Source organism: Guyparkeria halopsychrophila, assembly GCF_044582135.1.
Taxonomy (GTDB): domain Bacteria; phylum Pseudomonadota; class Gammaproteobacteria; order Halothiobacillales; family Halothiobacillaceae; genus Guyparkeria.
This window is the reverse complement of the sequence record NZ_JBDODP010000004.1, coordinates 1-115,343: the sequence shown is the minus strand read 5'-3', so window position 1 is coordinate 115,343 and position 115,343 is coordinate 1. Positions and strand designations below refer to the sequence as shown.

The 115,343-nt window shown below is 65.8% G+C and carries 102 protein-coding genes, 1 tRNA gene and 1 other RNA gene (1 of these 104 running past the window's edge); 49 read left to right on the top strand and 55 right to left on the bottom strand.

The annotated features are described in order from the left end of the window. From ABGV18_RS03260 to ABGV18_RS03200, 13 genes are all read right to left on the bottom strand, one after another. On the bottom strand, window positions 1–921 hold the 5' portion of the coding sequence (locus tag ABGV18_RS03260; protein WP_396584798.1) for a TRAP transporter substrate-binding protein DctP. Its footprint begins 207 nt before the window's first position; only the first 921 of its 1,128 coding nucleotides appear in the window; it begins with the start codon at window positions 919–921; the stop codon falls past the left edge of the window. A gap of 115 nt (window positions 922–1,036) precedes the next feature. Then, on the bottom strand, window positions 1,037–3,241 hold the full coding sequence (gene uvrD, locus ABGV18_RS03255) for a DNA helicase II (RefSeq protein ID WP_396584797.1): 2,205 nt from the start codon (window positions 3,239–3,241) through the stop codon (window positions 1,037–1,039). 97 nt (window positions 3,242–3,338) lie between these two features. Beyond that, window positions 3,339–4,643, bottom strand: a complete 1,305-nt coding sequence (locus ABGV18_RS03250) for a Glu/Leu/Phe/Val dehydrogenase dimerization domain-containing protein (protein ID WP_396584796.1) — start codon at window positions 4,641–4,643, stop codon at window positions 3,339–3,341. Between the two features lie 77 nt (window positions 4,644–4,720). After that, window positions 4,721–7,615 carry an EAL domain-containing protein gene (locus ABGV18_RS03245; protein WP_396584795.1) on the bottom strand — a complete coding sequence of 965 codons (2,895 nt, stop codon included), beginning with the start codon at window positions 7,613–7,615 and terminating at the stop codon, window positions 4,721–4,723. Window positions 7,616–7,788: 173 nt separating this feature from the next. Continuing rightward, window positions 7,789–8,149: a transfer-messenger RNA gene (gene ssrA / locus ABGV18_RS03240) on the bottom strand. 371 nt (window positions 8,150–8,520) lie between these two features. Next, window positions 8,521–9,504 carry an arsenic resistance protein gene (locus ABGV18_RS03235; protein ID WP_396584794.1) on the bottom strand — a complete coding sequence of 328 codons (984 nt, stop codon included), beginning with the start codon at window positions 9,502–9,504 and terminating at the stop codon, window positions 8,521–8,523. Further along, on the bottom strand, window positions 9,497–9,631 hold the full coding sequence (locus ABGV18_RS03230; protein WP_396584793.1) for a hypothetical protein: 135 nt from the start codon (window positions 9,629–9,631) through the stop codon (window positions 9,497–9,499). Before ABGV18_RS03230 ends, ABGV18_RS03235 begins: the two co-directional genes overlap by 8 nt. Before the next feature lie 194 nt (window positions 9,632–9,825). Further along, on the bottom strand, window positions 9,826–10,062 hold the full coding sequence (locus ABGV18_RS03225; protein WP_396584792.1) for an MTH895/ArsE family thioredoxin-like protein: 237 nt from the start codon (window positions 10,060–10,062) through the stop codon (window positions 9,826–9,828). Between the two features lie 39 nt (window positions 10,063–10,101). Continuing rightward, entirely contained in the window at window positions 10,102–10,446 is a 345-nt protein-coding gene (locus ABGV18_RS03220) for a hypothetical protein (RefSeq protein ID WP_396584791.1), read from the bottom strand. A 25-nt stretch (window positions 10,447–10,471) separates the two neighbouring features. After that, window positions 10,472–11,428, bottom strand: a complete 957-nt coding sequence (locus ABGV18_RS03215) for a permease (RefSeq protein WP_396584790.1) — start codon at window positions 11,426–11,428, stop codon at window positions 10,472–10,474. A gap of 45 nt (window positions 11,429–11,473) precedes the next feature. Beyond that, window positions 11,474–11,827, bottom strand: a complete 354-nt coding sequence (locus tag ABGV18_RS03210; protein WP_396584789.1) for a metalloregulator ArsR/SmtB family transcription factor — start codon at window positions 11,825–11,827, stop codon at window positions 11,474–11,476. Between the two features lie 431 nt (window positions 11,828–12,258). After that, window positions 12,259–12,334: transfer RNA gene (locus ABGV18_RS03205), tRNA-Thr, on the bottom strand. A 38-nt stretch (window positions 12,335–12,372) separates the two neighbouring features. After that, complete coding sequence (locus ABGV18_RS03200; RefSeq protein ID WP_396584788.1) at window positions 12,373–13,320, bottom strand: CHAD domain-containing protein; 948 nt, start codon at window positions 13,318–13,320, stop codon at window positions 12,373–12,375. Between the two features lie 413 nt (window positions 13,321–13,733). On the opposite strand from ABGV18_RS03200, the gene ABGV18_RS03195 reads away from it, so the two are divergent. Genes ABGV18_RS03195 through ubiB form a run of 3 tightly spaced genes read left to right on the top strand, consistent with a single transcriptional unit; the run spans window position 13,734 to window position 17,189 of the window. Beyond that, complete coding sequence (locus tag ABGV18_RS03195; RefSeq protein ID WP_396584787.1) at window positions 13,734–14,852, top strand: phospholipase A; 1,119 nt, start codon at window positions 13,734–13,736, stop codon at window positions 14,850–14,852. A gap of 25 nt (window positions 14,853–14,877) precedes the next feature. Further along, window positions 14,878–15,531 (top strand): ubiquinone biosynthesis accessory factor UbiJ, encoded by a 654-nt coding sequence (locus ABGV18_RS03190; protein WP_396581849.1) that lies wholly within the window; start codon window positions 14,878–14,880, stop codon window positions 15,529–15,531. Further along, a complete protein-coding gene (ubiB, locus tag ABGV18_RS03185) occupies window positions 15,531–17,189 on the top strand; it encodes a ubiquinone biosynthesis regulatory protein kinase UbiB (protein ID WP_396581850.1) in 1,659 nt (552 codons plus the stop codon). The genes ABGV18_RS03190 and ubiB overlap by 1 nt, the downstream gene beginning before the upstream one ends. Window positions 17,190–17,219: 30 nt before the next feature. On the opposite strand, the gene ABGV18_RS03180 is transcribed toward ubiB, so the two are convergent. Together ABGV18_RS03180 and acs are read right to left on the bottom strand one after the other, a co-directional pair. Then, window positions 17,220–17,774 (bottom strand): cytochrome b/b6 domain-containing protein, encoded by a 555-nt coding sequence (locus ABGV18_RS03180; RefSeq protein WP_396584786.1) that lies wholly within the window; start codon window positions 17,772–17,774, stop codon window positions 17,220–17,222. A gap of 373 nt (window positions 17,775–18,147) precedes the next feature. Then, window positions 18,148–20,109 (bottom strand): acetate--CoA ligase, encoded by a 1,962-nt coding sequence (gene acs, locus ABGV18_RS03175; RefSeq protein ID WP_396581851.1) that lies wholly within the window; start codon window positions 20,107–20,109, stop codon window positions 18,148–18,150. A gap of 843 nt (window positions 20,110–20,952) precedes the next feature. Here acs and xerD point away from each other — a divergent pair. The 4 genes from xerD (at window position 20,953) to ABGV18_RS03155 (ending at window position 25,923) form a co-directional block, all read left to right on the top strand. Continuing rightward, window positions 20,953–21,858, top strand: coding sequence for a site-specific tyrosine recombinase XerD (xerD, locus tag ABGV18_RS03170; protein WP_396584785.1), 906 nt, complete (start codon window positions 20,953–20,955; stop codon window positions 21,856–21,858). A gap of 175 nt (window positions 21,859–22,033) precedes the next feature. Next, window positions 22,034–22,819: a disulfide isomerase DsbC N-terminal domain-containing protein gene (locus tag ABGV18_RS03165; protein WP_396584784.1), complete on the top strand. Its 786-nt coding sequence runs from the start codon at window positions 22,034–22,036 to the stop codon at window positions 22,817–22,819. A 372-nt stretch (window positions 22,820–23,191) separates the two neighbouring features. After that, window positions 23,192–24,832 (top strand): methyl-accepting chemotaxis protein, encoded by a 1,641-nt coding sequence (locus ABGV18_RS03160; RefSeq protein WP_396581854.1) that lies wholly within the window; start codon window positions 23,192–23,194, stop codon window positions 24,830–24,832. A 191-nt stretch (window positions 24,833–25,023) separates the two neighbouring features. Continuing rightward, window positions 25,024–25,923, top strand: a complete 900-nt coding sequence (locus ABGV18_RS03155) for an NAD-dependent epimerase/dehydratase family protein (RefSeq protein WP_396584783.1) — start codon at window positions 25,024–25,026, stop codon at window positions 25,921–25,923. A gap of 440 nt (window positions 25,924–26,363) precedes the next feature. Here the strand turns inward: ABGV18_RS03155 and ABGV18_RS03150 are convergent, their stop codons facing one another. From ABGV18_RS03150 to ppa, 12 genes are all read right to left on the bottom strand, one after another. Next, window positions 26,364–27,461 (bottom strand): porin, encoded by a 1,098-nt coding sequence (locus ABGV18_RS03150; RefSeq protein WP_396584782.1) that lies wholly within the window; start codon window positions 27,459–27,461, stop codon window positions 26,364–26,366. 248 nt (window positions 27,462–27,709) lie between these two features. Further along, a complete protein-coding gene (locus tag ABGV18_RS03145; protein WP_396584781.1) occupies window positions 27,710–28,825 on the bottom strand; it encodes a porin in 1,116 nt (371 codons plus the stop codon). A gap of 368 nt (window positions 28,826–29,193) precedes the next feature. Then, window positions 29,194–30,180, bottom strand: coding sequence for a lipoyl synthase (gene lipA / locus ABGV18_RS03140; RefSeq protein ID WP_396581858.1), 987 nt, complete (start codon window positions 30,178–30,180; stop codon window positions 29,194–29,196). Window positions 30,181–30,403: 223 nt separating this feature from the next. Continuing rightward, window positions 30,404–31,024, bottom strand: a complete 621-nt coding sequence (gene lipB / locus ABGV18_RS03135) for a lipoyl(octanoyl) transferase LipB (protein ID WP_396581859.1) — start codon at window positions 31,022–31,024, stop codon at window positions 30,404–30,406. A gap of 397 nt (window positions 31,025–31,421) precedes the next feature. Beyond that, window positions 31,422–31,793: a YbeD family protein gene (locus ABGV18_RS03130; RefSeq protein ID WP_396581860.1), complete on the bottom strand. Its 372-nt coding sequence runs from the start codon at window positions 31,791–31,793 to the stop codon at window positions 31,422–31,424. Beyond that, the gene (locus ABGV18_RS03125; protein WP_396581861.1) at window positions 31,790–32,662 is read right to left on the bottom strand and encodes an aminotransferase class IV; all 873 of its coding nucleotides are present in this window, start codon (window positions 32,660–32,662) and stop codon (window positions 31,790–31,792) included. The genes ABGV18_RS03130 and ABGV18_RS03125 overlap by 4 nt, the downstream gene beginning before the upstream one ends. Beyond that, complete coding sequence (locus ABGV18_RS03120; RefSeq protein WP_396581862.1) at window positions 32,662–33,834, bottom strand: D-alanyl-D-alanine carboxypeptidase family protein; 1,173 nt, start codon at window positions 33,832–33,834, stop codon at window positions 32,662–32,664. The genes ABGV18_RS03125 and ABGV18_RS03120 overlap by 1 nt, the downstream gene beginning before the upstream one ends. Continuing rightward, window positions 33,831–34,640 carry a septal ring lytic transglycosylase RlpA family protein gene (locus ABGV18_RS03115; RefSeq protein WP_396584780.1) on the bottom strand — a complete coding sequence of 270 codons (810 nt, stop codon included), beginning with the start codon at window positions 34,638–34,640 and terminating at the stop codon, window positions 33,831–33,833. Before ABGV18_RS03115 ends, ABGV18_RS03120 begins: the two co-directional genes overlap by 4 nt. A 31-nt stretch (window positions 34,641–34,671) precedes the next feature. After that, the gene (mltB, locus tag ABGV18_RS03110; protein ID WP_396584779.1) at window positions 34,672–35,724 is read right to left on the bottom strand and encodes a lytic murein transglycosylase B; all 1,053 of its coding nucleotides are present in this window, start codon (window positions 35,722–35,724) and stop codon (window positions 34,672–34,674) included. Next, complete coding sequence (gene rodA, locus ABGV18_RS03105; protein ID WP_396584778.1) at window positions 35,724–36,863, bottom strand: rod shape-determining protein RodA; 1,140 nt, start codon at window positions 36,861–36,863, stop codon at window positions 35,724–35,726. The genes mltB and rodA overlap by 1 nt, the downstream gene beginning before the upstream one ends. Window positions 36,864–36,867: 4 nt before the next feature. Then, the gene (gene mrdA, locus ABGV18_RS03100; RefSeq protein ID WP_396584777.1) at window positions 36,868–38,706 is read right to left on the bottom strand and encodes a penicillin-binding protein 2; all 1,839 of its coding nucleotides are present in this window, start codon (window positions 38,704–38,706) and stop codon (window positions 36,868–36,870) included. A 229-nt stretch (window positions 38,707–38,935) separates the two neighbouring features. Then, on the bottom strand, window positions 38,936–39,466 hold the full coding sequence (ppa, locus tag ABGV18_RS03095; protein ID WP_396584776.1) for an inorganic diphosphatase: 531 nt from the start codon (window positions 39,464–39,466) through the stop codon (window positions 38,936–38,938). A 369-nt stretch (window positions 39,467–39,835) separates the two neighbouring features. On the opposite strand from ppa, the gene ABGV18_RS03090 reads away from it, so the two are divergent. The 9 genes from ABGV18_RS03090 (at window position 39,836) to ABGV18_RS03050 (ending at window position 49,800) form a co-directional block, all read left to right on the top strand. Further along, window positions 39,836–40,501, top strand: a complete 666-nt coding sequence (locus ABGV18_RS03090; RefSeq protein WP_396584775.1) for an adenylate kinase — start codon at window positions 39,836–39,838, stop codon at window positions 40,499–40,501. 9 nt (window positions 40,502–40,510) lie between these two features. Further along, complete coding sequence (locus ABGV18_RS03085) at window positions 40,511–42,847, top strand: LPS assembly protein LptD (RefSeq protein WP_396584774.1); 2,337 nt, start codon at window positions 40,511–40,513, stop codon at window positions 42,845–42,847. 160 nt (window positions 42,848–43,007) lie between these two features. Beyond that, entirely contained in the window at window positions 43,008–44,426 is a 1,419-nt protein-coding gene (locus ABGV18_RS03080) for a peptidylprolyl isomerase (protein WP_396584773.1), read from the top strand. After that, window positions 44,389–45,381: a 4-hydroxythreonine-4-phosphate dehydrogenase PdxA gene (pdxA, locus tag ABGV18_RS03075; protein WP_396584772.1), complete on the top strand. Its 993-nt coding sequence runs from the start codon at window positions 44,389–44,391 to the stop codon at window positions 45,379–45,381. Before ABGV18_RS03080 ends, pdxA begins: the two co-directional genes overlap by 38 nt. A gap of 2 nt (window positions 45,382–45,383) precedes the next feature. Then, window positions 45,384–46,217 (top strand): 16S rRNA (adenine(1518)-N(6)/adenine(1519)-N(6))-dimethyltransferase RsmA, encoded by an 834-nt coding sequence (gene rsmA / locus ABGV18_RS03070; RefSeq protein ID WP_396584771.1) that lies wholly within the window; start codon window positions 45,384–45,386, stop codon window positions 46,215–46,217. Window positions 46,218–46,308: 91 nt separating this feature from the next. Then, window positions 46,309–47,031, top strand: a complete 723-nt coding sequence (gene pgl / locus ABGV18_RS03065; protein ID WP_396584770.1) for a 6-phosphogluconolactonase — start codon at window positions 46,309–46,311, stop codon at window positions 47,029–47,031. Further along, window positions 47,028–47,429, top strand: a complete 402-nt coding sequence (gene apaG, locus ABGV18_RS03060) for a Co2+/Mg2+ efflux protein ApaG (RefSeq protein ID WP_396584769.1) — start codon at window positions 47,028–47,030, stop codon at window positions 47,427–47,429. The genes pgl and apaG overlap by 4 nt, the downstream gene beginning before the upstream one ends. A 112-nt stretch (window positions 47,430–47,541) precedes the next feature. Further along, the gene (locus ABGV18_RS03055; RefSeq protein WP_396584768.1) at window positions 47,542–48,378 is read left to right on the top strand and encodes a symmetrical bis(5'-nucleosyl)-tetraphosphatase; all 837 of its coding nucleotides are present in this window, start codon (window positions 47,542–47,544) and stop codon (window positions 48,376–48,378) included. Window positions 48,379–48,414: 36 nt separating this feature from the next. Further along, on the top strand, window positions 48,415–49,800 hold the full coding sequence (locus ABGV18_RS03050) for an MFS transporter (protein WP_396584767.1): 1,386 nt from the start codon (window positions 48,415–48,417) through the stop codon (window positions 49,798–49,800). Here the strand turns inward: ABGV18_RS03050 and ABGV18_RS03045 are convergent. Continuing rightward, on the bottom strand, window positions 49,760–50,221 hold the full coding sequence (locus ABGV18_RS03045; RefSeq protein WP_396584766.1) for a nuclear transport factor 2 family protein: 462 nt from the start codon (window positions 50,219–50,221) through the stop codon (window positions 49,760–49,762). The two genes, ABGV18_RS03050 and ABGV18_RS03045, sit on opposite strands and share 41 nt — an antisense overlap. Then, on the bottom strand, window positions 50,218–51,006 hold the full coding sequence (locus ABGV18_RS03040; protein ID WP_396584765.1) for an SDR family NAD(P)-dependent oxidoreductase: 789 nt from the start codon (window positions 51,004–51,006) through the stop codon (window positions 50,218–50,220). The genes ABGV18_RS03045 and ABGV18_RS03040 overlap by 4 nt, the downstream gene beginning before the upstream one ends. 152 nt (window positions 51,007–51,158) lie before the next feature. Here ABGV18_RS03040 and ABGV18_RS03035 point away from each other — a divergent pair, with 152 nt between their 5' ends. The 6 genes from ABGV18_RS03035 (at window position 51,159) to coaE (ending at window position 57,379) form a co-directional block, all read left to right on the top strand. After that, window positions 51,159–52,127 (top strand): MerR family transcriptional regulator, encoded by a 969-nt coding sequence (locus tag ABGV18_RS03035; RefSeq protein ID WP_396584764.1) that lies wholly within the window; start codon window positions 51,159–51,161, stop codon window positions 52,125–52,127. 85 nt (window positions 52,128–52,212) lie between these two features. Continuing rightward, window positions 52,213–52,662: a PAS domain-containing protein gene (locus tag ABGV18_RS03030; RefSeq protein ID WP_396584763.1), complete on the top strand. Its 450-nt coding sequence runs from the start codon at window positions 52,213–52,215 to the stop codon at window positions 52,660–52,662. 118 nt (window positions 52,663–52,780) lie between these two features. Continuing rightward, the gene (gene pilB / locus ABGV18_RS03025) at window positions 52,781–54,478 is read left to right on the top strand and encodes a type IV-A pilus assembly ATPase PilB (RefSeq protein WP_396584762.1); all 1,698 of its coding nucleotides are present in this window, start codon (window positions 52,781–52,783) and stop codon (window positions 54,476–54,478) included. 28 nt (window positions 54,479–54,506) lie between these two features. After that, window positions 54,507–55,739 (top strand): type II secretion system F family protein, encoded by a 1,233-nt coding sequence (locus ABGV18_RS03020; protein ID WP_396584761.1) that lies wholly within the window; start codon window positions 54,507–54,509, stop codon window positions 55,737–55,739. Window positions 55,740–55,828: 89 nt separating this feature from the next. Further along, window positions 55,829–56,713: a prepilin peptidase gene (locus ABGV18_RS03015; protein WP_396584760.1), complete on the top strand. Its 885-nt coding sequence runs from the start codon at window positions 55,829–55,831 to the stop codon at window positions 56,711–56,713. Between the two features lie 21 nt (window positions 56,714–56,734). Further along, entirely contained in the window at window positions 56,735–57,379 is a 645-nt protein-coding gene (coaE, locus tag ABGV18_RS03010; protein ID WP_396584759.1) for a dephospho-CoA kinase, read from the top strand. Here the strand turns inward: coaE and ABGV18_RS03005 are convergent, their stop codons facing one another. Beyond that, window positions 57,380–57,841: a hypothetical protein gene (locus tag ABGV18_RS03005; protein ID WP_396584758.1), complete on the bottom strand. Its 462-nt coding sequence runs from the start codon at window positions 57,839–57,841 to the stop codon at window positions 57,380–57,382. A 79-nt stretch (window positions 57,842–57,920) separates the two neighbouring features. Here ABGV18_RS03005 and ygfZ point away from each other — a divergent pair, with 79 nt between their 5' ends. The 4 genes from ygfZ to ABGV18_RS02985 all read left to right on the top strand — a co-directional run bounded on the left by ygfZ (window position 57,921) and on the right by ABGV18_RS02985 (window position 61,652). Beyond that, window positions 57,921–58,976, top strand: coding sequence for a CAF17-like 4Fe-4S cluster assembly/insertion protein YgfZ (gene ygfZ, locus ABGV18_RS03000; protein ID WP_396584757.1), 1,056 nt, complete (start codon window positions 57,921–57,923; stop codon window positions 58,974–58,976). Window positions 58,977–59,012: 36 nt separating this feature from the next. After that, window positions 59,013–59,825, top strand: a complete 813-nt coding sequence (locus tag ABGV18_RS02995) for a thiazole synthase (protein ID WP_396584756.1) — start codon at window positions 59,013–59,015, stop codon at window positions 59,823–59,825. Between the two features lie 4 nt (window positions 59,826–59,829). Beyond that, entirely contained in the window at window positions 59,830–60,531 is a 702-nt protein-coding gene (trmB, locus tag ABGV18_RS02990) for a tRNA (guanosine(46)-N7)-methyltransferase TrmB (protein WP_396584755.1), read from the top strand. A gap of 227 nt (window positions 60,532–60,758) precedes the next feature. Beyond that, on the top strand, window positions 60,759–61,652 hold the full coding sequence (locus ABGV18_RS02985) for a phosphoribulokinase (protein ID WP_396584754.1): 894 nt from the start codon (window positions 60,759–60,761) through the stop codon (window positions 61,650–61,652). Window positions 61,653–61,767: 115 nt separating this feature from the next. Here ABGV18_RS02985 and ABGV18_RS02980 read toward each other — a convergent pair whose 3' ends face one another. After that, window positions 61,768–63,678 (bottom strand): diguanylate cyclase domain-containing protein, encoded by a 1,911-nt coding sequence (locus ABGV18_RS02980; RefSeq protein ID WP_396584753.1) that lies wholly within the window; start codon window positions 63,676–63,678, stop codon window positions 61,768–61,770. A 771-nt stretch (window positions 63,679–64,449) separates the two neighbouring features. Between ABGV18_RS02980 and ABGV18_RS02975 the strand changes: the two genes are divergently transcribed. From ABGV18_RS02975 to ABGV18_RS02950, 6 genes are read left to right on the top strand one after another with little or no spacing between them, the layout of a single operon-like run. Beyond that, window positions 64,450–65,766: an FAD-dependent oxidoreductase gene (locus ABGV18_RS02975; RefSeq protein ID WP_396584752.1), complete on the top strand. Its 1,317-nt coding sequence runs from the start codon at window positions 64,450–64,452 to the stop codon at window positions 65,764–65,766. Beyond that, window positions 65,763–66,563: a DUF1365 domain-containing protein gene (locus tag ABGV18_RS02970; RefSeq protein ID WP_396584751.1), complete on the top strand. Its 801-nt coding sequence runs from the start codon at window positions 65,763–65,765 to the stop codon at window positions 66,561–66,563. Before ABGV18_RS02975 ends, ABGV18_RS02970 begins: the two co-directional genes overlap by 4 nt. Further along, window positions 66,536–67,786, top strand: a complete 1,251-nt coding sequence (locus tag ABGV18_RS02965; protein WP_396584750.1) for a class I SAM-dependent methyltransferase — start codon at window positions 66,536–66,538, stop codon at window positions 67,784–67,786. The genes ABGV18_RS02970 and ABGV18_RS02965 overlap by 28 nt, the downstream gene beginning before the upstream one ends. Then, on the top strand, window positions 67,783–69,093 hold the full coding sequence (locus ABGV18_RS02960) for an MFS transporter (protein ID WP_396584749.1): 1,311 nt from the start codon (window positions 67,783–67,785) through the stop codon (window positions 69,091–69,093). Before ABGV18_RS02965 ends, ABGV18_RS02960 begins: the two co-directional genes overlap by 4 nt. After that, window positions 69,090–69,644 carry a DUF3833 domain-containing protein gene (locus tag ABGV18_RS02955; protein ID WP_396584748.1) on the top strand — a complete coding sequence of 185 codons (555 nt, stop codon included), beginning with the start codon at window positions 69,090–69,092 and terminating at the stop codon, window positions 69,642–69,644. The genes ABGV18_RS02960 and ABGV18_RS02955 overlap by 4 nt, the downstream gene beginning before the upstream one ends. Beyond that, window positions 69,641–70,210 (top strand): chalcone isomerase family protein, encoded by a 570-nt coding sequence (locus ABGV18_RS02950; RefSeq protein ID WP_396584747.1) that lies wholly within the window; start codon window positions 69,641–69,643, stop codon window positions 70,208–70,210. Before ABGV18_RS02955 ends, ABGV18_RS02950 begins: the two co-directional genes overlap by 4 nt. 33 nt (window positions 70,211–70,243) lie before the next feature. Here ABGV18_RS02950 and ABGV18_RS02945 read toward each other — a convergent pair whose 3' ends face one another. From ABGV18_RS02945 to ABGV18_RS02930, 4 genes are all read right to left on the bottom strand, one after another. Further along, window positions 70,244–71,455, bottom strand: a complete 1,212-nt coding sequence (locus ABGV18_RS02945) for a hypothetical protein (protein ID WP_396584746.1) — start codon at window positions 71,453–71,455, stop codon at window positions 70,244–70,246. 244 nt (window positions 71,456–71,699) lie between these two features. After that, the gene (locus ABGV18_RS02940; protein ID WP_396584745.1) at window positions 71,700–72,245 is read right to left on the bottom strand and encodes a pseudouridine synthase; all 546 of its coding nucleotides are present in this window, start codon (window positions 72,243–72,245) and stop codon (window positions 71,700–71,702) included. Then, window positions 72,242–73,159: a 5'-3' exonuclease gene (locus ABGV18_RS02935; RefSeq protein ID WP_396584744.1), complete on the bottom strand. Its 918-nt coding sequence runs from the start codon at window positions 73,157–73,159 to the stop codon at window positions 72,242–72,244. Before ABGV18_RS02935 ends, ABGV18_RS02940 begins: the two co-directional genes overlap by 4 nt. Continuing rightward, window positions 73,156–74,430, bottom strand: a complete 1,275-nt coding sequence (locus ABGV18_RS02930; protein WP_396584743.1) for a malic enzyme-like NAD(P)-binding protein — start codon at window positions 74,428–74,430, stop codon at window positions 73,156–73,158. Before ABGV18_RS02930 ends, ABGV18_RS02935 begins: the two co-directional genes overlap by 4 nt. 159 nt (window positions 74,431–74,589) lie before the next feature. Here ABGV18_RS02930 and ABGV18_RS02925 point away from each other — a divergent pair, with 159 nt between their 5' ends. Then, a complete protein-coding gene (locus ABGV18_RS02925; RefSeq protein ID WP_396584742.1) occupies window positions 74,590–75,117 on the top strand; it encodes a DUF192 domain-containing protein in 528 nt (175 codons plus the stop codon). A gap of 37 nt (window positions 75,118–75,154) precedes the next feature. Here the strand turns inward: ABGV18_RS02925 and ABGV18_RS02920 are convergent, their stop codons facing one another. Further along, window positions 75,155–75,805, bottom strand: a complete 651-nt coding sequence (locus ABGV18_RS02920; protein ID WP_396584741.1) for an OmpA family protein — start codon at window positions 75,803–75,805, stop codon at window positions 75,155–75,157. Window positions 75,806–75,981: 176 nt separating this feature from the next. Then, a complete protein-coding gene (bioF, locus tag ABGV18_RS02915) occupies window positions 75,982–77,145 on the bottom strand; it encodes an 8-amino-7-oxononanoate synthase (RefSeq protein ID WP_396584815.1) in 1,164 nt (387 codons plus the stop codon). 65 nt (window positions 77,146–77,210) lie between these two features. Here bioF and ABGV18_RS02910 point away from each other — a divergent pair, with 65 nt between their 5' ends. The 4 genes from ABGV18_RS02910 to soxZ all read left to right on the top strand — a co-directional run bounded on the left by ABGV18_RS02910 (window position 77,211) and on the right by soxZ (window position 81,601). Continuing rightward, window positions 77,211–79,220 (top strand): sensor histidine kinase, encoded by a 2,010-nt coding sequence (locus ABGV18_RS02910; protein WP_396584740.1) that lies wholly within the window; start codon window positions 77,211–77,213, stop codon window positions 79,218–79,220. Beyond that, window positions 79,217–80,572 carry a sigma 54-interacting transcriptional regulator gene (locus ABGV18_RS02905; protein ID WP_396584739.1) on the top strand — a complete coding sequence of 452 codons (1,356 nt, stop codon included), beginning with the start codon at window positions 79,217–79,219 and terminating at the stop codon, window positions 80,570–80,572. The genes ABGV18_RS02910 and ABGV18_RS02905 overlap by 4 nt, the downstream gene beginning before the upstream one ends. A gap of 189 nt (window positions 80,573–80,761) precedes the next feature. Beyond that, window positions 80,762–81,238, top strand: coding sequence for a thiosulfate oxidation carrier protein SoxY (soxY, locus tag ABGV18_RS02900; RefSeq protein ID WP_396584738.1), 477 nt, complete (start codon window positions 80,762–80,764; stop codon window positions 81,236–81,238). Window positions 81,239–81,295: 57 nt separating this feature from the next. Further along, a complete protein-coding gene (gene soxZ / locus ABGV18_RS02895; protein ID WP_396584737.1) occupies window positions 81,296–81,601 on the top strand; it encodes a thiosulfate oxidation carrier complex protein SoxZ in 306 nt (101 codons plus the stop codon). 102 nt (window positions 81,602–81,703) lie between these two features. Here soxZ and dtd read toward each other — a convergent pair whose 3' ends face one another. Beyond that, a complete protein-coding gene (dtd, locus tag ABGV18_RS02890; RefSeq protein WP_396584736.1) occupies window positions 81,704–82,153 on the bottom strand; it encodes a D-aminoacyl-tRNA deacylase in 450 nt (149 codons plus the stop codon). Next, window positions 82,150–83,100: a prolyl aminopeptidase gene (gene pip / locus ABGV18_RS02885; protein ID WP_396584735.1), complete on the bottom strand. Its 951-nt coding sequence runs from the start codon at window positions 83,098–83,100 to the stop codon at window positions 82,150–82,152. Before pip ends, dtd begins: the two co-directional genes overlap by 4 nt. Before the next feature lie 232 nt (window positions 83,101–83,332). On the opposite strand from pip, the gene ABGV18_RS02880 reads away from it, so the two are divergent. The 3 genes from ABGV18_RS02880 to ABGV18_RS02870 all read left to right on the top strand — a co-directional run bounded on the left by ABGV18_RS02880 (window position 83,333) and on the right by ABGV18_RS02870 (window position 85,454). Beyond that, window positions 83,333–83,590 carry a hypothetical protein gene (locus tag ABGV18_RS02880; RefSeq protein ID WP_396584734.1) on the top strand — a complete coding sequence of 86 codons (258 nt, stop codon included), beginning with the start codon at window positions 83,333–83,335 and terminating at the stop codon, window positions 83,588–83,590. A gap of 194 nt (window positions 83,591–83,784) precedes the next feature. Further along, complete coding sequence (locus ABGV18_RS02875; RefSeq protein ID WP_396584814.1) at window positions 83,785–84,519, top strand: ATP-binding protein; 735 nt, start codon at window positions 83,785–83,787, stop codon at window positions 84,517–84,519. Continuing rightward, the gene (locus ABGV18_RS02870) at window positions 84,516–85,454 is read left to right on the top strand and encodes a lysophospholipid acyltransferase family protein (protein ID WP_396581913.1); all 939 of its coding nucleotides are present in this window, start codon (window positions 84,516–84,518) and stop codon (window positions 85,452–85,454) included. The genes ABGV18_RS02875 and ABGV18_RS02870 overlap by 4 nt, the downstream gene beginning before the upstream one ends. A 17-nt stretch (window positions 85,455–85,471) precedes the next feature. Here ABGV18_RS02870 and ABGV18_RS02865 read toward each other — a convergent pair whose 3' ends face one another. From ABGV18_RS02865 to def, 9 genes are read right to left on the bottom strand one after another with little or no spacing between them, the layout of a single operon-like run. Continuing rightward, window positions 85,472–86,410, bottom strand: coding sequence for an LpxL/LpxP family acyltransferase (locus ABGV18_RS02865; protein WP_396581914.1), 939 nt, complete (start codon window positions 86,408–86,410; stop codon window positions 85,472–85,474). Beyond that, window positions 86,407–87,858, bottom strand: coding sequence for a potassium transporter TrkG (locus ABGV18_RS02860; protein WP_396581915.1), 1,452 nt, complete (start codon window positions 87,856–87,858; stop codon window positions 86,407–86,409). Before ABGV18_RS02860 ends, ABGV18_RS02865 begins: the two co-directional genes overlap by 4 nt. A gap of 18 nt (window positions 87,859–87,876) precedes the next feature. Beyond that, complete coding sequence (gene trkA / locus ABGV18_RS02855) at window positions 87,877–89,253, bottom strand: Trk system potassium transporter TrkA (RefSeq protein ID WP_396584733.1); 1,377 nt, start codon at window positions 89,251–89,253, stop codon at window positions 87,877–87,879. Further along, window positions 89,250–90,650: a sigma 54-interacting transcriptional regulator gene (locus ABGV18_RS02850; RefSeq protein WP_396584732.1), complete on the bottom strand. Its 1,401-nt coding sequence runs from the start codon at window positions 90,648–90,650 to the stop codon at window positions 89,250–89,252. The genes trkA and ABGV18_RS02850 overlap by 4 nt, the downstream gene beginning before the upstream one ends. Window positions 90,651–90,653: 3 nt before the next feature. Continuing rightward, window positions 90,654–93,005: a sensor histidine kinase gene (locus ABGV18_RS02845; protein ID WP_396584731.1), complete on the bottom strand. Its 2,352-nt coding sequence runs from the start codon at window positions 93,003–93,005 to the stop codon at window positions 90,654–90,656. Next, window positions 93,002–93,580: a DUF4390 domain-containing protein gene (locus ABGV18_RS02840; RefSeq protein ID WP_396584730.1), complete on the bottom strand. Its 579-nt coding sequence runs from the start codon at window positions 93,578–93,580 to the stop codon at window positions 93,002–93,004. The genes ABGV18_RS02845 and ABGV18_RS02840 overlap by 4 nt, the downstream gene beginning before the upstream one ends. Next, entirely contained in the window at window positions 93,577–94,989 is a 1,413-nt protein-coding gene (rsmB, locus tag ABGV18_RS02835; protein ID WP_396584729.1) for a 16S rRNA (cytosine(967)-C(5))-methyltransferase RsmB, read from the bottom strand. Before rsmB ends, ABGV18_RS02840 begins: the two co-directional genes overlap by 4 nt. Continuing rightward, window positions 94,979–95,932, bottom strand: a complete 954-nt coding sequence (gene fmt, locus ABGV18_RS02830; protein WP_396584728.1) for a methionyl-tRNA formyltransferase — start codon at window positions 95,930–95,932, stop codon at window positions 94,979–94,981. The genes rsmB and fmt overlap by 11 nt, the downstream gene beginning before the upstream one ends. Next, entirely contained in the window at window positions 95,929–96,435 is a 507-nt protein-coding gene (gene def, locus ABGV18_RS02825) for a peptide deformylase (RefSeq protein ID WP_396584727.1), read from the bottom strand. Before def ends, fmt begins: the two co-directional genes overlap by 4 nt. Window positions 96,436–96,660: 225 nt before the next feature. On the opposite strand from def, the gene ABGV18_RS02820 reads away from it, so the two are divergent. The 6 genes from ABGV18_RS02820 (at window position 96,661) to hemF (ending at window position 103,755) form a co-directional block, all read left to right on the top strand. Continuing rightward, window positions 96,661–97,854 carry a LysM peptidoglycan-binding domain-containing protein gene (locus ABGV18_RS02820; RefSeq protein WP_396584726.1) on the top strand — a complete coding sequence of 398 codons (1,194 nt, stop codon included), beginning with the start codon at window positions 96,661–96,663 and terminating at the stop codon, window positions 97,852–97,854. Between the two features lie 3 nt (window positions 97,855–97,857). Beyond that, the gene (gene dprA, locus ABGV18_RS02815) at window positions 97,858–99,042 is read left to right on the top strand and encodes a DNA-processing protein DprA (protein WP_396584725.1); all 1,185 of its coding nucleotides are present in this window, start codon (window positions 97,858–97,860) and stop codon (window positions 99,040–99,042) included. Between the two features lie 84 nt (window positions 99,043–99,126). Further along, entirely contained in the window at window positions 99,127–99,600 is a 474-nt protein-coding gene (locus ABGV18_RS02810; protein ID WP_396584724.1) for a DUF494 family protein, read from the top strand. A 120-nt stretch (window positions 99,601–99,720) separates the two neighbouring features. Next, window positions 99,721–102,240, top strand: coding sequence for a DNA topoisomerase I (locus ABGV18_RS02805; RefSeq protein ID WP_396584723.1), 2,520 nt, complete (start codon window positions 99,721–99,723; stop codon window positions 102,238–102,240). After that, window positions 102,237–102,797 (top strand): Sua5/YciO/YrdC/YwlC family protein, encoded by a 561-nt coding sequence (locus tag ABGV18_RS02800; RefSeq protein WP_396584722.1) that lies wholly within the window; start codon window positions 102,237–102,239, stop codon window positions 102,795–102,797. Before ABGV18_RS02805 ends, ABGV18_RS02800 begins: the two co-directional genes overlap by 4 nt. 1 nt (window position 102,798) lies before the next feature. Then, window positions 102,799–103,755, top strand: coding sequence for an oxygen-dependent coproporphyrinogen oxidase (hemF, locus tag ABGV18_RS02795; RefSeq protein ID WP_396584721.1), 957 nt, complete (start codon window positions 102,799–102,801; stop codon window positions 103,753–103,755). Between the two features lie 88 nt (window positions 103,756–103,843). Here the strand turns inward: hemF and ABGV18_RS02790 are convergent, their stop codons facing one another. The 3 genes from ABGV18_RS02790 to ABGV18_RS02780 form a co-directional block, all read right to left on the bottom strand. Then, window positions 103,844–104,728, bottom strand: coding sequence for a thermonuclease family protein (locus tag ABGV18_RS02790; protein ID WP_396584720.1), 885 nt, complete (start codon window positions 104,726–104,728; stop codon window positions 103,844–103,846). 7 nt (window positions 104,729–104,735) lie between these two features. Further along, the gene (locus ABGV18_RS02785) at window positions 104,736–104,984 is read right to left on the bottom strand and encodes a type B 50S ribosomal protein L31 (RefSeq protein WP_396581930.1); all 249 of its coding nucleotides are present in this window, start codon (window positions 104,982–104,984) and stop codon (window positions 104,736–104,738) included. A gap of 238 nt (window positions 104,985–105,222) precedes the next feature. Further along, entirely contained in the window at window positions 105,223–105,939 is a 717-nt protein-coding gene (locus ABGV18_RS02780; RefSeq protein ID WP_396584719.1) for a ComF family protein, read from the bottom strand. Window positions 105,940–105,981: 42 nt separating this feature from the next. Here ABGV18_RS02780 and ABGV18_RS02775 point away from each other — a divergent pair, with 42 nt between their 5' ends. Next, window positions 105,982–106,413 carry a hypothetical protein gene (locus ABGV18_RS02775; RefSeq protein ID WP_396584718.1) on the top strand — a complete coding sequence of 144 codons (432 nt, stop codon included), beginning with the start codon at window positions 105,982–105,984 and terminating at the stop codon, window positions 106,411–106,413. 5 nt (window positions 106,414–106,418) lie between these two features. Further along, entirely contained in the window at window positions 106,419–107,417 is a 999-nt protein-coding gene (gene bioB, locus ABGV18_RS02770) for a biotin synthase BioB (protein ID WP_396584717.1), read from the top strand. Window positions 107,418–107,611: 194 nt separating this feature from the next. Here bioB and ABGV18_RS02765 read toward each other — a convergent pair whose 3' ends face one another. Further along, window positions 107,612–109,933 (bottom strand): DUF255 domain-containing protein, encoded by a 2,322-nt coding sequence (locus tag ABGV18_RS02765; RefSeq protein ID WP_396584716.1) that lies wholly within the window; start codon window positions 109,931–109,933, stop codon window positions 107,612–107,614. A gap of 120 nt (window positions 109,934–110,053) precedes the next feature. Between ABGV18_RS02765 and pap the strand changes: the two genes are divergently transcribed. Next, complete coding sequence (gene pap, locus ABGV18_RS02760; RefSeq protein WP_396584715.1) at window positions 110,054–111,559, top strand: polyphosphate:AMP phosphotransferase; 1,506 nt, start codon at window positions 110,054–110,056, stop codon at window positions 111,557–111,559. A 47-nt stretch (window positions 111,560–111,606) separates the two neighbouring features. Here the strand turns inward: pap and ABGV18_RS02755 are convergent, their stop codons facing one another. The 3 genes from ABGV18_RS02755 to mgtE all read right to left on the bottom strand — a co-directional run bounded on the left by ABGV18_RS02755 (window position 111,607) and on the right by mgtE (window position 114,540). After that, a complete protein-coding gene (locus ABGV18_RS02755; RefSeq protein WP_396584714.1) occupies window positions 111,607–112,164 on the bottom strand; it encodes a DUF305 domain-containing protein in 558 nt (185 codons plus the stop codon). 335 nt (window positions 112,165–112,499) lie between these two features. Beyond that, the gene (locus tag ABGV18_RS02750; protein WP_396584713.1) at window positions 112,500–113,021 is read right to left on the bottom strand and encodes a YetF domain-containing protein; all 522 of its coding nucleotides are present in this window, start codon (window positions 113,019–113,021) and stop codon (window positions 112,500–112,502) included. Window positions 113,022–113,169: 148 nt separating this feature from the next. Further along, window positions 113,170–114,540, bottom strand: a complete 1,371-nt coding sequence (gene mgtE, locus ABGV18_RS02745) for a magnesium transporter (protein ID WP_396584712.1) — start codon at window positions 114,538–114,540, stop codon at window positions 113,170–113,172. Window positions 114,541–115,343 lie beyond the last annotated feature (803 nt).

Genomic DNA, 115,343 nt, shown 5'->3' with positions numbered 1-115,343 from the left:
CTCCTCGGTAAGCGTCTTGAGCGCCCGATTGTTGCGCGCGGTGAACTCGGAAAGCATCTCGAGTGCGGCCATCTTGATCGCCCCGTCGACGATCGCCTGCAGATCGTCCGGCAACGCCTCGAAGGCCTCCTGATTGATCAGGGCCTCCATGGTCGCCGACGGCTCCTGCCAACCCGGGGCGTAGTAGTACTTGGCCGCGCGGTGAAAGCCGAAGGCGAGATCGTTGAACGGGCCAACCCACTCGGCCGCATCGATGGTGCCGTCGTTCAGCGCTTGGAACAGCTCGCCGCCCGGGGTGTTGACCACCGACACGTCCAGCCGACGCAGCACCTCGCCGCCGATGCCCGGCAAGCGCATCTTCAGCCCCTTGAAATCCTCGACCGAGTCGATCGGCTTTCGAAACCAGCCACCCATCTGCGGGCCGGTGTTGCCACCCGGCCGCGGGATGATGCCGTGCGGTGCGTAAAGCTCTTCCCACAGCTCGATGCCCTCGCCGTGGTAGAGCCAACCGTTCATCTCGTTGGCGGTCAGGCCGAAAGGCATCGCGGCGAAGAACGCCGCCGCGGGCATCTTACCCTGCCAGTAGTAGGCCGCGCCGTGCCCCATCTCGGCAGTCCCCGCCTTGACCGCGTCGAACACCTCGAGCGCCGGGACGATCTCGCCGGCCCCGTAGACGTCGACCACCAGACGCCCACCGGACATCTCGTTGATGTGCTTGGCGATGTTGTTCGCACCGGTGCCCAGGCCGGGGAAGTTCTTCGGCCAGGTGGTGACCATCTTCCAGCGGATCGGGTCGGCCGCGGTGGGGCCGTTCGCCGCCGTGGCCGCCGGCTGATCGCCGGTCTCGTTGTTGCAGCCGGACAGGGCGGTGGCGGCAATGCCGGCCGCGCCGGCCCAGGTCAGAAACTCGCGCCGTTTCATGGCAGGACTCCTTTCACAAGTATTCAGAGGTCAGATTTGAGAGACAGAGGGAAGATATCAGAACCCATTTCCGAGCTCTGATTTCTGACCATTCATCTCTTGGCTTGGCCCGCCGTCAGCCGGGTTGCAGATTCGCGTATGACAGGATCAGCCACTTCGCGCCGTGCTGGCCGAAATTGACCTGCACCCGCGCCGAGGCACCGGTGCCCTCGCAGTCGAGGATGATGCCCTCGCCGAACTTGGCGTGGCGCACGTTCTGGCCGACCTCGAAGCCGGTCTCGTTCTGCTTGTGGGTACGCGGGCCCGGCTCGCCCTCAGGCCGTCGGGCACCGAAGGCCTGCGCCGCGCGGGCCGCACGCGGCCGCACCTCTTCGACCAGGTCCGGCGGCAGCTCGCCAAGAAAGCGCGACGGCATGGGAAAGATCTGCTTGCCGTGCAGGCGACGCGACTCGGCACAGGTGATGGTCAGCTGCTGCTCGGCGCGGGTAATGCCGACGTAGCAGAGCCGGCGCTCTTCCTCGAGGCGCCCCGGCTCGTCGATCGACATCTGGTGCGGGAACAGCCCTTCCTCGACCCCGACCATAAACACCTGCGGGAACTCGAGGCCCTTGGCCGAGTGCAGGGTCATCATCTGCACGCAGTCCTCCCAGGCCGAGCCCTGTGCCTCGCCGGCCTCGAGACTCGCGTGGGCGAGAAAGGCCTCGAGCTCGCCCATCTCCTCGGCCGCATCACGGTCCATGACAAAGCCGCGCCCGGCGTTGACCAGCTCGTCGAGGTTCTCGATCTTCGCCTCGCCGCGCTCGCGGTCGCGGTCCTTCTCGAACAGCGCGCGCAGGCCGCTCTTGTCGATGGTCTTCTCGATCCGCTCGCCCAGCTCGTCGTTGAGGGTCTGCTGGTCGATCGCCTCGATCAGGGTCATGAATTGCCGCAGGGCGCCCGCGGCGCGGGGGCTGAGCTGGTTCTCCGCCAGCAGGATCAGCGCGGCATCCCAGAGCGAGGCGCCCTGGTCACGGGCCGCCTGCCGGATTTCGTTGAGCGTCTTGTCGCCGATACCGCGGGTCGGGCGGTTGACGATCCGGTCGAAGGAGGTGTCGTCATGGCGATTGGCCACCAGCTTCAGGTAGGCCAAGGCATCACGGATCTCGGCGCGTTCGAAAAAGCGCAGGCCGCCGTAGATGCGGTAGGGCATGCCCTCGCGGATCAGCGCCTCCTCAAGCAGGCGCGACTGGGCGTTGGAGCGATACAGCACCGCGCAGTCGGCGCGGTTGTGGCCCTCGCGCACGGCCGTGGCAATCTGCTCGACCACGAAATTGGCCTCGTCCTGGTCGTTGAAGGCGCGGTAGAAACGGATCGGCGCGCCGTGATCGCCCTCGGTCCAGAGGTTCTTGCCCAGTCTTCCGGCGTTCCTCGCGATGACGCTGTTGGCCGCCTCGAGGATGGTGCGTGTCGAGCGGTAGTTCTGTTCCAGGCGCACCAGGTGGGTGTTGGGAAAGTCGCGCGAGAAATGCTGGATGTGCTCGACCTTCGCCCCGCGCCAGCCGTAGATGGACTGGTCGTCATCGCCGACGGCGAAGATGCCGTTGTCCTCGCCCACCAGCAGCCGCGCCCAGGCGTACTGCAGGGCGTTGGTGTCCTGGAACTCGTCGATCAGCACCTGCCGAAAGCGCCGCTGGTAGTGCGCCCGCAGGGCATCGTTGCCGCGCAGCAGTTCGGTCGCCCGCAGCAGCAGCTCGGTGAAATCGACCAGGCCGCTGCGTTCGCAGACACGCTCGTAGGCCTTGTAGATCACGATCACCTGGTCGCGGATGGGGTCGTCGCCCGGCACGACGTGACGGGCACGCAAGCCCTCTTCCTTGAAGCCGTTGATCATCGAGGCGACCAGCCGCGGTGGAAAGCGGTTCTCGTCGAGCTCCGCCTCGCGGATCAGGCGCTTGATCAGCCGCAACTGGTCGTCCGAGTCGATGATCTGAAAGCCGTCCGGCAGGCCCGCCTCGCGGGCGTGCTGACGCAGCAGGCGGTGGGACAGGCCATGGAATGTCCCCACCCACATGCCGTCGACGCCGCGCGGGCCGAGCTCCTGGCCGTCGAGCAGCGATCCCAGCCGGCCGCGCATCTCGCCGGCGGCCTTGTTGGTAAAGGTCACGGCCAACAGCGAATAGGGGGAGACGCCCTGCTCGGAGACCAGCCAGGCCATGCGATGGGTGAGCACGCGCGTCTTGCCCGAGCCGGCGCCGGCAAGCACCAGGGTGGCCAGTGACGGGCTGGTCACCGCCTCGCGTTGGGCGGCGTTGAGGGGGTCGAGAATCGGATCATTGGACATGGGCGCATTGTACCGGAACCGGTCGCCGAGTCGCGGCGAACCGCCCGCGTTCCAACCCATTCTCCGGCCACCCCGCCCCCAGTCGGGGCCGCGTGATTCAGGGCCCGGTATCGCCGCAGAAATACCGCTCGGTGCCCAGCCCGTCCATGGCGATGGCGATGCGCTCGATGCCCTGGCGATAGGCGGCCGAGCGCAAGGACTCGTCTTCGGTGACCGACCGCTCGAAGACCAGATGCGCCTGGTCGCCGAGACGCTCGGAAAGCCGTCGTTCAATCTCGTCCTCGGTCCAGTAATCACCCATGCGGTTCTGCACCCACTCGAGGTGGCTGACGATCACCCCGCCGCTGTTGGCGAGCACGTCGGGGATGATGGTCACACCCTGCTTGGTCAACTGCTGATCGGCGGCGTTGTTGATCGGCCCGTTGGCAATCTCGAGGATCGTCAGCGCGCGAATCGCGTCGACGTTCTTCTCGGTGATGGCGTTCTCCAGGGCCGCAAGCACGAGCACGTCGACATCGAGTGCGAGCAGTTCCTCGTTGGTGAGCTTCTCCACCTCGACCTCCGCACAAACAGACGCCTCGCAGTAGACCTGTCCCGAGAGCTCGGAGGATTCGTGCTTGCGCTCCCAGATCGGCAGCGGATCGAGACCCTCCTCGCGGTAGATCGCCCCGCGCGAATCGGCGATGGCGACCACCCGGTAGCCGGCATCATGCGCCAGGCGGGCAAAGTGAAAGCCGGCGTTGCCGAAGCCCTGCACGGCGACGCGCGGGCGCTGGTCGGCACGGCCCCGGCGGCGCTCCCAGATATTGAGCACCTGCAACGCCCCACGACCGGTGGCCGCCGTGCGTCCCAACGAGCCGCCATGGCCCGGCGGCTTGCCAGTGATCACCCCACGCTGATGCCGGCCGGCGGCCTGGCGGTACTCGTCGGCCATCCAGCCCATGATGGTCTCGTTGGTGTTGACGTCCGGTGCCGGGATGTCCCGGTCCGGGCCGATCACGTCGAGCAACGCCCGGATGTACCCGCGCGACAGGCGCTCGAGCTCGAGGCGCGAGAGCCGCTTGGGATCGACGCACACCCCCCCTTTCGCCCCGCCGAACGGCAGATCGACCACGGCGCACTTGACCGCCATCCAGAAGCTCAGCGCCGCGACCTCGTCACCGGTGACCTTGGGATGGAAGCGGATGCCGCCCTTGCCGGGCCCACGGGTGTTGTCGTACAGCGAACGCCAGCCGGTGAAGACCTCGAGCGAGCCATCGTCCATGCGCAACGGAATCTCCACCTCGACCACCCGGTTGGGTTGCGACAGGCGTCGCCGGGCGTCTTCCGAGATGCGGTCATCGTCCATCAACGGCTTGAGGTGCACCAGCGCATCGGCCAGCAGTCCACCGGTTTTTGTCATGATCGTTCCTCCGTGGTCACGCGGCTGTGCCCCGCCGGCCTTCACCGAAGGGGGCCATTGCGTTGAGGGTAGCAGCGTTACTCGGACAACAGGCGGGCAAAGGCGGCGGGCGGCAGGGGCGGGCTGAAGAGATAGCCTTGATAGCTGTCACAGTCATTGGCACTGAGGAAGGCCAGTTGCGCCTCGGTCTCGACCCCCTCGGCGATCACCGACAGGCGCAGGGCATGGCCCATGGCGAGGATGGCCGCGGCGATCTCGCGGTCATCATTATTTTCGGCCAGATCATCGACGAAGCGCTTGTCGATCTTGAGCACATCGATCGGGAACTGCCGCAGGTAGGCCAGCGAGGAATACCCGGTGCCGAAGTCGTCGATGGCCAGATGCAGCCCCAGTCCGCGCAGGGCACGCAGCACCCGGACGGACCGCTCGTGCTGATGCATCAGCGAGCTTTCGGTCAGCTCGAGCTCGAGCTGATCGGGCGGATAACCGGTCTCCTCGAGCACGGTCCGGACCCGCTCGACCAGCGACTCGTCATGCAGTTGGCGGGCGGAGAGATTCACCGCCAGCCTGGGTACCGGCAATCCGGCGTCGCGCCACTCGCGCCCCTGGCGGCACGTCTCGCGCAGGACCCACTCGCCCAGGGCCACGATGATCCCGGTCTGCTCGGCCACCCGAATGAAGGCATCGGGCGGCACCAGACCCCGGTCGCCGTCACGCCAACGCACCAGCGCCTCGGCACCGATGATTTGGCCGCTGGCGACGTCGACCTGGGGCTGGTAGTACAACTCGAATTCGCCCGCCTCGATTGCGCGACGCAGCCGCGTTTCCATCTCGACGCGCTGGCGAGCACTGGCCGTCAGACTGTCATCGAAGAACCGGACACTGCCGCGGCCTTCGGCCTTGGCGCGATAGACCGCCGCACCGGCCTGTTGCAGCAATGCCTCGGGGCTACTGCCGAACTCCGGATAACAGGTGATGCCGACACTCGCACCGAGCCGCACCTCGGTGCCGTTGTCCAGTCGCCACGGTCGGCTGAGCGCCGCGATGATCATCTCGGCCAGGCTCGCGAGTTCGGTTCGGTTGACGTTTTCCGCCAGCACCGCGAACTCGTCGCCGCCCAGGCGCGCCAGGCAGCGTCCCTCGAGCAGCGACTCGAGGCGTTCGGCCGCCTGACGCAACAGGGTGTCACCCATGTGGTGGCCATAGCTGTCGTTGACGCCACGAAAGTGATCGAGATCAATCAGCAACAGCGCCAGCGCGTCTACGTCGGCCGAGGCCACCCGCTCGCGCAGATGCGACAGCAGCGACGCCCGGTTGGGCAGGTCGGTGAGCGCATCATGGCGGGCGAGGAAATCCAGCCTTGCCTCGCTGGCCCGCAGCCGCGACATGTCCGTGAACAGGTGCACCACGTGATCACCCTCACCAGTCCGCCCGACTATCCGGCTGATGGCGCGCAACTCGGGGAAGATCTCACCGTTCTTGCGGCGGCTGGTCAACTCGCCCTGCCAGTGTCCACACACTGCCACCTCCTCGCGAATCGCCCGCCAGGGGCTCGCCGCGGGGTCGGCATCCAGCAGGGTCACCGGTCGGCCCAACACCTCGTCCTCGGTGTAACCGGTCAATGCCTGGAACGCCCGATTGACCATCACGATCCGCTCGCTGACATCGGTGATGATCACGCCCTCGATCGTGTTTTCCAGCACCGTGGCCGCCTCGCGCTGGCGACGATCGCCCTCGCGCTGCTCGGTGATGTCGGTGACCACGCCCTCGAGTCGATCCACGTTCCCGTTGTCATCACGGAACACCCGGGTGAGGTCGCCCACCCAACGCGGGCTGCCGTCGGCATGCAGGATGCGATATTCCTGGCGGTAGGCCATCGCCCCGGCGCCCAGTCGCTCCTCGACCTCGATCTTCACGCGTTCAAGATCGTCTGGGTGGATGATGTCCGCGAAACGGCGCTCGCCACTCAGGAACTCCTCGGGCGTGTAGCCCCAGCGGGCGACATTGCCGGAGACGAAGTCGACCGGCCAACCGGGGGCCGGTTGCCAACGAAACAGCACAACCGGACTGGCCTCGATCACTTCGTAGGCCGTTTCCAGCGCGCGGCGGGTTTCGGTGAGATGCCGGCCATGGCTCGCCGAGACCCGTCGCAGGCGGAATGCCACAACCAGGGCCGCCAGCATCAGCAGCCCTCCGATCGAGACCAGCCAGCCCACCCAACCGGGTACGAACTCCCGCGGACGTTCTCCCAGCCAACGCTCGATGATGTCGAAATAGACCGAGTCATGATCGTCCTGCCACTGGGTGAGATGGCGATCGATCGCGTCCAGCAGCTCGGGGTTGCGCCCCTCCCCGGTCGCAAAGAACAGCCGGGACGGTTCCATGACCACCGGTGTGCGTTCGAGGCCAAAGTCGGTGTGATACCGACTGCCGAACAGGTGATTGACGACGGCCACGTCGGTCCGCCCGGCAGATACGGTCTCGAAGGCGGCGTGAAAATTCTCAACCAGCACCGGCTCGTAGTCGATGCCGAACTCGTCGAGCAGGGCGGCGATCCGCTCCCGCTGGGTCGAGCCTTCCAGAAAAACAATGCGCCGTCCGGCCAGGTCGAAGATCGAATTCACCTCCAGATCTGGCCGGCGGTAGACCTGCCACCAGCTGCGCAGGGCAGGCACGGTGTGAAAGTCGAGTCGAGCCTCGTGTCGATCGCTTATCGCCACGTCGGGCATCAGGTCGATCTCTCCCCGCGCGGTTTGTTCCAGGCAGTCGGCCCAGGCGCACTCCTGAAACGACAGGCGCCAGCCTTCCTCCGCCGCAATCAGCTCGATCAATTCGACGAAGATGCCCGATGCATGCCCCTCGGCATCACGGAACACCTGGGGGTCATTCTCGTAGAGTCCGACCGTCACCTCGCGTGCCTGCACGGTGGCGGCCAGCAAGAGCAGCGACGACAGCAGCATCAGCCTGAGCATGGCAGCCTCGAAAACACGGAAAAACAATTGGTTACACCCATGCTTAGAGCATGGCAGGTTCAGGGCAACTTATCCTGACCTGCGGGGCCGGAACGGACCAGGACCGAGTTGAAATCAAGAAGCGGAGGCATGAAAAAGGGCCAACCATTGCTGGCTGGCCCTTTTGGCAGGTTTGGTGGAGGTGGCGGGAGTCGAACCCGCGTCCGCAAGCCCTACGCTCTCGGTACTACATGCTTGTCCTGTCTATTGCTTTAACCGAGTACTACCCGACAGGCAGGGAAGATACTCGGCGAGTCCGGCTAGAGTTTTAGTGGATCCACGGCGGACACGCTTCACCACGAGCTTGTGAGAGTCGACGCCTGGTTTCCGGACGCACAAGCACGGCTCCGGCCAGACGGCACCCTACCGGGTTTTAAGCGGCTAGTGCGTAGTTGTCGTCGTTGGCAACTATAGTTTTGCAGTTGTTTTACGAGGAGACTACACCTCGGCATGCACCTTGAGTTTCGCGACCCACGTCGAAGCCGTATCACCCCCGGTTATCTACAAGTGTTGGGACGAACACTGCGGTTTTCAAGCCCCGGGGCAATGCCCGAGTGTCCCGGATAATGCTTTGCCCCTTAAGCAGGTAGGATTGGACCGGTCTGGCCAACAAAGGTTCCGTCGCCCGGAAGGCTCGGCGCTGGCCTCGCTCCGGGCTTGACGATCCATCCCAAAGAGGCAGCGCAAAGCCTATCATGCCACGCGGATTGCGGCATACCACCGCGGGCAATTACCCCCTTAGCTGTCCGTGTCACAAGGGTTCTACCCCGGCTGTAGCTCCGGACAGGGTAAGAAAAGCGGGCACGGCCGGATGTCTTCGCTTTGCCGAACGGTTTACCGACTCAGTCCGAGGGCACGTAGGGAGCTCATCGGGGCGTGCGGCTGATGGGCTCATCGCTTGCGGGAATCAACCAGCGCGGCACCCAGGAGAGGTAGGCCGCCATGCCGAACAATTCGACCAGCGACTGGAACACGATCACGACGACAGCGGCCTGCCACACCTCGGGCAGTGCCAGCGCAATCGGCAGGACCACGAACGAATTGCGGGTACCGAAACTGAACGTCAATGTCCTCGCACTGGGTGCATCGAGACGAAACAGGCGCCCCATGATCTTGCCGAGAAACGCGGCCACCACCAGGTAACCGACGAATATCAACAGCACCTGCCACAACACGTCGAGCAGGCCCGCCACGGAATTCACCTGCGATGCGGCGATGACGAACACGACCACGGCCAGCAGTGGGACCGGCAGCGCCCCCATTCCCCGGACCAGCGACTGCACGCGGGGTTGGTTCTCGGCGACCCGCTCGGTCAGCCAGGCAAGGAACAGAGGCGTCAGGATCAGACCCACGAAGGCCACCAGCAGGTGGGTGCTGAGGGCGGCTTCGAGCCACTCCTGACCGAGAAAAAACCAGAGATACAGTGGCAGCGTGACCAGTTGCGCGAACAGGAGCAACGGCGCGGCCGCGATGGCGCGGCCAGCATCGCCCTTGCCCAGGTGGGCAAAACTGATGAACCAGTCGGTGCAGGGCACAAGCAAAACCAACAGCACCCCGACCATGATCGCCGGGGCCAGCGGCAGCCAGGCGACCAACACGGCCAGCAACAGGGGGATCACCACAAAATTCCCGACCAGAAGCGCCGAAAGAAAGCGCCAGTCGCGCATCCCCTCCCGGACATGCGTTAACGGCACTTGGGTGAACGTGACGTACAGCAATATACCAAGCAGAGGCCATAGCAGGCGGTCGAGCGCCGCCGTGAGGTCCGGCCGAACCAAGCCGACCCCCACCCCCGCGAGGATGAAGGCCAGGTAGATCCAGGACTGATGACGCTCCAGGCCTTCACGCATGCACATATCTCCTCCGGAGCTCGCGGGTGAATTCCCTCGCCGGATCACCGCGCAGGTTTTCCGCCAGGCCCACCAAGCCATCGATCACCACGGAACAGTCGATACCGATCACGACGTGCTTGTCCATGGCGCCCTCCTGATCATTCCCACTCCTTGTTGGCGATCGAAGAAATGCGCCGACGCCCCCGTCAAGCTCACTCACCTAGCCCCCAAGGCCGATTGGGCACATTCGGCACAGCGCCTCTGGCGGACAAAACACTGCCAAATCCGCATCAGGCTTCCAGATAAGAGGCCTGGCAGCGGTTGTCTGAAACGGGGCGCCTAGTCCTTGAGCCACTCGACAACCTGTGCCCGAGCGGGCATCGAGCCGCTGTGCACCAGCGTGCCGTCGATAACCACGCCGGGCGTGGACATCACACCCATCGACATGATCTCGGCGATGTCCTCGACCTTCTGCACGTCGACCGAAACGCCTTCACTCTCGGCCACGTCGTTGAGCAGCTCAACCGTGCTTTTGCATTTCGCGCAATCGGTGCCGAGCACCTGAACTTTCTTCATCTCTTTGTCTCCTTATCCCGGAAATTTCATGAATCCGGCTTAGCAGAAGCGCTGGGTTGGCTTGTCTGCGGGGGTGCCGCAACAGCCGCTGTCGCCATCTGACGAACCGCATGACCCGCGCGAGTCGTGCGTCATTCGTTGCATGCAGTTCTCGAGCGGCTCACCGGCCATCACGGCATCGATGACCTGGTTGGCCCGCGACTGCGTTTCCTCGACCACTTGCCGGGATGCGGCCACCACTTCCTGCAGTTGGTTGTCGGAAACGACACGCTCGGTCAGGCGGGTGAGCATTTCCTGGGTTTTCGAGGGGCAGCGCACCGCGATCGCCGCGCCCAGCGAGACCATTTCCAGAATGGCGGGATTGAGTGACGGGGATTCGCTCATGGGACATGCCTCCTGGGTACGATGATTAGGTAAGCAGGTTGAATGACCAGCCGACCAGCACGAAGGCGACCGCGAGGACGCCCGCGAACAACGCCAGGCCCGGCCAGCGGATGACCTTGCGCAGGATGAGTAGTTCCGGCAGCGAGAGCGCCGCGACGCTCATCATGAAGGCCAACGTGGTGCCGACGGCGGCCCCCTTGCCCAGCATCGCCTCGGCCACGGGAATGATGCCGGTGGCATTGGCATACAGGGGAATGCCGATCAGCACCGCACCGGGAACGGCCCACCAGTTGCCTTGCTCACCCAGGTAGGTGGTGACCCAGTCGCCCGGCACGAAACCATGGAAAGCCGCTCCGACGGCAATGCCGATCACGACCCATTTCCAGATCCGGCCGACGATCTCCTTGACTTCGGCAATGGCAAAGCGATTGCGTCCCCGCCAGCTCTTGTCGACCGGCGCGGGCTGGCTCTCACCCATCTGGATTTTCCAGACGTAGTCCTCGACCCAACGCTCGGGACGGAAGGCCTGCATGACGATCCCACCGACCCAGGCGACCACCACCCCGGCGGCGACGTACATCAGCGCCATCTCCCAGCCCAGAATGCCGGCCAGCAGCACCACCGCGATCTCGTTGATCATGGGACTGGCGATCAGGAACGAGAACGTCACGCCCAGCGGCACCCCCGCCTCGACGAAACCGATGAACAGGGGCACGGACGAGCAGGAGCAAAAGGGCGTCACGCCACCGAGGGTGATCGCCAGCGTGCGTGCCAGCCAGGGCGGCTTTCCCCGGACGTATGCCCGGACCCGCTCGGGGCTCATGAGTGCCCGCAACAGCCCCATGACGTAGATCACGACCACCAACAGAAAGAAGATCAGCGTCGTGTCCATGACGAAGAAATGCAGCGCCGATCCCCAAGCGCTGTCCTCGCTCAGACCAAGCGTTTGGTAGACGATCAACGAGGCGAACCAATCAAACATGCCTGCCCTCTCCCGTGATCACTGGCCGAATCGACACCGGCGCCGTCATGAACCCGAGCCGCACATCGGTGCCGGCCGTCCGCCCATAGCCTTCAAGCGCTGCTCATCCTCGACGAACGCGGGATCGCCTTTCACCGCCTGATGCGTGTGGTCGATCACCGCCTGGCACCACTCGGGCAACTCATCGGCCAATCGGTAGTGAACCCATTGTGCTTTGCGCTCACCCACGATCACCCCGCCCTCGCGCAGGCGGCGGAGGTGTCGGGAAATCTTCGGCTGTGCCACGTCGATGGCCTCCTGGATTTCACACACGCACAAGGAACGGTGGGTGGCGAGCAACATCAAGGCGCGCAACCGAATCGGATCGGAGAGAAGTTGGTGGAATGCTTCGGCTTTCATGCGGACCTCACTGGATATGGCACAAATCTTATATGCGCCGCTCCGAATGTCAATGCCCGTCGGATCGGCTCGGCCCCACATGAGCCAAAGATTGCGGAGAGCGTGGAGATATCGAGGCCCAATCGCGCGATCGCCTTGCCGCCTCGGCATCCCCGTGGAAGGGCACCGTGCACCGATCTCGCTACCCATTAGGCGCAGCTGAGCATTTGCTGAGGACGGTCTCTGAGGCTCAGAATCAAAAAGGCCTCGTCCCGCTCGGCCGAAGGCCCGTTAAAACGGGCTTTCTGACCAACCGAAAGACGAGGCCTTTCTGCTGCCGAACCGGACGCAGTCGCGCACATCCCGTGTGCAATTGCTATGCAGATCGATTAATTCCAGGGGAAAATAAAGGATAGCGCCTGCTATCCGTATCGCCTGAAATCAAAAACTTGTGGTGCCGGAGATAGGAGTCGAACCTACGACCTTGGCATTACGAATGCCCTGCTCTACCAACTGAGCTACTCCGGCGCGGGGACCGGGCATTTTTGTCGTTTTGCCCTGGCTTGTCAATTCGCCGCAGGCGCCGCTTTTTCGAGCTCGCCAATCAGGCGATTGCGGGCGGTATACAGCCGTTTCTCGAGCGCCGGGCGGCGTGTTTCCCAGTCGTGCCACATGGACTCGAATTGCGCATGTTGCCAGGCCGACAGCCGGATGACGTCATCACGCACACCGGCAAAGGTCTGGCTCAAGGGCCTGGCCTGCTTGCCCGGGCGGGCCAGCGGTGCGGGCAGCGCGTCGGCCAGCAGCCAGCCGGCGTAGTCGGCCAGGTGCGCACGGAAGACCGCCAGATCATGCAGGTCGCCCAGCCAGTCCTGGATGGCCTTGAGGTCGGCGAGCGTGGGCTCGACCACGGTAAAGGGCTCGTGCATGGGTTCAAGCAGGTAGCGCAGGTGCTTGACCTGGATGCGGGCCGCGTGGAACCCCGATTGGCCGGACGAGAGATCCTGCTCGATGTGTTCGGTCATCGTGGTGACCTGGTTCGCGAACCAGCGGCCAAACGGCACGGTGCCTTTGCGTCCCCGCGGCTTGAGGCCAGGCTTGACGTCGAACGCCAGATCGCCGTCGGCCGGGCAATGTTCATCGGCGAGACGACCTATCCGTGCTGCAACATCGGCACACTCGGCATCTTGGGTGACCCGGTCGAGCAATTCGAGCATCACCTCGTGATCGCGCCTCGGACTGCTCGCTCGGGCCAGCGCCTTGAGCCGCCGCCGCGTGGATTTGCGCGTTCGAACCACATCACGGGACAACCGCAACCAGACCCGCAGGCGCCGCAACTCGACCCGCAAATCGTGCAGGGCCTCGGGGTCCTCGTCGGCCGCCTTGCGGTAATGCGCCCAGGCACGACGGAAAACGGCCTGCTGGGCGCGAATGAGCACAGCTGCAACTTCGCCGGCCGGCTGGGTGAGAAAATCGGCGTCCAGTTGCCGAGCGTGTTTCTTCGCCTGCGCCATATAATCTCCTCCCGGGGTCAGCCACGGAACTTCAACGCCCTGACTGTTGTCTTCCAGAAGCGGTCCAACACCGCCGACCTTGGAGCTCCTTCCACTTGGGAAGGTCCGCGCGAGTCAGGTGCCACTCTGGTCGGGCGAGTGGTTCGTGATCTAGGCACGTCGTCGCCGGCGTGCGGTGGCCATGTCGACACGACACCACCCGGAGCACGGGCGACTTGCCGGGCCCCGCAGGGCGCCTTGAGGTGGGGCATCTGCTGCCTCGGCGCCCTTGGAAAGGAAATCACCGTTGTGCGGCCGACGACCGCCTTGCACCGGCCCAACTCATGACACGCAGAGCGGCAGCAGATTCGCGCAGCCCTTACCCTACCGGCTATCATGTCCTACCGGTCGCCATCCATCAAAGACTTGCCGCCATGTCACGTTCCTTATTACATCCCAAACACGGTCTGCTGCCCTCCGCCGCGCTGTCTGGAATCGTCCTGCTCGGGATTCTGAGTCCGGCCTCCGCCCAGACCGAGACGCCCGACTGGTCGGCATGCGCCAAGATCGATACCGACACGGAACGGCTTGCCTGCTTTGATCGATTGGCCTCGAGCGGACCGGCAGCCCTCGAGGACGACGCCGCAACGGAAGAGGAGTGGAGGCAGCCCACCGGCGAGACCAACGAGGACCCGTTCGCCGAAGCGCAAGCGGAACAAGAGGCGGCCACCCCGCCAGTGAAGAAGTCCGAGCCGGTGGCCCTGAAGCGTCGGCTCGCGTCGGAACAGTCGGGCGAGCGCAATCCCTTCGTCATGCGCGGCTACAAACCCAACTACCTCATGCCGGCGACCTACACGCCCACCGATCTGTCACGATCGGTCTATGACTTCGAGCCCCAGCATGCCGAGACCAAGTTCCAGCTGTCCTTCCAGTTCGATTGGTTCGAGGATCCGTTCGGCCCCAACACGGCGCTTTATTTCGCCTACAGCCAACTCTCGCTCTGGCAGACCTACAACACCGCGTTTCTCGGCGCCGAGGGTGACGCGTCCTCCCCCTTCCGCGAGACCAACTACGAGCCCGAGGCCGGCCTGACGCTGGACATGGATTACTCGCTGGCCGGCCTGACCTTCAAGCGCGCCCGCTTCTCGCTGATTCACACCTCCAACGGCCAAGGCGGCGAGCGCTCGCGCAGCTGGAACCGTCTCGCCGCGAGCACCGCCTTCGGCCGCGGCAATTTCGCCGGGCGCCTCCGCGGCTGGTATCGCCTGCCCGAGGCCGACGAGAACGAAAACCCGGACATCACCGACTACATGGGTTACGGCGATCTGATGCTGGCCTACAAGTGGAACGAGCAGACCATCGCCGCCACCCTGCGTAATAACCTCGATTTCAACGAGAACAAGGGCGCGATCCAGGTGGACTACACCTTCCCGCTGTCGAAACGCGTCAAGGGCTACGTGCAGTACTTCAATGGCTACGGGGAAAGCCTGATCGACTACAATCGCTCGATCAGCCGTATCGGGGTGGGCATCGCCCTGACCGACTGGCTCTGATCCATTCGCCACCACCCGCGTCCCCATGATTTCCACCGCCCTGCGTTTTGGCGCCGAAACCGCCATCAATCGACTGATTCAGCGCGACGCGAACGCCCGCGCCCGCCTGGCCGACCTGGCGGGTGTGGTGATCACGTTCATGATCGACCACCCGCGCCTGACCCTGACCGTCACGCCGACCAGCAACGGGCTTATGTGGCGTGCGACCGACGACCTGCCGCCTGATGCCCGCATTCACACCAGCGGCGCGGCGTTGTTGGCCGCGCTGCAGCACGAGCACGCCTCGGATTCGCTGTTCACCGGTGATCTCACGATCGAGGGCGACGAACAGGCGGCCACCCGCTTTCTGCGTGCCCTGAGCGAACTCGACATCGACTGGGCCGACTGGCTGGCCGAGAAAGTCGGTGTCTCGGCCGCCGGCGTGGTCGAGCAGGCCGCGCGCAAGGCACGGCAGACCGGGGCCGAATGGCGAGAAACCCGTCGCATCGAGCAGCATGACTTCCTGGTGCACGAGGCCCGGGTGATTGCCGATGACTTCGACCTACCGGACTTTCTGGACGGGGTGGACGAGGCGCGCTCGGCGGTCGAACGGCTCGAACGCCGCATCGAGCGTCTCGAGGCAGCCACCCCCGGCAACGCGCCCCAGGATGCGGCCCAGAACACTGCCAAGGAGACCTGATGCGACCACGACTGCTCTGGAGACTGGTGGTCATCCAGTTCGTGCTGCTGCGCCACGGCCTCGACGAGATCGTGCTGGCGCTCAAGATCTTCCGCCCGATCCGCTTTCTCAAGTTCGTCTCGCCCTGGTATTGGCTGTCCAACAATCGCCAGCGCACGCGTGGCGAACGGCTGGTCGCGGCCCTGGAAGACCTCGGGCCGATCTTCGTCAAGTTCGGCCAGATGCTCTCCACCCGCCGCGACCTGCTGCCCCCGGACCTGGCCGAGGCGCTCTCCGCACTGCAGGATCGTGTGCGCCCCTTCCCCGCCGAACTTGCCCGTCAGCGCATCGAGGCGGCACTGGGTGACTCGGTCACCGAGCATTTCGCCCGCTTCGAGGCCGAGCCACTGGCCTCGGCGTCCATCGCCCAGGTACACGCCGCCACGCTCGACGACGGCCAGGAGGTGATCGTCAAGATCACGCGCCCGGGCATCCATCGGCGTATCCGCAGTGACCTCGAGATCCTCTACACCGTCGCCCGGCTGGCCGAGCGCTACTGGTCGGAAGGCCCGCGCCTGCACCCGGTGGACGTGGTCACCGAGTTCGACAAGACCCTGATGAACGAGCTCGACATGCAGCGCGAGGCGGCCAACGCCGCCGAACTCAAGCGCCAGTTCGATGGCTCGCTGATGCTGTACGTCCCGGCGGTCTACTGGGACTGGTGTCGCACCGACGTGCTGGTCCAGGAACGCGTCCACGGCATTCCGATCGCGCGCATGGACCTGTTGCGCGCGGCGAACGTCAACATGAAGCGGCTGGCCGAGCGCGGCGTCGAGGTGTTCTTCACCCAGGTGTTCGAGCACAACTTCTTCCACGCCGACATGCACCCGGGCAACATCTTCGTCGACGTGACCGACCCCGATCAGCCGCGCTATATGGCGGTGGATTTCGGCATCGTCGGCTCGCTGATGCCCGAGGATCAGCGCTATCTCGCCGAGAACTTCCACGCGTTTTTCAACCGCGATTACCGCCGCGTCGCCGAGCTGCACGTCGAATCCGGCTGGGTGCCGCGCACCACGCGGGTCGAGGAATTCGAGGCGGCCATCCGCACGGTCTGCGAGCCGATCTTCCAAAAGCCGCTGCGCGAGATCTCGTTCGGCCACTTCCTGCTGCGATTGTTCCAGGTTGCGCGCCAGTTCGACATGGAGGTCCAGCCGCAACTGGTGCTGCTGCAAAAGACCCTGCTGGTGATCGAGGGACTGGGCCGCGAGCTCTACCCCGACCTCGACCTCTGGCAGACCGCCAAGCCGTTCATCGAGCGCTGGATGCGCGAGCGCATGGGGCCGAAAGCCTTTCTCCGCCGGCTGCGCGACGAGGCGCCATACCTGAACCAGCACCTCTCCGAGCTGCCACGCCTGTCGATCCAGGCGATGCAGCAGGTTCACCGCCAGTCGGATCTCCTGGAAGGGCAACGGCGGGAACTGGCGTCACTGCGCGACGATGCCCGGCGTGACCGCGCCCGCAACCGCCTGACACTGATCGGCGCCCTGCTGCTGGTCGTGTTTCTCGCCACCCAGGGCCGTGGCCTTGAACAGGACGGACTCGCCGGCCTGTCATGGCTCGGCTGGACGGAACTGGTTGCCGCCGCGGGCCTGCTGTACGCCGGCCTGCGGCGCTGACCAACCGAAGAGTCGCTACAAACAAGCCCGCTATAGCGTGCTGACCAGCGAGGCCACCCACCAGGCCGCGCCGGCGGCAATGCCCGCCGCCAGCAGGAAGGCAATCGGGCCGGCGAACCGGGGGTTCGCATTGAGCACGCGAACCGTCACCGGCACGCGCATCCAGCCGGTGATCATGGCCCGCAGCAGATCCTGTCGCTTGATCACGACGTGAACGAATACCGCGACCACATGCAGGGCAATCAAGCCCAACAGCACGTAGAAGCTCTGCTTGTGCACCGCCGTCAGCCAGTCGGCCATGGCCGAACTCACCCACCCGTGGAACGGCCCCTCGTTGAAGGCATCGTCGTGGGCGAACAGCCCCGTGCCCACCTGCAGGGACAACAGCCCCAACAGGGCAATCACCGAGAGCGCACCCAGTGGGTTGTGGCCCAGACGCAATCCGTCGCGATCGCCGTGTCGCAGGTAATGCCACAACCGCCGCGGCCCGAGCACGAACTGTGTAAACCGCGCGGTGTCGCTGCCCCAGATGCCCCACAGCAGCCGGAAGACCACCAGCCCACCGACCGTCACGCCGAGATACATGTGCCACGAGGTAGCGGTCGAACACCGCACCGGTCAGGTACTGGGCGATGATCAATACCACCAGCGCCCAATGAAAAAGCCGGATGGGCAGATCCCAGACCCGCACGCGGCGAACGGATGGCTCGTCTTTGCCTGGCATGGGTGTCTCCTCGGAAGTTGGAGCTGAAAGAAGTCAGAAGTGGGGAAAATGGTAGCGGGCTATCCGTCCCGATTCCCCGTCTTTCGACGTCGAGGCATCCCCTGCCTCTGTCCCTGTTTTCAACGGGCGTATCGCGGCTAAAGCCGCTCCTACACGGTCGGCTGCAAGCGCCCAAACAAAAAACCCCGCGACCAGGACGGTCACGGGGTCTCGAGTTCGGCAGTGGCCGGCGGGTCAGTCCTTGCCCATCAACTGCTCGAGGATCGCCGGGTTCTCCAGGGTGGAGGTATCGCCTTCCGGCAGTTCGCCCTTGGCGATGCCGCGCAGCAGGCGGCGCATGATCTTGCCCGAGCGGGTCTTGGGCAGGTTGTCGCCAAAGCGAACGGTCTCGGGCTTGGCGATCGGTCCGATCTGCTCGGCGACCCAGTCGCGCAGGGTCTTGACCATGGCCTCGGCGGCCTCGCCCTGCGGCCGGTCGCCCTTGACCACGACGAAGGCGACGATCGACTCGCCCTTCACGTCGTGCGGACGACCCACGACGGCGGCCTCGGCCACCTCCGGGTGCGCGACCAGCGCCGACTCGACTTCCATGGTGCCCAGGCGGTGACCGGAGACGTTGATGACGTCATCGATGCGGCCCATGATCCAGATGTAGCCATCCTGGTCACGACGCGCGGAGTCCCCCGCCAGGTAGTAGCCCGGCAGGCTGTCCGGGAAGTAGGTGCGCTGGAAGCGCTCGTCGTCGCCCCAAATGGTGCGCAGCATCGACGGCCAGGGCTTCTTGATCACCAGGTTGCCGCCGCTCTCGGTGGGCACCGAATCGCCGTTATCGTCGACCACATCGACAATGATCCCCGGCAGCGGCAGGGTGCAGGACCCCGGCACCAGGTCGATCGCCCCCGGGACCGGCGCGATCATGTGTGCACCGGTCTCGGTCTGCCACCAGGTATCGGTGATCGGGCAACGGCCACCGCCGATGACCTCGTGATACCAGACCCAGGCCTCGGGGTTGATCGGCTCGCCCACCGTGCCCAGCAGGCGCAGGCTGGAGAGATCGTACTGGTTCGGCACCTCGTCGCCGAGCTTCATCAGCGCGCGGATCGCGGTCGGCGCGGTGTAGAACACGCTCACCTTGTGACGCTGAACCATGTCCCAGAAACGACCGCCGTCCGGGTAGGTCGGCACGCCTTCGAAGATCACCTGGGTCACGCCCAGGGCCAGCGGGCCGTAGGTGACGTAGGTGTGGCCGGTGATCCAGCCGACGTCCGCCGTGCACCAGTAAACGTCGTCATCGTTGAGATCGAACACCCAGGAACTGGTCATCGCCGCGTTGACGAGATAGCCGCCCGAGGAATGCACGATGCCCTTGGGCTTGCCGGTCGAACCGGAGGTGTAGAGGATGAACAGCGGGTGCTCGGCCTCGACCATGACCGGCTCGCACTCGGCCGGCTGGCCCTCGATGGCCTCGGCCCAGGTCAACTCCTTCGCGCTGGAGGCACCCGTGGCCACGCCACCAATGTGCTCGAGCATGATGACGCTCTCGACCGACGGACAGCCATGATCGAGGGCCTTGTCGACCTGCCCCTTGAGGTTGACCTTCTTGCCGCCGCGCATGTTGCCGTCGGCGGTGATCACCATTTTCGCCTCGGTGTCGTTGATCCGATCGCGCAGCGCCTCGGCGGAGAAACCACCGAAGACCACCGAGTGGATCGCCCCGATGCGCGCGCAGGCCAGCATGGCCACGCTCGCATCGGGAATCATCGGCAGGTAGATGACGACGCGATCGCCGCGTCCGATGCCCTGCGCCTTGAGCGCATTGGCGAATCGAGCGACACGATCGTGCAGTTCCTGGTAGGAAATGTGGGTGACGGTGCCGTCGTCCGACTCGCCGATGATGGCGGTCTTGTCGGCCTTGGCCGGCAGATGACGGTCGATGCAGTTGGCCGAGACGTTGAGCCGCCCGTCGGCAAACCACTTGAAGAACGGCGCGTTCGAATCGTCCAGCGTCTGGGTGAACGGCGTGTCCCAGGTGACGAACTCGCGCGCGAGTCGCGCCCAGAAGCCCTCGAAATCGCGTTCGGCCTCGGCAACCAGCGCGTCGAAGGCCGCCCGCGACCCGATTCTCGCCCGGTCCGAAAATTCCGGCGCCGGCGAGAAGACACGGTTCTCGCTCAGAGTGGACTCGAGGTTATCCATATAGACTCCATCGGTAATCGTGTATCGGTAGTCAGGGCGCCTGCACGCAGCAAACGCCGCCCCGGCTCAAGACCCGGGCAATCGCACCGCGCAAGATTAGCAAAATTCCCCGCGTGGCTGGGAAACAACCTTCCGCACCATCGACTGACTTAGCAACAACATCCGGAACAAATCCGCAAAAACAGCCGCTAACCGATTGGTGGAAAAGGAATTGCGACAAGCGGATTTCACTTATGCACAGAAGCTGTGGATAACCTAGTGGAAAACGCGCCGACAACTACCCCGGACAAAGCCCGATCAGGCAGTTGCACTGATTGCGCATTTTTTGGCCAACACGATCGACCCATTCCGCGACAGGCGCTAACCTATTGTTTTTGAGCGGACTTGACCTCCACCAGACCAACTGGCCGACTATCGGCGCCACAGGGCTTGGCACCAGCGCACCCGCTGTGGTAAGTCGGCATAAAAGCCGGCCTGATTGTGGATAAAAACGTGGACAACCGGTCTGAAAAGTGGGGAATCCCCGCCGATCCGTTGGCAGATCAAGCGTTTCGCTGCCACGGTTCCGATTCCACAGCGTCATACTATTGGCCGACTCAGGGAACTTTGCACGAATCCGACAACACCCTGCTCGCCTTGAGCCGGGAATCTGCGGCGTCGCGTGACCCGTCCATGGACCTCGTCCTTCGGGCCGGTGACTACCGGCCTGCCGATTCGGTTTCATCCTTGGAAAGCGAACGACTCTTCCGCGGCGGACGAGCGCCTAGCACCGGCCCGGCTCAAGACGCGCAGGGTGTTATCGAATTCTAGATGCCCACCACAAATGCACCGAGGGCCAGCCCGATGCAGGACGACGAATTGATCACGGCCTTCATCGAGGCCCTGTGGCTGGAGGAAAACCTGGCCGACAACAGCCGCGCGGCCTATCGACGCGACCTGGAACTGACTGCGCGCCGACTATCGGGGGCCGCCGCACTGGACGAAACCCGGGCCCTGGCCGATGCCGACGGCAATGCCCTCAACCGCCTTCTCGGCGAGCGGCTGGCCGAGGGCGCGGCCCCGCGCTCCGTAGGCCGCATGCGTTCCGCCCTGCGCCGCTTCTACGCTTGGGCCAATCGCGAGGGCCTGATCCGGCCCAACCCGGCGACTGACCTGCCCGCACCGCGCCGGCCGCGCGCCCTGCCGGTCGATCTCAGCGAGGCCGACGTCGAGGCCCTGCTCAATGCGCCGGACACGAGCTCGCCGCTGGGCCTGCGCGACCGGGCCATGCTCGAGACGCTCTATGCCACCGGCCTGCGGGTTTCAGAGCTGGTCAATCTCACGCTTAACGAGATCCACCTCGTCCGCGGCCTGGCGCGCATCACGGGCAAGGGCGGTCGCGAACGCCTGGTACCGATCGGCGACGAGGCGATCGACTGGCTACACCGTTACCTCAACGAGGCCCGACCGGCCATGCTGGGCGAGCGGCAGGCCGCCGCGGTGTTCGTCACCAATCGCGCCACCCCCCTGACACGCCAGGCCTTCTGGTACCGGCTCAAGCACCATGCCCGCCACGCCGGGATGGCGCGCCTGCCCTCGCCCCACACCCTGCGACACGCCTTTGCCACGCACCTGCTCAATCACGGGGCCGACCTGCGCGCCCTGCAGATGCTGCTGGGACATGCCGATCTGTCGACCACCCAGATCTACACCCACGTCGCCACCGCTCGCCTGCAGGCCCTGCACGCCGAGCACCACCCACGCGGCTGACGCCATTTCAGCGGCGGTGGGGCACCAATCAGTCCTTATGAGAGACGCCTTGCCAAATCGCCCGCGGCACTCCACAAATCAACGTTCGAATTCTCCCGGCGACTCACTAATGACACAATGGAACCCTGACGACACTCGACACTCCAAGTCGAGCCTCCGGCTCAGCAATCCGGACATGACCATACAAACCCAGGTTGATTACACGATGCGAAACACCCGTTTTCCGCTTGCCACCCGTTGCGGCCTGACCGCCCTGCCACTGGCTTTTGCCCTGGCCTTGCCGACCACCGCGGTTCTGGCCGACAGCAAGGAAGCGATCACCGCCAGCATCCAGAAGCACATGCCGGGCGTACCGATCGACTCGATCGAGGAGACACCCGCCAAGGGCATCTACGAACTCACCTCCAACGGCCAGATCGCCTACCTCACGGGCGACGGCAAATACCTGATCGCCGGCGACCTGATCGACGTGGCAAACCAGCAGAACCTGACGCAGGCCAAACAGCAGTCACAACGCCTGGTATACCTCAAGGACGTTTCGGCGGAGCGCAAGCTCGTTTATCCCGCCGACGGCGACACCAGGCACGCGATCACCATCCTGACCGACCCGACCTGCCCGTTCTGCGACAAGCTCCACAAGGAACTGCCGAAACTGCGTGAGGCCGGCGTCGAGGTGACCTACATCCTCACGCCGCGGCAGGGACCGGGCTCGAAGGGCTTCGAGGTCTCCTCGAAGGTCGCGTGCGCGGATGACCCGAAAGAGGCGCTCGAACGCGCCATGAAGGGCGACTCGGTCGACGCCGAGGCCTGCCACAACGACATGATCAAAGAGAACCTGGCGCTCTCCAATCGCCTCGGCATGAGCGGCACCCCGTACACCATCCTGCCCAACGGGGCGGCCATGCCCGGCTATCGTCCGGCAAACATCATGCTGCAAGCAATCGAGCAAAGCGGGCGTTAACCGATCCCCACGCTCGACGACGGCAAGCCCCGCGACCAGGCATTGGCGCGGGGCTTTTTTATGACGCCACTGAACCCAAAGCGGACGTCAAACCATTGACCCTCGATCGGCGCGGTTGGCGTCGCTTGCCGAAAAACAACTATCTACCCGCACTTTAACCCTAGGCACGGTTCTGGCTAGAACTACCTCCGCGCGCACCGCCGTGGACGAAAAGTCACACGCCTCGCTAAAGTCGGGCGCCGGTCGACCGATAGAACCAACAAGACGAGCGAGAGCCCCTCACCGCCGCGTCACTTCATTGACCCGCGCGCTGGTGTTTGCCGGAGTGACGGCAGGGCGACTCAAGCCACCATTAGGAGCATTGCCACCACCATGACGATCAAGGCCAAACTCATCCTTCTCGTGGTCCTCGCCGGCGCAGCTACCGTCGGCACCAGCCTTTTCGGTATCTATGCCGAACTCAAGGGGCATGAACTCGCCGAGAAGAACCACGATTTGCGCATCATGCCGATCGACTACGTCGGCACGTCGGTGCAGTTGCTCAATCAGATAACCACGCAGTCGCTGCTGGCCCTGCAACACGATCCGCAGGGGAGCACCGCCGCGATGCACGCCCACGGCATCGACCAGCACATGGATATCATCCGCGAGAACCTCGCGGCATTGAAGGAAGTCAACGCCAAGATCGCCGCCATCGAGCACCGCCAGACCGTATCCAACGAGGCGCAGCAGGCACTGTTCGCCACCCAGGACGAACTGGTCAACGTCGCCTTCCTGCCGCTGATCGAAAAGCTCGAGGAAGGTAACTACATCGGCGCCCAGGCCCTGCTGATCCTCACCCTCACCGAGGTATTGCCGCGCTTCGAGCAGGCCGCGAGCGAGTACGAGGGCATCCTGCGTGGCAACATGGAAGAAGAGCTTGCACGCACCAGCGAGCGGGTCGAGCAGGACGTGATGATCTCGATCGGTATCACCGTGATCAACGTGCTGATCATCATCGTTATCGCCGCCTGGATCATCCATGGCGTCACCCGTGGCCTGAAGGCGGCCGACCGCTTTGCCACCAACTTCGCCGAGGGCAACCTCAACGAGCCGGTGCAACTCGACAGCCGCGACGAGATCGCTGACATCATCACGCACATGAACACCGCGCGAGAGTCGTTGCGTGACACCCTCAAGCGCATCGGCGAGGCCTCCGAGCAACTTGCCTCAGCCGCCGAAGAGACCTCGGCCGTCTCCGAGCAGACCGATCGCGGCGTCGCACGGCAGATGCAGGAAATCGAGCAGGTCGCCGCGGCCATGAACGAAATGACCGCGACCGTCGAGGACGTGGCCCGCAATGCCTCGGACGCCTCCCGAAGCGCCCAGACCGCCAACGACTCGGCCAAGCATGGCCAGACCATCCTCGGCAATGCCGTCAACGCCGTGGGCATCCTCTCCGACGAGATCCGCCAGTCCTCGGACACCATCGATTCGCTCAAGGCCGAGTCCGAAGAAATCGGCAAGGTGCTGGACGTAATCGGCGCGATTGCCGACCAGACCAACCTGCTGGCGCTCAACGCCGCCATCGAGGCGGCCCGTGCCGGCGAACACGGTCGCGGTTTCGCCGTGGTCGCCGAGGAAGTTCGCGCGCTGGCCTCGCGCACCCAGGGCTCCACCGAGGAGATCCACGGCATGGTCGAGCGGCTGCAATCACGTTCCAACGCCGCCGTGTCCGCCATGCAGCGCGCCCACAACCAGGTGGGTCACAGCACCCAGGCGATGTCGGAAACCGAGGCGGCCCTGGGCGAGATCGCCCAGGGGGTCAACGGCATCAACGACCTGAACTTCCAGATCGCCAGTGCCGCCGAGCAGCAGAGCGCCGTGGCCGAGGAGGTCAACCGCAACGTCCAGACCATCTCGCAGATCAGCGAGGAGTCGGCACAGGGCGCCACCCAGACCAAGACGGCCTCGGCCGAACTCGCCCGGTTGGCCGAGGAACTGCAGGCCCGACTCGCGCGCTTCAAGCTCTAAGCACAGCCAGCGCCAAGGCCGAAATGCAGCGACCCGCCTCACGGCGGGTCTTTTTATGCTGCCTGGGAATCAAGCGGGGCACTGCCAAGCGGGCACTGCCAAGCCTGGCCACGGCTGTTCCACGCGTGCAGGCGCGAGGAACAGCGGCTAGGCTGGATGCCCCGACCACAAACTCAACGACGATCCATCGCATGCAATCCAACGCTCGACCCAATCGCACCTCCGTTGTCCTGATCGGCTATGGCGATATCGCGCAGCGACTCGCCAATCGACTGGCGGATCATGATCTCGTCGCCATTGCTCGGCATCAGATAGAACGCCCCGAGGGGCGCCTTGGCAAATGGGCCACCTGCCCGATCGACCTGGACGACGAGACTGCCATCCCGCTTGAGGCCACGCCGGAAAACGCGACCTGGGTCTACCTCGCCCCGCCACCCCGCGAGGGGCAGGCCGATTCGCGTCTCGCGAGCTGGCTGGCCGGGGCGACGCAACCGCCCGCGGGCCTGGTCTATATCAGCACCACCGGCGTCTACGGCGATCACGGCGGCGATTGGGTGGATGAGGCGACACCACCGGCCCCCGCGCATGACCGGGGTCGGCGTCGACTGGATGCCGAAACCCGGTGCCAACAGTACGCGCGAGATCTCCACATCCCCACCTGTACGCTGCGCGTGACCGGCATCTACGCCTGCGATCGGCTGCCCGTGGAAAAGGTCCGCCAGGGCACGCCCGTGCCTGCCGGCCGCGAGGCACCGTGGTCCAACCGCATCCACGCCGAGGATCTCGCCGACATCCTGCGTCTGCTGGTCGATCGAATCGAGACAGGCCAGCCCGTTACCGGCACCTTCAATGTCTCCGACAATCACCCCACCCCGGTGAACGTCACCTACCGCCAGATCGCCGCGCACTTCGACCTGCCACAACCCCCGGAGGCCCCGCTGGCGACCATCCTCGAGCAGGCCAGCCCCATGGCCCGCGAATTCCTGAGCGAATCCCGCCGTGTCGACGCCAGCGCCATTCAGCGCGGGCTGGGCTGGCAGCCGCGCTATCCCACACTGGCTGCAGCGCTGGCGGATTGCCCACGCGACTGAGGGTGTGGGCGGGTCACGGGACACTTGAGCAGCCTTCTACCGCAATAGGCGCCCCGCAAAGCCACGGACTATTCGCCCGATCGGTTAATCAGGACTCGCGCGTCTCGCGCGATTCGCTTGCAAGGCAAGCTCCCACGGTGAAATCGCCACCTGTGCCCTTGTGGGAGCAGGCCTCGCCCGCGAAGGCCGTACCAGCGGCCGTCCCCGACTTCGACTTCCCCAGCCCACGGCATCGTCCTGGAACACAGGCGCTGACTCGGGCTTCCCCCCACGACCGATCGACTAACCGAAAAGCCCATCGCTCCATCGACAAATCACGGCGACGGGAGCCACCCACGTCCAATAGCCGTGCTTCTTTCGTTGCCATCCACATTGCGGCGACAGCAACGAAAAAAGGCGCCCGAAGGCGCCTCTGTCGTTCCGATCAATCTCAGGATTGATTAGAACTTGTGGACAACACCAACCGAGAAGGCGTTGTTATCGTTGCCCAGATCGGCGGTATCGACTGCCGCGGACTCACCGTGACCCGTCTTGTAACCAACCGCGTAGCTGCGGATAGCGCTCTCGTTCGACATGGCGGCGTAGGCGACGTAGACCTTGGTCTGCTTGCTCAGCTTGTAGTCGTAGCCGATCGCCCAGAGGTTCGCGCCGGAATCGGCGACGCTATCAACTTCGCTGGCGGTGAAGTAGTGCGCCTTGACGGTGCTCTTGCCGAACGAGTAGGCGGCACCTGCGCCCCACATGTCCATTTCGCCACCGTAAACGTTGGCACCCTGCGCATTTGCCTGCGACTCGGTCATGTAGTTGACGTTCTCGACGCCCTGGTAAAGGCCCATCACCTTGAAGCCGCCCATCTTGTACTGAGCCGCGACGCGGTAGGCATTCTGCGAGTCTTCTTCGCCAGCGACTGCCGAGCGATTGTGCTGCTCGTAGCCGGCGATGATGCCGAAGCCGCCCATTTCGTAAGAGGCGTTCGCGCTGATCGCATCAGAGTTATTGTTGATGTCCGCTTCGGTATCGGAAACGTAGGCAACCGTCGCCTGGAAGCCACCAACGTCCGGGGTGATGTAGGCGACGGTGTTGTTGTAGCGCTGATCCCAGTTGTTATCCGAGCCACCAACCGAACGGCCGCGCAGGATGGAACGCGCGTCACCAATCGTATCGCCGAACAGGTCGTACTTGCCGCGCACATCCTTGAATGGGGTGTCGTGGCGACCAAAGATGGCGGTACCCCAGTTGCCGTTAAAGCCGACAAAGGTGTTACGCGGGTTCTCGCCGATACCCTCGCCACTGCCACCCCAGTCAACCTGGGTTTCCCACTGATAGATCAGTGACAGGTTGTCGGAGACCGCTTCCTTGCCCTTGATACCGATACGCGAGGAGTTGGATGCCAGGCTGTAATCGGCATTCTCAGCCACGTCACCGCCCCAAAAATCGTAGGACGCGTGGATCTTGCCGTACAGCGTGGTGTCGGCGATGGCAGATGCCGGCGCGGCGACGGCCGCTGCAACGGCCAGTGCGATGATGTTCTTTTTCATCTGTGGAACTCCCGAAATCACATGAATATTGGCAAAGGTCCAGACGGACTGGCCGTCAGACGCAAGGCATCGTGAAAGCGAGGAGTTACAGGATCATTACCCTGCCATGAAGCGGCAGGAACGCTGTTGCTCGAACGCAACAAAAGAAAGGACGGGTGCACCGCGGTGACCCGTCTCGACTTGGCCTCGAAACCAACAAAAAAGGCGCCCGAAGGCGCCTCTGTGATTCCGATCAATCTCAGGATTGATTAGAACTTGTGAACAACACCTACGGAGAAGGCGTTGCTGTCTTCGCCGGTGAACGCAGCACGCTCGCCGTGGCCAGTGCCCTTGGCCAGCTCGTAAGAGCCGTTCTCAGACGTCATGGAGCCGTAAGCCGCGTAGACATTAGTCTGCTTGCTCATCTTGTAGTCGTAACCGACGGCCCACAGGTCTGCAGCGCTATCGCGGCTGAAATCGCCAATATCGGCGTCGTCAGCTACGTAGTACTGGCCCTTGATGGTGCTCTTGCCGAAGCTGTACGCAGCGCCCATGCCGTAAAAATCGACATCGTTACCGTCGTCGAAACCGAAGTCACTGATCGACTGCCACAGGCCGACGACCTTGAAGCCACCCATCTTGTAGCCAGCGCCAATGCGGTAAGCGCTTTCGTCGTCGGTCAAACCTACCGTGGTGGTTTGGGCGTTGTGGATTTCGTAGGCCGCATCGATCATGAAGCCACCCATCTCGTAACCGGCACGAGCACTGAACGCATCAAATTCGTTGTTGATGCTACCCACGGGGGTACCATTTTTGGTGTCCGGGCTGCCATTGGTCGACGTGTTGCTTGCCGCATCGCCCGACCAGTTCGAGATGTAGGCGATCGTGGCGTCGAAGCCGCCCATGTTCGGGGTCATGTAGGCCACGACGTTGTTCATACGCTCGTCGAAACCGACGCTCTGGCTGTTTGCACCGCCACGCAGGATGGCGCGGGAGTCGCCAACGGTGTCACCGAACAGGTCGTACTTGCGGCTGACCCGCTTCATCGGGGTGTCGTGACGACCAGCGATGACGGTACCCCAGCCACCGGTGAAGCCGACGAAGGTGTTACGCACTTTGTCGCCGATGCCGTCACCGTTGCCACCGAAGTCGATACCGGTTTCCCACTGGTAGATCAGGGCCAGGTTGTCGGAAATCGCTTCCTTGCCCTTGACGCCGATGCGCGACGAGTTGGAGGCCAGGCTGTAGTCGCTGTTTTCAGCGGTATCACCGCCCCAAACGTCGTAAGACGCGTGGATCTTGCCGTACAGGGTGGTGTCGGCGATAGCGGCTGCCGGAGCGGCAACTGCAGCGGCAACTGCCATTGCAATGATGTTCTTTTTCATCGGTTCCATCTCCAATGTGGTTGTGAGATTCACTAGTTTCCCTGACTAGGGTTCCCCTTCAGGGATGAGGTCATCCTAGCCAACGTCTTCGGCACCACAACCTTAACCCGGGCTTTTCTTTCAAAATGACTACCCGACTGTGACATTTTTGCAACACCGCGGCGCAACAAAAACGCCAGCGCGCCACGGTGGCGCCGATGGCCGCTGGTCGGGAAGGGCCACCAGCCTGTTCGCATATTTACAACGATCGGCTCATGAGAGGGCCGGCAACCCACACCGAATTGGGGGAAACTCGACACGACCCACCCACACGAAGCGGCGAGTTGCCCCCTCCGCACGGGATGTGACACGCCCCGCTCCCAAGCGGCTCAGGCAGGTTGGCGCGCCTGTTTGAGCACGTCGAACCCGCCCTGGTCGGCGTGGTAGGACGATCGCACCATCGGTCCGGCGGCAACATGCGTAAAGCCCAGCGCCTCGGCCTGGCGGCCCAGCTCGGCGAAATGCTCGGGGGAGACGAAGCGCTTGACCGGCAGGTGGTGCACGGACGGCTGTAGATACTGACCGAGGGTGAGCATGTCGACGCCGTGGTCGCGCATGTCCTGCAACTCGCTGAGCAACTGCTCGTCGGTCTCGCCCAAGCCGAGCATCAGGCCGGACTTGGTCGGCACGTCGGGGCAACGGCGCTTCATCTCGGCGAGCAGATCGAGCGAGCCCTGGTAGCTCGCGCCGGGTCGAGCGGCGCGGTAGAGCTCGGGCACGGTCTCGAGGTTGTGGTTGAACACGTCGGGCGGCTCGGCGGCCAGAATGTCGATGGCCTTTTCCACCCGGCCGCGGAAATCGGGGGTGAGTATCTCGACGATCAACTCGGGGTTGGCCTCGCGCAACGCACGGATCACATCGGCGAAGTGTTGCGCGCCGCCGTCGCGCAGGTCGTCGCGGTCGACCGAGGTGATCACCACGTACTTCAGACCCATGGCCCGGACGGTCTCGGCCAGGCGTGCGGGTTCCTCGGGGTCGACCGGGCGCGGCTTGCCGTGGGCCACATCGCAGAACGGGCAGCGCCGGGTGCAGATGTCGCCGAGGATCATGAAGGTGGCGGTACCGTTGTCGAAGCACTCGCCCAGGTTGGGGCAGTTGGCCTCTTCGCAGACGGTGTTGAGGCCCTGCTCCTTGACCACGCGCTTGAGGCGCTGGACCTCCGCCCCGCCCTGTGGCCGGGCGCGAATCCAGCTGGGCTTGCGCATCGGGACCGACGGCTCGATCTTGACCGGAATACGCGAGACCTTCTCGGAGGAGCGCATCGCGCGGGTCGGGCCGTCGGGGCGGGCGGTGGCGTTGTCCGGGGATTGGCTCATGTAATGCGTTTCCCTTGATGGAGGAAGCAGTTCTGGGATTGGACCGGGTTGTGCTTGACCGTCAGCCGCAGGTAGTCACTGCAATCGTCGATGGCTTCCCGCCTGCGCGGGGATGACGGAACCCCATATCCTCGCGAATGACTCGCGGGCTCGATGCCGTTCATCCACAGTCGTGATGGTTTCGCGCCTGAAGGCGCTCCTACGGCGCGATCGGGCCGGGGGCTCACCGGGTCAGGTTGTCGACCAGTTCGTGGGCGATGGCCGGCAGGTCACACTCGTGCGTCGCGCCCCCGCCAAGCACCCGTTGCACGTCGGTGACGGCGAGACCCTGGTAACCACAGGGGTTGATCCGGGCAAACGGCGTCAGGTCCATGTCGATATTGAACGACAGCCCATGATAACAGCGCCCTTGGCGGATTTTCAGACCCAGTGCGGCGATCTTGGCGCCCTCGACATAGACGCCGGGGGCATCCGAACGGCGCTCTCCCGACACACCACGTTCGCTCAGCCAGTCAATCACCGCCTGCTCGAGACGATGCACCCAATCGCGGGGGCCCAACCCCGCGCGTTTGAGGTCGACCAGGGTGTAGAGCATCAACTGACCGGGGCCGTGGTAGGTCACCTGCCCGCCGCGATCGCTGGGCACCACCGGGATGAAACCGGGCGACAACAGGTGCTCGGGCTTGCCCGCCAGCCCCTGGGTGAACACCGGCGGGTGGGTCAGCGCCCAGAAGGCATCGGGGGTCTCGGGGGTGCGCCGCGCCGTGTAGCGCCGCATGGCGGCCCAGGTGGCGCGGTAGTCGCGCCCCTCACCCAGCCAGTGGAGGTTGTTGTGTTGCGGCATGGCGTTTTATGGCGATGGGGGCGATGGGGGCGATGGGCGCTTATCGAAGGATGCACGGGATTCCCGCTTTCGCGGAATGACACGATTGGTCGGGGCGTCTGGAGCACGGAATGAACGGGGGAGATCAGGGACTCAGGGCACTGAGGGAGCGGGCCCTGGCCGCGAATCGCGCCACCAGGCGCGAGCCCCGGTTGGCCGTGTGCCACGCTGCCGTCAGGACAGCCGCCGAGGCGGCTTTCGCGGGCGAGGCCCGCTCCCACGGCGTGGCAATGCCTGCCCTTATGCTCTGACCTCTTCTTGATTCGCGGCTAAAGACGCCCCTACCAGCCTCTTCAAGGCACTCCCTTTCTTAGATTCGCGGCTAAAGCCGACCCTGCAGAGCCATTCCCAGCTCGCGTCAGAGGCACATCTTCACGTCTGGATGGGCGGTGATCGCGCGATAGACGTCGTCGATCTGCTGTCTGGAGGTGGCGGTGAAGGTGACGGTCAGGCCAACGAAGTTGCCCTTGCCGCTGGCGCGTTCTTTCCAGGCCGAGTCCGGCAGGCGCGGAACGACACTATCGACCGCCTGCTTGATGTCGTTGATAAACGCTTCGGTGGCCGGCCCCATGATCTTGACCGGAAACTCGCTGGGAAAGTCGATCAGGGTCTCGCGCTCGAGCGTCGCCTCGTCCTCGGCCAAGGTGGGCTTGGCGTTGGGGTCGCAGGAGGTCAACTGCCCGTCAAGTGGCCCATTGCCTTTCCCGTTCGGGGAAGAATCGTCGGTCATCGGGAACTCCGTTGCGGATGTTTGAGTGCCTGAAAGTGGTGATCGAGCTGCCGGGTAATCGGACCGGCTTGGCCGGCGTGCGCGCCCGCCCCGACCGGCCGACCGTCGACCTCGACCACCGGCCAGAGATCCTTGGTCGAGCTGGTGAGAAACACCTCGTCGGCCTCGCGCAGGGCACTGATGGTGACAAAGGATTCCTCGACCTCGATCACCCCCTCGCGGCGCACCAGGTCGAGCAACAGCCCGCGGGTGATGCCGGCGAGGATGCGCGGCCCGGTCGGCGCGGTCACCAGCCGACCGCCGATCACGGCGAACAGGTTGGTCGCCGCGCCTTCCATCACCAGCCCATCGCGCACCAGTACCGCCTCGTCGCAATCCTTCTCGACAGCCTGCTGTCGGGCCATGGTGTTGGGCAGGAGGTTGATGCTCTTGATGTCGCAACGCGCCCAACGCGCATCGGGCACGGTGATCACGCATGCGCCACCAGCAATCGAACCGATGGGCGAGACGGTCGCCATCACGCCCGCGGGCACATCATCGCCCGGCCAGGCATGGTCGCGTTTTGCCGGCGCGCCGCGGGTTACCTGCAGGTAGATGGCCGCGTCGGGGGCGTCGATCCCGGCAAGCAGCCGGTCGAAGATCGCCTGCCACTCGTCTCGCCCCAGCGGCTCAGGGATGCCGATCGCCGCGAGGCTGCGCGACAGGCGGGCCATGTGCTCGTCCAAGCCGAACAGCCGGCCGGCAAAGGCGGGGATCACCTCGTAGACGCCATCGCCGAACAGGTAGCCACGATCGAATACCGACACGCGGGCCGTCTCGGCATCGCACCACTCGCCGTTGAGATAGACCGGCCGTGGCTGGTTGGTCATCAGTCGTCCCACCAGAGCCAGAAGCTGTCGGTGGCGCGCTTGACGATGCCGCCCTCGGGGTTGTCCGCCAACGCCACCACCGGCCGCTCGACAATGGACTGCTCGCCGAGGCGCACCACCAACGAGCCGACGGCGTCGCCTTCGCGCAGGGGCGCGACCAACTCGCCATCGAGCTTGAGGCTGATGGCCAGCTCGTCGCGCTGGTTTTTCGGCACCAGCACGGACAGGTCCTGGCGAAGACCCACCGGCGTCTCGTCCGTCTCACCCTTGTAGACGCGCGGACTGGCCAGCGTTTCGCCGCCCGAGCGCACGTCGACGGTCTCGAAGTGCCTAAAGCCGTAGTTGAGCAGCGCCTCGGCCTGGTTGTTGCGTGCCTGGTCACTGTCGGTACCCAGCACTACCGCGATCAGCCGCATGCCGTCGCGGGCACCGGACGTGGCCAGGCAGTAGCCCGCCGCCTCGGTGTGACCGGTCTTGCCGCCGTCGACCCATTCGTTGCGGAACAACAGCTTCTCGCGGTTGTACTGCTTGATGCCGTTAAAGGTAAAGGACTTCTGGCGGAAGTACTGGTAGAGATCCGGGTATTGGTGGATCAGGCGCGAGAGCAGGGTCGCGATGTCGCGCGCGGACATCATGTGGCCCTCGGCCGGCCAGCCGGTGGGGTTCTCGAAATGCGTCTCGGCCATGCCCAGGCGCTCGGCCGTCGAATTCATTTGTGCGACGAACGACGCTTCGTTACCGCCGATGTGCTCGGCCAGCGCGGTGGCGGCATCATTGCCCGATTGCACGATCATGCCCTGCAGCAATTCCTTGATGGATACCTGCTTGCCCACCTCGATGAACATGCGCGAGCCGCCCATGCGCCACGCCTTTTCGCTCACGGTTACCTGGTCGTCCAACGAGATATCGCCGTTCTTGAGCGCCTCGAAGGCGAGATAGGCGGTCATCAGCTTGGTGATGCTCGCCGGCGGCACCGGCCGATCGGCATCACGCTCGACGATCACCTGCTCGGTGGCGTAGTCGAGTAACACGTAGGAACGCGCCGACAGGTCGGGCGCCCCCGGCGTGGGCAGGGCGGCATAAGTCGCCGTCGCCAGCAGGGAAAGCAGGGTCGCCGTCAGCAGGCCGGCAAGTCGGCCGCGTCGCCATGTCGCGGACAAGGCATTGATCATTTGTTAACCACCATCGTTGTTTCTTGAAAGCCGAGGTCACGCAGGCGACCGCGCACCGCATCGAACTCGTCGGCCGAGGCAAGCGGCCCGACCCGCACACGGGTCCAGCCACCATTCGACTGACTGACCGCCGGGAGTCCGGCGCGCCGCAAACGCGCACCGATCGCCTCGGCATTGTCCGCCTCGCGGAAGGCGCCAATCTGGAGGAAGACGTTCTCGCCCCAGCGGGCGTTGGGCATCAAACCGGCGCGGAGGTTCCGTGATCTACCCGGTTTCCGTGCCGACGAGGATGTCCGGACGGCGGTGCGGGTTTCCTCCGACCCGACCACCTCGATCTCGACCGGCACGGTGCCCTTGCCGGTCATCTCGATCTTGTGCGCCGCGGCATACGACAGGTCGATGATCCGACCCTCGACGAACGGACCGCGATCATTGACCCGCACCACCACGCTCTTGCCGTTGTCGAGATTGGTCACCCGGACATAGGTCGGCAGGCGCAGCGATTTGTGCGCCGCGGTCATCTCGTACATGTCGTAAGGCTCGCCCGACGAGGTCGGTCGCCCGTGGAACTTCGTGCCGTACCAGGAGGCCATCCCGCGCTGACGAAACCCGGAGTTGCTGGCCAACACCGTGTAGCGCTTGCCCAGCACGTCGTAGTTGTCGGGATTGCCGCGGGTCAAATAGGGCTCGTCGCGTGGCACGGCATCGCGGGTCGCGACCCGGTCCGGCGACGGGCCGCTGGCACAACCGGCCAGCAGCAGGGCGAGTAGCGACACGGCGATCGCCGCCCACGAAAATCCCGCCATGGAAAACCGCTGCCCCGTCATGGCGGTTACCTCACTCTTGCAGATGATCGACCGCCCCTGCATTCGTCTCTTCGATCGCCCCTTCAATGGCCTGGGCAAGCTGCCAGACGGCCGTGGCGTAGAGCACACTGTGATTGTACCGGGTGATGACATAGAAGTTGTTCAGCCCAACCTGATAGGCGACCTCGTCACCATCGGTGAGGGTGAACAGCATCACCTCGAAATCGTCGGGCACCGGCGCGTCATCCGGCACGGTCACGCCCCGCTCGCGCAGCTCGGCCAGCGTGGTCTTCGGCGAGAGATCACGCGCCCGGTTGAGCAGGTCATCGACCTCGGCGTCGTTAATATCGACCTCGAACATCACCGGCTCGCCCTGCCCCCAGCCATGCTCGACGAAGTAGTTGGCCACACTGGCGAAGACGTCGTGGTGGCTGTCCCACAGGTCGCGGCTGCCATCGCCATCGCCGTCGACCGCGTAATGCCGGTAACTCGAGGGAATGAACTGCGGCAAGCCCATCGCGCCGGCATAGCTGCCCTCGGCCTTGTCCATGGAGATGCCTTCCTCGCCGGCCAACCGGATGAAGTCGACCAGCTGGCCGCGGAAGAATTCCGCGCGTCGCGGGTAATCAAACCCCAGCGTCGCCAGCGCGTCGATCACGCGGTACCCGCCGGTGATGCGCCCGTAGTAGGTTTCTACGCCGATGATGGCGGTGATCACGTAGGGCGAGACACCGTAGCCTGCCGCGACCTCGTCGAGCAGCTCACCGTGTTCCTGCATGAAGTCGACGCCGCGCTCGATGCGCTTGTCGGTGATGAAGATGGGGCGGTATTCGCCCCAGGTCTTGGATTCCGCCGGGCGGGTGATCGCATCGATGATCGTCTGCTGGTACTCGGCCGAACCCAACCAGGCCTCGACCTGCGCACGCGACACCCCGGTCTCGTCGACCGCCTGATCGACGAAGGCCTGCACCTCCTCGCGGTCAAGGTAGTCGCCGGCCTGCGCGCCCCCCGCCACAACGGAACCGGCAACAAGAGAAGCGCCGAGCAGCGCTCCATGGAAAGACCGTGCCCAAGCGTGTGTCATTAGCGATCGTGCCCCAGAAAACTGCGTTGTGTGCGAATGCTCATCAGCATACCCAAACCCACCATGATGGTCACCAGCGCGGTGCCGCCGTAGCTCATCAACGGCAGCGGCGCACCGACCACCGGCAGGAGCCCAAGCACCATACCGGCATTGACCAACACATAGACCATGAAGGTCATCGAGATCGAGGCCGCCAGCAGGCGGCCTTCGACCGACTCGGCGTGCTCGGCGATCCACAACCCGCGCCAGATGACCGCGAGATACAGCAGGAACAACACCAGCAGCCCCACCAGGCCGAACTCCTCGGCGTAGACCGCCAGGATGAAGTCCGTGGTGCCCTCGGGCAGGAAATCGAGATGGGACTGGGTTCCCTGCAGCCAGCCCTTGCCCCAGATGCCACCCGAGCCGATCGCGATCATCGACTGGATGGTGTGATAGCCGGCACCCAGCGGGTCGTTGGTCGGATCGATCAGGGTCAGCACGCGTTCCTTCTGGTAGGCATGCATGACGAAGAACCACATCACCGGCATGGCGGCAGCCGCCAGCGCCACAAAGCCGCCGATGTACCACCAGGACAACCCGGCAAAGAAGAGCACGAACAGGCCCGAGGCCATGATCAGCAACGCCGACCCCAGATCCGGCTGGCCGGCGATCAGGATGGTGGGAATCCCCACCGCCAGCATCGCCACCAACACATCCAGCGGCCGCGGCGGCACGGGTCGCCGGGCGAGAAACCAGGCGATCATCATCGGCATTGCCACTTTCATCAACTCGGCCGGCTGAAAGCGGATCACGCCGAGATCGAGCCAGCGTCGCGCGCCGCCGCCCATGTCGCCGACCAGCCAGACCGCCACCAGCATCAGCACCACGACGGCAAACAGCCATGGCGCGACGACGAAGAACCAGCGCTGCGGGATCTGGGCGATGAGCAACATCAGGCCGAACCCCAGCCCGAGGCGCACGATGCTGCGCTCGACCCAGGCTTCGCTCTGCTCGGCGGCCGAATAGCCCGCCACCACGCCGATCATGGCGATCAGGGCGACGAAGAACAGCAGGATCGGGTCGAGCTGGAACACCGAGCGCAGCGTGGCGCCAAGTCGGTCGCCCAGTCGTACCGGTTGCAGACGATCACTGACCATGGATTCAGTCCCCGTGCTCGGAAAATTCGGGCTGGACCTCGGCGTCCGGCTCGACACCGAACCAGAAGTCCATTACCTGTCGAGCGATCGGCGCGGCGGTCCCCGACCCACTGCCACCGTGCTCGGCGAGGACGGCCACCGAGAGTTTGGGGTCATCGTAGGGGGCGAACCCGACGAACAGCGCGTGATCGTGCAGGCGATGCGCAAGCTCCTCGGCATCGTATTCCTCGTCCTGGCCGACCGAGAACACCTGGGCCGTGCCCGTCTTGCCCGCGATCGGATAAGGGGCCTCGATCTTGTGCGCCGTGCCGCGGTCGTGACCGACCACGGCACGCATCGCGCCGCGGGCCCGCTGCCAGTAATCGTCGCTCGAGAGCTCCAGGCGCGGTTGCGGCTGGCGATCAGCGGCGACCAGCCACGGCACGTGACGCACGCCGGACGTGGCGAGGATGGATGTCATGTCGGCCAGCTGCAATATCGTGGATAGCATGTAGCCCTGACCGATGCCCGCGATCACGGTCTCGCCGGGGAACCACACCTGCTGCTTGACCCGCTGCTTCCAATCCCGTGAAGGCATCAGGCCGGCCGATTCGCCCGGCAGGTCGATGCCGGTCTTCTGCCCGATGCCGAACTCGGTCAGGAACGCGTGCATGCGGTCGATGCCCATTCGGTACGCCAGGTCGTAGTAATAGACATCGACCGAGCGAAACACGGATTCTTCGAAATCCACCCAACCGTGACCCCACTTGCGCCAGTCACGATAGCGATGCGTGTTGCCCGGGATCTGGTAATGCGGCCCGGCGAAGAAGCGCTCTTCCGGATCAATCAGCCCGTACTCCATGCCGGCCAACCCCATCACCGGCTTGATGGTCGAGCCCGGCGGATACGTGGCCCGGGTCGCGCGGTTGTAGAGCGGCCGATCCGGGTCCTCGAGCAGCTCGCGATAGGCCTTGTGGCTGATGCCGTCGACGAACAGGTTGGGGTCGAACGACGGCCGGGAAACCATCGCCCGGATCGCCCCGTCACGCGGGTCCTGGGCGACTATGGCGCCGGCGTACTCGCCCAGCGCGGCCGCGGCCACGCCCTGCAGACCGACGTCAACGGTCAGGGCGATGTCCTTGCCCGGCACCGGGCGTTGCGTGTCGAGCACCTTGACCTCGCGACCCAGCGCGTCGACCTCGACCATCCGGTACCCCGGCTCGCCGTGCAGGCGATCCTCGTACTGACGCTCGATGCCGGTCTTGCCGATGTATTGCGTGCCCTGGTAGGCATCCGGATCGAGACGCTTGACGTCCTCGGCGTTGATCCGCCCGACGTAACCGACCACATGCGCCAGCAATGCGCGATAGGGGTAGACCCGTTTGAGGCTGGAGACGATCTCGGTCCCCGACAACCACGGCTTGAGGCGCGCGATCCGTGCCCGCTCGACCTCGTCGAGGTCGGCCTTGACCAGCACCGGGTCAAAGCGGCGGCTCACCCGGATGCGCTCCTCCAGCGCCTCAACGGCATGCGCGTCCAATCCCAGCACGTCCGCCAGCATCGCGAGTTCGGCGGCCACGTCCTGGCTATGCTCAGGGGTGATCTGCACCTGGTAGGTGGCGACGTTGTCGGCCACCACCTCGCCCCGGGCATCGAAAATGCGCCCACGCTCGGGCGCCACGACCACCACGCGGGTGCGGTTCTGTTCCGCCTTGATGAGGTAGTGCTCGTGCTGGGCAATCTGCAGCCAGGCGGCTCGCCCCAGCAAGGTGAGGACGACAACGAGCGAGATCAGGGCGGCGAACAAGATCCGCAGGCGGAATACCCGCCGGGCCCGGCCATGATCATGGAGACGATCTAGCATCGATTTGCTCGGGGCTCGCCGTTAACAGGCGCCATTAAATGGGCGCCATCAGGGAAACAAGGGAAACTCTGTACGAATCGGACGAGCGCCTTGCACCTGCCGGACTCAAGGCGCGCAGAGCGATATCCGATTCGTACAGGGTTTCCCAGGCGCGGCCAACGGGTCACATCCCCGTCGGCCGCATCCATCGGCGATCTCGGACACACGGTGTGGCCCGACTCGTACCGGATTACTGCTGCTCGTGACGGGCGATCGAGTCCTCGATCTCCTTGCAGGCCGCGGCCTTGTCCGTAAACCCCTTGCACTCGACCCACTTGCCCGGCTCGAGCGCCTTGTACTGCTCGAAGAAGTGCTGGATCTGCTCGAGCAGAAAGCCCGGCAGGTCCTCGACCTTCTTGACGTCGTGGTAGTGCGGGGTGAGCTTGTCGTGCGGCACGGCGATGATCTTGGCATCGATACCCGACTCGTCGGTCATCTCCAGCATGCCCACCGGGCGGGCGCGGATCACCGAACCCGGCTGCAGCGGCAAGGGCGCGACCAGCATCACGTCGACCGGATCGCCATCGTCGGAGAGCGTCTGCGGGATGAAACCGTAGTTGGTCGGGTAGTACATCGAGGTCGCCATGAAACGATCGACCATCAGCGCGCCGGAATCCTTGTCCAGCTCGTACTTGACCGGCATGCCCTGCACCGGGATTTCGATAACGACATTGATGTCTTCCGGCGGATTCTTGCCGGCGGAGATCTTCGACAGGTCCATAAGGATCAGCCTCGAGTGTTAGGGAAGGCCTGCACGAATCCGATACCGCTCTGCGCGCTTTGGGCCGGACGGTTGCCCTGCATCTGCCCGGCTCAAAGCGCGCCCTTCGGGAGCCCGGCGAACCGTCCGTGCTCGGCGTTGCGAAGTCTTGACGTGGCCACCGGCACGCCGGCGACATCGCGCCTTGCATCACGAACGGCTCGCCGGGCCAGAGTGGCATCGGATTCGTGCAGACCTTCCTGGGTGAAGAAAAGCCATCTCGCCGCAAGCCGCGGCGTTTTGGTTATGATACCGTTTTTCGCCGGTCGACCGGAGCCCCGGTCTCGAATTCGGTCGGCAAAATCCACGGCTATCAAACTCTGGAAAACCATGCGAATCGTACTTTTGGGCGCCCCGGGGTCGGGCAAGGGCACACAGGCGGCACGCCTGGTGGAACATTACAAGGTCCCGCAGATCTCAACCGGCGACCTGCTGCGCGCCGCCGTAGCGGAGGGCACCGAGCTCGGCCTCAAGGCCAAGGCCGCGATGGACGAGGGCCAACTGGTCAGCGATGACATCGTGCTCGGCATGATCCGCGAGCGCCTGGCCCAGCCGGATACCCAGCGCGGTTTCATCCTCGACGGCTTTCCGCGCAACATCGCCCAGGCTGAGGCGCTCGACGAGATGCTCAAAGGTCTCGAGCGCCCGCTGGAGCTCGGCATCCTGCTGGATGTGCCGCTCGACAAGCTGATGAAGCGCCTGACCGGCCGGATGACCTGCAAGGAATGCGGCGCGGTATTCAACCGTTACACCAATCCGCCGGATTCCGACCATCAGTGCAACCTCTGCGAGCACGAACTGGTTCAACGCAACGACGACAACGAAGACACCGTGGGCCGACGGCTGGAGGTCTTCCAAGAGCAGACCGCGCCGCTGGTCGAGTACTACGAACGTGACGGGCGACTGGCCCGCATCGACGGCGAACGGGAAATCGAACAGATCGCGGCGGACTTCCGCGAGATCCTCGATCCGATCGCCCCGTCGTCCAAGCGCTGAGCCTCACTCATGGAGTCAGGGAAGACACGCAAACCGACGGCCAGGCCACTGGCGATCGCCATCGCCGCGACCCTCGGGGCGGGCGGACTGGCCGGCAGCCACCCGCTGCAATCGGCCCAAGCCGCCAATAGCGGTGAGTACGGCCTGTGCCCGGCCTTTGGCCCGGAACGCCCTGCCTACCAGCCATTGGCCGAGGGCGAGCCGGGCAAGGCCTCGGCCGATCGGGCCGAGTACGGCACCGACGGCGTGGTCACCCTGACCGGGGATGCCATCGTCGATGAGGCCGGACGGCGCGTGCGCGGCGAACGACTGATCTACCGGCAGGGCCCCGAGGCGCACGTCTCCGCCGAAGGCAATCTCTGGCTGCAGACCGGTGATATGGCCGTGCGCGGCGAACGCGGCGAACTCAACCTCGACACGGACGCCGGACGCCTCGAGCGCGCCCATTACTGGCTGGAGAGCCAGCACCTCTCCGGCGTGGCCGAGACCATCGTCCAGCAGGACCGGCAGCACTACCAGCTCGGACAGGCCACGTTCTCGACCTGTCCTGCCGAAAAGCGCGACTGGGAATTCCAGGCCAGCGAAATCAATCTCAACCGCGAGACGGGGCGCGGCGAGGCCTGGCACACCACCCTGCGCGCTGGCGGCGTGCCGGTGTTCTACGCGCCGTATCTCAGCTTCCCGATCGACGACCGTCGCCAGTCGGGGTTTCTCTATCCGACCTTCGGCAACAGCACCGAGGGTGGCTTTGAATACGCCCAGCCCTATTACTGGAACATCGCGCCGAATTTCGACGCGACCGTCACCCCGACTTTGCTCACCAAGCGGGGCCTGGGCCTGGGCGGGCAGGTCCGCTGGCTGCACCAATTCGGCCGCCAGGATCTGGGTCGCGACCAGCTCGACTTCTTCTTCCTGCCGGACGATCGCGTCGATGGCGGCTCGCGCTGGTCGCTGGGACTGGACAGCAACGGGCGGGTCAATCCGGACCTCGACTACCGCGTCAACATCAACCGCGTCTCGGACGAGCAGTTCTTCCAGGATTTCTCCACCAACCTGGACCAGGCGACCACCAGCCACCTGCGCAGCGACGTGCGCATCAACGCCCGCCCCGGCGGCGGCTGGAACCTCGGCTTGCTGGCCCAACGCTTTCAAACGATTGACCCGAATCTGGCCGAATACCAATACCCGTACCGGATCATGCCGCGCTTGACCGCCAGCAACAGTTTCGGTTTGGGGCAATGGGGCGAGCACGTCGCGCCCGGCCTGAGCGTGCGCGCCGATGTGACCCGCTTTGCCCACCCGTCGAGCGAACGCATCGCCGGCAACCGGGCCCATGCGGCCATTGGTCTCGGCCAGACGTTCTCCGACACCTGGTATCGATTGCGCCCCGAGGTGATGCTCGACACCACCAGCTATCACCTGGATGACGCCGCCCCGGGGACCAGCGACGCCAACCGTCAGTTCGACACCAACGCGACGCGGACCGTGCCCATCAGCAGCCTGGACGGCAGCCTGTTCTTCGAGCGGGCCTATGGCGAGACCGGCCGTTACCGCGCCCTGCTCGAACCGCGGCTCTACTATCTCTACGTGCCGCATCGCGACCAGAGCGACATGCCGCTGTTCGACACCGGGCCGACGACGCTCAGCTTCAGCGAGCTGTTCCGCCCCAACCGCTACTCCGGCGGCGATCGGGTGGCCGACGAGAACGCGCTGACCTACGGCCTGTCCTGGTCGCTGATCGACACGCAACAGGGCACCGTGCCGCTGTCGTTGCGCGTCGCCCAGCGCTATCGCTTCGAGGATTCGGAGACCGTGCTACCCAACCGGCCGGACACCTACAAGGAAGCCGGTGGCTCGACCGTGCTCGCCGAGGTCTACAGCGACATCACCCAGAACTGGAACGGCTCGTTCACCACCGAGTACGATACCGACCGGGAGTTGATCGCCCGCTCGCAGACCCGTCTGGGCTATCGCGGCGAAGACAATCACATCCTGAACGTCTCCTGGTTCACCCGCGAGGGCGTGACCCTTGGTGACAATGATTACCGTCAGGGGGATGTCTCCTTTGCCTGGCCGCTCTCGCAGCGCTGGTCGATGCTCGGTCGCCTCGGCTACGACTTCGAATCCGAACAAGTGGTCCAGTCCCTGCTCGGCGTGGGCTACGAGTCCTGCTGCTGGTCGGCGCGACTGGCCTTCAAGCGCTACATCGTCCGCCCGAACGTCGGCGCCGACCTGGGCAATGACGCCGAGTACTCCAACGCCGTGGTCTTCCAGATCGAGCTCAAGGGGCTTGGGGGCATCGGTGGCAACCAGTTCCGCGATGACATCCTGGGCTTTGACCCCTAGGCGACCCCTAGGGAAACCCTGCACGAGTCGATAGCGTCTCTGCGGGACCGTCAAGTGCCCATCGGCCCCACCCGGCCGAATGCGTTATGATCGCCCGAGTCCAGATGTCGCCGCCCCGGCATCATCACTGATTTTCAACGCCGCAACCGCGAGTAGATCCATGCCTGTTCCGCACGCCCCGACACCCCGCCACGCGCGCCGACCGCTGGCCGTGCTGGCCACCCTGCTGCTGATCGCCACGCCCTTCGGCCCGGTCGCTGCCCAGGCGACCGGTCAGGCGACCGGCCAGCAGAACCCCGGCATGAGCGGATTCCAGCCCCTGGATCGCATCGTGGCGGTGGTCGAGGACCGCGTCATCACCCAACAGCAGCTGCAGACCGAGGTGGCCCGATTGGGCGGCCAGATCGATCTGGCCAACATGAGCCCGGCGGACCAGCAACGGCTCGGCGAACGCGTGCTCGACCGCATGATCACCGAGGCGACCATGCTTGAGCGGGCCGACAGGATCGGCATCCAGATCGATGACACCCGCCTCAACCAGGCACTCAACGGCATCGCCCAGCGCAACGGCATGAATCTCTCCCAGCTGCGCGACGCCGTCGTCGGCCAGGGTCAGAACTGGGCCGACTTCCGCGACGGCATCCGTGATCAGATGCTCCTCGAGGAGCTGCAGAAGCGCGAGGTCTACAGCCAGATCAACGTCTCGGATCGCGATATCGACGCCTACATCGAGCAGCGCACCGGCAGTTCGGCCGAGCAGACCGAATACCGACTCGCCCAGATCCTGGTCTCCGTGCCGGAAAACGCCTCGCCCGAGGCCATCGAACAAGGCGCGGCGCGCGCAAGCGAGATTCGCGATGAACTGGTCGACGGCGCCGATTTCGCCCGCGTATCCGCCGAACGCTCGGATGCACTGAATGCCGACGAGGGCGGCGACCTGGGCTGGCGCGACCCGGCGCGCATCCCATCGCTGTTCCTGCCCGTGGTTCAGGGCATGGAGGCGGGCGAGATCAGCGACATCATCCGCAGCCCGAACGGCTTTCATATCGTCAAGGTCAGCGACACCCGCACGACCACGGGCACCGCGGCCGTGACGCAGTACCGGGCCGAACACGTGCTCCTGCGCCCCCGTGAGGATCGTGACCCGGCCGCCACGCGCGAGCTGGCCGAGCAACTGCGCGCGCAAGTGGCCAACGGCGAGGCCACGATCGCATCGATCGCGCGCAAGTTCTCCGATGATCCGGGCTCAGGCCAGCGTGGCGGCGATCTCGGCTGGGTGAGCCCCGACGACATGGTGCCGGCCTTTGCCAGCACGCTGGAATCGATCGAAACCGGGCAGTTGAGCCCGGTGTTCGAGAGCCAGTTCGGTTTCCACTTCCTGCGGGTCAACGACCAGCGCCAAAGGGAAGTCTCCGGCGACGATCTGCGCGAGCAGGCACGCAACGCCATCGGCGAGCGTCGTGCCGACGAGGAGCTGACCAAATACATCCGTCGCCTGCGCTCCGAGGCGTATATCGAGAACCGGCTGACCGACACCGTCAATGACGCCAGTGGCCAGCGTGCGCTTGGTCGTCAGTAGCGGCGAGCCGGCCGGCATCGGCCCGGACCTGCTGCTCTCCCTCGCCGCCGATCCGACCTTCACGCCGCCGGGCGAACTGGTCGTCCTCGGCGACCGGGACGTGTTCGCGGCGCGCGCCGACTCGCTGGGTCTGCCTTTCGACTGGGCACCAGCCGGCGAGTCGCCGTCAACCGAACCCGGCTTTCGCTTCCAGCACCTGCCCGCGCCGCGCCCGGTCACAGCCGGCAGACTCGACCCGGGCAATGCCCGCCACGTGCTGGCCATGCTCGATCACGCCGCCGACGGCTGCCGTGATGGCCGCTACGCCGCGATGGTCACCGCCCCGCTGCACAAGGGCGTGATCAACGATGCCGGCATTCCCTTCACCGGCCACACTGAATACCTCGCCCAACGGGTGGGCGGCACCCCGGTAATGATGCTGGTGGCCGATACCCTGCGCGTGGCGCTGGCGACCACCCACCTGCCGCTGGCCAAGGTGCCGGGCGCGATCACCGGCGAGGGCCTGACCACGGTGCTCGAAACCCTGCATGCCGCACTGGTCGACTGGCTGGGCAAGCCGCAACCGCGCATTCTCGTCGCGGGGCTCAACCCGCACGCCGGCGAATCCGGGCACCTGGGTGACGAGGAAATCCGCGTGATCGGCCCGACACTGGAAGCCATGCGCGAGCGTGGCATTCAGGCCATCGGCCCCCTGCCGGCCGACACCCTGTTCACGCCGCGTCACCTCGATGGTGCCGACGCCGTGCTGGCGATGTACCACGACCAGGGCCTGCCGGTGCTCAAGTACGCCGGCTTCGGCCGGGCGGTGAACGTCACCCTCGGCCTGCCGATCGTCCGCACCTCGGTCGACCACGGCACGGCCCTGGATCTGGCCGGCACCGGGCGCGCCGAGCACGGCTCGCTGGCCGCGGCGATCGCACTGGCCGCCGAGATCACCCAGCGGGCAGCGGCCTGATCATGGCGGCAGCGGGCAAGCAGACCAAGGGCATCCAGGACGGCCATCGGGCACGCAAGCGCTTCGGCCAGAACTTCCTGGTCGATTACGGCGTGATCGACCGTATTCTCGGCGCCACCCCGGTCGCCGGACCGGTTATCGAGATCGGGCCGGGGTTGGGGGCGCTCACGGTGCCGCTGGCCCAGCGCGGCAATCGCGTGATCGCGATCGAATTCGACCGTGACGTCATCCGGCACCTGCGCGTCAAGCTCGACGCCGAGGGCGTTGGCCGACAGGTCGAACTGGTGCCCCAGGATGCCCTGCGACTGGACCTGGCCGCGCTGGCCGAGGCCCACGGGCTCACTCCCCCGCTGACGCTGGTGGGCAATCTGCCCTACAACATTGCCACGGCCCTGATCACCCGGCTGTTGGCCCAGCGCGAACAGATCGGCGAGATGGTGTTCATGGTGCAGCGCGAAGTCGGCACCCGACTGGCCGCCTCGGCCGGCGATTCGGCCTACGGGCGATTGAGCGTGCTGACGGCCATGCACGCCGAGGTCGAGCACCTGTTCGACGTGCCGCCCGAGGCCTTCAACCCGCCGCCGAAGGTGGACTCCAGCGTGCTCCGCATCACGCCTCGGTCCGAGCCGCTGGTTCCGCCCGCCGATCAGGCGCGTTTCGAGCGCCTGGTCACGGCGGCCTTCGCCCAGCGCCGCAAGACCCTGCGCAACAACTTGAAACCCCTGATGCCAGCGTCAACAATTGAGGCCTCGGGTATTGACCCGTCGCTACGCGCTCAGGCACTGGATATCCCCGCGTTCCTGACGCTCGCCCGGCGGCTCGACCCGAGTCGCTGACCACAAGCCACCGGCATCCGGGCAACTTGTGGTCAGAATGGTGTCCAACAGCACCACGTCCTTCTTCACTTACCGCAGGAATCACACGGCCATGTCCGCCACCGCCGACATACATGCCCACCCCCGCGCCGAAGACGTCTTTTCCGCCTGCGCCGAATTCCTGGTCGAGCGGCTGGCCACAGCGGTGCGGGCGCGAGGCGTCGCCCGGATCGCGCTGGCCGGCGGGGGTACGCCACGGCGGCTCTACCAGTTGCTTGCCAGCCGCTACCGCGACGCGCTCGATTGGCAAGCGGTGGAGTTCTACTTTGGTGACGAGCGCAACGTGCCGCTGGACCATCCCGACAGCAATTTCCGCATGGCGCGGCTCTCCCTGTTCGAACCGTTGGGCATCCAGCCGCACCGCACCTTCCCGATGATCTCGGATCAGCAACGCGATCCCGAGCGGGACGCAGACGCCTACGAAATGGCCCTGCGACAATGGACCGCGGGCAAGGTGCCCCGCTTCGACGTCACCCTGCTGGGGATGGGCAGCGACGGCCACTTCGCCTCGTTGTTCCCCGATACGCCGGCACTTGGAGAACGCAAGCGCCTGGTGGTGGTCAACCCGGTGGCCAAGCTTCACGGCCATCGCCTGACGCTGACCTTCCCGGTATTCGAGACCGCCCGCGACGTGGTCTTCCTAGTGCTGGGCGAAGACAAGCTTGAGGCGCTCGCACGCGTTCGCGAGGGGCGCACCGAACTTCCGGCCGAGCGACTGGCGGCCAAGCGACCGACCCATTGGTTCGTCGACCATAACGCAATAGGCACGCCATGACGGTGACCGCCGCCCCCATCGCCGAATCGATCCGCATTCTTCCGCGCGCGGTATTCGTGCCCGAGCACAGCGAGACGGCTGCCCAACGCTTCGCCTTCGGCTACGAGATCGTGATCGAGAACGGCAGCGACCTGCCGATCACCCTGACCGACCGCCACTGGATGATCGATCATGGCAATGGCTGCCTCAAGGAGGTTCGCGGCGAGGGCGTGGTCGGCGAACAACCGCGCATTCTCCCTGGCGAGCGCTTTTCCTACCGCTCCGGCGCGGTGATCGAGTCGGCCGCGGGCCGGATGTGGGGCGACTACGGCTTTGTCAGCAACGAGGGCGACGCCTTCCGCGTGACCATCCCCACGTTTGACCTGTTTGCCCCGGCGGCCTTCCGCAGTATCCAGTAGCATCCCGCCGCGCTGGCGACTCGGCCGACCAGCTCGGCGAACGCCCCGAGGCCCAGCTCGGGTGCTAGGATTCGCGTTTTGCCCATTTCACACGACGGAATCTGCCCGCTTCATGGCCACGTATGCAATCGGCGACCTTCAAGGCTGCCTCGACCCGCTCGAGGCGCTGCTGGAACAGATCCAATTCGACCCGGCGGCCGATCGACTCTGGTTCGTCGGCGATCTCGTCAATCGCGGCCCGCAGTCGCTCGAGGCGTTGCGATTCGTCCGCGACCTCGGCGAACGTGCCATTACCGTGCTGGGCAATCACGACATCCACCTGCTGGGATGTTATTTCGGCACGCGGGTGGCCCGTGGCCGCGACACGCTCGAACCGATCCTGACCGCCGAGGACGGCGACGAACTGATCGACTGGCTGCGCCGCCGCCCCCTGCTGCACCACGACCCGACCCTCGACTGGACCCTGGTGCACGCCGGCATCCACCCCGCCTGGGACCTGGAGACGGCCCAGACCGCCGCCCGGGAGACCGAGACGGCCATGCGAACGACCGAGCCGGTGGCGTTCTTCGGCGAGATCTTCGGCAACCAGAGCGATCACCCGGACGGCAACCCCACCCCGATCGACCGGCAGCGATTCGCGATCAACGTGTTCACCCGCATGCGCTACTGCCAGGCCGACGGCCGGCTGGATTTCGCCGAGAAACGCCCCCCGGCCGATGCCGATCCGGCCCTGACACCGTGGTTTGCCATGCCGGAGCGGGCCATGGCCGACCAACGCATCGTGTTCGGGCACTGGTCGTCGCTGGGACCGGCCAGAGCACGGGCCAACACCTGGGACATCGACCAGGGCTGCCTCTGGGGCCACCAGCTGACCGCTCTGCGCCTGGAAGACGAGGCCCTGTTCGCCATCGATTGCCCGGGCGCCCAGAAGCCGAAGGGCGCCAAGTGAACCGGCGGATCCCCTGTCATGCCCCGGAGCCTGCCGATGCTTAGCACGGTGTTGGCGGTTCAACCGCTGCTCGCCGGCATGGGCATCCTGCTCGCCGGCTCCGGCCTGCTCGCCACGCTGCTGGGCCTGCGCGCGGCCGAAGAGGGCTTTTCCGACGGCACCATCGGCCTGGTCATGTCGGCCTTCTACGTCGGCTACGTGCTCGGCACGCTCACCATCCCGGCGATCATCCGCCGGGTGGGCCACATCCGCACCTTCGCCGCCCTGGCCGCGATTTCCTCGGCGGCCGCCGTGCTCCATGGCCTGTGGGTCGAACCCTGGTTCTGGCTGGTTCTGCGCCTGATCAACGGCGTGACCCTCCTCGGCCTGTACATGGTGATCGAGAGCTGGATCAACGAGAAGGCCACCACCCACCGCGGCCAGGTGTTCGGTATCTACATGATGGTCAGCCTGTTCGCCTACGGGGCCGGCCAGTTCCTGATCGGCCTGTACGGGCCGATGGATGTCTCCACCTTCGCCATCGTCGGCCTGCTGTTCTCGTTGGGGCTGGTACCGATCGCCCTGACCCGTGTCAGCCAGCCGCCGCCGATGGAGACCACCCGCCTGCCGCTGCGCGAACTCTTCCGTCTGGCCCCCGCCGGCGTGATCGGCGCGGCGATGTCCGGCACGATCAGCGGCACCATCTACGGCATGGCGGCGGTCTATGCCAGCCGACTCGGCCTGCCCGACACCCAGGTAGCCGTCTTCGTCGCCGCGATCATCGTTGGCGGCGGCCTGCTGCAATGGCCGATCGGGCGACTCTCCGACGGCCGCGACCGTCGCCACGTACTGATCGTGGTCTCCGCGCTCGGCGGGGTCTTTTCGGTACTACTCGCCATGCAGGAGTGGTTCCCAGGCTGGGGCCTGTTCGCCCTGGCGATGGTGTTCGGCGGTTTCTCCTTCTCGCTCTACGCCATCAGTGTCGCGCAAACCAACGACCGCCTGACGAGCGACCAGGTGCTGGAAGGCACACGCGGGCTATTGATGGTCAACGGCGCGGGCTCGATCATGGGCCCCTTGGTCAGCGGTCTGGCGATGGGCTGGTTCGGCGCGTCGGGTTTCCCGCTGTTCGTGCTGGCCGCGCTCGTCGTCATGATCCTGCTGATCTTCTGGCGCATCCTGATCGACCCGCCGGTGCCGGACAGTGAGCGGGGCGACTACGTCTTCATCCACCGCACCTCGGCGGCGGGCCTGGAGCTCGACCCGCGCGCGACCGAGAGCGAGTCCGACACCCCCGCGGCGGGCGAGAAGGTCAATGGCGCGACCCCACCCATCTACGAGACCGACCCGGCCTGGGAAGACTATGAAGGGCCGCCGGGGGCGATCGATGAACCGGACCGCCTCAGCGAGTCGCGCTCGCCGGGGCGGCAAGGCGACGCCTGATGCGTCGCATCAACCAGCCGAGCACCGGCACGCGCTCGTAGAGCTGGGCGGCCGGATCCCAGTAGTCGACATGCTCGACCACTCGACCATCCGCCCCGAAAACCAGCTCGGACATGCCTTCGATCGATAGCCCACCCGGGGACGCATCGCAAAGCATCCGCCAACGCAGCAGTGCGCGGTCATCATCGACCGCCCGAGCCTGCACCATGAACCGCATCCACGGACACTGAGAAAAACCGTGGGCGAACACCGCCTGAATGGCCGCGATTCCGCGTACGTCGTTGAATGGATCGACGAACCGCGCCCCCGGCGCATAGACGGTTGCCAGTGCCTCGAGATGGTCCGCCTGCAGATGCTCCATCACGTCGACGTAGCGATCGAGGGCCGCCGCGTGGTTCAGGCCGCGCGCGGATACGCTCATTGGTCGGGCTCCTTGAGCATCCGGCGGGTCAGCCGGAAATACAGGGCATAGGGCAACAGGCGCAGCCCCTTCATCACCCAGCCGAAACCGCGCGGCGCGAGGATCTCGAAGCCGCGCCGCTCCAGGCCCCGGACAATCAGGTCGGCGGCCTCGTCGGGTTCGATGCGACCGGGCATGGCAAAGTCGTTCTTGGCGGTCAGGCGCGTGCGCACGAACCCGGGGTTGATCACGCGGATGGCAACCCCCGCCCGTTCAAACTCGGGACGAAGCGATTCGGCCAGGTTGATCATCGCCGCCTTGCTCGCCCCATAGGGCGCGGCATAGGGCAATCCGCGGTATCCGGCGACGCTCGCCGTAAGCACGATCTCGCCGGCACCCCGGGCAATGAAATCCTCGCGCACGGTGTCGATGCCGTTGACCGCGCCGAGGAAATTGACCCGGATCAACCGTTCAAACAACGCCGGATCGAACGCCGCCAACCCCATGGGTTGGTAATCGCCGGCGTTGAGGATCACCGAGTCGGGTATCCCCCACCGCGATACCAGTTGCCGGTAGGCCGTCGCCATCGACTGCGGATCGGTCACATCGGCCGCCAGCGGCAACACGCGATCGGGGTCGCGCGCGGCACGCTCGTCGAGGCGATCCTGGTGACGTGCCGAGATCGCGACCCGATGCCCTCGCGCCACCAGCCGATCGGCCAGGGCCGCGCCGATACCGCTGCTCGCGCCCACCAACCAGTAGATCCGCCCTGAACGGGTGGCTGAATTCGCCTTTGAGTCCGTCATGCAGTTGCGCCTCGCATTACCCTGAGTGAGCGCCGGGAGCCGCCCGGCACCCCGCGAAGATCTTGTCGGAAATCACGACACCAGCGTAGTCGAGGGCTGCTACAATATCGATGCAGAAGTTATACATCACTCGATACGTCGCAGGTGGCGCCTTGTCCACGACCGAATCCAGCCCAGCCGAAACCGAAAGCCACGCCTTGCTGCCTATCCGATCGGTCTCGCAGATCACCGGGGTCAACCCGATCACCCTGCGCGCCTGGGAGCGTCGCTACGACCTGATCCGGCCAACACGCACCCCGGCCGGGCACCGGCTCTACAGCCAGGCGGACATCCGCACCATCCAGCGCATCCAGGAACTGGCCGAGAGCGGCATGGGTTTCGCCCAGATCGCCTCGCTGCTTGAACAGGAAGGCTCTGACACGAGTGGAGAGTCGCGCGAGTCCGCCCCGACGATGGCGAGGCACGCCCCCGTCTCGCCACCTCGCTCACTGCTCGACCGGGTGATGCGCGCGGCGATCGACCTCGACCCATCCGAATTGCGTACGGCCGAAGCCACCGCCCTGATGTGGCTCACGCCCGAGGGCTACCTGCGCGAGGTGCTGATCGAGGCACTCGCCCAACTCGAGGCGCGTACTGCCTGGCCCGACCGGGATCTGGGACTGGTGTGGCTGGCCGAGTACATCAAGGGGCGCGCGGAGTGGGTTGCCGATGCCCCGGGCCGGGCCGCCGCCCCGGTGGTCGTGATCGACAACCTGGTCCCGGGCCGACCGTTCTCCGCCGGCGGCCTGCGATTGTTCACCGCCCTGCACGACGACCAGTTCCATGTCCGGCTGCTGCCGACCGGCCTCACCGAGGCCCAACGCACGCAGATGGCGCGCCGCTGGGGGGCTCGCGCCTGGATTCGCCTCGATACGACCCGCCCCGAGAATCCGGTCAGCAGCGCCGCCGGGGCGCCGGTTTTCTGGTGCGATCTCCCCCTCCTCGAACCCGAGGACAGCAACCAGGCGGTCGATTTCATGCAGCGCTGGCGCGAACTGGTGGAAAAGGACATCCAGCATTGTCGCGAACAGGTCGCCGAGGCACTCGGGCGCCCCGCACCCGCCCCGGCCCAGCCCGCCTGACCCGGCACTCACCCTCCCTGCGGACATCGTTTCGTCTGTGTCACAATGCCTTGACCCCAACGCGTCACAGGAGATCCAGACCTTGATGCTGGATGCGAATCTACTCAAGAAGGCGGTCAACGCCTCCACGGACGGGATCGTGATTGCCGAGCAGGAAGGCTCAGACAATATCCTGATCTATGCGAACCAGGCCTTCGAGGAACTGACCGGCTATCCCGAGGAAGAAATCCTCTACCAGGACTGCCGCTTTCTGCAGGCCGATGACCGCGACCAGGGCCCGTTGGCGGAAGTACGGGAGGCCATTCGCCGTGGCGAGGCGACCCGCGTGGTACTGCGTAATTACCGCAAGGACGGCAGCCTGTTCTGGAACGAGTTGTCGATCACGCCGGTGTTCAACGGCGACGACCACCTCACCTACTTCATCGGCATCCAGCGGGACGTGACCGAGCTGGTCCACGTGCGTGAGAAAAACGAGCGGCTGCGCGCCCGGGTCGCCGAGCTCGAATCCCGTCAGGAGTCGAGCGCAGCCGACTGAGCCGAACACCACAGCGGCCCGGGAACCTTGTCAGAAACCGGTCAAGCGGGCATGCTTTGCGCATGCCGCCCCGCTCCCGGGGCAGAGAACACGGACGCGACAACGCACAGGCGGATCGATGAGCGCACCCCCCGTCAATGGACTGCTCAGCGCCCTGGTCAGGGAGGACGCCCTGTCCTCCGACCAGGCCAAGGCCCTTCAAACCAAGGCTGACGGCAGCGAGGACTCGCTGCTCAATATCGTAATCGCCGACGGCGTGTCGGCGGCGACGATAGCCGCCGTCGCCTCCAAGCGCTTCGGCCTGCCGCTGGTAGATCTCGATGCCATCGACACCAGCGACCTGCCGCTGAAGCTCGTCCCCGAGAAGGTCCTGCAGGCCAACATGGCGCTGCCGCTGTTCAAGCGCGGCCGACGCCTGACGGTGGCCGTGGCCGATCCGTCCGACACGGGCGCGATCGACGGCTTTCGCTTTTCGACCAACATGACGATCGAGGCGGTGGTCGCCGAGGCGCCGAAGATCGCCAGCCTGCTCGAGGAAGCGCTCAGCAACAGCATGGATGCGCTGGGCGAGGAACTCGACGACGACCTGTCGAACGTCGAGTTCGAGCGCGAGGAAGACGAGGCCCACGACGTCGAGGACGCCTCGATCCAGGACGACGTGGTGGTCAAGTTCGTCACCAAGCTCCTGACCGACGCCATCCGCAAGGGCGCCTCCGACATCCACATCGAGCCCTACGAGAAGCAGTTCCGCGTTCGCTTCCGCGTCGACGGCATGCTCACCGAGAGCGCCAAGCCGCCGTCCAACCTGGCCGACCGCATCATCGCGCGGGTCAAGGTGATGAGTCGGATGGACATTTCCGAGCGCCGCATCCCCCAGGACGGGCGTATCAAGCTCAAGCTCTCCAAGAGCCGCTCGATCGACTTCCGGGTCAACACCTGCCCCACCCTGTTCGGCGAAAAGGTGGTGCTGCGTATCCTCGACCCGACCAGCGCGCAGCTGGGCATCGACCAGCTCGGCTACGAGCCGGAACAAAAAGCGCTCTACATGGACGCGCTCGCCAAGCCCTACGGCATGATCCTGGTCACCGGCCCCACCGGCTCGGGCAAGACCGTCTCGCTGTACACCGGCCTGAACATCCTCAATACCGGCGATCGCAACATCTCGACCGCCGAGGATCCGGCGGAAATCGTGGTGCCGGGCATCAACCAGGTCAACGTCAATCCCAAGGTGGGCCTGACCTTCGCCAACGCCCTGCGTGCCTTCCTCCGCCAAGATCCGGACGTGATCATGGTGGGCGAGATCCGTGACCTGGAAACCGCCGAGATCGCGATCAAGGCCGCCCAGACCGGTCACCTGGTGCTCTCGACCCTGCACACCAACGATGCGCCGCAGACGCTCACGCGCATGGTCAACATGGGCGTGCCGGCCTACAACATCGCCTCCTCGGTGAGCCTGATCATCGCCCAGCGACTGGCGCGGCGCCTGTGCAATAATTGCCGCACCAAGGAGAGCATCCCCGACGAGGAACTCCGCCGCGAAGGGTTCACCGACGAGGATCTCGCGAGGTCGCCGAAGATATTCAAGGCCGTCGGCTGTGACCAGTGCACCAACGGCTACAAAGGCCGGGTCGGCATTTACCAGGTGATGCCGGTCTCCGAGGCGATGGGGCGGATCATCATGGAAGGCGGCAACGCCATCGACATTGCCGACCAGGCGGGCAAGGAGGGCATCCCCGACCTGCGGCGCTCGGGCCTGAAAAAGGTGCTTTCCGGCATGACCAGCCTCGAGGAAATCAACCGCGTCACCAAGGACTGAAGGCGGCCGGGATCAAGGGAGAGACAAGATGGCCATTGCGGCACGCAAGAACAAAACGACCGAGAAACCCGTCTTCAGCTACGAGGCGCGCACCAAGGAAGGCCGGGTGCTCAAGGGCGAGATGGCGGCATTCAACGACACCGCCGTTCGTGCCGAGATCCGCCGCCTGGGCATGACCCTGATCCGGATCAAGCGCAAGAGCAAGCCCCTGTTCTCCAGCTCCAAGCCGGTCCAGCCCCGCGACATCGCCACCTTCGCCCGACAGCTCTCCACCATGATGAATGCCGGCCTGCCGATCGTGCAGGCCCTGGACATCATCGCCCAGAGCGCCGAAAAGAAGACGATGAAGGACCTCATCAACGAGGTAAAGAACGACGTCGAGAGTGGCACCAACCTGGCCGACGCCCTCGACCGGCACCGCAAGTACTTCGACGAGCTGTTCGTCAACCTGGTGCGTGCCGGCGAGCAATCTGGTGCGCTGGAAGTGGTGCTCGATCGCATCGCCACCTACAAGGAAAAAACCGAAAGCCTCAAGGGCAAGATCAAGAAGGCATTGTTCTACCCGACGGCGGTGCTGGTGGTTGCCTTTATCGTCACCGCGATCCTGCTGATCTTCGTCATCCCGCAGTTCGAATCGCTGTTCCAGGGCTTTGGCGCCGACCTACCCGCCTTCACACAGTTCGTCATCGGCCTTTCCGATCTGTTCCGAGCGTACTGGCACTGGATCTTTGGCGGCATCGCCGCGGTGATCTTCCTGTTTGTGTTCGTCAAGCGTCGCTCGGATCGGTTCAACCATTTTCTCGACCGATTGATCCTCAAGATGCCGATCTTCGGCTCCTTGATCGAGAAGTCCGCGATCGCTCGATTCGCCCGCACGCTCGCCACCATGTTCTCCGCCGGCGTGCCGCTGGTCGAGGCCCTGCCGCCAACGGCCGGGGCAACCGGCAATGCCGTGTTCCGCGACGCGGTCATGAGCATGCGCGATCTGGTCTCCGCCGGTTCGCCGTTGCGTATCGGCATGCAGCAATCCAACCTCTTCCCGGTCATGGTCATCCAGATGGTTGCCATCGGTGAGGAGACCGGCGCGCTCGACAGCATGCTCGCCAAGGTGGCCGACATGTACGAGGAAGAGGTGGACAACATGGTCGACGCGATGTCGAGCCTGCTCGAGCCGATGATCATGGCGTTCCTCGGCATCGTGGTCGGCGGCCTGGTCATCGCCATGTACCTGCCGATCTTCAAGCTGGGCGCCGTGGTCTAATCACGCACCACCGGTTCGCCCCTCCCTCGGCCCGCGTTATTCACCGGGCCGTTTCCATGTCAGGCCCCCGACCTAGGTCCGAACAGCTCATGTCCGAACTGCAAGCCATCTTTCAGCAACACCCGGCCATCTGGATCACGGTCGCCAGTCTGCTCGGCCTGCTGGTGGGCAGCTTTCTCAATGTCGTCATCAACCGGCTGCCGGTGATGATGGAGCGCGAGTGGAAACGGGAATGCCGCGCCCTACTGGCCGGCGAGGACGCCTCCAACGCGGCCGACGACGACCCCTTCAACCTGATCCGTCCAGGCTCGGCCTGCCCTCAATGCGGCGCGCCGATCCGCGCCTGGCAGAACATCCCGGTGCTCAGCTGGCTGATGCTGCGCGGCCGCTGCGCCAATTGTGGCACGACCATCTCCTGGCAATACCCGCTGGTGGAGCTGGCAAGCGCCGCGCTCATCGGCCTGGCGGCCTGGCAATTCGGCCCGACTGCGCTCGCCCTGGCCGTGTTTCTGCTCACGTGGGCCCTGCTGGCCGCGTCGATCATCGATCTCAAGACCCAACTGCTGCCCGACGTGTTTACCCTGCCGCTGCTATGGCTGGGGCTGCTCCTGCCGATCCTGCTGCCGGACTATCACCTCTCGCTCGACGAGGCGGTACTGGGCGCCGTATTCGGCTATCTGGCCCTGTGGTCGGTGTACTGGCTGTTCCGGCTGGTGACCGGCAAGGAGGGCATGGGCTTCGGCGACTTCAAGCTGCTTGCGGCCCTGGGGGCCTGGCTGGGCTGGCAGATGCTGCCGCTGGTGATCCTGCTCTCGGCCCTGGCCGGCAGCGTGATCGGCATCGCCATGATCCTGGCCCTGCGCCACGACCGACGCATCCCGATCCCCTTCGGCCCCTATCTGGCGATCGCCGGGCTGGTCGCCCTGTATCTCGGCGAACCGATCATGACGGCCTATCTGGGCGGTCCGCTCTGATCACCGCATGACGACCCAAGCATGACAACCACGGCATCAGAGACCACTGGCCGCATCATGGGCCTGACCGGCGGCATCGCCAGCGGCAAGAGCCTGGCGACATCGATCTTCGCCGAGTTGGGCATCCCGATCATCGACACCGATGCGATCAGCCGCGAGCTGGTCGAGCCGGGCAGCCCCTGCCTCGATGAAATCCAGGCTCGATTCGGCAACGACATCCTCGTTGAGGATGGCCGGCTGGACCGCCACAGGCTGCGCCAGCACATCCTCGACCAGCCGGCGGAGCGCGCCGCACTGGAGGCGATCCTGCATCCGGCAATCCGGGCAAAGGCCCGCGCACAAGCGACGGCGGCGGCCCGTCACGCCCCCTACGTACTCGTGGTCGTGCCACTGCTCGCCGAGACCTCGGTCTGGCCGGCCTACCGCGACTGGCTGGACGCGGTGATCACGCTGACCGCCCCAACGGCGCTGCGTCGAAAGCGGCTCACGGCCCGCCCCGGTATCGATGCCCGGCAAGCCGAGCAGTTGATCGCCGCCCAGGTCGATGACCGCGCCCGTCGGGCAATCGCCGACTATGAGCTGGTCAACGACCGATCACCCGAGGCCCTGCGCGAGCAGATCATCGAGCTGGACCGATGCCTTCGCCCGCGCGACGCGACCAACTGATCACGGCGAGCCCAGCGTCAGAAAGCGTTGCAGTCGCCACCAACCTCGCCGCCCCAACCGCCAGGGCGTGAGCCAAAGCGTGAACCTGCCGGACTCGACGGCATCGAGAGCCACCCCGACCAGTAACGGACTTTGCCAGAGCACGCGCGCCTCCCCACGGATCGACTCACCACCGGATAGCAACACCTCGGCGCGCCCGGCCGACCAGGCCAAGCGGCCCTCGAGGGCGAACCCCGGTGGACGATGACGGAGGCAACGCCACAACCAGCCTGAGACCACCAGCCAGGCCGCCGAGCGCCACGCCCACTCAAGCGCTGGCGTGTGTGCGCCTACCGGCCGGGGCGACTGCCAGATGACCAGACTCACCGCCAGCCAGGCCGCCACGACCAGTCCGCTCCAGGCCGCCAGCAACCAACGATCGGCGACAAGCCGTTCACTCAATCCTTCCGATATCCGTTCCATGGGCGCCCTTCCATCCAAGCCAAGCCGCGAGGGGTGATGTTATCCTTGCGCACCACTCCTGACGACCTTGGATGCACCAATGTCCGACGCGACCGACATAACCTGGCACGACCTGATGCAGCCGAGCGACACCCCGGCCGCTGGCGCCATCCTGCTGACCGATCTGACCGACCGCCGAGTCATCGAGGTCACCGGCTCGGAGGCACGCGCGTTCCTGCACGCGATCCTCACGCAGGACGTCAACGCCCTGACCGACGAGGCAGCCGCCTTCTCCGCGTTCTGCAGCGCCAAGGGTCGGGCACTGGGATTGCTGCGCATCGCTGCACACGAGGACGGATTCCGCCTGGTCACGCGCGCCGAACTCGCCCCCGACCTGCTCAAACGCCTGCAGATGTACGTCCTGCGACGGGACGTGCAATTGTCGTTGGTCGAAGACCAGGCCACACTCGGGGTCATCTGGCCGAGCGTCCATGAGTCGATGGACTGCCCGTTCGATGATGCCACCTGCGAGGCGGTCGAGCGCTTGCGCGAGGCCGAGCCGACACCCGGCCGTTGGCCCGCCGTTGTCGATGCACAAGGACGACTGTTCCTGCGCGAAGAGCAAAACACGCGCAATGGCATGCGCATTGCCGTCCATGGCCCGACCGACGACCTGAAAACGCTCGTGCGATCCGCTGCCAACGGCACGACGATCGTCTCGACCGACCACTGGGAGCGCGCCGAGATCGAGGACCGTATTCCCGAAGTCACGGGCGAGACGGTCGAGCACTTCGTGCCGCAGTGGATCAACCTCGACGAGCTCCAGGCCTTCAGCCTGAAAAAGGGCTGTTATCCGGGCCAGGAAGTCATCGCCCGGATGCATTACCTGGGCAAACCCAACCGGCGCCTGTTTGCCGGCCACGTGCTCGGGCTCGCCCCACCCGCGCCCGGCACACCGGTCCTTAATGACAAGGACGAGGCCGCTGGCGAGGTAGTGCGCAGCGCCCCCCTGCCGGACGACTCGGGCAGCCTGGTGCTCACCGTGATCAAGCTCAAGCACCTGCACGATCCGCTGACGATCGACGGCCTGGCTCTGAGCCTCGACCCGCATGACACCATCGAGGGCGGCAGCGACCGGGCCGATGCCCGGCACTGACCGTCACCCGCACATCACAGCAACGAAACCAAGCTCATGACTGACACCCGTCCCGAATCCAGCCTGACGGCCGACCAGCCGTTGATCGTCGGCAGCCGCCGCTTCTCCTCGCGCCTGCTGACCGGCACCGGCAAGTACAAGGACATGACCGAGACCCGCGAGGCGACCGAGGCCGCCGGGGCCGAGGTCGTCACCGTGGCGATCCGTCGCAGCAACATCGGCCAGAACCCGGACGAGCCCAACCTGCTCGACGTGCTACCGCCGGAGCGCTTCACCATCCTGCCCAACACCGCCGGCTGCTACACCGCCACCGAAGCGGTGCGCACCTGTCGCCTGGCCCGTGAACTGCTCGACGGTCACAACCTGGTCAAGCTCGAGGTGCTCGGTGATGAGAAAACCCTCTACCCGGACATCACCAACACCCTGCTCGCCGCCGAGACACTGGTCGAGGATGGCTTCGAAGTGATGGTCTACACCTCCGACGACCCGATCGTCGCCAAGCGTCTCGAGGAAATCGGCTGCGTCGCGGTCATGCCGTTGGCCGCGCCGATCGGCTCGGGCCTGGGCATCCAGAACAAGTACAACCTGATGACCATCATCGAGAACGCCGAGGTGCCGATCATCGTCGATGCCGGCGTCGGCACCGCCTCGGACGCGGCGGTGGCGATGGAGCTCGGCTGCGACGGCGTGTTGATGAACAGCGCCATCGCCCACGCCAAGAACCCGGTGCTGATGGCCTCGGCGATGAAGAAGGCCATCGAGGCCGGCCGCGAGGCGTTCCTCGCCGGGCGCATGCCCAGAAAGCGCTTTGCCAGTGCCTCCTCGCCCATCGACGGCCTGTTTTTCTGATCCCATGAGCGAATCGACCGAAAAGAGCGACGGCGTCCGTCGCCGCATCCGCTCGTTCATCCGCCGCGAAGGCCGACTCACACCGGGCCAGCAGCGGGCGCTGAACGAACTGGGCCCGAAATACCTGATTGAGCCGACCGGCGAGCCGATCGACCCGGCCGAACTGTTCGGCCGGAAGGCGCCGCTGACCCTGGAGATCGGTTTCGGCAACGGCGACAGCCTGGTGGAAATGGCCGCCAAGGATCCCGGCCAAAACTTCATCGGCATCGAGGTCCACCGTCCGGGCGTGGGGCACCTGCTCAACGGCATCGAGCATTTCGGCCTGACCAATCTCAAGGCCGTTTGCGGTGACGCCGTGCCGTTCCTCGATCAGCGCGTGCCCGAGGAAAGCCTCGACCGGATGCTGCTTTACTTCCCCGACCCGTGGCACAAGAAACGGCACCACAAGCGCCGCATCGTGCAGACACCATTCGCCGATCTGGTCGCTCGCCGCCTCAAGCCCGGCGGGCTGTGGCACCTGGCGACCGACTGGGCCGAATACGCCGAACACATGCGCGAGGTACTCGATGCCCACCCGGCCTTCGTGGCCGAGCACGAGGGCAGCGGCGAGAACGCCCGGCCCGATTGGCGGCCGCGCACCAAGTTCGAGCGACGCGGCGAAGAACGCGGCCACCAGGTCTTCGACCTGCTCTACAGACGGCGCTGATCGGCCCGGCAAACCGGCTGGAGATGCTTGAAATCCGCCCGGCCATCCCGCCGATTCGATAGCCAACAACTTGTTCCCGGTGACGCAAACCCCTATTATCGTGGGCTTTCGTTTTGCCGGGTGAGTCGAGTCGCGCGCGATTAAACCGCCCTCCTCCCCGGTCGAAACGACCCAATCCCACCACTTTATCCACGTTTCGTTTTTATTGCTTTCCAACAGGAGGGACCATGTCCAAAAAGCATCCCGTTGTCGCGGTTACCGGCTCGTCCGGCGCCGGCACATCCACCGTCAAGAGCGCCTTCAACCACATCTTCCGCCGCGAGGAAATCTCGCCGGTCGTGATCGAGGGCGACAGCTTCCACGCATTGAACCGCAAGGACATGCGCGAGCGCATGGCCGCCGAATCCGAGAAGGGCAACAATTTCTTCTCCCACTTCGGCCCGAACGCCAACCACTTCGACAAGCTGGGCGAGCTGTTCAAGAACTACGGCGAATCCGGTAGCGGCAAGAAGCGCTACTACCTGCATAGCGACGAGGAAGCCGCCGAGCACAATGCGCGCCTGAACACCAACCTCGGCCCGGGCGAGTTCACCCCGTGGGAAGACATCCCGGCCGGCTCGGACCTGCTGTTCTACGAAGGATTGCACGGCCTGGTGAAGACCGATGACGTCGACGTCGCCCAGCACGTTGATCTCGGTGTCGGCGTCGTGCCGATCGTCAACCTCGAGTGGATCCAGAAGATCTTCCGCGACAACGCCGAACGCGGCTACTCCGCCGAGAAGATCGTCGACACCATCCTGCGCCGGATGCCGGACTACGTGAACTACATCACCCCGCAGTTCTCGGAGACCGACGTCAACTTCCAGCGCGTACCGACCGTCGACACCTCCAACCCGTTCATCGCCCGCGACATCCCGACGCCGGACGAGAGCGTGGTCGTCATCCGCTTCCGCGATCCGGACGAATTCGGCGTCGACTTCCCCTACCTGCTGCAGATGATCCCGCACTCGTTCATGTCCCGCTATAACACCATCGTGGTGCCGGGCGGCAAGATGAGCTACGCCATGGACCTGATCCTGACCCCGCGTATCCATCGCCTGATCCAGGAACGCAGCAGCTAATCGCCTACCCGGTCATCCCGGACGAAAAAAAGCCCCCGCCGGCACCCTGCCGCGGGGGCTTTCTCTTGTTGAGCCCTGATTGAATCAGGAGGTCTGTCTATAAAGACCCACTCATTCAGGACGGCGGGCGATCCCCCGCGCAACGTGGCACCTCGCCCTCCGGCCCGTCAAAGTAGCGGAACGTGTTGCGCCCGGCGGCCTTGGCGTCGTACATGGCGGCGTCGGCGTGGTTGATCAACTCCTCGGCGTCCCGGGCGTGTTCGGGGAAAACCGCGATCCCGATCGACACCCCGATCGAGACCTGCTCGTCATCGAGGGCGAACGGCTGGGTCAGCACCTCGATCACCTTGCCCGCCACCTGACCGGCGAAGCGTGGCGCGGGCAGCCCCTCGATGAGGATCAGGAACTCGTCCCCGCCGAGGCGCCCGACGACGTCCTCGTGGCGCAACAGCCGCTGCAATCGCTGGGCTACCTCGCGCAGCAACCGGTCGCCCACCGCGTGGCCCAAGCGGTCATTGACCTCCTTGAAGTAGTCCAAATCGAGGAACAATATGGCGAGACGCGTCTCTTCATTCCGCGCCCGGGCAACCGCGTCGCCGATTCGGTACTTGAGCGAGGCGCGGTTGGGCAGATCGGTCAGCGAGTCGTGATGAGCCTGGTGACGAATCTGCTGCTCGGCCGCCTTGGTCTCGGTAATGTCGTTGAAGATGTGGATGAAATGGCTGGCGCGGCCATGCTCGTCGGCAACCTTGCTGATCGTCTGCAGCGCCGTCAGGCGCTCGCCTCGGCGGTTGCGATAGTCGAGCTCGCCCTGCCAACTGCGCTCACGATTCACTCGTTGGCAGATACGTTCCAGTTGCTCGCTTTCCTTGTCATCCAACTGGAACAGATCCGACATCGGCCGCCCCATCACCTCGTCGGCGGCGAAACCCGTGATGTGGGTGAAGGCCGGGTTGACGCGCAAGATGCGGTGATTGGGTGAGGTGATCATGATCGCCTCGCCGGTCCCCTCGAACACGGTGCCGGCCAGGCGCAATTCCCCGGCCGACCGCTCCAGCTCCTCGGCCTGCTTCGACAGGCGCCGCAACACGGGACGCAACGCCCGCGCCGCCAACAGGGCGACGATCGGCAACAGCAGGAAGACCAGCCCCAGCGGCCAGAGCAATCGGGCGACCACCGGCTGATAAAAGCTCCAAAAACCCGCCTCGATCAGCAGCAGGCAGCGCCCACCGCCCACCGGGGTGTAGAACAATACGCGGGTGTGACCATCGAGCTCGGGCCAGACCACCCCGGGCCCGGTCGGATCGACGCGCGCCAAAGGTCCGGCGATCGCCGCGCGCGGTTCGTCCATTTCCAGCCCGGAAGCATCCGCGTTCACGCCCACCAGGCGGCCTTCGCGGTAATCGAGGAGAAAGCCTCGCGCCGAGGGCTCCAGGGTGCGCGCCCGCTCGAGCAACTTGACCAGGCCGTCCACTTCGAAAAACAGCACGTCAGTGCCCAAACGCTCGCCGGCAGCACCAAGGATGGGCGCCGCGGTACGCCAGATGATGCGATCCTCGAATTGCACCAGCCGGCTCTGCACGTCATCCAAGTCATCGAGGATCGAGTGGTCGGGCGCCTCGGCCGTCAGCCCCTCATCGACGATCACCTCGCCGAACGGGCCAAGCCGCTTGATGCCGACCAGCGCCGGGGCGGTGCCCAGCGCGTCGGCCAGGCGTGGGGCGGTGTATGCCGCCAAGGCCTCAATCGACATTTCACCCTGGACATAGGCCGCGAGCCGGCGGCGAATCTCGGTGCGGCTGGTGACCTGGCGGGCGATGCCCTCGTAACGCTGCACCAGGTTATTGAGCGCGGCGCCCTGCGCCTGGACGCCCATCAAGGTGCTGCGCTCCAGACCCTCACGCGCGGACTGATAGATGGGCACGGCGGTGACCACAGCGACGAGAATACCGCTGACGAGAATGCCCAGCACGGCCAGCAGAATAGCCTTGCGGCGAATCAGTCGAATGGCATTGAGCTCGGACATGGGCCGGGTAACTCCGGTCGGAAATCGACTTGCCCGGCAGGGACGGGTCGCGGTTGGGCGGCGGGAAAAGCACGAGAAATCCGTCGTGCCTTCAAACGCGCCATCATCCCAGAAAGCCGCCCCTGAGGCCACCGGAATCGGGCAAGAGGACGCTGACAAGTCCATGAAAAGAATAGGGGAATTATTCAACTCAACCGCCCCTATCGTCGGCGGGGGACCTGAACGCCTTCCGCCACCCCTCGACCTGCTCACGAATGACCGCAGCCCGCTGGGTATCGATGCGCGCACCGGGTCTGGACGGCAGACCGGGCGAGGGTAGCTGGCGCACCGATCCCGTTGGCGTAGCAGGGAATCCCGGTACAAGGCGGCACACAGACAGCCCGTCTCATCTTGTTGTCTCCCGTTGTTGTCTCTCGTAGACAAAGGGAGGCACTGCGCGCCGCCCCTTGCTGACCCGCTGGACGTGGTCGGCACAACCCAACCTGAACGTCTGGCTGAACGTCTGGCCCTTCGCCGGGTCGAAACCGGCCACGGGCGTGTATAAGTTCCGGCAACGCCGCCTGCGCGCCCAGTGCATTGCCCTAGCTTGCCAGCGATAACCCGGCGCGGGTCGAGCGCCGTGCACACGCGTGATCAGCGCAAGCCGATCGACGCACACGGCCCCCGTGAGAACAAGGTGACGAGCCGAGAAATGGCCGGGAAACTTTCTGTGCAAACCCTGTACATAGGTTATACACTCGTCCCGTAATCTACCCAGCCCCGGAGCTTCGAGTGACCCAGACCCTGCCGTTTACCCCGCCAACCGACCGAGCGCTCGACATTGCCGTGATCGGCTCGGGCATCGCCGGGCTGGGTACCGCCTGGCTGCTGAGCCAGCGGCATCGAGTCACGCTGTTCGAGAAGAACGACTACCTCGGAGGGCACACCCACACACATTTGGTCGAGGATGGGCGGGGCGGGGGCCTTGCGGTCGACAGCGGGTTTATCGTCTGCAATCGACCCAACTACCCGCACCTGTTCGGCCTGTTCGAATCGCTCGACATCGAGACCCAACCCACCGACATGTCGTTCGGCATCAGCATGGACGGCGGTCGGCTCGAATACAGTGGCGACAATCTCAATACCCTGTTCGCCCAACGTCGCAACTTGCTGCGGCCGAGCTTCCTGCGGATGGTGTCCGCGATCCTACGCTTCAACCGGCTGGGCAAGGCGGCCCTGGCCAATGAGTCGCTCGGCACGCGCAGCCTGGGGCAGTTCCTCGATCAGCACCGCTTCTCGCCGCGATTGGCCGAGGATTACCTGCTGCCCATGGCCGCGGCGATCTGGTCGTGCCCCACCCGCCAGATGCGCGCGTTCCCGGCGCGGGGCTTCCTGCAGTTCTTTGCCAATCACGGCCTGATGAACGTGCAGGATCGCCCGCAATGGGAAACGGTGCCGGGCGGCTCGCGACGCTACGTCGAGCGGATGCTTGCCGAGCGCCGCTTCGAGGCGCTGGCCTCACACCCCGTCAACCGGATCGAGCGCGACGAGCATGGCGTTACGCTGCCCGAATACGACCGGCGCTTCGATGCCGTGGTGATGGCCGGACACGCCGACCAGACGCTCGCCTCGCTCGACCGGCCGGACGCGGCGGAAGCCGGCGTGCTGGGCGCCTTCCGCTTTCAGGAAAATCGCGCCTATCTGCATCGCGATACCGCGTTGATGCCGCGTCAACACCAAGTCTGGTCGAGCTGGAATTACCTGGGCCGACGTGACGCCGATGGCGAACGGGCCGTGGCAGTGACCTACTGGTTGAACCGCCTGCAGCGACTGGAATCAGCGCACGATTGGCTGGTGACGCTCAACCCCTTCGAGCCGCCCCGCGAGTCGCTGGTCGAACGCGAGATCACCTATCACCACCCGGTGTTCGACGCCCGCGCCATGGCCGCCCAGGCCGAGTTGCCCGCCTTGCAGGGCCATCGCCGCACCTTCTATGCGGGCGCCTGGATGGGTTACGGGTTTCACGAGGACGGACTGGCGTCGGCCGTGGCCGTCGCCCGACAATGCGGCGTGGCCATCCCCTGGGAATCCCGAGCGGAGGCCACATGAGCTCGTCTCTCTATCAGGGCTGGGTCATGCACCAGCGATTCACGCGGGCCTGTTATCGCTTTCGCTACCGGGTGTTCACGCTGCTGGTCGATCTCGACGACCTCGAGGCCGGCTTTCCCGACCAGCGTCTGCTGTCGCACAACCGCTTCAACCTGTTCTCGGTGTACGACCGCGATCACGGCCCGCGCCGCGACATGCCGCTACGTGACTGGATCACGGCCATGGCGCACACGCAGGGCATCGACATCAAGGGCGGCAAGATCCTGGTCTCTGCCTACCCCCGCGTGCTCGGCTACCAGTTCAACCCGCTGATCGTCTGGTACTGCCACGACCGACACGGGGAGCTGATCGCGATCAACTGCGAGGTCAGCAATACCTTTGGCGGGCATCACCACTACTTCCTGCATGACCACGGCCGCCCGCTGGAAAACCCGTTCCGCACCCAGGCCGACAAGGCATTCCACGTCTCGCCGTTTCTGCCCATGAACATGCGCTATCACTTCCGCCTGTCGCGCCCCGGCGAGCGGCTGGGGGTGTCGATCCGCGAGACCGAGGTCGATCAGGATGGCGCGGAAACCCTGACGCTGGTCGCCACCCACAACGCGCAACGCCGCGAGCTGAACGACCGCCGCCTGCTGCTCGAGGCCCTGCGCATCCCGCTTCTCACGGTCAAGGTGATCGGCCTGATTCATTGGCAGGCCCTGAAAATCTGGCTCAAGGGTGGGCGTTTCCACAAGAGCCCGCCACCACCGACATCGGAGGTCAGTTCATGCCCATCGTCCAGACACGAAAACTGAGCCCGGTTTCGGGCTCGACCGCCGATAAGCGGCCGACCGAACATACCCTGCCATTGCGCGCGCGCTGGGTCAGCCATTTGCTCGCCGGCATGCGCATCGGTCGCGTGCGGGTGACCACCGACGACGGCGGCGTCGCCGAATTCGTTGGCGACGAACATCGCGAACTGTCGGCCAGCGTGCACCTGCATCACCCCGCCCGGCTGCTTTCCCGGATCGCCCGGCTGGGCGACATCGGCATCGCCGAAGGCTTCATCGAAGGGGACTTCACCACCGATGACCTGACCAGCCTGCTCGAGATCGGCGCGCGCAACTTCGAGGCGATCGGCCATGACCTGCGCCCGGGTTTCTGGGCCCGACTCGGCCACCGTATTCAGCATGCCCTGCGGGCCAATCACCGTGGCGGCAGCCGGCGCAACATCGCCGCACACTACGATCTCGGCAACGACTTCTACCGGCTGTGGCTCGACGAGTCGATGACCTACTCGGCGGCCCTGTTCGCCGAACCGGACGAGGCGCTGGCCACCGCCCAGCAACGCAAGTACGACCGGCTGCTCGACCGACTGGATGCCCGCCCGGGTGATCGGCTATTGGAGATCGGCTGCGGCTGGGGCGGACTCGCCGAGACCGCCGCCGGCCGTGGACTGCGCCTCGACGGACTCACACTGTCCACCGAGCAACTCGCCTACGGCCGCGATCGACTCGCCTCGGCCGGCCTCGATGATCGCGCCCATTTGCACCTGACCGACTACCGCGATCAGGGTGGGCAGTTCGATCACATCGTCTCGATCGAGATGTTCGAGGCGGTCGGCGAGCGCTACTGGCCGACGTTCTTTCAGACCGTCCATGACCGGCTCAAGCCAGGCGGCCGCGCGGCCGTCCAGGTCATCACCATCGACAAGGACGCCTTCGAGGGCTATCGCCGCGAGCCCGACTTCATCCAGCTCTACATCTTCCCCGGCGGCATGCTGCCCTCGATCGAACGCTTCCACGCGGATGCGGCGACCGCCGGGCTGACCGTGCGCGAGACCGCGCTGTTCGGCCACGACTACGCCCGCACGCTCGCCCGCTGGCGCGAACGCTTCGATGCCGTCGAGGACCAGTTGGAAGCCCTGGGCTTCGGCCACCGCTTCCGCCAGACCTGGCGCTACTACCTCGCCTATTGCGAGGCGGGCTTTCTCGCCGGACGCATCAACGTCGCCCAGGTCATTCTGGAACGACCGTGACCCCCACCTCGAGCCCAACGCCGCGACTGAGCCTGTGGCAGGTGCTCGCCTACGGTGCCCCGGGCTTGCCGCTGGCGCTGATGGGCATTCCGTTGTACGTCTACCTGCCGCCGTTCTATGCCAACGAACTGGGCCTGGGGCTGGCGGCCGTCGGCATGGCCCTGATGCTCACTCGGTTGTGGGACGTGATCACCGACCCGGTGGTCGGCTACCTCTCCGACCGCATCCCGGGCCGCCATCGACGCAAATGGTTGATGGGCGCGGGCATGCCGCTGCTGATCGCCTCGCTGTGGTTCCTGCTGCGCCCGGACGACGACGTCGGGCTCTGGTATCTCTACCTCTGGGGCCTGGCGGCGTTCCTTGGCTGGACGATGATCCAGCTGCCCTACACCAGCCTGGGCGCGGAGGCCGACCCCTCCCCGCACGGGCGCACCCGACTGGCCGCCGGGCGCGAAGGCCTGGCCCTGGTGGGCACCGTGCTCGCTGCTGCCCTGCCGATCATGCTGGGCAGCGAGGCCCCGGCGGACGTGCTCACGGCCGTGTTCTGGCTGATGGCGATCGGGCTGCCGGCCGGCTTTCTCCTCATGGCGGCGACCACCCCCGAACCGGCCGTCCATCGCCCGCTGGTCGACTGGCGTCACGGCTGGCCGCTGTTGAAACACAACCGTCGCCTGCGCGGCCTGCTGGGCGGCTATTTCCTCAACAACCTGGCCAACGGCATTCCCGCGGCGCTGTTCCTGATGTTCGTCGCCGACCGGCTGGGCGCCCAGGACTGGCTCGGCTGGCTGCTATTGCTGTATTTCGCCGCCGGCATCGCCGCCCTGCCGGCCTGGACCGCGGTGGCCCGACGGATCGGCAAGCGCCGCGCCTGGGGAGCGTCGATCCTGCTCGCCGCGGCCAGCTTTTCCTTCGCGCCGTGGCTGGGTAGCGGGGACGTGGCCTGGTTTGCCCTGATCTGCACGATCTCGGGCTTGAGTCTCGGGGCCGACATGGCCCTGCCGGCCTCGATCCAGGCCGACATTGCCGGCATCGACAGTGACGACGGCGGCGGGGATCGTGCCGGGTTGTTCTTCGGCCTGCTGGGACTGGCAACCAAACTCGCACTTGCCGTGGCCGTCGGGGTGGGTTTTGGGCTGCTGGCGCTGGCCGGCTTTGAGCCCGGCGACACCGACACCACCGCACTGGCCGTCACCTACGGCGCCCTGCCGGTCGCCTTCAAACTCGCTGCCGCCTGGCTGGTCTTCCGCCTGCTGACCGACACCGAATCCCATCTCCAAGAAACCCCTCTGCGAGGAACCACCCCATGATCCGAGGCTTTGCCGTGGCGAGTGCGCTCGCCCTCACCCTGCTACTCACAGGATGCAGCAGCATGAAACTCGAGCAATTCCAGGGCACCACGCCCGCCTTCGACCTGACCGACTATTTCGAAGGCCAGACCTGGGCCTACGGCATCTTCGAGGGCCGCGGCGGCGAGATCAAGCGCCAGTTCCGGGTCGAGATCGACGGCTACTGGGAGGGCGAGGCATTCGTGCTCGACGAGGATTTCGTCTACGAGGACGGTGAAACCGACCAGCGCACCTGGCGCATCACGCCCACCGGCGAAGGCCGTTACGTGGGCCGGGCCGGCGACATCGTCGGCACCGCCGAAGGCCGCGAGATGGGCCAGGCGCTCAACTGGCGTTACGTGCTGCGGCTGCCCTACGGCGACTCGACCATCGACGTGGCCTTCGACGACTGGATGATTCGCCAGAGCGAGAACGTGGTGATCAACCGCGCGACGGTGAAGAAGTTCGGCATCCGCGTCGGCGAGGTCACGCTGTTCTTCACCAAGACCGATCCCGATGGGGAGGCATCATGAACGCGCATTCGACCCGGATCGCGCTGGGGCTGGGGCTGGCCATGACGCTGGGCTGGGGCAGTGCGCCGGCCCTCGCCGACTCGTTCGAGACAGAGCAATCCTTAGGCGCTAGCGCACTGGTCTTACAGGGATCGGGCACCGCCAGCTACATGCTCTGGGACGTGTACGACGCGGCGCTCTACGCGCCGGCCGAGGCCAACGAAAACGCCATCGTGAACGCCGAGGTGCCCATGAGCCTGATCCTCGAGTACCACCGCGACGTCGGCGCAGGCGATATCCGCAAGGCGACCTGGGTGGCCCTGGATGAGCAGTACGCGGACGAGGAGCGCGAGGCGATCCGCCCCAAGATCGATGCGATACAAAACACCATGATCGACGTGACCGACGGCGATCGCTATCGCCTCGACTGGGACCCCGAGGCGCCCCGGCTGACCCTGAGTCTCAACGACGAGACCCGCTTCGAATCGGATGACCGCGAGCTGGCACGGGCCTATTTCGGCATTTGGCTGGCCGAGCCGCCGCTGTCGGACAAACTGCGCGCCGCCTTGCTCTCGCGACTGGACTGACCGCGACCCACGGCCGCAAGGCCGCTCAGGGGCTCAGACGGCGGACGGCAGCGGCTGCTCGGCCATGCGCCGGGCAGGCAGGTATTCCCACCAGGCCACGGCCGGACCATCGGCGTCCATCGGGCGCAGGTAACGGGCGTGCTCGGCTTCCTTGCCGACATTGTCATAGTCCATGCCGTCCTTGTGGAAGGAGGCGAGGATGCGCTGGCGCGAGATCTCTTCCTTGCCGTTGATCAGCCCCGGGTGATTGCGCAGCACGAAATCCGGCTGGAAGAAGAAGTAGGTGTAATCAAAGCCGTACGGGTTGCGCGGGTGGTCTGCCGGGTAGCAGACGCCGAAGGCGGTGAGAAACATGGGCTCGCCGGCCCACTCGAACTTCCAGCCGGGCTTGCCGTCCACGTGTCGCAGGCAATTCGATCCGGCCGGGTCGATGCGATTGAGCCCATCGAGCAACGTCGCGGTGGTCTCGGCCAATCGCTCGATCGAGTCGCTGAACGAGGCCGGCAGACGGAAGGCCAGCCCCTTGAACCTTTCCTTGTGCGCGACCGTCATGAAGCGGAACAGGTCCTCGCCGAACTGGCGCACGTTGGCCTCGAAACCACGCGCCGGATCGTAATCGCGCGCCCCCCAGTACTTGCCCGACGGGGCGAAGATGCAGCGGGTCTTGTCGACCGCGCCCATGAACTCCAGATGCGTGGGCGAGTAGACCGGCACGTGCGCCGCCTGGCGCGCAAAACCCGCGCGAACCACCTCGGCGACCTCGGCGCGCATCACCTGCGGGTGCACCTCGGCCATGTGCTCGGGGAACTGGGCGGCGATGACCGCGAACAGGGTGTTCGTGAGGCTCTGCAGGCTCGCCAGCCCGTTGGTCGGCAGGGACTCGGCCAGCACCGGCGCCTCGTTGTAGAAACGCAGCGTGGCGGCGAGGTCGGCCAGACGCGCGGGCAACATCGCGGCCGGAAAGAGCGTGCGCCCTTCCTCGGTCTGGCAGGTCTTGAGTGCCTTGTCGGCCTGGACGTAATAGCGGTGGGCCGTTTCCAGGATCAGGAACGACAGCAGGGACAGGTCGAGGTCGTCGGCGGCCCGCGGCGTCTGCCAGTCACGTTCGGCCAGGGTGTCGGCCAGGCGAATCGCCGCCGCGTCGTCGAGCGTAACGCCCTGATCCAACGCCCAGCCGCCCACCAGCCGACGACCCAGCACAAACTGCTTCATGATGTTCATGGCACGCCCCGTTTTCTTGCTCATCTGTCACCCCGCAAGTCACTGTTATGAAACATCAAACCAGTGACTTCGGACACCCCGCCGCGCCGAGCGGAGCGCGCAATCTACCGAATAATCACCCCGGGCGCAAAGCAGGGGCCCGAAACCGACCGCCATTTCGGGGTAACCCATTGCGGAAAAACGGGTTTTACCCGACAAACCGGGTCGGAAAATCACGAGACGGAACGAAACGGGGGTGAACAACTCGAATCCGCAGGCGGGCGGCCTCTCAGCTCAATAGTTCGCGCCATTCACCCGGGGCGAGACCGTCGAGTCGGTAGGGACCGATCGCGAGCCGGATCAGGCGCAGGGTGGGAAAGCCGACGTGGGCGGTCATCCGCCGCACCTGGCGGTTGCGGCCCTCGCGCAGGGTGACCTGCACCCAGCTGGTGGGCACGCTCTTGCGATACCGCACCGGCGGCTGGCGCGGCCAGAGCCAGTCGGGCTCGGCCATCCGCTCGGCACCGGCCGGGCGGGTGGTGCCGTCCTTGAGGGTCACGCCTTCACGCAGGGCGGTGAGTGCGCCCTCGTCGATTTCGCCCTCCACCTGCGCGAGATAAACCTTGGCGAGCTTGTGGCGAGGGTCGGCCAGCCGGTTCTGCAGGCGACCGTCGTCGGTAAGCAGCAGCAGGCCCTCGCTGTCGCGGTCGAGGCGGCCGGCAGGGTAGACGCCGGGAAAGTCGATCCAGTTGGCCAGTGTGGCCGCCGGGCTGTTGGCCTCGGCCGTGAACTGGGACAGGCAATCGAACGGCTTGTTGAAGGCGAGCAGGCTCATGCCGAACGGACCAGCGGGGCGTCCCAGGCCTCCCAGCGCTCGATCTGGGCGGGGTCGGCCCCGGCCTGTTCGAGAATGCGCACCAGCGCGGGACGATCGATACCCCGCCACGGCGAGGGGGTCTCGGCCAGCGGCAGATCGCAGACGATCTCGGTGAGTTGCCGTGACAGTCGCACCTGCGTTTCGTACTCCTGCAGCAGTCGCTGGGCGCGCGGGGCCCCGCGGAATTTCATGCCGTAGACCGCCGAGAGGTTCTCGTAGATGCCATCGATACAGCCATGCTTGCGCAGCAGGCGCGCGGCGGTGCGCGGCCCGATGCCCGGCACGCCGGGAATGTTGTCGGCCACGTCGCCGGATAGCGCCAGCCAGTCGGCAATCTGCGCCGGGCGCACGCCGAAGCGGCGCTCGACGTCACCGTAGGCCATCACCGAGCCCCGCATGGGGTTGTACCAGCGATCGTCCGGGCCTAGGAGTTGGGCCAAATCCTTGTCGCCGGTGACGATGGTCACCGCCCGCTCGCGGCTGCGCAGCAGCCCGACCAGGGTGCCGATCACGTCGTCGGCCTCGAAGCCGGCATGGTCCAGCGCGCCGAAACCGGCCGCCGTGGCCAGCTCGCGGCAGCGCGGAAACTGATCCTTGAGGTCGACGGGCGTGGGTGGGCGGTGGCCCTTGTAGTCGGGATAGATCGCCTGGCGATGCCCGCGACCGCAGGGGGCATCGAAAATGGCCGCGATGATCGGCGCCGGCTGGTTGGGCAGCCAGGTCGATTCCAGTAGCGCCAGCAGGTAATCGGCAAAGCCCAGCACGGCATTGACCGGCCGCCCGGCTTGATCGGTGCGGCCCTTCTCGTAGACGTGCCACGCCCGCCAGATCTGGGCGTGGGAATCGATCAACCAGGCACGCGCCTGACTCATTGTGAGCCTGCCCCCGGCATCGAATGCGGACGGTAGGGGGTGCGGGCCACGCCATCGTCCGCGGCCGCCTGGGCGACTGCTCCCGGCAGGCGTTCGATCAGCCGCGGGTCAAAGGGCTTGGGCAGGATGTACTCCGGCCCGAACGCCAGCGCGTCGAGATCGTAGGCCGTGAGCACCGACTCGGGCACCGCCTCGCGGGCCAGCGCGGCCAGCGCCTCGACGCAGGCGATCTTCATGTTGGGGGTGATCCGCCGGGCGCGACAATCGAGCGCCCCACGGAAGATGAACGGGAAGGCCAGCACGTTGTTGACCTGGTTGGGGTAGTCACTGCGCCCGGTCGCCATAATCAGGTCATCGCGCACCTGGTGGGCGAGCTCGGGCAGGATCTCAGGGTCGGGGTTGGCCAGCGCGAAGACCACCGGCTTGTCCGCCATGCTGGCGAGCATCTCCTCGCTCAGCAGGTTGGGCGCCGACAGGCCGACAAAGGCGTCGGCACCCACCAGCGCCTCGGCGAGCGTGCGCGCCTCGGTCTTGGCGGCAAAGCGACGATGATGCTCGGGCAGGTCCTCGATCCCTTCGTGCAGCACGCCGACGCGATCGACGACCAACAGGTTCTCGCGTTTGAGGCCCATGTCGAGCAACAGATTGAGGGTGGCTGTGCCGGCCGCGCCCGCCCCGACCAGCACCAGCTTCGCCTGATCGAGGCGCTTTCCCTGCAGGCGCAGGGCGTTGGTCAGACCCGCGGCGATGATGATCGCCGTACCGTGCTGGTCGTCGTGGAAGACCGGGATATCCATCGCCTCGCTCAGCGCGGCCTCGATCTCGAAGCAGCGTGGTGCGCTGATGTCCTCGAGATTGATGCCGCCGAAGGAGGGCTCCAGCCGACGCACCGTATCGATGAACGCCTGCGGCGTTTCCGCCTCGACCTCCAGATCGACCACGTCGATGTCGGCAAAGCGCTTGAACAGCACGCCCTTGCCCTCCATCACCGGCTTGGAGGCCAGCGGCCCGAGATCACCCAGCCCCAGGATCGCCGAGCCATCGGAGATCACCGCCACCAGGTTGCCGCGGGCGGTGTACTGCCAGGCGGCGTCCGGGTCGGCGGCAATGGCGCGCACGGGCTCGGCCACGCCCGGCGAGTAGGCCAGCGCCAGGTCGCGCGCCGTCTCGGTGGGCTTGGTGATCGCCGTGGCGATCTTCCCCGGCTGCGGCTTGGCGTGGTAATCGAGCGCTTCGGTGCGCCGTTGTTCGGCATCGGGACGTTGGGTCATGGGGGCCTAGGCAATGTCGGTTTGGGCGGTGTCGATACGGGGCGCACATCTTATCAGCGCCCGCTGCACTCGTCAGGGCGATCGACTCCGCCCCCCCCCCAAGATCTTCCCGGATCCTTCCCGGATCCTTCCCGGCTTCTTCGGCGCTATGCTGCCCGCATGTCCTCTTCACCTCGCACATCGACCTCTCGCCCGCTCACCACCACCCTCCTGCTGGGCGCGCTGCTGCTGGGCGCGCTGCTGCTGGTCGCCTGGCTGGCATGGGGCACCCCGTCATCCCACGACGGCGCCCAGCGGGCGATGTGGCTGGGCGGCGAGCGCTTCCAGATCGAACTGGCGACCACCCCATCGAGCCGCCTGCGGGGGCTGATGCACCGCCCGCCGCTGGCAAGCAACCAGGGCATGCTGTTCATCTACCCCGACCAGGCGCCCCGCTCGTTCTGGATGAAGAACGTCTCGTTTGCCATCGACATCCTCTATCTCGATACCGACTGGCGCCTCGTTCACCTGCACGAGGCCGTACCGCCCTGCCGCAGCGATCCCTGCCCCGGCTACCCGAGCCACGAAGCGGCGCGCTACGTGCTGGAACTGCCCGCCGGCACGGCAAGCCGCCTGCCACTGGAGCCGGGCACGCGACTCCATCCACCCCTCCCGGCCGGCGTCACCAAGAAAAAGGCCCCGGAATAACCGGGGCCTTTGTCATCGGGACTAGCCTCGCGGCTTATTACTGCTGCGGCAGGATCAGGATCTCGACCCGACGGTTCTGCGCACGACCCTCGTAGGTGTCGTTGGTCGCGATCGGACGGTTAAGCCCGTAACCGACCGGCTGCAGGCGGCTGGCATCCACCCCGGAACGCGCCAGGTAGCTCGTCACGCTCTGGGCGCGATTGAGCGACAGGGTCTGGTTGTGGCTCGCCGAGCCGGTCGAGTCGGTGTGCCCCTCGACGCGTACCACGGTATTCGGGTACTGCTGGAGCGAGTAGGCCAGCTGATCGAGCGTGCTGCGGAACTGCGGCCTGATCTCGGCGCTGTCCGTGGCGAAGGTGATCGACTCGGGGGCCTGCAGGCGGATGGTGTCACCCTGACGCTGCACGTCCACGCCGGTACCTTGCATTTCCTGGCGCAACTCGCGCTCCTGCTGGTCCATCTGACGACCCACCAGGCCACCGACGGTGGCACCGACTGCGGCGCCGATCAGGGTGCCGCCGGTCTTGTTACCCGAGCCGGCAATCACGTTACCGAGCAGCGCGCCAGCGCCGGCACCGACGGTCGCCCCCGTCGCGGTCTTGCGGTTATCGCCGGTGTAGGGATTCTGGGCACAGCCGGCAACGAGCATTACGCTGGCGGCAGCGGCAATCAATGTCATATGTTTCATGTTCATCACTCCTTGGATGGTCGCCGGATTCGGGCGGCCATCGAGACACCACCATCCGGCCAATTTTCCACACGGCCCCGTAAGTGGGGCGGTTGGCGGGGCTCGAATAAGCCCCTATCTGACCTGTAAAACCCCGGTTGGTTCCCACCACCTCGTGGCAGAACCTTTCCGGACGGTCACACAACACTAGTGCATGTACGCAGGGCCGACAGCAATTCTTTGAGGTCGGTTCGTTCGTGGGCGGCACTGAAGGTGATGCGCAGCCGCGAACCGCCCGTCGGGACGGTCGGGGGTCGGATCGCCGGCACCAGGAGCCCCGCCGCGTCGAGCCGCTCGGCCATGGCCAGCGCCCGGTCCGCCTCGCCCACCTTGAGCGGCTGGATCGGAGTGGATGACGGCATCGGCTCGAGGCCGGCGAGGCCGACCACACCCTCACGAAACGCGCTCACCAGGTCGGCCAGGTGATCACGACGCCAGCCCTCGTCACGCACGATCGCCAGCGCGGCGCGTGAGGCCTCGGCCACGGCCGGCGGCTGGGCCGTGGTGAACAGATAGGTGCGCGCCCGTTGCAGCAACACCGCCAACGGCTCGGCGGCGCCGGCCACGAAGGCACCGGCCGTACCGAAGGCCTTGCCCAGGGTGCCGACCCGCAACACCCGCTCGCCGGGAACTAGGCCGGCCACCTCGAAGCAGCCGCGCCCCTGCGCGCCGAGCACGCCGAAGGCATGCGCCTCGTCGACCACCAGCCAGGCATCGAATCGCTCCGCCAGCTCGACCAGTTCGGCCAATGGCGCCATGTCACCGTCCATGGAAAACACGCCGTCGGTGAGGATCATTCGCTCGCCACGGGCGCGCTCGAGACGATCCTCGAGATCGCCCAGATCGTTGTGCCGATAACGCGACAGGCGGGCCCCGGACAATTGCACGGCATCGGTCAGCGAGGCGTGATTGAGTCGGTCGGCGATCACGGTGTCGCCACGCCCCATCAGCGCCCCGACCACCCCCAGGTTTGCCATGTATCCCGTGGAAAAGAGCCGCGCGGCCTCCACGTCGAGCCAACTCGCGAGCTCATCCTCCAGGCGCTGATGCGACTCGAAATGGCCGTTGATCAGGTGCGCCGAGCCGGCGCCCACCCCGTAGCGGTCAATGCCCTCGCGCATGGCCTCGGCCAGCCGCGGATCGTTGGCCAATCCGAGGTAGTCGTTGCTGCAGAAGGCCAGATACTCGCGCCCGTCGATCCGCATGCGCGGGCCCTGCGGCGAGTCGGCCACCCTCAAGCGCCGGCTCAGCCCCTTCGCGGCGCGCTCGTCCAGCCACTGTGTCCAATCATGCTTTGTGATAGCGTCACCCTCACCGTAATCCTTGCGCCGGCCATCGGGCCGGACGCACCCCGAGGCTCGCCCGCATGCGTCTGCCGGTCAACATCTTCCTGTGGACCTTTACCGCCACCCTGGTACCGCTGGTGCTCCTGGTATGGGGGGTGACCAGTTACAGCGAGCAGCGCTTCCAGAAGGAAATCAGCCGCGAAATCGACGAAAACATCGATTCGCTCATCGGCGAGATGAGCAACCGGATGCGTTATGAGCGCGAGGTGGTCGAGGGCATCGGCCAGTCGCAGGAAATCCAGACGATGCTCAACGCCCTGATGGCCTCGTCCTTGGGCATTCGCCACCCCGAGCTGACCTCGATGCGCATCAATGCCAACCGCTTTCTGGCCGGCCTGCAGCGCACCGTGCCGGGGCTGGGAAGTATCCGTATTCTCGACGCGGCCGGCAACACGGTAATCAAGGTCACCCTCGGGCGGGTCGCCTCGCCCTCATTCGACAGCCTCGGACAGGTCACCTACGTCGAGGAGGAATTCGACAACGACCGCTTTCTCCAGCGGCTGGAGAGCCTGCCTTCCGACCAGATCAGCTACATGACGCTGCCGCTGGCCTTCGGCGACGCCCTCCCCGGCCGCGAGCCGAGCACGCTGTCCGCCGTGCGTCCGCTGCGCAACGTCGACGACCGCATTGCCGGCTACGTGGTGGTCAACACCTTCGGCGAGCAGCTCGACGAGATCCTGTCGTTCTCGCCCCGCCCCCGGGACGGCGAGGTGATGATCATCGAACACAATCCGGGCGTGACGGCGCGTGACGGCTTGCTGCTGTTCGACGATCAGCGCGAGATCGGCTTTATCAGCCCGTTCGAAAACGGCGGCCGGGCCGGCTACCCCGATGCCCGTCAGATCGACGAAGGCGCGTTCTGGAATGCCGCCGTAGCCCAATCAAACGGCTCCTACCTAAGCGAGGACGGCGATACCCGCTATTACTACCAGGAGTACCATCCCTACCCGCACAGCCTTACGTCATGGTTCGTGGCATTCAAGTTGCCGGCCGACATCACCACCGCCCCGTTTCGCGACATTCGACTGAGCCTGTTCGGCTTCGGCCTGCTGGCCCTGGTGATGAGCCTGCTGTTCGCCGGGCTTGGGGCGCGCTTCTTCTCCCGGCCGATCATCCGGCTCTCCGAAAGCCTCAAGCGATTCGCCGACGGTCACCGCGACGGCCCCATCCCGGTGGACTCCCGCACAACCGAGGTCCACGAACTGCAGGCCTCGTTCCACTATCTGACCGAACAACTCGCCAGCGAGGCCCGTCGACGTGACCGCGCCGAGAAAAAGGCCCTGCAACAGGCCAAGCTGGCCTCGATTGGCGAGATGGCCGCCGGCATCGGCCACGAGATCAACAACCCGCTCAACAACATCCTCACGCTCACCCGGCTGGTCGAGCGCCAGCTGCCGGACGACCAGCCCGGGGTCCACGAGGACATGGTTGATCTGCGCGCCGAGGCGCATCGTGCCAGCCGCATCGTGCGCGGCGTGATGAACTTCGCGCGCCAGCTGCCCCCCGAACACGAGACCATCGCGCTCGCCGAGTGGCTGGAAGAGGTGATCGACCGCATGGAGCCCGAGGCCATGGAGGCCGACGTGCACTTGGCCCTGCTGAGCGCCACCGCTCGCTGCGAGGCCGAGTTGGATCCCGGCCAGATGGAACAGGTGGTTGCCAACCTGGTGCGCAACGCCATCCACGCCAGCCCCACCGGGGGGCATATACTGATCCAGGCCGAATGCCTCGAAGAAGCCGTCCAGATCGAGATCCGCGATGAGGGCAGCGGCCTGCCGACCGAGGTGATCGAACAGATTTTCGACCCGTTCTTCACCACCAAGGCGGTCGATCGTGGCACGGGCCTGGGGCTGTCGATCAGCCTCGGCATCGTGCAGTACCACGGCGGCGAGCTGACACTGGAAAACCGGCGTGATTTGGGCGAGGACGCCACCGGCGTGCTCGCTCGCGTCGTGCTGCCGCGCCACAAGGCGCGACCGCGCATCATTCGTCCACCCGAGAAACCCACGCAATCGACACCGACGCCATGACGACAGCCAGGCCAACCGACAACCCGCCGGTGATCGCCTTCGTCGACGACGACGAACGCGCCTCCGACCTGTTCACGCGCTACGCGCGCACGGAGGGGCTGACGGTTCACGGCTTTCAATCGGTGGAGGCCGCCCAGTCGTGGCTGATCGACAATCCGGTCGACCTGGTCATCTCGGATCTCAAGATGCCGGGCATGAACGGCCTGGAGTTCCTGGAATGGCTGCGCGGCGAATGGCCCGAGCTGCCCGTGATCCTGATTACTGGCTATTCCACCATCGACAACGCCATCCAGGCGCTGCGGCTCGGTGCCAGCGATTTCGTCAAGAAACCCTACGACCCGGAGGAGTTGATCGACCTGGTGCGCCGACTGCTCGACGAAGGGCCGGCCCAACCGCCCTCGGCGACCGAGCCAGGCGAACGGGGGATGCTGGGGCAATCGAAGGCCATTGAGGCGGTCTACCAGATCATCGACAAGATCCGTGACGTGCGCATCAACGTCATGATCGAGGGCGAATCCGGCTCGGGCAAGGAGCTGGCCGCGCGCGCCACGCACGAGCGCTCGGACTTCGCCGGCACGCCCTACATCGTGATCGACTGCGGTGCGCTGACCGACACCCTGCTGGAAACCGAGCTCTTCGGCCACGAGAAGGGCTCCTTCACCGGCGCAAACACGGCCAAGACGGGCCTGCTGGAAGTCGCCAGCGGCGGCACGGTCTTTCTCGACGAGATCGGCAACATCTCGGATGCGATGCAGATCAAGCTGCTGCGCGTGGTGCAGGAACAGGAAATCACCCGCGTCGGCGGGGTGCAGACCATCCCGATTGACGTGCGCTTTATCGTTGCGAGCAATCGCAACCTCGCCGAGATGGTGCGTGAAGGCACGTTCCGCCACGACCTCTACCACCGGCTGAACGTGGTGCGCCTGCTGGTGCCCCCGTTGCGTGAACGACGCGCTGACATCGCGGCACTGGCCCAGCACTTCATCGACGAGTTCGCCGGCCGATTCCGCCGGCCGGCCAAGCAACTGACCGAACGCGCCGAGCGCGCGATCCTCGAGTACCCCTGGCCCGGCAACGTCCGCGAACTCAAGAACGCCATCGAGCGGGCCGTGGCCCTGTCCGACAGCGAGGAGATCGACCTGGAACTGGTCGGCGAGGACACGGCCCCTGCATCGACCCATACCGGCGCAAGCACCATCGACGCCGACTTCCCGACCCTCGACGAGCTCGAGCGTCGCTACATTGAAAAGACGCTGGAGCATACCGAGGGCAACCGCGAGAAGACTGCCGCCATCCTCGGCATCAACAAGTCGACGCTCTGGCGCAAGCTGCAGAACTACGACAAGCAGTGATCAACACGCCGCATTCGGCCGATCACAGCCGGAATCATTGCAATGCTGGACGCAGCAACATTGCAGATTGCAACTTGCAACGCCCTCCATATCCCACCATTTCCTCTCTTTATCAGCCACTTACCAACATGGCACGGGCCATGCTTGATGAGGGGCGTGGACACCCACACATTAACGAGGAGTTAAGATATGCAAACCAAGCGTCGCGTATTTCTGAAGGGCAGCCTCGCTGCCAGTGCTGCTGGCCTGGCCGTTGGTGCCGGTCTGCTGACCCCGCGTGCGGTCCTGGCCGCTGCCGCCGATTGGCCGGAAGCGGCTTTCGATTCCGAAGGCATGGAAACTGCCATGGACGAGCTGTTCGGCGCCCATGAAGCCGCCGATTCCGGCGACGTCTCCGTGAAGGCTCCGGACATCGCCGAGAACGGCGCCGTTGTGCCGGTCACCGTCGAGTCTGGCATCGCCGATGCCGATAAAATCGCCATCTTCGTATCGAAGAACCCGACCCCGCTGGTCGCTTCCTTCGACCTGTCTGGCGCCAACCCGTTCGTCTCCACCCGTATCCGTATGGGCGAGACCGACAACGTCACTGGCGTAGTTCACGCTGGCGGCAAGCTGTACAAAGCGTCCAAGGAAGTCAAGGTAACCATCGGTGGCTGCGGCGGCTAATCAGCCTCTGAACCCGAAGTCATTGATTAAAGACAGATAACCCAAGAGGTATAGATTATGTCTACTATCCGCATGCGCATTTCTCCGGCCGGCGACGTTCTGGACGTGAAGGCCCTGATCCGTCACCCGATGGAGTCTGGCAACCGCGAAGACAAGTCCACCGGCGAGAAGATCCCGGCTGACTTTATCCAGAAGCTGATGGTCTCCGTCAACGGTGAGAACGTCATGGACGGCAACCTGTCGGAAGCCGTTTCCAAGAACCCCTACCTGAACATCAAGGTACCGGGTAAGAAGGGTGACGAAGTCACCATCGCTTGGACCTCCAACACTGGTGAGTCCGACGAGGCTACCCAGGCTGCCTAAGGCAGACTGAACCGCCAAAAGGACAAGGCCCGCCATTCGGCGGGCCTTTTTTGTGCCTGACGTTTTTATCGCGGCGGGAAGCGATGAGCGCTTCCGGCACGGTCAGCCTGGCGGCGCCTCCAGCCAGAAGGTCACCGGTCCGTCATTGATCAGCTCCACCTGCATGTCGGCACCGAAGCGCCCGGTCGCCACCGTCCCGGCGTGGCGGCGACTCAGCGTGTCGACGAAGACGTCAAAGAGCTCTTGCGCCACGCCGGGATCGGCCGCCGGGGTGAAGCTGGGCCGATTGCCGCTGCGGGTATCTGCCGCCAGCGTGAATTGCGGCACGGCCAACACCCCGCCTTCAGTCTGAAGTAGGGACAGGTTCATCCGGCCGGCCTCGTCGGGGAACACGCGATAATTGAGCACCCGCTCGGCCAGTCGCTCGGCCTGAGCCGGCCCATCGCCCTGCTCGACCCCGACCAGGCAGACCAGCCCCACCCCGATTTCGCCGACCACCTTGTCATCGACCCGCACGGCGCCCCGCCGCGCGCGCTGGATCAGCCCGATCATGAACGCGCCTCGTCGGCGAACCGGTCGGTGGCACGCACCAGCGAATCGACGATGCCCGCCTCGCTCGCGGCATGACCAGCGTCATCGATCACCTCGAACGTCGCGCCCGGCCAGCGTTCGTGCAGGGCGAAGGCCTGATCGATGGGACAGACCATGTCGTAGCGCCCATGGACGATGTGCCCCGGGATATCGGCAAGGCGATCCATGCCATCGTGCAGCGGTGTCTCGAGGAACGAATCGTTCATGAAATAGTGGTTCTCGATCCGGGCGATCGACAGGGCGTGATGGGCATCGGCAAAGTAGTCCACCACCTCGGGTTCGGGCCGCAGCGTGGCGCAGCGCCCCTCCCACACCGACCAGGCCCGCGCGGCGTGGTACTGGGCGATCTCGTCATCGCCGTTGAGTCGACGGTGGTAGGCGGCAACCAAATCCTCGCGCTCATCGACGGGAATCGGCTCGACGTAATCGCGCCAGTAATCGGGAAACACGTGCGAGGCACCCTCCTGGTAGAACCAGCGGATGTCCTGCCGACGACAGAGAAACACGCCCCGCAGGATCAGCCCGCTCACCCGCTCGGGGTGGGCCTGGGCATAGGCCAGCGCCAGGGTCGAGCCCCAGGAGCCACCGAAGACCAGCCAGCGATCGATGCCCAATGTTTCGCGCAGCAACTCGAGATCCGCGATCAGGTGGCCGGTGGTATTGGCCTCCAGACCGGCATGCGGCGTCGAACGGCCCGCGCCGCGCTGGTCCGGCAGGATGATGCGGTAGCGGTCCGGGTCAAAGAATCGCCGGTGCATCGGGGTGCAGCCGGCCCCCGGGCCACCATGCAGGAACAACACCGGCAGGCCGGTCAACCGCCCGCACTCCTCGATGTGCAGGACGTGCCCGTCGCCGACCGGCAGGCTGTGATTGACCAGGGGTTCAAGCGGGGGATAGAGCGAGCGCATGCAGGCGGACCTCGATTGGCTGCGGTGGACGAACAGGCCAGATGGCGAGAGTTCAGTCTAGAGAACCTCGGTTCAAATCGGCAACGCCTCGTCAACGCGCACTCAAGACGGGGTTCGCCCCAAGCCGGTGCGTGCCGACCGAGCTATCGGTCATGTGGCGCGGCCGCGCGGGTTGACGCTCCCATGGTGCGGATATTGCAGATCCGACGCCGATCTCGTCATCGGAGCACCCATGTCACAACGCGAGCGAATGCAACACCTGGTCGAACTCAAGCGCGCCCTGGAAAAAGACATGGGGATCACCGTCGACATGTCTCGCTACGGGGTCGAGCAGCGATTGCTGCGTCTCGCCCGGGCGAGCGAGGATCCGAGGATACTGGCGCTCGCCGAGGCAATCGGCAAGCCCGTGGCAGACGCCGCGTCCGGTGACCGGGGCACCCGCATCCGTGGCTACTACCGTGGCCGCCCCGTGTACGAAGAACACGAATAGCCCCCGCCATACGGCCGGAGAACGACTCGCGGCTGAATCACGACTGGTAAGATGGCCGACCATCACCAACGACCCCATCGACCCGTCGCATGCCCGTCATCCTGAAGAACCATCCCGTCGATATCGCCGACACGCCACGCGGGCGCTGGGCAACGCCCGGCCGCCCCCTGCAAAAGCAGGTCGCTCGGGCCGTGATGCGCTACCAGATGCTGCACCACGGCGACCGGGTCCTGCTGGGACTGTCCGGCGGCAAGGACTCGCTCTCGCTGCTGCACCTCCTGCGGCACGTCCAGCGACGCGCGCCGATCGATTTCGAGATCGCGGCGATCACCGTCGATCCGATGGTGCCCGGTTTCGACCCCGGCCCGCTCGGCGGCTACCTCGAATCCCTCGGCATTCGCCACTACCGGGTGCAGGAGGACATCGTCGCACTGGCCGACGACCACATGAGCGGGGATTCCTACTGCTCGTTCTGCTCCAGGCTCAAGCGCGGTCTGATCTATCGACTGGCCCGCGAGGAAGGTTTCAACGTGCTGGCACTGGCCCAGCACCTCGACGACCTCGCCGAGAGCTTCCTGATGAGCGCGTTTCACGGCGGCAAGCTCAACACCATGAAGGCGCATTACCTCAATGATGCCGGCGATGTGCGCATCATCCGCCCGCTGGTGGACGTGCGCGAGTCGACCCTGGTCGATTTCGCCCGCGACTTCGAGTTGCCGGTGATCAACGACAACTGCCCCGCCTGCTTCGCCATGCCCACCCAACGCGAACACTTCAAGCAACTGCTTGTCGCCGAGGAGCACGGCAACGGCCAGCTGTTCCACTCGCTCCGATCGGCCATTGCGCCCCTGGTCGCTGATGGCGCCGATCGGGCGATCGCGCATGCCACCACGGCATACGCCGCCCCGCTGGCGGCCTCTCGCAAGTGAAAAAACGGCTCGACACGACCTGGGGCTATTGGCGCGGTCGCCTGAGGCTGGCCGCGGCACGGGCCGTGCTCGCCGCATTGGGCTGGCTCCCCCTCCCCGCCGCACAACGCCTCGGCACCTGGCTGGGCAGGCTCGCCTGGGTCATGCGCGGATCGACGCGTCGGACCATCGAGGCAAACCTCGCCCAATGCCTGCCCGAACTGGACGATGGCCAACGCAAGACGCTCGCCCGGGAAACGCTGATCGAGACGGGCAAGGGAGTGGTCGAAACCGCCTCGGCCTGGCATTGGGACCAGTCCGACGTCGGGGCGGTGGTGCGCACGATGGACGGGTTCGAGCCAATCGAACAGGCGATCGAGACCGGTCGAGGCGCCATTCTGCTCGCGCCACATATCGGCAACTGGGAACTGGGCGGGCTCGCGACAGGCGCCCGGGTTCCGACCACGGTCATGTACCGCCCGCCGCGCGAACCGGCCATGGAGCAATTGCTGGTGGAGTTCCGCGCTCGCTTCGGCGCCGCCATGGCGCCGGCCAACCTGGGCGGGGTGCGAAAGGCGCTGCGCGCGCTCAAGCGCGGTGAACTGGTCGCCATTCTGCCCGACCAGGCGCCGCGGCACGGCGAGGGAGTCATGGCGCCATTCTTCGGCCAGCCGGCGCTGACCATGACGTTGATCCGCACCCTGACTCGACGCACCGGCGTGCCCGTCTTCACCGGCTGGGCCGAACGCCTACCCGATGCGCGCGGGTTTCGCATCCACTACGCGCCGGTCACCGAACCCATCGACCACGACGACCCCGTCGAGGCGGCTGCGGCCCTCAATCGCGTGGTCGAGCGTGTCGTGCGCGAGAATCCCAGCCAGTACCAATGGACCTACCGGCGTTTCCGTCGCCAGGCCAGCGGACGGGCTCGAGGCGGCCAGCGCCGAGAGGATTGACGACAAGCCTCTTCCGGTCAGTCCCGATACCGGTCGGCCTCGTCCGGCGGCGTGGTCTTGAAGTACTTGAGCGACCACATCAACTGGGCCGGGTCGTCGATCACCAGGTCCTCGATCACGCGGTTGATCGCCGCAGCCGCTTCGCGATCGTTGCCCGCGGGCAGGTCGACCGGCTCGAGAAATCGCAACCGGTACTGCCCGGTGGTCTCGTCGAGCTGCCCGATCACGGGATAGACCGGCCGGCGGCTCGCCCGCGCCAGCTTGCCCGCCAGCGGCAAGGTCGCCTTTTCCACGCCGAAGAACGGCGCGAAGACGCTGTGCTCGGCCCCCAGATCCTCGTCAGCGATGTAGAAGAAGCTCCGCCCCGAGCGCAGGGCGCGCAGATGCGGCCCCATGCCGCGCTCGCGCGGCAACGCCTCGGTGCCGTGCCGGGTGCGCATGCCGCCGAACCACCAGTCGATCACCGGGTTGCGGGCAAACGGCTTGTAGATGGTCGAGCCCAGGACCGTTTCCGCCAGCATGGCCGCCGCCCACTCCAGCCCCACGCTGTGCACGGTGAGAATCAGTCCGGGCTCGGCGCGCAGCCGGTCGAGAATCGCCTGGCCCTCAACCTCGGTCTGGCGGGTCAGCTCGCCGCGGCCAGCACAGCGGACACGACCCAGATCCAGCAGGGCGAGCATGTGCCGGTCCAGGTATTGACGCAGCCATTGCTCGCGCGTCGCGGCCGTCTGATGCGGGAAACACAACCGCAGGTTGGTCGCGATGATCCCCGCCCGGCGCGGATTGAGGCGCCGGTACAGACCGGCAAGCGCACGCGCCACGGTGCGGCGCAGCGGATGGCCGCCGACCGCCAGCAGTCGCAGCAGGCCGATCCCCAGCCAGGTGGGCCAATAACGCGGGGCGAGCAGCCCGCGACGAAACACCGGCGGACCGACGGCGGCACGCCTCGGGCTCATCGCCGCCAGAACATCGGCAACAGGATGGCCAGCACGGTGAAGATCTCGAGACGGCCGAGGATCATCGCCAGCATGCCCAGCCACAGCACCGGCTCCGACTCCGAGGCGAAATTGCTGGCCACCGAGCCGATGCCCGGACCGAGGTTGGCGAGGGTGGCGAGCACCGCCCCCAGCGCCGACTCGATGTCCATGCCGGTGAACAGCATGGCGAAGAAGAAGAACAGAAAGGTGAACATCCAGGCGGCGAAGAAGGCCCACACGGCGCTGATCACACTTGGGTCAAGTGGACGCCCGCTCAGGCGGATGACGAACACCGCGTGCGGGTGGATCAGGCGGCGTATCTCGTGGAATCCCTGGCGGGCGAGCAGCATCACGCGCACCGATTTCATGCCGCCGGTGGTCGAGCCGGCACAGCCGCCGATGACGGTGGTCATCACCAGCAGCAGCATCAGGAAGGGGCCATAAACGGTGTGATCCGTGGCGGTGTACCCCGTGGTCGTCGCGAACGAAACCAGGTTGAACAGGTTTTGGCGCACCGTATCGAGCCAACTGCCCTCCGGCCAGTTCGCGAGGAAGAATGCCACGACCAACACGGCGACCGCCATCAGCCAGCCGATAAAGAAGCGCACCTCGGCACTGCGCCAGTAGGCACGTAGCGAGCCGTGCCGCAGCGCAATGAAATGCAGCGCCATGGGCAGCGCCCCGAGGATCATGAAGACCATGGCCGTGACTTCCATGGTCGGGTTCTGGAAATAACCGAAACTTGCGTCGTGGGTGGAGAACCCCCCCGTCGCCACGGTGGTGAAGGCGTGGCCGACGGCATCGAACCAGGTCATGCCCTCGATCTTGTAGACCAGCGCACAGAGCACCGTGATGCCGGTGTACACCAGCCAGAGCACCTTGGCGGTCTCCGAGATGCGTCCCGACAGGCGCGAATCCTTGATCGGGCCGGTCATCTCGCCCTTGTAGAGCTGCATGCCACCCACACCCAGCAGCGGCAGGAAAGCCACCACCAGCACGATGATCCCCAACCCGCCCAGCCATTGGAGTTGCTGGCGGTAGAACAGCAGCGAGCGCGGCAACTCATCGAGCCCCGTGATCACCGTTGCCCCGGTGGTGGTGATGCCCGAGACCGACTCGAACACCGACTGGGTAAAGCTCAGGCCCAACTCCGGCTGCAGGTAGATCGGCGTCGAGCCGATCAGCCCCAGGACCACCCAGAACGACACCACGATCAACAGCCCATCACGCAGCTTCATCTCACGATGGTAATTACGGGTCAGCCCCCAGAGGATGCCGCCCAGCGTCACGCTGATGCCGAAACTCAGGGCAAAGGGCGTCAGGTTGGCATCACCCATCGCCCAGCCGACCAGCCACGGCGGAACAAAGGTCAGGCCGAAGACCATCAGGAGGATCCCGAGAATACGAACCACGATCAGAAATTGCATGGGATCTCGCTGCCGACCCTAGAAAAAGCCGAAGCCGACCGAGAATAGCTGCTCGATCTCGCCGATACGGCGTTTGTCGGTCAGAAACAGCACCACGTGGTCATCGGCCTTGATGACCGTGTCGTGGTGCGCAATCAAGACCTCGTCGTCGCGCAGGATCGCGCCGATGGTGGTGCCACGCGGCAGGTCCAACGCATCGATGCGCCGGCCAACCACCCGCGAGGTGCCCTCGTCGCCGCGGGCGATGATCTCGATCGCCTCGGCCGCCCCACGGCGCAGGGAATACACGCTGACCACGTCGCCACGGCGCAGGTGGGTGAGTACCTCGCCAATAGTGATCTGGTGCGGCGACAGGGCGATATCGATCGAGCCCATCTCGATCAGGTCGACGTACTCGGTACGGTTGACGATGCACATCGCCCGCCGGGCGCCCAGTCGTTTGGCCAGCATCGCCGCGAGGATATTGTCCTCGTCGTCGTTGGTCAGCGCGAGGAAGACGTCCATGTCCTCGATGTTCTCTTCCTCGAGCAGTTCCGTGTCCGAGGCATTGCCCGAGAGCACGATGCTGCGGTCGAGGGACGCCGACAGTTCGCGCGCACGACGCAGGTTGTGGCTGATCAGCTTGACCTGGTAGTCGTCCTCGAGCTTGGCGGCCAGCGCCCCGCCGATATTGCCGCCGCCCGCGATCATGATGCGTTTGTAGGGCTTGTCGAGTGGGCGCATCACGCTCATCACGCGGCGGATGTCGCTCTTCTTGGCGAGGAAGAATACCTCGTCGCCGGCGAGTAGGGAGGCATCTCCCTCGGGCGGGATCGAGGTGTCGTGGCGATAGATTGCCGCCACGCGCGCCTCGGTGTCCGGCAGCAACTCGCGCAGGCGGTGGATGGGCTCGCCCACCATCGGGCCGCCGCGGTCGACTTCCATGCCGATCAGCAGCAGCCTGCCGTCGCCGAACTCGCGCACCTGCAGGGCATCGGGGTATTTGATCAGCCGGGCGATGTAGTCCTTGATCAGCCGTTCGGGGCTGATGATGAAGTCGACCGGGATCGCCGCGTTGTCGAACAACGCCGGATGATCCTGGTAGTCGGTCACCCGGATCCGCGCGATCTTGGTCGGCGTGTGGAACAACGTCCAGGCGATCTGGCAGGCGAGCATGTTGGTTTCATCCGAATGCGTCACCGCGATCAGGATGTCGGCATCCGCCGCGCCGGCCTCCTGGAGCACGCTGGGCTGCGAGCCCAGGCCGGTCACCGTGCGAATGTCCAGGCGCTCCTGCAGCCAATTGAGCGCGTCGGCGTCGGTATCGACCACCGTGACCGAGTTGTCGGTCTCGGTCGTCAACGCCGTGGCCACCGAACTGCCGACCTGGCCGGCTCCCAGTACGATCACCTTCATGCGTTGGTCCCCGTGGAGCGCTCGCCGCCCGTCTGGATGCCCAGCGATTTGAGCTTGCGATAGAGATTGGTGCGTTCCATGCCAGTGCGCCGCGAGAGCTCGGTCATCGAACCATCGACGTTCTTCAACTGGGCGAGCAGGTAGCGCCGCTCGAATTCATCGCGCGCCTCGCGCAAGGGCAGGTCGAGGTTGAGCGACACCAGTGCCGGGCTCTTGTCCTCGCCCGCCTCGCCCATGGGCGCCAACCCCAGCGCCCGCTGGACTTCCTGCTCGTCGATCACCTCGCCAGTGCCCAGGATCAACAGGCGCTGGACCAGGTTCTTGAGCTCGCGGACGTTGCCCGACCAGTGGTGGTAGCGCAGCAGGTTGCGCGCGCCGATGGTCAGCTCGCGTCGAGGTAGCCCCTCCACCTTGTGGGCCGTCTCCAGGTAGTGGGACAGCAACACCGGGATGTCCTCGGGGTGTTCGCGCAGCGACTCGATGTGTATCGGCACCACCGAGAGGTGGTAGTAGAGATCCTCGCGGAAGTTGCCGGCGCGCACCTCCGTCTCGAGATCCTTGCGGGTCGCGGCAATCACGCGCACATCCACCCGAACCGGCTCGTTGCCACCCACGCGGAAGAACGACTGGCTTTCGAGCGCCGAGATCAGTTGCATCTGGGTCTGCTCGTCCATGTCGGCCGCTTCGGCGATGAACAGCGTCCCGCCGTTGGCCTGCTCGAGCAGCCCGTAGCGGATGCGTCCGTCTTCCTCGGCGCCGAACAGCTCGACCGCGGCGTTCTGGCGCCCGGAGACCGCGCTGCCGCCGGTATCAACGAAGGGGAAATGCCGCCGGGCGGATTGCCGATGAATGAAGCGCGCCAGCGCCTGCTTGCCGGTACCCGGCTCACCGGAGATCAGCACCCAAGCATCGTGGTCGGCGATCTTCTTTGCCTGGTTGCGCAACTCCTGCATGTACTCGGAGTCGCCGATCAGGTCGAGCGGATCGACCTCGCCGCGCTTGAGCGCCGCGTTTTCCTGCGCCAGCCGCCGGTTGTCGAGCGCGTGCTCGATCAACAGCAGCAGCTTGTCGAGCGAGATGGGTTTCTCGATGAAGTCGAATGCGCCCAGGCGGGTGGCCTCGACGGCCGTCTCGACCGTACCGTGACCCGACATCATGATCACCGGCCAGACCAGCTGGTCACGCTCGTGCCACTCACGCAGCAGCCCGATGCCATCCGTGCCCGGCATCCAGATGTCCAGCAGGATCAGGTCGGGCCGCCGGACGGCGATCGAGCCGCGTGCCTCGATGGCGTCACCGGCGCTGCTGACCGTGAACCCTTCGTCTTCGAGCACGTCACCCAGCAGGTTGCGGATCTCGCTTTCGTCGTCGACGACCAGTATGTGTCCGATACTCATTCGTCAGGGATTTCCCGTTTCTCCGTGGGCGCCCTTGCGGCGGCCCTTTTCGATGTGGTCGCCTGCGCGGCGGCGTTTCACGCGTGCGTCGCAGCGCCCCGCTTCCAAGGGTAGGCGAATCGTAACGCGTGCACCGTGATTGGCAAGCCGTCGGCCCGCCTCGGTGTCGTCGTTCTCCAATTGCTCGAACGCGTTCCAGGCATGCACGGCACCGGCATGTTCCTCGACGATCTTCTTGACGATCGCCAGCCCCAGGCCCGATCCCTTGGGCCGGGTGGTCGCGTAGGGCTCGAACAGGCGATCGAGTATCTCGGCGGGGAAGCCCGGGCCGTTGTCGGCCACCGTCAGCTCGACCAGGCAATGCCCGACCTCACCGACCACCCGCAGGTCGAGCAACACGATCGGCTCGCCGGCCACCGCGCCGCGTTCTTCCAACGCCTGGCTGGCGTTGCGGATCAGGTTGTGCAGCAATTGCCGCAGGCGGTTGCCATCCCCCTCGACCCAGACCGGCTCGTCGAGCTCCGGCAGGTAACGCACCTTGACGGTCATGTTGCCGCGGTAGAGCTCGACGGTCTGGCTGGCCAAGGCCTGCAGGTCGAGCCGTTCGAGACTCACGTCCGGGCTGCGGGCGTAATCGGCGAACTCGTTGACCATCTGTTTCATGGCATCGACCTGGGCGATGATCGTGCCGGTGGCCCGATCGAGGATCGGGGCATGCTCCTCGTCAAGCTGCGGCAGGATACGCCGGCGCAGCCGCTCGGCCGACAGCCCAATCGGGGTGAGCGGATTCTTGATCTCGTGGGCCAGGCGGCGCGCCACCTCCGACCACGCCGCGTCACGCTGCGCCTGGATCAACGCGGTGACGTCCTCGAGGACCATCACGTAACCGCCGGCGCCCGCCTCGCCGTCCGGCGGGAGCGCGGCCAGCCGGGCGAGCAGCACCTTGCGGCCACTGCCATTCATGATACGCACCTGGGCCTCGACCGTTTCGCCCGGCGGCGGCCCGGCCGCGCCTAACCGGTCGAGAAACGCCTCGCACAACGGCAACAGGCTGGCGTGCTCGCGACAGACCGCCTGCAAGGATCCCTCGAACAGCTCCTCCGATGCGACCCCGAGAATCTGTTGCGCGGCCGAGTTGCCGCTGATGATGCGCCCATCAAAGGAAAGCGTCAGCACGCCCGAGGACAGATGCTGGATCACGGTATCGAGGTAGTCGCGCTCCTTGTCGGCCAGCTCCTGGAGCTCGCGCATCACCTCGTGCGCACGCCGCACCCGGGCCGTCATGGTATTGAACGACTGGACCAGCTGGCCAAGATCGTCACGCCGATCGACCGGCAGGCGCAGGCTGTAATCGCCCCCGGCGACCGCCTGGGTGCCGGCGGCCAGTTCGCGAATCGGGCTCAGCAGCCGACGCGCAGCCAGGAAGGCCAGCCAGACGGCCGTCAGCAAGGAGAGCAGCAGCGCCAGGGTCAGGGCGAGTGTGAAGGTCTGCTTGAGCGAGCTGTGCAGGTAGACCAGCTCGCGGTAGTCGTTGAAGGCCTCCTGCACGCTCTTGGAAAGCTCATTGGCCTGGTCGGGCACGTCGAACAGGGCCTGCAGGACGCGCTTGCCGCCATCACTGGTGAGACCGGCCTCCATCGGCACGACCACGCGGATCTGCAGGTTGCCGTCGCCACCCGGGTCCAGCCCGATGAAATCCCGCCCCGAGCGGGCATGCGCCAGAGCGGTCTCGTCGGCCCGGGCCGGCACGATGCTGGTGGCATCCTCGGACGAGGAGGCGACGATCAGGTTGCGCTGACCGAGAATGGTCATCTCCTCGGCGCCGGTATTGCGCCGCATCTGCGAGAGATCCAGCGCAATCAGCTCCGAGCCGCCATCCTGCAGTTCGTAGGCCGCGCGGCGGGTCTGTTCGAGTGCCTGGCGCATGCGCCCGTCGAAGGACATCTGCGACAAGGAAAGCGCATCGGTCATCGCCTGTTCGACCTTGACGTCGAACCACGAATCGATGCCACGCTGCACGAAGGTGAGCGAGAAGTAGAAGACGATTGCCACCGGCACCACCGACAGCGCGACGAAGGTCACCACCAGGCGCGCGGTCAATCGGGAACCGGGCGTGCCACGGCGATAATCGCGAATCAGCCGGACGATGTGCCAGAGCACCACGATGGCGAGGAACAAGAGCCCCACCGCACTGACGCCCAAGAGCGCCAGGAACAGCCCCTCGGGCTGCTCGACGGCGCGCAGCGAGTCGGAAACCAGGTACAGGAGCACCAGCAGCAGCACGATGACCGTCGCGCTGATCGGCGGGATGGCACGCCCCACCCAGCGCTGCAGACGACGCCCCAGACGCGTCATCGCCGCACCTCCGAAAGCCCCCACAGGAACCAGTCACTGTCGAGATCCCAGGCGTCCTCGAACAGCGCCGGGACGCGCAGTGGCAGGGGCAGCTTGTTGACGTCCAGCGTCACGCGCAGCTTGCCCAGCAGGCGGGGCCTATCGGCCAGCGGCGCCCAGGGCCCCAGCCGCCAGGCGCGCACGCGAGCGAGCGACTCGACCGCGCCGGCCAGCTCGGAGAAGGTATGCGTCTCGCGGGCGTGAAAGTCGGTCACCATCCAGGTCCGGGAAAGCGCGTGATATTCGAGGCGCAGCCGCCGCCGATCGCGCAGCAGGCGCCGGTCCCAGAGCCATTCGCGCGGTTCGGCGATCTCGGCCTCGACGATCAGATTCAGGGCAATCGAGTTGCGCAGCGCCTCGATCACCTCGCTGCCCAGTGACAACTCCAGGTTGGCATCCAGGAACACCGACTCCTCGCGCACCTCGGCGTGCACGTCGATCACCCGGGCATCCGCGTGCACCCCGGTCGAGCCGCCGAGCCCGACCACGAGCATCAGGAACAACCAACCCGGGCGTGACACGCGGGCCGACATCATCCGTTGGCCACCGGCTTTTCCAGCACGGCGTAATAAAAGCCGTCGTGCCCGTCGACCTGCGGGAACAGTTGTCGGCCGACCGATTGCGGCTCGCCCCAGTCGACATCCAGCGCCACCGCCACCGCGTCCGGGTGATCGCGCAGGAAGGACTCGACCTGCGTGGCGTTCTCGCGCTTGAGGATCGAGCAGGTCGCATAGACCAGGCGTCCGCCCGGCTGCAGCAACGCCCACAGCCGTTCCAGGATCTCGCGTTGCCGGCGCACCAGGACACCCAGATCCTCGGGGCGGCGCAGGCGCTTGATATCCGGGTGGCGCCGGATCACGCCGGTGGCCGAACAGGGCACGTCGGCCAGGATGCGGTCGAAGCTCGCCGGGGGCTCGATCGATTGCGCCGTCAGATCGGCGCAGACCAGCTCGGCGTACCGCCCGGAGCGTTCGAGGTTGTCCTGGACCCGCGCCAGCCGGGTGACGTCGATGTCCACCGCCGTCATCTGCACGGCCGGCTCGGCATCGAGCATCGCCAGCGTCTTGCCGCCCGGCGCGCAGCAGGCATCCAGCACGCGCAGCCCCGGTGACAGGTCCATCAGGTCAACGACCAATTGGGCGGCCTCGTCCTGCACCGACACCTCGCCCTGGTGAAAGCCCGGCAGCCGCTCGACATCCAGCGGCGTGGCCAGGGCCACCCCGTGGGGCGCGTGACGCGTCGCGCTGGCCTCGACCGATTCCTCGGCCAGACGCTCTAGATAGGCGGACACGCTCTGCTCGGCGGCATTCACCCGCAGGGTCATGGGCGGATGCGTGGCCAGTTGCTCGCCCAGTTCGATACTGCGCGCCTCGCCCCAGTCGTTCGACAGCATGCCGAACAGCCAGTCCGGTAGACGGGCACGTACGGCGGGCGGCGCATTGTCGAACGGCGTTTCGCCGGCCTCGATCTGACGCACGGCGCGTCGCAGGACCGCATTGACCAGTCCCGTTGCCCAGTTTTGATTGAGTTCGCGGGCGGCATGCACGGCGGCATTGACCACGCGCGAGGGTTCACGCTTGGACCCGGTCAGGCGCTCGAGACCGACCAGCAGCAGCATCCCGACCTCGGCGGCACGGGGGTTGAGGGGGCGATCAAGCAGCTGGTCGCGCCACCAGGCCAGCGGCTCGTAGTGGCGCAACACCTCGTAACTCATCGCCTGCACCACGCTGCGGTGCGCCGCCTGAGCCCGCGCGGCCAGGTCGGGCAGCACGTGATCGAGGGAGCGGCCATGATTGACGACCTGCAACAACCCCTCCGCGACCAGGGCCTCGGGCGAGCGCGGCGGTCCGCCGTGATCCGCACCACTGGGCCGGCGACGCGGGCGCCCTCGTTGAGCGTCGGGGCGGCGCTTGGGCTGACCATCGGCCTGTGGATTATCCGCCAAGCCGCACCCCCAACAGATCGCGCCCTCGGGCGAAATCGGCAGCGGCGATCGGCCGCCCCCCGGCACGCTGCACACGGGTCAATTCCAGGCCGCCGCTGCCGGTCTGCACCACGAGGCCGTCTGCGCTCAGCTCGACCACCTCGCCGGGTGTCGCGTCATCGCGGCCATCGACCGTGCGCGCCCCCCAGAGGCGCAACGGCTCGCCGTCCCACGTGGTCTGGGCGACGGGCCAGGGATTGAAGGCGCGCACGCGGCGCTCGATCAGCTCGGCCGGCTCGCGCCAGTCGACCTTTGCCTCGGGCTTGGCGAGCTTGGCGGCATAACAGGCCCGCGCATCGTCTTGCGGCTCGGGGGCGCCGTCGCCCCGGATGAAGGCCGGCAGCGCCTCAATCAATGCCTGCGCGCCCAAGGGGGCGAGGCGATCGTGGAGCGTCGCGGCGGTGTCTTCGGGGTGGATCGGCTCGATGCGCTTGAGCCACATCGGGCCGGTATCCAGCCCGGCTTCCATCTGCATGATGGTGATACCGGTCTCGGCGTCACCCGCCTCGATGGCGCGATTGATCGGGGCGGCACCGCGCCAGCGCGGCAGCAGCGAGGCATGGATATTGACCGCGCCGAGACGCGGCATCTCAAGCACGGCCGGCGGCAGGATCAGCCCGTAGGCGGCGACGACCAGCAGGTCGGGCCGATACTCGGCCAGCCGTGTTTGGGCGGCCTCGTCTTTCAGCGTCAGCGGCTGCTCGACCGGCAGGCCCAGCTCGAGGGCCGCCTGCTTGACGGGCGAGGCGGTGAGCTTCTTGCCCCGTCCGGACGGTCGGTCGGGCTGGGTGTAGGCGGCGACCAGTTCGAGCGTCTCACCGCCAATCTCGTCGAGACGCGCCAACGCCTCGAGCGCCGGCACGGCGAAATCGGGCGTGCCGCAGTAGACCACGCGCAGGCTCATACACGCTCCCGGCGCGCGGCCTTTTCCATCTTCTTGCGGATGCGCTGCTGCTTGAGCGGCGAGAGGTAGTCGATGAACAGTCGACCATCAAGGTGGTCGAGCTCGTGCTGGAAGCAGATGGCGAGCAGCCCGTCGATATCCTGCTCGATGGCCTTGCCCTTCTCGTCCCGGGCGCGCACGCGGATGCGTTCGGCGCGCGAAATGGTCTCGTTGATCCCCGGGATCGACAGGCAACCCTCTTCCGACTCGACCTCTCCCGAGCGGGCCACGATCTCGGGATTGACGAACGCCATCGCCCCGCTGCGATCCTCGCTCACGTCGGCCACGAACAGCCGCCGATGCTCGTCGATCTGGGTGGCGGCCAGCCCGATGCCGCTCTCCTGGTACATGGTCTCGAACATGTCGGCGACCAGTTCGGCCAACGCGGGCTCGAAGGAATCGACCGGGCGGGCAATCTCGCGCAGGCGGTCGTCGGGGTAGATGAGGATGTCTCGCAGACTCATACGTCGGTCACTGGGTTCGGTGTAGGCGCCACGGCGGGGTCACTGGAACGGCCATTCGTTCGCCCGCTGGCCGACTGGACGGTGGGGGCAAAATCTTTTACAACAAGCCGTATTTGGGGATACATTGTACGCCAGCACTCGGCAGAACCCAGATGAATGTCGACAATCACGGGGGACAGTCCGCACACGGGCTGCTCTCGGCCGGACACCAAGGACGTTGTAACGATGAGATCGACCAAAGGACTCTCCCTGGCACTCGCCCCGGCACTCGCGCTGGCGGGCCTCGTGCCGCTGGCCGGCGGCCTCACCGGCTGCGCCCTGACCGAGGACGACGTGGTCAACCCGCGCGAGCCCATGTCAGCCGACACCCTGCCGCTGGGCGCCGAGCGCGGCCCGGTCAAGCGGACCCTCTCCGCCGAGGAAACCCACGACCAGTTCCGCAACCTGGCCGCGGAAGACTACGTGGTCAAGAAAGGCGACACCCTCTGGTCGATCGCCAACCACTTTCTCAAAGACCCCTATTACTGGCCCGAGATCTGGTACGCCAACTCGGAGATCGCCAACCCGCACCGCATCTACCCGGGCGACCGCATCCAGATCGTCTTTGTCGGCGATCGCCCGCGGCTAGCCGTCGGACTGCGCCCGCACATCCGCTACGAATCGCTGCCGCCGGCGGTGGCCGCGGTGCCGCTCGAGCTGGTGCGCCCGTTCCTCAGTCACGACCAGGTGATGAGCGAGGACGAGTTCGAGGCCGCACCCTATATCCTCGCCAACCGGGAAGGCTCCATTCACGCCAGCAGCGGCGACACGGTCTACGTCCGCCCGCCGCTCGACGGTTCACAGCAGCGCTTTGCGGTCGTCGAGCAAGGCAAGGCACTGGTCGACGGCCGCACCGGCGAGCACCTCGGCTATCGCGCGATCTTCAAGGGCGAGGCCAATGTGGTCGAGATCGACGACCCGACCACCGTCGAGCTCGAAGACACCGTGCGTGAAGTGGGCGAAGGCGACCGCTTGGTCGAAATGACCGACGAGGCCTTCCATCGCGACGTCACGCCGCAAATTCCGGCCTTCCCGATCGACGCGCGCATCATCCTGCTGCCGGATGCCATTACCCAGGTGGGCAATCGACAGGTAGTCGTGATCGACCGCGGCGTCGAATCGGGCGTGACCGCCGGCGACCTGCTGCAGATCAGCAGGCGCGGCCGCGTGGTCGAGGACCGCTTCACCGAGCGTGATGCCGACGAGAATGGCCGCGAGGCTACCCACGGCCCGGCCGTGCTGCTGCCGGATTACCCGATCGGCACCGCCATGATCTTCCGCGCCTACGACCGCGCCAGCTACGCGCTGGTGATCAAGGCCACCCAGCCGATCCACGAGGGCGATCTGGCCCAGACCCCGGTCCAGGGAAGTCGCCTCTAACCGGTGCCTCCCGCACCGACCTCCTCGACGGACGCCTCGCCCGACTCCCGAGCAACCAGCCCGGGCACCGGCGTCGAGACCGCGGCGCTGATCGAACTGCTGGCGACCCACGGCATGGGCCCGAAGCGGCTGGGTCTGTTGCTGGCGCACTTCGGCACGCCCCAAAGTGCCCTCGACAGCCCGCGCCGCGAATGGCGCCACGCGGGACTGCCCGAGAGCGTCATTCAGGCACGCCCGGATGCCGAGAAGGTCGCGACCATCAGCGACTGGCTGGCCGCCGATGAGACCCACCACCTGATCGCCCGGGGCGACCCTCACTTCCCCACCGCCCTCGAGGACATTCCCGACGCCCCGTCCGCGCTGTTTGCCCGCGGTCGCATCGCCGCGCTCGGCGAGCCGCAGATCGCGATGGTCGGCTCGCGCACGCCCACCACCGGCGGACGCCAGAACGCCCGCGCCTTCGCCCGCCACCTGGCCGCGCAAGGGCTGGTGATCACCAGCGGGCTGGCCCTGGGCGTGGACGGCGAGGCGCATCGCGGTGCCCTGGATGCCGACGGCATCACCATCGCCGTGCTGGGCTCGGGGCCCGACCGCATCTATCCCCTCGAACACGCCTCGCTGGCCGAGGAGATCGTCGCCGCCGGCGGGCTGATCCTCTCTGAATGGCTGCCGGGCACCGAGCCGCGCCGTGGGCATTTCCCCAGGCGCAATCGGCTCATTAGTGGGCTGGCCAGCGGCGTGCTGGTGGTCGAGGCCTCGGTCAAGAGCGGCTCGCTGATCACCGCCCGCCTGGCCGGCGAACAAGGCCGCGACGTCTTCGCCATTCCCGGTTCGATCCACAACCCGCTGGCCCGCGGTTGCCACCGCCTGATCCGCGAGGGCGCCAAGCTGGTCGAAACCGGCCAGGACCTGCTCGAGGAACTGGCACCGACCCTGCGTCGTCAACTGGAAGCGACCGCCATGCCGATGGAACGAACCATCGACGCGACGACCGAAGCGCCCACTCCGTCGCGCGATCCGGACCAGCAGCGCATCCTCGATCTGCTCGGCCATGACCCGCAACCGGCCGACACCCTGATCGCGGCGAGCGGATTGACCGCCGGTGAGGTTTCCTCCATCCTCCTCATGCTTGAACTGGCGGGAGATGTGTCCACCCTGACCGGCGGCCTCTACGTCCGCACGAGCTAGTGCACCCGCCGACCGCGCCTGCCGCCGCCCCCATGCATTCCCGCTCGCGTGCGCAGACTCAAGCCATCATTTCCCGGTGAGCCGATGAAAGAGACCGTTCTCGACCTGTTGATGTTCCTCTTCGAGAATTACATGGAAGACGAAGACCGCTTCCCCCCGCAAAACGAGCGTGCCGGCCTGCAGATGAAGCTGCTGGAAGCGGGCTTCGACCACGACGAGATCGAGCACGCGTTCGCCTGGCTCGAAGGCGTGCTTGAACAGGGCAGCGAGTCCGGTCCTGAACGCGACCAGGCATTTCGGGTCTACAGTGACGACGAGCAGATGATGCTCGACGTCGATGCGCGCGGCTTTGTGATGCAACTCGAGCAGATCGGGGTGCTCTCGCCGTCGGCTCGCGAGACGGTGATCGAGCGCGCCATGGCCCTCGGCGAAGACGAAATCGACGTCGAGCGTCTCAAGTGGATCGTCCTGCTGGTCCTGTTCGCCAAACCCGGCGAGGAACAGGCCTTTGCCTGGATGGAAGACCTCGTCTTCGAAGACGCCGCCATCCTGCATTAAGGAAGGGGCGGCACGAATACGATGCCACTCTGGCTTGGTGCGCATTGAGCCGGACAGCATCAAGGCACGCAGAGCGATATCGGATTCGCGCAGACCTTCCCCAAACAACGAAGATATTCTATGAGCGAAAATCTCGTCATCGTCGAGTCGCCTGCCAAGGCCAAGACGATCAAGAAATACCTCGGCCCCGGCTACGAAGTCCTGGCCTCCTACGGCCACGTGCGGGATCTCGTGCCCAAAAACGGCGCGGTCGACCCCGACAACGACTTCGCGATGAACTACACGGTCATCGACAAGAACAAAAAGCACGTCGATGCCATCAAGAAGGCGATCAAGAAGGCCGACACCCTGCTGCTGGCCACTGACCCCGACCGCGAAGGCGAGGCCATTTCCTGGCACCTCTACGAGTTGCTCAAGGAGGCCGGCCTGCTCGAGGGGCGCGAGGCCAAGCGCGTGGTGTTCTACGAGATCACCAAGCGCGCCGTGCAGGAGGCCATCGCCAACCCGCGCGGGCTGTCCGAAGACCTGATCGACGCCCAGCAGGCGCGCCGCGCACTCGACTACCTGGTGGGCTTCAACCTCTCGCCGCTGCTGTGGAAGAAGATCAATCCGGGCCTGTCGGCCGGCCGCGTGCAGAGCCCGGCCCTGCGGATGATCGTCGAGCGCGAGCAAGAGATCGAGGCCTTCACGGCGCGCGAATACTGGTCGATTGCCGCCGACTGCCGTACCAAGGATCAACCATTCGCCGCCCGCCTCTACGAGCTCGACGGTAAGAAGGTCGCGCAGTTCACCCTCGAGGACGAGGCCAGCGCCATGTCCGCGCGGGAACGCCTCGAGGCCGCCGCCGGTGGCAAGCTCACCGTCGCCAAGGTCGACCGCCGCGAGCGCAAGCGCCACGCCGCCCCGCCGTTCACCACCTCCACCATGCAACAGGAGGGGGTGCGCAAGCTCGGCCTAACCGCGTCACGCGCCATGCGCACCGCCCAGGAGCTCTACGAGGGCGTCGACATCGGCCAGGGCACCGTGGGCCTGATCACCTACATGCGAACCGACTCGGTCAACCTGTCGAACGATGCCATCGGCGAGATCCGCCATCACATCGGCGAGAGCTACGGCGCCGACTACGTGCCGGAGACCCCCAACCAGTACCGCACCAAGTCGAAGAACGCGCAGGAGGCCCACGAGGCGATTCGCCCGACCTCGATCGCCAACACGCCGGACAAGGTGCGCGCCTTCCTCAACCGCGACCAGTTCCGTCTCTACGAGATGATCTTCAAACGGACGCTGGCCTCGCAGATGAACCCGGCGATCTTCGACCAGGTCTCCGTCGACCTGTCGGCCGGTGACGAGCACAGCTTCCGTGCGACCGGCTCGACCCTGAAGTTCCCGGGCTTTATTGCCGCCTACCGCGAGGACGAGGACGACCAGGCATCCGACAAGGATGACGACCGCCGCCTGCCGCCGCTGGAGGAAGGTCAGCAGATCGAACTCGCCGCGATCAACGCCACCCAGCACTTCACCGAGCCGCCGCCGCGCTTTACCGAGGCGAGCCTGGTCAAGACGCTGGAGCAGTACGGCATCGGTCGCCCGTCGACCTACGCCAGCATCATCTCCACGCTGCGCTCGCGCGAATACGTCGAACTGGAACAGCGCCGCTTCCGCCCCACCGACATGGGCCGGGTGGTCAACGGCTTTCTCACCGAATACTTCCGCGACGTGGTCGACTACGAGTTCACCGCCAAGCTCGAGGACGAGCTCGATGCCGTCTCGCGTGGCGAGATGGACTGGGTGCCGCTGCTGCGCGAATTCTGGGAGCCGTTCGCCAAGCGCATCGAGCACACCCAGCAGAACGTCTCCCGCCAAGAGGCGGCCCAGGGTCGCGAACTCGGCGTCGATCCCAAGAGCGGCAAGCCGGTGGTCGCCCGCCTGGGTCGCTTCGGCCCGTTCGTGCAGATCGGCACCAAGGACGACGAGGAGAAGCCCAAATTCGCCTCGCTTCGCCCGCATCAGAGCATCGCGACGATCACGCTCGACGAGGCCATGGAGCTGTTCAAGCTGCCGCGCAAGCTCGGCGAGACCCCCGAGGGCGAGCCGGTCGAGGCCAATGTCGGCCGCTTCGGCCCCTACGTGAAGTTCGGCAACAAGTTCGCGTCACTGGGCAAGGAAGACGACCCCTACACCGTCGAGCTGCCGCGCGCGCTGGAGCTCATCGAGGTCAAGAAGCTCGCCGAGAAGAACCGCATCATCAATGAGTTCGACGACGGCATCCAAGTGCTCAACGGTCGCTACGGCCCCTACGTGACCGACGGCAACAAGAACGCCAAGATCCCCAAGGACGACGACCCCAAGGCGATCACCCACGAGCTGGCCATCGAGATGATCGCCAAGGCCCCCGAGCGCAAGGGCCGTGGCCGCAAGGCGCCTCCCAAGGCTGCCGCCAAGAAGGCGACGACCACCAAGACCGCGGCCAAGTCGACCACTAAGGCGACGGCCAAGAAGACGGCGAGCAAGACCACAACCAAGAAGGCCCCGGCGAAGAAGGCCCCGGCGAAAAAGACCACGACCAAGAAGGCCACGACCGGTAAGACCGCCGCCAAGAAGAGCGCGCCGAAAAGCGCCTCCGGCGACAAGGCCGAATGAGTATCCCGTCGCCCTTCCGGCTGCGCGAGATCGCCCGTCACCTCGACGGCGGCGGGCTGATCGCCTACCCGACCGAGGCGGTCTTCGGTCTGGGCTGCGCGCCGCTCGACCCGTTCGCGGTGATGCGCCTGCTCGCCCTCAAGCAGCGCGACGTGGGCAAGGGGCTGATCCTGATCGCCGACACGCCGGAGATGCTCCAGCCCTTCGCCGCGGTGGATGCCGAGGAATGGGAGCGCATCGTGGCCGACTGGCCGGCGGCGCGCACCGTGATCGTGCCGGCAGCCGACGGCGTGCCGCCCTGGCTGACCGGCGGGCGCAAGGAGATCGCCCTGCGGGTCCCGGCCCACGAGACCGCTCGCGCGATCAGTCGCGCCTTCGGCGGGCCGATCGTCTCGACCAGCGCCAATATCAGCGGCCGCCCGGCGGCACGTGACACGCTGACGGCGCGGCAGCTGTTCGCCCGTGCCGACGTCCAGATCATCCCGGGCCGCGTCGACCGGCGCGCCCGACCCTCGCAGATCATCCACTGGCCCACCGGGCGGACCATCAGGAGCTGACATGGCGGATACCCAGGCGGACACACGGGCGGACCTTCAGGCCATCCGTGACTACCTCATCGACCTGCAGGACCGGATCGTCGCCGGCCTGGAAGGCCTGGAAGACGGCACGCGCTTTCTGCATGACGACTGGAAGCGTCCGCCCGGCGACCACCTCAACGGCGAGGGCCGCGGCCGCATCCTCGAGGGCGGCTCCACCTTCGAGCGCGCCGGGATCAACTTCTCGCATGTGACCGGCAACAAGCTGCCGCCCTCGGCCACGGCCCACCGGCCGGATCTGGCCGGCGGCTCGTTCGAGGCGATGGGCGTCTCGCTGGTGATCCACCCGCGCAATCCCTATGTGCCCACCTCGCACGCCAACGTGCGCTTCTTCCAGGCACAGAAGGAAGGCGTCGAGCCGGTGTGGTGGTTCGGCGGTGGTTTCGACCTGACGCCCTACTACGGTTTTACCGAGGATGCGGTGCACTGGCACGAGCAGGCCGAGGTGGCCTGCCGACCCTTCGGCGACGACCACTACCCGCGCTTCAAGCAGTGGTGCGACGAGTACTTCTGGCTCAAGCACCGCAACGAGCCACGCGGCGTGGGCGGCCTGTTCTTCGACGACTACGGCGCCGACGGCCAGGTCGACTTCGACACCGCCTTCGGCTTTATGCGCTCGGTGGGCGACCACTACCTGCCGGCCTACCTGCCGGTGGTGGAGAAGCGCAAGGACACGCCCTTTGGTGAGCGCGAGCGCGCATTCCAGGCCTACCGCCGCGGGCGCTACGTGGAGTTCAACCTGGTCTACGACCGCGGCACGCTGTTCGGCCTGCAATCCGGTGGGCGCACCGAGTCGATCCTGATGTCGATGCCGCCGCGCGCCGACTGGCGCTACGACTATCACCCCGAACCGGGCAGCGAGGAGGCGCGTCTCTACGATGAGTTCCTGCGCCCGCGCGACTGGCTGGCCGAACGGTAGGCTGATTGCCGCTCCCACAGAAAAGGGCGAACCACTTGGGTTCGCCCTTTTTTCATTCGGGTGCCTCTGCTCGTTCCAGGACCCGCTGTCAGTCGAGGCGCTCAAGTGCGTGCGCCGAATCCACCGGAATGAACCAGTCCTGGTAGCGGTTACTGTCGTGCACGATCCAGCCGCGTGCCCGCAGTTCCTCGCCTTCCAGCGCCTCGAAATCCCAGCCGGGGAAACGCTCGAGATCGGCCTTGTCGATGCGCACGGCCACCCGGCCCTCGAGGTTGAGCCAGATGTTGCGCCGGCTTTCACCCACCGACTCGACCCGACCGTGGACGATCGCCGCGCCCTGCACCGTTTGCGGAATCCCCGCCGCACTCGGCAGGCCGGGGTCGTAGGCGGACAGCGACCAGATGCCGCGCCCGTCCTGCCGCGCGAGCTTCTCGCGGGCAATAAGGCAATCGGCCAACTCCAGGTTCGGCGCGATGAACACCGCCATCGCCACGCCCTGCTCGAGCAGCAGCGCCTGCACCGAGCGGCCGTCGGGCAGGTAAAGGTAGGACAGCCGGCGACCGTAGCGATCCTCGCCCTCGGTGGCATCGACCACCTGGACACGATTGCTCGACTCGGCCAGCAGCGCGCGCAGGGCCTGCTGCGCCTCGCGGGCCATGGGCTCGTCGGCCGCGCCGTCACGGCCGATCTCGGGGGTATCGATGCCGACCAGGCGCACCCGATCGCCGTTGGCCAGGCGGACGGTATCGCCATCGTTGACGTAACCGACCGTGGCCGATTCGATCGCCAGCTCGGGCGGCGGGGCACAGTCACCCACCGGCCGCCCAGACGGCTCCTCGGCCACACAGCCGCTGGAGACGACCAAGGCGGCAAGCAGCCCGGTCAACACCATCGCGCGCGCACGAAAAAGGGCACCGGGAAGACCCGCGGTGCCCTTTTGCTGCGCCCGGCCGATTGGCAGGAACGTGACCATGTCGGTCTTACTTCTTCTGGCCGTAGCGATTGCGGAACTTGTCCACCTGCTTGGCCATGCTGCCCTCGGAGCGCTTGCCGGTGAAGAACGGGTGGCTCGCGGAGGATACGTCGATCTTGACCAGCGGGTACTCGTTACCGTCTTCCCACTTGATGGTCTCCCTCGACTTCATGGTCGAACGGGTCAGGATGGCGAAATCCGCCGCGACGTCCTGGAACACCACCGGCTGGTAGTTCGGGTGAATGCCTTCTTTCATCTCGATTCTGCCCCTGGTATAGGTTCGAAAGTTGGGTCGGATGCCGCCGGGGCCGCATCTCAGGTTGATCGTCTTCGGGTTTGCCCCTGGCGGGGCCGCCGTTCCACCGCCCCGCACCGGGATTTGGCAATCACCACGGGCGCACGCGGCCGGGACGGCCAAGGCGCGAGATTCTACCCAAACTCCCGGCACGGCACAAGCCACCTGCTTGCTTATTCGGTGCTCGGCGGGAAAGCGTCTAGGGCGTGCGGGCCAACGCCCACACGGAAACGGTGCGCGCGCCGCCCCGACGCAGTGCCGCGGCCAGCGCCTCGGCACTCGCCCCGGTGGTCAGCACGTCGTCGATGATCGCCACCCGAGCGGGCATCGGCCCATCCGCCTCAAAGGCCCCGCGCAGGGCCGCTCGGCGGGCACGTGCCGACAACTCAGTCAATGACCCGGTGTCCCGCACTCGGCGCACACCGCGACGCAGCACCGGCACGCCGGTCGCGCGGGCCACACCGTCAGCCAGCAACCAGGCCTGGTTGAAGCCGCGGCGACGGCGTTGCCTTGGATGCAGCGGCATCGGCACCAGCGCATCCGGTCTCGCCGCATCCAGCTGTTCGACCACGGCCACGAGCAGCGTGGCTTGCAACAGCGGCACGACGCTGAAATCCTGACGATATTTGAGGCGGTGTATCAGCGCGCGCACCGCCGGATCGAGATCGACCGCCGCGATCACGCGCTCGAACGGCGAGGGCCGACCGACACAGGCAGCGCAGGTCTTGGTACCCGCCTTTTCGGTCATGTCGACGGCGAGGCTCAGTCCGCAGGTTCGACAACGTGGCCGACCCAGCCCGGCCCGCCACTCACGGCGGCAGTCCGGGCACAGGCCGTCGGGATCGACGGTATCGAGGCGGCAGAGATGACAGGGCGCGTCCAGCCAGCGCCGCCGTCGCGAGGGCATCCATTCCATGCTAATCTGCATCCCATACGCATATTTAGAGGTCGTTTCATCATGAACCACGATGCTTCCGCCCAGTCACTCAATTCGAAGGATGAACACGTCCCGACCCGCATCTCCGGCAAGTCCGCCCGACGGGCCGCCACGTGGTTCAACTGGGGCAACATCATCGCGATGATCGTGCCGTTGCCGCTGGCGATCTTCTGGTTCGGCCTGTCCATGCTGGTCTACGCGCTGAACAAGCACCACCCCAACCCCAAGGTGGGCCACTACACCCAATGGGCCGCCTATCGATTCTACGGCGTGGCCGGCAGCGCCATGGTGATCGCCGTGTTCGCCCCGCCCAGCCTGACCTTTTACCTGGTCCTCTGGGCGATCGCCTCGGTGATCCTGATTCCCTGGTCGCTTTACGACCTCTACCGGATCAAGCAAGATACTTGGGAAGATTCCTTCACCGAACCACCCGAATCGTTCGAGGATAACTGATTCCCATGACCCGCCCGCGCTGGAGCAAACAACAAGCTCTCGACCTGTTCGCCAAGCCCTTCAACGACCTGCTTTTTCAGGCCCAGACGGTGCACCGCGAGCACTTCGACCCCAACGCGGTCCAGGTCAGCACCCTGCTCTCGATCAAGACCGGCGCCTGCCCGGAAGACTGCAAGTACTGCTCGCAGAGCGCCCGCAATGACACGGGGCTCGAGCGCGAACGCCTACTGCCGCTCGACGAGGTGCGTACCGCCGCCCGCCGGGCGCGCGACAAGGGCGCCTCGCGCTTTTGCATGGGCGCGGCCTGGCGCAACCCCACCGACACCCAGCTCGAGCGCGTCATCGACATGGTGCGTGTGGTCAAGGAGACCGGCATGGAGGCCTGCGTCACGCTCGGCATGCTCAAGCCGCAGCAGGCCACCCGTCTCAAGGAAGCCGGTCTCGACTACTACAACCACAACATCGACACCTCGGCCGAGTTCTACGACCAGGTGATCACCACCCGCTCGATCGACGACCGCCTCGAGACGCTCGATCACGTGCGCGAGGCGGGCATCAACGTCTGCTCCGGCGGCATCCTCGGCATGGGCGAATCGCGCGAGGATCGCGCCTCGTTTTTGACCACGCTGGCCAACCTCGAACGCGCGCCGGAATCCGTGCCGCTGAACATGCTGGTGCGCATCCCCGGCACACCGATGGCCGACGTCCCGGCACTCGACCCGATCGAGTTCATCCGCACCATCGCCGTCGCCCGCGTCCTGATGCCGAGCTCGCACGTGCGCCTGTCCGCCGGCCGCGAGGGCCTGAGCGAGGCAATCCAGGCCTGGTGCTTCTTCGCCGGTGCCAACAGCATCTTCTACGGCGAGAAGCTCCTGACCACCGAGAACGCCGATGCGGCGGCCGACGAAGCCATGTTCGAGAAACTCGGCCTGACCCCGCTGATCCCGGACGGCTGCCAGCTCGACGAGCCGGCCGACAGCAAGCCGGCGTCCGTCTCGGCCTGATTGGCAACGCGACGACGGCAATCACGGGCCGCGACTGACCACCCGGTCGGCCGCGGCCCGTTTCGTTTGGCACCCCATCAACTGAACCCCCATTGTGGGAGGCGGGCGCCGTAGGAGCGGCTTTAGCCGCGATGGGATCGGGTGGCGCCTCAGCATGTCGCGGCTAAAGCCGCTCCTACAGCCACCGTAGGCCGCTATTCGTCACCCCGGTCGACGGCGACCTCCACCTCGTCCGGCGCCAGACAAACCCGGTCATCGCAGGCCTGCAGATCGACGCGCAGGCGCGTCGGCATCTCGCCAATCACGGGCACCCGCAACTCGAGCAACCCCTCAAAGACATCGATCGCCGAGCGAGCGAACTCGGCGCGAAACGGCTTGCCAGGCGGGTAGTCGATCGGTCCGATCTCGCCATCCAGCGCCGTGATCCGCGTCGGCACCAGGAAGTCCTCGCTGGCCGGGTTGGCATTGATGTGAAAGCCCTCGTCGATGGCGAGGCGCACCCCAATGGCCGCACCGCACTCGATCATGCGCGCCTCGACGTCGACGTGATCGCGCGTCTCGCCCGGCCCGCCGGTGGTCTCGGTCGCCTCGGACAGTCGCGCCGCCTCGCGCGTCACCACCTCGGCGCGTGACGGCCGGGCCAGTGCCCCAACCAGAAAGCCCCAGTCGGCCGGCGCGGCATCCACCTCGGCGGCGAACCCCGCCAGCGCGCGCACGGCCCGCTCCTGGCGCGCCGCATCGTCAAGCAACACGCCCAGATCGAGCAGGAACACCACCGCCTGCGAATGCCCCGACGGCGAGGCATCGTCACCCACCAGCGGCGGCGAGAGCGGCAACCCGCCGCCCGATTGCGGCGGGCGTTCGTGCAGTCGCCCCGACTCGTCGAGATAATCGCGCTCGATGGTCGCGGCGATTCGCTGCGCGCGGAACAGCCAGCGGATGTCGTGACTTGACCCGTACAACGCCAGCATCAAGCGACCGGCGGCTGCGTGATCGGAAAGGAACGCCTCGCCGGAGACCCCGCCTGCGTAGGCCTGTCGATACAAGTGCTGCGCGTCGGCATCCCAGAGCGTCGTCCAGAGCCAGTCACCCACCGCCAACGCCTGCTCGTGCCAGTCGCCCCGATCGAGTGGCTGGGCGGCCGCCAACAGCCCCAGGCCGGTCAGGGCGTTGAACTCGGCGACCCGCTTGCGATCGCGCTGCGGCAGACCGCGCGCCTGGCGCGCCTCGAGCAGGGCCGCGTAATCCGCCTCGAATCCGGCGACCGACTCGGCCAGCTCGCCGCCCTCGAACGCCCCGTACGCCCGGCCCACGGCCAGGTTCACCGCGCCGCCCTCGGGCAACTCGTGATCGATCCGGCTTTCCGGCAAGGCAGCCAACTGATGCCAATCGAGGAATGCCTCGGCGTCCTCGCCCAACACCGCGCGGATCTCGTCGGCGGTAAAGACGTAGCTCTTGCCCTCGATACCATCGAGTTCAGCGTTCTCCGCGGTGAAATAGCCACCCTCATCCGCCCGTAGCCGACGCTTGAGATACGCCACGCTGCGCTCGGCGACATCGCCGAACCAGTCCTCGTCCAGCCGCTGCCCGGTCCGGGCGTAGTGGCCGATCAGCTGGGCGTTGTCGATCAGCATCTTCTCGAAATGCGGAATCGCCCACTCGGGATCGACGGTGTAGCGGTGGAACCCGCCGCCGACGTGATCGAACAGCGCGCCGATGCTCATCGCCACCAGCGTCTGGCGCAGCATCTGTTCGGCCGTTGCGGCCTGTTCCTCGTCATCGAGCGCCGAGATCAGCAACGCCAGCCGCGGTGACTGCGGGAAACGGCTCGACTGACCCGGCGGCGCGAAGCCACCCACCAGCGCATCGAACTGGCCTTCCAGCGCCTCGATGGCACGCGCCTGCCAGCCGGCCGGGTCGATGCGCTCCGGCGCCAGGCTGGCGTCCGCCCCCGCCCGCAACGCCTCGGCCGTATGTGCGGCCCGCTCGAGCAGCGGCTCGCGATTCGCCCGCCATTGGTCGGACAGGCGCTCGAGGATCTGCGGGAAGCTCTCGCGACCGGGCAACGGCTCGGGCGGGAAGTAGCTGCCGGCGAAGAACGGCTCGAGCTCCGGCGTGAGAAAGACGTTGTTGGGCCAGCCGCCGCCCTCGCCCAGCGCCCGCGTGGCGGCCATCAGCACGCGGTCGAGGTCGGGGCGCTGCTCGCGGTCGATCTTGATGTTGATGAAGCCTTCGTTCATCGCCGCGGCGATCTCGGGGTCCTCGTAGATCTCGCGCTTGGCGACGTGGCACCAAAAGCAGGTGGAATAGCCCACCGAGACGAAGATCGGCTTGTCCTGCTCGCGGGCCAGCCGCAGCGCCTCTTCATTCCAGGGATACCAATCCACCGGGTTGTCGGCATGGTCGCGCAGGTAATCCGAGGCGGTCTCCGCCAGCCGATTCTCAGCAGACGCCACACCGCCCGCCATGAATCCCAGCAAGACCAGCGGCAGCAAAAGCGTGGGTATTCGACTCATGAGATCAACTCTTTCGAGAGTAGAGTCCGAGAATGGCACAGGCCGGGGCGTAATGCGGCATCGGGCAAGCGGACCGTGCAGTGCTAGGCTTGCCTCTGTCCCAACGATGCAGGAAACCAAATGTTCGAAGCCGCCGAACTGGGCCGCAGCCTCTCCAAGGCCGACTTCAAGGACGCCGAGCCGTCCTTGCGCCTGCAGCTGCTCGACGCCCAGCGCCGGGCGCGGGCCGCCAACCTGCCGGTGCTGCTGCTGATCAACGGCGTGGCCGGTGCCGGCAAGGGCGAGCTGATCAACCACCTGCTCGAGTGGCTGGACTCGCGCGGCGTGCAGACGCACGTCTTTTGGGACGAGACCGACGAGGAAAAGCAGCGCCCGCGCTGGTGGCGCTACTGGCGGGTGATGCCGGCGGGCGGCGAGATCGGCGTGCTGTTCGGTGGCTGGTATCAGCACCTGATCGAGGATGCCCAGCACGGCCGCCTGGAGGAAGACGGCGTCAGCGGCGAGCTCGAGCGCATCCGCGAGACCGAGCACATGCTGATCAACGGCGGCGTGCTGCTGGTGAAGTTCTGGTTTCACCTGCCGGCGCGTGAGCAGGCCCGCCGGGTCAAGGAACGCCGCAAGGATCCCGCCAGCCACTGGCACATGGCGCCGGAAACGGCCAAGGAGGCCAACCACTACGACCAGTTCATCGACATCGCCGCCCGCGTGGTGCGCGAGACGGACACCGGCGAGGCGCCGTGGTTCTTGATCGAGGCCACCGACCCGCACTTCCGCGATCTGACCGCCGGCAAGACCCTGCTGCGCGCCATCGACACCCGCCTGGCCAATGGGGCCGGGGAAAACCCCATCAAGGTCTCGCACTCGCCGGCCCTACCCGAGGCCGACAGCGCCCGGCGCACCATCGTCGACCACGTCCCCGACGACCTCGCGCTGGACAAGGCCGACTACAAGCAACGCAAGGAGTCACTCGACGCCCAACTCAACCGGTTGGGATGGCAGGGATTCGAGGCGCGCCGGCCGGTGGTCGCCCTGTTCGAGGGCTGGGACGCCGCCGGCAAGGGCGGCGCCATCCGCCGGCTCACCGAGGCGCTCGACGCCCGGCTCTACCGCGTGATCCCCATCGCCGCACCCACGGACGAGGAAGACGGCCACCACTACCTGTGGCGCTTCTGGCGACACGTGCCGCGCGACGGTTACTGGAGCATCTTCGACCGATCCTGGTACGGCCGGGTGCTGGTTGAACGGGTCGAGGGGCTCGCCCCCCAGCCCGACTGGGCCCGCGCCTACCACGAGATCAACACCTTCGAGGAGCAGCTCGCCGACCACGGCGTCATCCTGCTCAAGTTCTGGCTCAACATCACGCCCGAGGAGCAGCTAAAACGTTTCGAGGCCCGCCAGCAGACCCCCTACAAGCAGCACAAGATCACCGCCGACGATTGGCGCAATCGGGAAAAATGGGACGACTACAAGGCCGCGATCAACGAGATGGTGATCCGCACCTCCACCGAGTACGCGCCGTGGCACATCATCCCGGCCAACGACAAGCGCTATGCGCGGATCGAGGTGATGCGGATCGCGGCGCAAGCCGTAGAGAACTCGTTGCACGGGGCGAAGGACAAGAAGTAACCCCGCCCCTGGCGCCAACGGTCAACGACACCGCCCGTTTGCGTCGGTCACTGCATCGCTTCCTGGATCTTGCGCTCCATTTCAGGGGTGATCTCGGTGGAACGGGGGGGCAGGTCCACCTCGCCTCGCTCGCCATTTTGATCGATATCTTCCAGGAGCCGCTTCATCAGCTCGATTTCGCGCACCTGCGCCGCGATGATTTCGTCGGCCAGCTCGCGAACGCGCGGATCGCTGATGCTTGCCTTGCGCGAACTGTTGATGGCAATCGAGTGGTGGGGAATCATGGACTTCATGTACTCGGTATCCCCGACCACCGCTTGGCCCCTATTCGTGAACAGCAGTGCCACGGCCACCAATGCGGCCACAACGACCACCGCCACCTTGAGCTTCACGCCTTTGTACATCGGCCACATGAAGGCCAGCATCACGACGGCCATGACGCAGCCCATCAGCAAGGAGGCAATCAGGCGGTTCGTGCTGAACGTGGCGTGGTCCAACGAGAACACGAGCTGATACATCAAGAAAAACATGATGAAGGTCGACGTCGCGATCATCCCCGCAAAGCGTCCCCAACCCATGCCGCTCGTCTGCTTGTTCTGACTCATTACTTGCTCCTCCGTGGCGTATCGCGTGTGACTCCACTCTAGACACGACAAACACTGAGGAGTGCCGCGTTGCCTCCTGAAATCTCCCCGACCACAGGCCTTAAGTACTTGTCCAACCGAGATAGGCCGGCGTTTTGCCGGCACGGAGGACCTGACTGGTGGCCCCACACCGTTAACGACCCGGGCAATCGGACGAGGTAGGGCAACCAACCAACTGTCCCGGTCTTCGAGGGGGTCAATGCAAGGCAGGAGTGGCGCTGCCCCGCATGCGGGGAGGGCCGCAGGTGGCTAGGTAATGCCGTTGTGGGTCCGGCGGAGGGTGATCGAGGAGCCCCTTACCGATCGACGCGGCGGGTGCCTTGCAAAAGCTCATCCACGCTTTTCTGGCCATGGAGGACCGATATGTCCCCGGTCGTTTCCAGGACAACGGCGCGCACCTCGGAAAAATCGAGCACGTTCGCTTCTCGGAGCTTGGCGATCAGATCGCCCTTTGCAACGCGCGTTTCCGCCAGCGCCTCCTCCAAGATCTGGCCGTCGCGCATCAGCACCACCGGCACGTTTTGCACCACTCGGCTGAACGTGGGCGACGCACTGCGCAACCGAGCGGTCGAATATTGCACGACAAACAGCATCGCCATGGCGACAAACGTCTGGGCGAAAGCCGTCCAGCTGGTGGACTGGCTCGCGCCGGCAAGCATGGAGCCAACCGCGATCGTCATCACGAAGTCGAAATTGGTCATTTTCGAGAACGACCGCAGCCCATTGATGCGCACCAGCAGCACGACCCAGGACATGGCCAGCGCGGTCAGGATCACGCCTCGCAGCAGCACGTCCAACATGGGCTCGTTTACGAACATGACGGCGGCCTCCTCGGCAAAGTGAAACGTCTGTCAAACATTAGCACCAGAAACACAAGCAGCCAGCCGATGTTCCAGCCCTTTGGCAGCAGCGACGGCCCGGCCGTCCTCATGGAGGGACGACCTACCCCTCGCCCGGCGGGCAACCTCAGCCCACCGGTGCCGCCTCGATCCAGGCGGTGGCGATGCCGAAATAGATCAGGATGCCGCCGATGTCGGCAATCGAGGTGATCAGCGGGGCCGAGGCCGTGGCCGGGTCGAGGCGGAATCGGGTAAGCAGGAACGGCAGCAACATGCCCACCATGCTGCCGAAGATCACCACCGCGATCATCGACAGCAAAACCACATTGGCCAACATGGTGCCGCCGTAGAACAGCCCGATACCCCAGGCCGCCGCCCCCATGGTCACGCCCAACGCGCTGGCCACGCCCAGTTCCCGCACCCACAGCTTGAGCCAGTCCTTGGGCCCCACGTCCCCGGTGGCCAGGGCACGCACCATCATGGTCGCCCCCTGCGAGCCGGCGTTGCCACCCGAGCCAATGATCAGCGGCAGGAAGAAGGTCAGCACCACCGCCGCCTCCAGCGTCTCCTCGAACTGGGACACCGCCCCGGCGGCGAAGATGGCGACAAACACCAGCAGCAACAGCCAGCCGATGCGTTTCTTGAACAGCTCGAGGATCGAGGCCCCGCGCAGGCTCAGATGCTTTGCGCCCAGGCCGCCGAGCTTGTGGATGTCCTCGGTGGCCTCCTCCTCGACCACGTCCATCACGTCGTCGATGGTCACCATCCCCAGCAGCACCCCAGCGTCGTCGACCACGGGCAGCGCGGTCAGATCGTAATGCTGGATCAGGCGGGCCGCCTCCTCGCGATCCTCGGAGACGACGATGCTCACCGGCTCGTCGCCGAGCAGGGACTCGACCTTCGCCTGCGGGTCGCCCAGCACCAGCGTGCGCAGGCCCGCCCAGCCGAGCAGTCGGCCATGCCCGTCGGTGATGAACAGGACATCCACCGTCTCGCTGCGCCCGCTATGCCCCTGCACGTGCGCCAGTGCATGCGACAAGGTCCAGTCGGGTCGCAACGCGATGAAATCCGGCGTCATCAGCCGGCCGGCACTCTCCGGCGGATAGCCCAGCAGCCGCATCGCCTGCCCGACCCGCTCCGGGCTGAGTCGGCGCACCACCGCCTCGCCCTCCTCCGGCGAAAGGTCCTCGAGCAGCGCGGTGAGGTTGTCCGGGCGCAGGCCCTCGATCAACTCCCGCGCGGTCTCGTCGTCCAGCCGCTCGGTCAGCGCGAATTGAGTCCGCGGCTCGAGAAAACCGAACACCTCGGCCCGCCGCTCGGCCGGCAACAGGTCCAGCACACGGCCCATGCCGTCGCGATCCAGCTCGGCCATCGCCCGGGCGATGTCCTGATCTCGCACCGCGGCCAGGTCGTCGCACAATGATCCGGCGTCGACCTCACCGTGTTCAAAACGCCAAAATGCCTCGGCAAGCTGCTGGATCTTCTCGGACTGGGGCATCGAGGGGCTCCGACTGGGGTTGATGGGCGGGTGGATGTTCGGTTATCGGCTCGGCGATACGGCAAGGGCAATATAACTGCCAGCGGCGGCTTGTTTCGAGTGCGCACCTTCTTGGCGGGCCTCATGGCCAAGGCGCGGCACCACCCAGCCATTGTGGGAGCGGGCCTCGCCCGCGAAGGCCGCGTCAGCGGCCGTTCCCGTTCGAGAAGGCTCGCGTCGCGCACGCGGTCTTGGCGGACATGTGCCTTTGGGCCGCTGGATGGTGTTTCGCGCGCCGGTTAGGCGAGCAGGCAGAGAGTTGCCGCCGTGCCCGGCGCACGAGGGTATTTTCTTGCTTGTCCAAGAAAACACCCGAAAAGAAGGAAACCCCGGCGCCTTGGCCCTTCGGGCCTGATCGCCGCGGATGTGATCCGCGACGATCAGGCTCGCAAACGAGCGATTGCGAACGGGTCGGTTCGACGCGACGTCGTGTCGCGGCGAACCTCGGGCTCGCGTCCATGCGAGCCCGACCCTGCAATCCCTCGCTCGCGAGGCAAGGCACAAGGGGGACTCGACCCTTCGATTAGGCGGAGAGCGTGGCTCCAGAGCCCCAGCTCCCTTGGGGATTTGTGTCACGCCACCCGATGGCCGGGAACCAGCCCCCTTGCGTCCTGCCTCGCGGCAGGTGGGTGGCTCGGGGGCGGGGCGACAGGGACGTCGCTCCGAGGCTCGCCGTGACAGGAAGTCACGTCGAGCCGGCCCCGAAGCCGGCCGCCGGTCGCGAGGCTTCGAGTCCGGACATCGTCCGGGCTCGAAGGCCCGCA

Coding starts and splice junctions, on each gene's coding strand:
- mrdA (WP_396584777.1), bottom strand. CDS start 38,706: ATGCTAGATCGTCTCCATGATCATGGCCGGGCCCGGCGGGTATTCCGC.
- ABGV18_RS03020 (WP_396584761.1), top strand. CDS start 54,507: ATGGCCATTGCGGCACGCAAGAACAAAACGACCGAGAAACCCGTCTTC.
- ABGV18_RS02925 (WP_396584742.1), top strand. CDS start 74,590: ATGTCCTCTTCACCTCGCACATCGACCTCTCGCCCGCTCACCACCACC.
- ABGV18_RS02950 (WP_396584747.1), top strand. CDS start 69,641: ATGAACGCGCATTCGACCCGGATCGCGCTGGGGCTGGGGCTGGCCATG.
- ABGV18_RS03215 (WP_396584790.1), bottom strand. CDS start 11,428: ATGTTTGATTGGTTCGCCTCGTTGATCGTCTACCAAACGCTTGGTCTG.
- ABGV18_RS02810 (WP_396584724.1), top strand. CDS start 99,127: ATGAAAGAGACCGTTCTCGACCTGTTGATGTTCCTCTTCGAGAATTAC.
- ABGV18_RS03145 (WP_396584781.1), bottom strand. CDS start 28,825: ATGAAAAAGAACATCATTGCAATGGCAGTTGCCGCTGCAGTTGCCGCT.
- ppa (WP_396584776.1), bottom strand. CDS start 39,466: ATGGACCTGTCGAAGATCTCCGCCGGCAAGAATCCGCCGGAAGACATC.
- ABGV18_RS03165 (WP_396584784.1), top strand. CDS start 22,034: ATGACCATACAAACCCAGGTTGATTACACGATGCGAAACACCCGTTTT.
- uvrD (WP_396584797.1), bottom strand. CDS start 3,241: ATGTCCAATGATCCGATTCTCGACCCCCTCAACGCCGCCCAACGCGAG.
- ABGV18_RS03245 (WP_396584795.1), bottom strand. CDS start 7,615: ATGCTCAGGCTGATGCTGCTGTCGTCGCTGCTCTTGCTGGCCGCCACC.
- dtd (WP_396584736.1), bottom strand. CDS start 82,153: ATGATCGGGCTGATCCAGCGCGCGCGGCGGGGCGCCGTGCGGGTCGAT.
- ABGV18_RS03045 (WP_396584766.1), bottom strand. CDS start 50,221: ATGAGCGTATCCGCGCGCGGCCTGAACCACGCGGCGGCCCTCGATCGC.
- xerD (WP_396584785.1), top strand. CDS start 20,953: ATGCAGGACGACGAATTGATCACGGCCTTCATCGAGGCCCTGTGGCTG.
- ABGV18_RS03160 (WP_396581854.1), top strand. CDS start 23,192: ATGACGATCAAGGCCAAACTCATCCTTCTCGTGGTCCTCGCCGGCGCA.
- ABGV18_RS02790 (WP_396584720.1), bottom strand. CDS start 104,728: ATGGTCACGTTCCTGCCAATCGGCCGGGCGCAGCAAAAGGGCACCGCG.
- ABGV18_RS02820 (WP_396584726.1), top strand. CDS start 96,661: ATGAGATCGACCAAAGGACTCTCCCTGGCACTCGCCCCGGCACTCGCG.
- trmB (WP_396584755.1), top strand. CDS start 59,830: ATGAGCGAATCGACCGAAAAGAGCGACGGCGTCCGTCGCCGCATCCGC.
- ABGV18_RS02800 (WP_396584722.1), top strand. CDS start 102,237: ATGAGTATCCCGTCGCCCTTCCGGCTGCGCGAGATCGCCCGTCACCTC.
- ABGV18_RS03015 (WP_396584760.1), top strand. CDS start 55,829: ATGTCCGAACTGCAAGCCATCTTTCAGCAACACCCGGCCATCTGGATC.
- mltB (WP_396584779.1), bottom strand. CDS start 35,724: ATGACACACGCTTGGGCACGGTCTTTCCATGGAGCGCTGCTCGGCGCT.
- ABGV18_RS02910 (WP_396584740.1), top strand. CDS start 77,211: ATGCGTCTGCCGGTCAACATCTTCCTGTGGACCTTTACCGCCACCCTG.
- ABGV18_RS03125 (WP_396581861.1), bottom strand. CDS start 32,662: ATGACCAACCAGCCACGGCCGGTCTATCTCAACGGCGAGTGGTGCGAT.
- ABGV18_RS02905 (WP_396584739.1), top strand. CDS start 79,217: ATGACGACAGCCAGGCCAACCGACAACCCGCCGGTGATCGCCTTCGTC.
- apaG (WP_396584769.1), top strand. CDS start 47,028: ATGACGGTGACCGCCGCCCCCATCGCCGAATCGATCCGCATTCTTCCG.
- pgl (WP_396584770.1), top strand. CDS start 46,309: ATGTCCGCCACCGCCGACATACATGCCCACCCCCGCGCCGAAGACGTC.
- ubiB (WP_396581850.1), top strand. CDS start 15,531: ATGCGACCACGACTGCTCTGGAGACTGGTGGTCATCCAGTTCGTGCTG.
- ABGV18_RS03190 (WP_396581849.1), top strand. CDS start 14,878: ATGATTTCCACCGCCCTGCGTTTTGGCGCCGAAACCGCCATCAATCGA.
- bioB (WP_396584717.1), top strand. CDS start 106,419: ATGACCCGCCCGCGCTGGAGCAAACAACAAGCTCTCGACCTGTTCGCC.
- ABGV18_RS03195 (WP_396584787.1), top strand. CDS start 13,734: ATGTCACGTTCCTTATTACATCCCAAACACGGTCTGCTGCCCTCCGCC.
- ABGV18_RS02780 (WP_396584719.1), bottom strand. CDS start 105,939: ATGGAATGGATGCCCTCGCGACGGCGGCGCTGGCTGGACGCGCCCTGT.
- ABGV18_RS03115 (WP_396584780.1), bottom strand. CDS start 34,640: ATGGCGGGATTTTCGTGGGCGGCGATCGCCGTGTCGCTACTCGCCCTG.
- fmt (WP_396584728.1), bottom strand. CDS start 95,932: ATGAGCCTGCGCGTGGTCTACTGCGGCACGCCCGATTTCGCCGTGCCG.
- ABGV18_RS03210 (WP_396584789.1), bottom strand. CDS start 11,827: ATGAAAGCCGAAGCATTCCACCAACTTCTCTCCGATCCGATTCGGTTG.
- ABGV18_RS02865 (WP_396581914.1), bottom strand. CDS start 86,410: ATGAGCCCGAGGCGTGCCGCCGTCGGTCCGCCGGTGTTTCGTCGCGGG.
- ABGV18_RS03120 (WP_396581862.1), bottom strand. CDS start 33,834: ATGATCAATGCCTTGTCCGCGACATGGCGACGCGGCCGACTTGCCGGC.
- ABGV18_RS02785 (WP_396581930.1), bottom strand. CDS start 104,984: ATGAAAGAAGGCATTCACCCGAACTACCAGCCGGTGGTGTTCCAGGAC.
- ABGV18_RS02935 (WP_396584744.1), bottom strand. CDS start 73,159: ATGAGTCAGGCGCGTGCCTGGTTGATCGATTCCCACGCCCAGATCTGG.
- ygfZ (WP_396584757.1), top strand. CDS start 57,921: ATGTCCGACGCGACCGACATAACCTGGCACGACCTGATGCAGCCGAGC.
- ABGV18_RS02945 (WP_396584746.1), bottom strand. CDS start 71,455: ATGAGCAAGAAAACGGGGCGTGCCATGAACATCATGAAGCAGTTTGTG.
- ABGV18_RS03220 (WP_396584791.1), bottom strand. CDS start 10,446: ATGAGCGAATCCCCGTCACTCAATCCCGCCATTCTGGAAATGGTCTCG.
- lipA (WP_396581858.1), bottom strand. CDS start 30,180: ATGAGCCAATCCCCGGACAACGCCACCGCCCGCCCCGACGGCCCGACC.
- pilB (WP_396584762.1), top strand. CDS start 52,781: ATGAGCGCACCCCCCGTCAATGGACTGCTCAGCGCCCTGGTCAGGGAG.
- rsmA (WP_396584771.1), top strand. CDS start 45,384: ATGGCGGCAGCGGGCAAGCAGACCAAGGGCATCCAGGACGGCCATCGG.
- ABGV18_RS03225 (WP_396584792.1), bottom strand. CDS start 10,062: ATGAAGAAAGTTCAGGTGCTCGGCACCGATTGCGCGAAATGCAAAAGC.
- ABGV18_RS03040 (WP_396584765.1), bottom strand. CDS start 51,006: ATGACGGACTCAAAGGCGAATTCAGCCACCCGTTCAGGGCGGATCTAC.
- ABGV18_RS02965 (WP_396584750.1), top strand. CDS start 66,536: ATGCCCATCGTCCAGACACGAAAACTGAGCCCGGTTTCGGGCTCGACC.
- acs (WP_396581851.1), bottom strand. CDS start 20,109: ATGGATAACCTCGAGTCCACTCTGAGCGAGAACCGTGTCTTCTCGCCG.
- ABGV18_RS03200 (WP_396584788.1), bottom strand. CDS start 13,320: ATGGCGCAGGCGAAGAAACACGCTCGGCAACTGGACGCCGATTTTCTC.
- ABGV18_RS02880 (WP_396584734.1), top strand. CDS start 83,333: ATGTCACAACGCGAGCGAATGCAACACCTGGTCGAACTCAAGCGCGCC.
- ABGV18_RS02805 (WP_396584723.1), top strand. CDS start 99,721: ATGAGCGAAAATCTCGTCATCGTCGAGTCGCCTGCCAAGGCCAAGACG.
- ABGV18_RS02930 (WP_396584743.1), bottom strand. CDS start 74,430: ATGACCCAACGTCCCGATGCCGAACAACGGCGCACCGAAGCGCTCGAT.
- ABGV18_RS02875 (WP_396584814.1), top strand. CDS start 83,785: ATGCGCTACCAGATGCTGCACCACGGCGACCGGGTCCTGCTGGGACTG.
- soxY (WP_396584738.1), top strand. CDS start 80,762: ATGCAAACCAAGCGTCGCGTATTTCTGAAGGGCAGCCTCGCTGCCAGT.
- ABGV18_RS02775 (WP_396584718.1), top strand. CDS start 105,982: ATGAACCACGATGCTTCCGCCCAGTCACTCAATTCGAAGGATGAACAC.
- ABGV18_RS03030 (WP_396584763.1), top strand. CDS start 52,213: ATGCTGGATGCGAATCTACTCAAGAAGGCGGTCAACGCCTCCACGGAC.
- ABGV18_RS02840 (WP_396584730.1), bottom strand. CDS start 93,580: ATGATGTCGGCCCGCGTGTCACGCCCGGGTTGGTTGTTCCTGATGCTC.
- ABGV18_RS02765 (WP_396584716.1), bottom strand. CDS start 109,933: ATGAGTCGAATACCCACGCTTTTGCTGCCGCTGGTCTTGCTGGGATTC.
- ABGV18_RS03230 (WP_396584793.1), bottom strand. CDS start 9,631: ATGGACAAGCACGTCGTGATCGGTATCGACTGTTCCGTGGTGATCGAT.
- ABGV18_RS03085 (WP_396584774.1), top strand. CDS start 40,511: ATGGAGTCAGGGAAGACACGCAAACCGACGGCCAGGCCACTGGCGATC.
- ABGV18_RS02970 (WP_396584751.1), top strand. CDS start 65,763: ATGAGCTCGTCTCTCTATCAGGGCTGGGTCATGCACCAGCGATTCACG.
- lipB (WP_396581859.1), bottom strand. CDS start 31,024: ATGCCGCAACACAACAACCTCCACTGGCTGGGTGAGGGGCGCGACTAC.
- ABGV18_RS03235 (WP_396584794.1), bottom strand. CDS start 9,504: ATGCGTGAAGGCCTGGAGCGTCATCAGTCCTGGATCTACCTGGCCTTC.
- def (WP_396584727.1), bottom strand. CDS start 96,435: ATGAGTCTGCGAGACATCCTCATCTACCCCGACGACCGCCTGCGCGAG.
- ABGV18_RS03050 (WP_396584767.1), top strand. CDS start 48,415: ATGCTTAGCACGGTGTTGGCGGTTCAACCGCTGCTCGCCGGCATGGGC.
- pip (WP_396584735.1), bottom strand. CDS start 83,100: ATGCGCTCGCTCTATCCCCCGCTTGAACCCCTGGTCAATCACAGCCTG.
- ABGV18_RS03055 (WP_396584768.1), top strand. CDS start 47,542: ATGGCCACGTATGCAATCGGCGACCTTCAAGGCTGCCTCGACCCGCTC.
- ABGV18_RS03250 (WP_396584796.1), bottom strand. CDS start 4,643: ATGACAAAAACCGGTGGACTGCTGGCCGATGCGCTGGTGCACCTCAAG.
- ABGV18_RS03090 (WP_396584775.1), top strand. CDS start 39,836: ATGCGAATCGTACTTTTGGGCGCCCCGGGGTCGGGCAAGGGCACACAG.
- ABGV18_RS03180 (WP_396584786.1), bottom strand. CDS start 17,774: ATGTATCTCGGCGTGACGGTCGGTGGGCTGGTGGTCTTCCGGCTGCTG.
- rodA (WP_396584778.1), bottom strand. CDS start 36,863: ATGGTCAGTGATCGTCTGCAACCGGTACGACTGGGCGACCGACTTGGC.
- ABGV18_RS02940 (WP_396584745.1), bottom strand. CDS start 72,245: ATGAGCCTGCTCGCCTTCAACAAGCCGTTCGATTGCCTGTCCCAGTTC.
- trkA (WP_396584733.1), bottom strand. CDS start 89,253: ATGAAGGTGATCGTACTGGGAGCCGGCCAGGTCGGCAGTTCGGTGGCC.
- ABGV18_RS02750 (WP_396584713.1), bottom strand. CDS start 113,021: ATGTTCGTAAACGAGCCCATGTTGGACGTGCTGCTGCGAGGCGTGATC.
- soxZ (WP_396584737.1), top strand. CDS start 81,296: ATGTCTACTATCCGCATGCGCATTTCTCCGGCCGGCGACGTTCTGGAC.
- mgtE (WP_396584712.1), bottom strand. CDS start 114,540: ATGCCCCAGTCCGAGAAGATCCAGCAGCTTGCCGAGGCATTTTGGCGT.
- coaE (WP_396584759.1), top strand. CDS start 56,735: ATGACAACCACGGCATCAGAGACCACTGGCCGCATCATGGGCCTGACC.
- ABGV18_RS03005 (WP_396584758.1), bottom strand. CDS start 57,841: ATGGAACGGATATCGGAAGGATTGAGTGAACGGCTTGTCGCCGATCGT.
- ABGV18_RS03150 (WP_396584782.1), bottom strand. CDS start 27,461: ATGAAAAAGAACATCATCGCACTGGCCGTTGCAGCGGCCGTCGCCGCG.
- ABGV18_RS02860 (WP_396581915.1), bottom strand. CDS start 87,858: ATGCAATTTCTGATCGTGGTTCGTATTCTCGGGATCCTCCTGATGGTC.
- ABGV18_RS02850 (WP_396584732.1), bottom strand. CDS start 90,650: ATGAGTATCGGACACATACTGGTCGTCGACGACGAAAGCGAGATCCGC.
- ABGV18_RS02985 (WP_396584754.1), top strand. CDS start 60,759: ATGTCCAAAAAGCATCCCGTTGTCGCGGTTACCGGCTCGTCCGGCGCC.
- ABGV18_RS02980 (WP_396584753.1), bottom strand. CDS start 63,678: ATGTCCGAGCTCAATGCCATTCGACTGATTCGCCGCAAGGCTATTCTG.
- ABGV18_RS02920 (WP_396584741.1), bottom strand. CDS start 75,805: ATGAAACATATGACATTGATTGCCGCTGCCGCCAGCGTAATGCTCGTT.
- ABGV18_RS02755 (WP_396584714.1), bottom strand. CDS start 112,164: ATGAGTCAGAACAAGCAGACGAGCGGCATGGGTTGGGGACGCTTTGCG.
- hemF (WP_396584721.1), top strand. CDS start 102,799: ATGGCGGATACCCAGGCGGACACACGGGCGGACCTTCAGGCCATCCGT.
- ABGV18_RS02845 (WP_396584731.1), bottom strand. CDS start 93,005: ATGACGCGTCTGGGGCGTCGTCTGCAGCGCTGGGTGGGGCGTGCCATC.
- pap (WP_396584715.1), top strand. CDS start 110,054: ATGTTCGAAGCCGCCGAACTGGGCCGCAGCCTCTCCAAGGCCGACTTC.
- pdxA (WP_396584772.1), top strand. CDS start 44,389: ATGACGCCAGTGGCCAGCGTGCGCTTGGTCGTCAGTAGCGGCGAGCCG.
- ABGV18_RS03130 (WP_396581860.1), bottom strand. CDS start 31,793: ATGACCGACGATTCTTCCCCGAACGGGAAAGGCAATGGGCCACTTGAC.
- ABGV18_RS03080 (WP_396584773.1), top strand. CDS start 43,008: ATGCCTGTTCCGCACGCCCCGACACCCCGCCACGCGCGCCGACCGCTG.
- ABGV18_RS03155 (WP_396584783.1), top strand. CDS start 25,024: ATGCAATCCAACGCTCGACCCAATCGCACCTCCGTTGTCCTGATCGGC.
- ABGV18_RS02955 (WP_396584748.1), top strand. CDS start 69,090: ATGATCCGAGGCTTTGCCGTGGCGAGTGCGCTCGCCCTCACCCTGCTA.
- ABGV18_RS02995 (WP_396584756.1), top strand. CDS start 59,013: ATGACTGACACCCGTCCCGAATCCAGCCTGACGGCCGACCAGCCGTTG.